Source organism: Runella zeae DSM 19591 (genome assembly GCF_000423565.1).
GTDB lineage: Bacteria > Bacteroidota > Bacteroidia > Cytophagales > Spirosomataceae > Runella > Runella zeae.
The window spans coordinates 57,672-173,014 of record NZ_KE384038.1 but is presented as its reverse complement, the minus strand read 5'-3'; the positions used below and the strand labels follow the sequence as shown (position 1 = coordinate 173,014).

The following is a 115,343-nucleotide window of genomic DNA, read 5'->3' as shown; positions in this document are numbered from 1 at the left end:
CCATTGATTACTTCTTTACCGCAAATGTCGGCATCGTGCCAATCTAGCACATACAAACCCCCATCAGGGCCTACTTCCATGCTAAAACCCACCCATTGGGCATTGTTGGCCATGAGCAGTTCATCGCCGTGTTTGGCCACAAATCCAGAGCCTTTTTTCTGAAGAATATCCGATAAAACGGCGTGTTCGTGGATATTGGCCATGAAGATTCGTCCTTTATGTTCTTCTGGAAAAGCATCTGACTGATATACTCTAGCCCCACCATGCGCCGAACGGTGACTGTGGTCGGCGATAGTACGAATGTCACTATAAATGTAAGGATTGAAATGTTGCCCACCTTGCCGGTGATAAATCCCCCCCAAAATGACATGCCACATATGAGGAATCACACATGCACTGATAAACAACTGACCTTTGGCATCATAATCGATTCCCCAAGGATTACTAAAACCATGAGCTACGACTTCAAACTTGTCTTTGATAGGATGATACCGCCATACGCCACCATTGATATCAACTCCTTCTCCTTGCAAAATATCTTCAGGAAAGGGGTCTTTATGACGGTAAATACGGCCTTTTCCTTGAGGCTTTTTCACTTTGGAGGGAGTCGCAAATCCCTGACATCCATACAACCAGCCGTCTGGTCCCCAATGTAAACTATTGAGGGTTTCGTGGCGGTCACGAATCCCCCAGCCTGTAAGTCGGACTTCGATATTATCCATATCTGCCACATCATCATGGTTGCGGTCAGGTACAAATAGTAAATTAGGCGGAGCTCCCAAAAACAAACCGTCAAATCCTACGGCCATTGCGGCAGGAAAGGCAATACCTTCCAGAAATACTTTTTTTGTATCTGCTACTCCATCGTGATTGGTATCTTCTAAAATCAAAATGCGGCTATTGCCCGCGTTTGAGAAACCACTCCCGCGTGACTCATAATCGCGGTTTTCGGCAATCCAAAGCCGCCCCTTGTCGTCCCAACAAAAAGCCATTGGCTGCGTAATCATCGGTTCGGAAGCCCAGGTATTTACTTTAAAACCTTCTTTCAAAGTCATGTTTGCGACGGCTTCTTCGGGCGTCAAAAATTTAGCATCGCGCCCTTCTTGCTGGGCAATTCCCCACAACGAATACATCATTTCTTGGCCGCTATAGTCGCTCCAAGTTTTGTTCATGGTCACATCATTGAGCTCACCAGTGTAAATCACCAATTGATGCTTGATGACCTCTACCTTTCCTTTTTTGATTTGCCAGTCGCCCAAACGAGCGCGAGCAGGGCCAATACCTAGCTGACCATCGACTCGCCAGTGCTGCGGAAATCCTTTGTTTTCAGGATGGTCGAGTACAGCGATATGCGCCCAATCTGTACGGCCTTCGATTTGCATTCCCACATCTACCCAACCCGCCCGCTGTCCTTCGGCTTTTGCATCTTTTTGGCGAGCGGCATTGACCACTTCTCCTTTGATGCCCTGTTTCCAAGGCATCCTTACAAAAAGCCCTCCATAATCATATTTTCCAATGGTGACATCGGTTTGGGCTTCTCCTGCCCATTCTAAATCTAACAAATATCGGCCATCTTGCTCGCGCACAACCCACGTTTGGGTTTCGGTCAAAACGGCATTGCCTTTTTCGTCCAACAAATCATAGACCGTTTCCCACTTTACTTCTGGCCCTTTGGCTTTGATGATTTTGGCTGATACCCTCCGCCAATAGTCTCCTTCTGGATGGTGGAAATAATCACGCCCGTTCACTCTTGTAAATCCCCAATAAATTCCCGTTTGATGTTTGTGATGCCCCGGACTATACTCAGTCAATACCCCCTTGCCATCGGGCGCAGCAATAGGATGCAGGTAAGGTCTAAAATCGGATTTGGCATTTTGTACCAAAATCGGCTGTTTTTCATTCAGTCGGTATACCGAAATAGTCCCTTCTTTCTCGTTCTGAACAAGTTGTAAGGATGTCTGTTTCGGCGGATTTGTGATAGGCCTAAACGCAAACCAACCTAAAGTGGAAGCGACCACAAAAAGAAATAAACGAAATGAATACATGGTCAGGAGTTTTATAGAAGCGTATAACCGAAGTGGGGAAAAACGAATTTCTCTCCACTTATTGTAAAAGGCTAAACTATATTATAATTCCTGTTTTTATTTTAAAAATTATTAGTTCTATATCTTGTGTAAGGATAGATATTCGGCTACTAAAGCCCAACAGTGAGCTTCACATTCCCACCGCATTTGCACTAAGGGTGAGATGGATAATCGATACAGCAACGGGTTTTCGTAGGCCGTCAATAGCCCCGCAATGAAAAAATAAAACCCCTTAAAATCTTCATTAGAAGTAGGGATTCGACTAAGTGGAGCAGGTTGTATGCCTAATCTCATAAGCGAAATTTTCAAGACGATTTCGTCCATGATAGGGAGATTACCTAACAACAAATCTTGAGTATCTTCAATCAACTTAGTACGAATAGGCTCCAGCTCCTCAATTTCAAAAGCCCCCATAAGACGGGCAATATGATAAATAATCGGAACTGAGCGGGGGTATTGATGCGCACATCGAAATGACTCTACTAAATAGCGGTCCGTTTCTACGACTGAACGAATATAAGCCAAACTATCTTTATCATGTTGATTGAGAGGCAATTGATACTCATAAATACAGTACAACATATTGGCCAAAACACAAGCATCAAATTCGATGTACATGTTTTTGCCAAACCAAGTCGAATACGCTTTCAAAGAGCGATATTCAGGATAGGTATTTTTGATTTGTTGTTTTGAAAGATTGGCGTGTAAACTCAATTTCTGTTTAAGCCATCGAAGCTCCTCTTCAGTAGGCGAGGAGGTAAGATAAATCAACGCCGTATCGTCTATATCATCAGGGATACGAAAATGCTCAAATCTTCGAAATAAATAACCATTCGGAAAATGTTTCGAAGGTTTAGTTTTCCAGAAATTATAGGTTTTTAAACCATCTTTATTTTGAAACTGAGGATAATTTTGAATGCCTTTACGCACTATCTCCTCTACTAATTTTTGGGATTTAGGCGATAGACTCGGTTTGAGTTTTTGTAAAGTAAATATAATCACCGCCGTAAAAAACACCGTTGTGTCGGGGCGATGATAGCCAATAAGCCGGTTGGTTCGCAATGCAGGAAACAATCCCTCATCAAAATATTTCTCTCCTTTCGACTGCAAAGCGGCTATTTTCTCAATAATATTTTCTAACAACATTGTATTTTTTTATCAAATCACGAATATCGTAAAATCATCGTTCATCCCAATAACCAGCGACACACCAACCTGAAAATCAATAAATTAAAAGTTTGGCACGAATATTGATAGGGGTATACAATATCAACCTTAATCCCATAAGTTGTTATGAAAAAAGTATATAGCCTTATCATCGGATTGCTTGCCACGGGCATGAGTTTTGCCCAGCAAAGTTTCATTTTGTCGCATATCGACCACCGTGGGTTCGTAAACTTATCGGGAGGGGTGAGTATGCCAGTCAAGTCGCTCATGAAGGGCGACCCTACCGCACCCTCGGATGTGGTGGCCTTGCGGGGTACTTCTATGCAAGTATCAGCCGGCTATCGACTTACCAGAAGAATAGGCATCCAAGGTTCTTTTACCAACTGCCTCAACAATGCCGGTACTCAAAAGTTGGTTGAAAACATTGAAAAAAGTCATGCGGGTGGCAATTGGTCCACTTCAGGAGGCACTTGGAACTGCTCTCACCTTATGGCGGGTCCCTTTATGACCTTTTCGGCGGGTCTCTTCATGTTTGATGCACGCATCATGGGCGGGTATTCATGGATTCAACGCCCTACTACTGAGCTTAAAGGGAATTTCTACGATGTACCTTTATCAGTGAAAACTCAACAGATGCGCAGAGGCTCGACTACTTTAGGTGGCGGGGCTAGCATTAGATACAAAATCAGTCGGAATTTCGCCCTTGCCATCAACGCAGATTATGTAAGCACGCGAGCTAGTTTTGATAATCTCACCAGTACTCTTACTGTAGGCAAAGAAAAGGTAGATGAAAATATCCGCGAAGTTCATCCAATCGGATTGGTTAGCTTAAATGGCGGCTTGAGCTTACTATTCTAATCAGTTCATATTTTATTTATGAAGAAAGGCTACGAAAATATCGTAGCCTTTCTTCATAAATAGGCTTCTGTAGAACTATAAGGTACAATTTCTTAGGTTATATTTTTGATAAAAAAGTAGATTTAGGTTCAAGCCATTTTAGCCAATTAGTCCCTGATAATCAACCCATAACCCTCCACACATATTATTCTCTCTTTGATTTTATAGTCCAAAAACAACAAATACAGGTATCATAAATACAATTTGTTTTAGGATTATTAATAATTCTTTTTTTTAACATTCGTAACTTTGTAAGTGTTGATGTGACACTAACTTATGAGACAAGAGTAATGAGTAACCGTTATGCGTCTTTAGCGCTAGAACTAACGACTGCCCTAGATGATGAGCGGCCAGTATTTGTAGCAGGCAATTTTTGTGAATGGTTTCCAGACATACCACGGTACCAAATGCAAAAAATCGAACCCGGAAAATACCACTTCCAATTTCCTCCTGACTTCCAATTTGACCAATCACTCGAATACAAATACACGCGAGGAGGTTGGGATCAAGTAGAGTTGGATACTTTTGGCGAAGCCCCCCAAAACCGTAAGATTATCACAAAAGGAATCATACAAAAGGATTTTGTGCCTTATTGGCGTAAAAACGGTGCCGTATACGATACTTCTTTTGTGCCTATTATTGAAACGGTAGCAGAGCGTTTTGAGATTCCTCAGCTCAACCGCAACAGGCGGGTTCGTATTTTGCTTCCTTACGATTATTATACTTCAAAAAAATCGTACCCTGTGCTTTATTTACAAGATGGTCAAAATTTGTTTGGAGAAGGCTCGGCCTATGGCAACTGGGAAATTGACAAAAAAATGGCTATACTCTCAGCACAAAGCAAAGGTGATATCATCATAGTAGCTATAGACCACGCTGAGGGAGATCGTTTGCATGAATTTGCCCCTTATACCCATCCTAAGTTTGGTAAGGGTGCAGGTAAAAAATATGCTAATTTTATCGTTAGAACCCTTAAGCCTTATATCGACCGACACTACCGCACTCTCCCCGAGCGTCAGCATACAGGTATAGGAGGCAGCTCTATGGGAGGACTGATTAGTATTTATGCTGGATTGATGTACCCCGAAATTTTGGGGAGATTGATGATTTTCTCGCCCTCTCTATGGGTGTCCGAAAAAATATATTTTGACTCCATTGAGTTTTTTAATCCACTAGATACCAAAATTTATGTGTATGCAGGTGGCAAAGAAGGTCAATACATGATTCCGAGCGTAGAACGCCTCAAAGAAGCCGTTTTTAAACAAGGATGGTCGCCCGAACGTCTACGTTTTCAACTTTCTACCGACCCCAAAGGAGAGCACACGGAGGCTAGATGGAGCAAAGAATTCCCCAAAGCCCTCGACTGGCTCTTTTATGAAAAAGCTTAACTAAAGCATTTTGGCATTCAATTTGTGGTAAGGCAAAAAGCAGAAGATTCTTATTCAGCTTCTTCGCGCTTTCCCCTTATCACAAATGAATACCCATCTCAATGCATATGTTAAGACTTTTACGCTGTTATCCGCTCCATGAGCCCTATTTTTTATTCTATTGTAAACTCATCGGTATCTTTTATTTTTTAGGGATTTATGGCGGGCTACTTCACGCCCAAACCCCCGTCTTAATCAAAGACATTAATACCCAACCCGACCCTTCTTCTCCTTCTAACACCCTCAGTAGTGACCCTAGATTTTTGGTTAGCCACAAAGGCGCTGTTTATTTTTTGGCCAAACAAAATGATAACACATTAGGATTGTGGAAATCCAATGGCAAAGCCACAGGCACTCTAAAAATCAAAGATTTGCCAGGCACTGCTCATGGACTTACCAGTGTAGGAAATTTTCTGTATTTCACAGCTGACGATCTCAACACTGGTCACGAAATTTGGATATCTGACGGAACCCCCAGCGGAACCCTCCTCCTGAAAGATATAGCAAGCGGTTTTGTCGGCAGTATGCCTGAAAGTTATACAGAAGTCAACGGGACCCTGTATTTTGTAGCCACCAACGATACCCACGGTAGCGAACTTTGGAAGTCTGATGGCACCGCTGCCGGCACTGTAATGGTAAAGGATATCTTGAGCGGAAGTACAGGAAGCAACCCTCAATCTCTTTTTAACTTCAATGGTACGCTCTATTTTGTTGCCAACGACGGCACCAACGGCTATGAGCTCTGGAAATCAGACGGTACAGCGGGTGGAACAGTCATGCTAAAAGACATCCAAACAGGCTCAGGAAGTAGCATACCACAATATTTTACTAATATCAACGGCACGCTATATTTCAAAGCCGATAATGGTGCCAATGGATATGAACTTTGGAAGTCAGACGGTACAGCGGGTGGAACAGTCATGGTAAAAGATATTGCCAGCGGCGCAGCCCATAGTATGCCTCAATTTCTAACCAATGTTAACGGAACGCTCTACTTTGCGGCCAACGATGGACAAACAGGCCTCGAACTTTGGAAATCGAATGGCACAGCCAATGGTACCGTATTAGTGGCTGATATCCAATCTGGTACAAAAGGAAGTGAACCCCGCTACCTGAAAGCCATAGGAAGCACCGTTTATTTTTCGGCTACCAATGGTATAACGGGGCAAGAACTATGGAAATCGGACGGAACAAGCGCAGGCACGATTATGGTCAAAAACATTCGTCCCGGCGATGAGAGTTCGTCTAGCTTACCTTTACTCCTCAGTGAAATCAAAGGAGCTTTATATTTTACTGCTACTGATGGCACTACCAATCACGAATGGTGGAGGTCGGGCGGCACCGAAAATTTGACCACACCTTTGCCTGAAATTAGAATGGGCAATGCCAGTAGTGCCATTGGAAATGTCGTGTCTATTGCTGATACACTTTATTTTACAGCCGATAATGGTACCCAAGGTACTGAGCTTTGGAAACTTGCTGCTTGTTTGCCTCTTAATATGATTGCTTCAGATACAACTCTTTGTAGCCCCGGAGCAATTTCTTTACCCGGATTTGTAAGCAATTACAATAGTTTCAACAATCATGTCTGGCGACAGGGGAGTTGGGATGGGCCTATTGTATCTAACCCTACGAGTGTCACTCTCACTTCTTCCAAAACCGATTTCTTCCTTGTGGCACAGCTAGGGTCTACTTGTGCAAGTAGTGCTCGCATTACAATTCGTACTATTGCTTATCCAGATTATGTGGGTAGCGTAGTAGTAATGCTCGAAGGGCCCTATCGAAAAGGTTTTGGGGTAATGAGTAACCAACTAAATCAACAAGGTCTCTTACCGGGGCAATCCCCCGTAAGCCCCTTTGGACAACCTACGTCCGCCAAACAACCCTACTCAGGTGCTCCGTGGTTTTATAATGGCAACGAAAGCGTAGACTCCTATGGCACAAATGTCACTGATTGGGTACTGGTGTCTCTTCGCACTAACCGCGATGACCCCAAAACTACCGTTTTTAGAGCAGCAGCAACTATCGAAACCAATGGCTCGGTAAGCAATATCAAGGGATGTCCTAGCAAACTCGAAAACTTTACAAATTACTATGTAGCTGTTGAGCATCGTAATCACGTGGGTATCGTATCAGCTACCCCTACCCTGTTTATCAACAACCACTTCTTTTATGATTTTACAATTACTCAATCGTACATCCCAGCGGGTACTCCCGGAATAGGTCAAAAATATTTGGATAACCGATATATGATGTACGTAGGAGATATTCAAAAAAATCAGGTAGGAGATGTCAATGCGGGCGATATAGTGCTATGGCAACAGCAAAATGGACAATTTTCGCGCTATTCTACGGCAGATATGAATCTCGATGGTGCAGTCAACGCCCTGGACAATATCATGTGGTTGACCAACAATGGCCTTTTTACAGGTGCTAAATTTTAATACTCAAATAGACAATAATTTATTGAAAAACATACTAGACAATGCTCAAGCCCAATTATTATCTATTATTATTTGCAAAGTTATTACTGTGGAGTAGCTGTTTTGCACAGGGTATACCCTCTCAAGTTATGTACGAACCCGACGAAGGGGGCTATCCTCATGGGTATAATCCCGCCAAAAAACTAGGTATTTTTGATTTGTCCAACAAAGCCTCTAACGAACCCTTCCGGCACCTTATCAAAGTATTTCCAGCCCAAGAAGTAGTGTGGGAAAATGTTTCTGATTTTCGAGACTTTGGATTCATGGCAGCCTGTGTTGCTTCTTCTGAAGGTAAACCTAAATTTAACCGCTACGTAGACATCAACGAAGCAAGTTTTCGAGAAGCTTTTACGATCGACGGAGAATCTTTTGGTCTAAATCCCATGTACGCTCCCGATCCTAGTCGCGATTTTTCGGCGCAGGGTAAAACCTATACTATCATCAACGGCCCTTTTAATTCTGTGACTATTGATAACGTAGATGAGGCTGCCAAAACAAATCCCTTCATTCTCACTGAACGCGAAATAGATCGAAGAGCCAGAGCCATTGCAGATTCGAGAATCGGATTTATCAGATGGGATATTGAATCTATTTTTTTCGGAGATTGGAATGGAATCGCTCGCGGAAGACAAGTGTGGGAAGGGGGAAAATATCGTCATAATATCAACGGTGGTAGCAATCCCGAATTTAAAGATATGGATGATGGTCAGTTTTTCAATTATGTACAAGAACGTTGGAGCTACATTTATACCGAATTATACTACAAAACCCGGCTTTATAGCAAATCTAAAATATGGGCTTATGGACTAGGGCCCATTGGACAGATTGACCCAGGCAATAAACCACAGTTTGATGATAACGGCAATATTTCATCTTGGTGGAATGTCCCTAATGGAGGTATCATTTGGAGGGTTCGCAATCGTTTCAATAATCGAGTTTTAGAAGAAGAACTAGACTATATGGAGCCTACCGATTTTATACCTTACTACTATGTATGGGCGATTGTGCAAAAAAATGAGCAATACAATTACTGGTACAGTACAGATATTATTAGATTGAAGGAATCTCCCAAAACCAATGTAACAGCGGGTGTTCCGACACGCTACTATGTAACAGATTTGGGAACGGCTTCCAATGGCAACCGTCGGGCACGTGTATCTTTGCACGCCCAAGATGGCTCTTTACGAGTAGCACACAAAGAGCTTAAAGTGAGTTTTCAGCATTGGCGTGGTCATACGGAGGCTATTATTCCGGCTGGCTCTCACTCGGTAGAGCTTACCACTACTGCCCCCGAACAAGTATGGGCCGATGAAGAACAATATTTAATGCTAGTATGGAATACGCTATATTGTAGCCGTTATATAGAACCTACCAAATTAGGCTTTGCAAACTGGGAGCCTACTCCTCGCACTTTCCTATTTGGGAGCTACCCTCTATCTACTTCTGATCTTTTTGAGCAGCGTATTTATGATGCGATGATTGCTTTTTCGAATCTTCAGAATTTCGGTGTTGTACACTGGGATGCCAATACCGAAGGAAAAGTGCCACCTATGGTACGGGAAGGGATTATTTTGGCACAAAAGAAAATTGCACCTTACAAAAACCATTTTGAAGACCATAAGCTGATTTTTACAGATATAAGCTTAGATGGCGGACAAACGTGGGTAGAAGGTGGATACCCAAACGCACCTTTCCAACAGCGCTACAATGGATGGTGGATGCACAATTTATTTCAAAACAACCAACCCGCCCCTGTTATTTCGGCATCCTATAACGACAAATTGAAGACTTTTTTGATTGCGCACCTTTCGCTTAAACTTCCGTCAGGTAATCTTAATTATAAAGTACGAGTCAAAAATCCTGTTACGAATACTTCGTATACTTTTGATATTTCGTCTACTCGGGATTTAACCTATTCTGTGTTTAAAATTTAAGAGGCATTACTTTAGGCAGTACGTTCAATATAGCACCTACTGCCTAAAGCATTTATTTTACCAAGGTAGCATCGATTGCCTTCCAATCAATCTGTTTAACAACCTCCCTTGCAATTTCAACAGGAGCCGTGATAGTCACTACTATGTTTTCCACTAGTTTTCCGCCTTTTCTAAACTGTGGTTGATAGCGTATGTCTTGTCCTACTTTGACGGGCTTTGTTCTCCATCCCCCCAACAATACCACTGTCTCTTGACGCCCTAGAGCACCTTCCAAATCTGGCTTAAGACGAACTTCAAACGCAAGGGGACTGCCACTCACTGAAATCGTCTGAGAGTTTTCGACAATACGCGCACTTTCGGTATCCTGCAAACGGTAATTTCCTAAATTGATTTCCACGCTTACAGAATACGTATCTAATGCACGTTGAATCAGGGCATTGGGGTTTTCTCGATACATCGTATCGCGATGTACATACAACGACGGCTGAGTAGTGGTTTGAGGCTTTAGGGTATCTAGCTCGGCTTTACGCGCTGCCGCCACTTCTGCTTTTTCCATGATAAGATCATAGCGGTCGGTACACAAATGTACAAACCCTCCCCATTCAGAGGTTACCTCCAAAGCTCCCATAGAATGTTTTTCATCAAATACTTTCCAATTTCCACTAGGCGTTTTGGAAGTAAACTGGCGTTGTAATTCTTTAACAACACGTTCGTAGGCTTCGTTTTCGGCAGCCGTCGCTGGACGACATTGAGCTTTGATTCCTACCACAGTAAAGACCAAAAGTAGGGCAGTCAAGATGGATTTCATAGCGTTTGCTTGGTATTAACTTAATATGATTTATAATCAAATCTCGCAGGCTTATTGAATCTCAATAAACTATGTAAAGTTAATGCAAAAAAATCGTGCTAACCTCTTTTGATGTAGAACATTTTCCCCATAATAGGACTTAATGCTCTCTCCCCTACAATTCAACTTTATACCCGCGCTAGCTTAATAGGATAAGTTTGTTTGGCATTCCATTGGCAGATGTAGATATTTTCGTCGTTGTCGACACACACATCGTGGCAATGCATAAAAGTCCCCCCTACCGTAGCCGCATCCTGAACCATGAGCTGAAGTTTACCGTCACGATATTCGGGTTTTGTTCCGCCTGGATTTGAGATTACTTTATCGTTTTTATCTAAAATAGTGACAAAGCCCGAGTTATTGGTCTGATTGAGATAACGCAAACGCGACCAGCATACTCCCGCAAACAAATGATCGCCGTGAATCACAGGGCGACATACAAAAGCGCCAGGTAGAAATATGGTAGATAAGTATTTGCCATCCAATGTAAACCGCTTGAAAGCATTATGAACACGCGACGTAATGACAAGCGTAGGGTTTGATTTGTTGCGATAATCTACGGTGATACCGTGGGCAGTTGCAAATTGATCATCACCATCACCAGGGCCACCAAATTTGCGGATAAATTCTCCTTTAGAACTGTATTGCAAAATCCATTGTGAGCCATAGCCATCAGCTACATAAATATCGCCGTTGGGTCCGATTGCCGTCTCAGTAGGCAAAAACTTATCTTCGGGTTTGTAAGCACCTACTTTAGAGGGATGTTCGATGGTAAAAATTACTTTACCGTTGATATCCGTCTTGGTTACTTTGTTGGAGTTGGGGTCACAAATAAACAAAAACTCTTCGCCGTTGGCATTCCAAAGCGTAAGTCCATGCCCACCGGGGTATTCATGCCCCCAGCTATCAAGCAATTTACCCGAACGGTCATAGACCAAAATATTGTTTTTAGTTTCGTCCGTTACCATGATAAGTCGCCCTTTGCTGTCCATTACCATTTCATGGCAGTTTTTTACTGGAAATTTACTAGCATCTAATTTCCCCCAGTTGGCCTGAATTTTATAGCGATGAGACCCATGTCCTACAATAGCCCCGTCCCCATCATTGGTCTGAGCATTGACAGAAGTAATAATTGAAGGTGCCAACAAAGTAGCTGCGGTAGTTTTCATAAAGTCGCGACGCGAAGTAGAAGGATTCATGATTTTATTAAGAATATATTTTTTAATAATGCTAAACAAATGATCTTTAGATATTGAATATTTACCTAAGCAAGAAACCTAATTTTTATACTTCTTATAATATCTTGTAGTTGCTAAATCTTTCTTCATCAATCGTGTAAGGGCTCGTGAGCTTCATTTTGTTTTGGTCAACTCACACAATCAGCAAACCATTTTGAAAAAACTGGGGTTAGTATTTGGGAGGGCTTTTCCCTAACTTTGTAAGTTTAGCAACCAGCCACATGAACGTAGTTAACCAATCGCAACATTCTTCTCAAATAGACTTCGAAGCCATCAGTCCGAAGCAATACATCATCATCAAAGGTGCCCGTGTCAACAATCTAAAAAACATTGACCTAGTGATTCCTCGCAACAAGCTGGTGGTAGTTACGGGGGTGTCGGGAAGCGGAAAATCATCCCTTGCTTTTGACACGCTCTTTGCTGAGGGGCAGCGTATGTATGTTGAAAGTCTCAGTAGTTATGCGCGTCAGTTTTTGGGAAGAATGGAAAAACCCGAAGTTGACTACATCAAGGGCGTATCTCCTGCGGTAGCAATCGAACAAAAAGTAAATACCCGAAATCCACGCTCTACTGTTGGTACTACCACCGAAATTTATGACTATCTAAAATTGCTCTTTGCCCGAGCAGGCATTACGTATTCTCCCATTTCAGGGCTGGCTGTTCGTAAAGATACCGTCACTGATGTGGTGAATTTTATCCTTAGTCATGATGAAGGCACGCGTATCATGGTGCTTGCACCTCTCCTCATCAAAAATGACCGTACCCTTTCGCAAGAATTAAACATACTACTTTCAAAAGGATACACAAGAGTAGTAATTAAGGAAGAGATACGGCTCATCGAAGAGTTACTGGAAGAAGAAATCAGCACTGGCTCCGCCGATTTATGTATTCTTATTGACAGGACTGTCGTAAAAAAAGAGGATGAGGACACTCAATTTAGGCTTTCGGATTCGGTTCAAACCGCATTTTTTGAAGGCGAAGGAATATGTTTGGTAGAAGTGATTGGTAGTGAACGTCGTGAATTTTCGGATCAATTTGAGCTCGACGGTATCAAATTTGAAGAGCCAAGTGTCAATCTTTTTAGTTTCAACAATCCATACGGAGCTTGTAAGCGCTGCGAAGGTTTTGGGAAGGTACTAGGATTGGACCCTGATTTGGTGATTCCCGACAAAAACCTTTCTATTTTTGAGGGAGCCATCGCTCCTTGGCGTACCGAAAAAATGAGTGAGTGGCTTGCCCCACTTTTAAGGCATGGTATCCGATTCGACTTCCCGATTCATCGTGCTTATAAAGATTTGACCGACGCCCAAAAAACCGTTTTATGGACTGGTAATGAATATTTTGAAGGTTTAAATCATTTCTTTGAACATCTCGAATCACAAACTCATAAAGTACAATACCGCGTCATGCTTTCTCGCTACCGTGGTCGTACTACCTGTCCTGAGTGCCGAGGCTCACGGCTGCGTAAAGACGCAAGCTACGTCAAAGTAGGAGGGGCTTCTATTACAGACTTGGTGTTGATGCCGATTTCGGAAGTGCTGAGTTTTTTCAAAAATCTCCAACTTTCAGAATACCAATACAGTGTATCCAAAAGGATATTGGTCGAAATAGAAAATCGTCTTGAATATATGGAACGGGTAGGTTTAGGCTACCTCACCCTCAACCGCCTTACCAATACACTCTCAGGTGGCGAATTTCAGCGTATCAAACTTGCAACTTCTTTAGGAAGTGCTTTGGTAGGCTCTATGTATATTTTGGATGAGCCTAGTATTGGGCTTCACCCCCGCGATACCCGTAAACTTGTGGGAGTACTTGAATCGTTGAGAGATATGGGCAATACGGTCATAGTGGTCGAGCATGAAGAAGAAGTAATGCGAGCCGCTGACCAAATTATCGACATTGGCCCTGATGCGGGCAACCTCGGAGGAGAGGTAGTATGGCAAGGAAACTGGGCCAATATCAACAATCTCCAAGAAGATACGCTATCTCACACCGTACGATTTTTGAGAGCTCAAGACCAGATTCCTGTGCCCACCTTCCGCCGTAAGGCTACACATTGGCTCGAATTGACAGGAGCTCGCGAAAACAATTTAAAGGATATAGATGTAAAATTTCCTTTAGGAACACTGACCGTCGTTACAGGCGTATCTGGTTCTGGAAAATCAACACTTATTCGTAAGATTTTGTATCCAGCCTTAGCTCGTCAAAAAGGAGAATATAACGAAGAAGCTGGAAAATATACCAATCTAACCGGTAGCCTAGACCGCATCGACAACCTTGAGATGGTCGATCAAAATCCTATCGGGAAGTCGTCGCGCTCCAATCCCGTCACTTATATCAAAGCCTATGATTATATCAGGCAAATGATGAGCGAAGTACCACTTGCCAAAGCAAGGGGTTATAAGCCTTCTCATTTTTCGTTTAATGTAGAAGGGGGCCGCTGCGAAACCTGTCAAGGAGAAGGCCAAGTAAAGATAGAGATGCAGTTTATGGCCGACATTTATCTTAAATGTGAGGCTTGCGGAGGCAAACGCTTCAAACAAGAAGTGCTAGATGTACGGTACCAGAAAACGGATGGGAAGTCGGTAGATATTGCCGAAATACTTGATATGACTATCAGCGAAGCTATTGAGTTTTTTCAGGATACAGAGCCCAAGCTAGCCGACCGCCTTATGCCCTTGCAAGAAGTAGGACTGGGGTATATCAAACTTGGACAGTCTTCAAATACTCTTTCGGGAGGAGAAGCCCAAAGGGTAAAGCTTGCTTTCTTTTTGAGTAAATCAAATCCTAATCAAGGAAGGTCATTATTTATCTTTGACGAACCCACCACTGGCCTGCATTTTCATGACATTCAAAAGCTATTAAAAGCTTTCAACGCCCTTGTCAATCAAGGGGATACGGTGATGGTGATTGAACACAACGTGGAAGTGATAAAATCGGCCGATTGGATTATTGATTTAGGGCCAGAAGGGGGCGACAAAGGAGGATACATTACTTTTACAGGTACTCCCGAAGAAATGACCCTCCTTTCTGATAATTATACAGCGTCGTTTTTGAAGGAAAAAATGAAGACTATTTCACAAAAATAGCGAGCGTTGTTCCTTCATAGACACCTAAATTTGCGTCTCTTACTTGCTCCATGATGGGGCGGAGAGCGCAAGTTGCTTCGTCGATACAATCATCACACTTTACATAAAAGTGAAGGGATACACAGGGCGTGGGAGCGATAGGTCCATCAATCACCCTAATCACTTGTGCAAAGTTAACTCGTGAAGGCTCTACTCGTAAAAGGTATCCACCACCTTTGCCTTTTTGGCTTGACAATATCCCATGATTCCGTAATTCTAGTAAAATTGCTTCCAAAAATTTCTTGGGAATATTTTCCCTTTCTGCAATATGAGAAATCAAAACAGGTCCTTTTCCGTGTTCTTCGGTCAAAACCTTTAAGGCTTTAAGGGCGTATTTGGCTTTTTTAGAAATCATTTTTTCTTTAAATTAAGTTAGGAAAGTTATTCATGTAAGTTGAGGGATACTATAGGTTTGGTCAAAAGCAAATTTACTCGATTAATTTTATATATTTTAACCAATAAAGACATTTTTTATGTAGAATTACTGTCAAAATACTCAATAAAGAAAGCCATTGTACCTTAATTGTAACAATATACGTTCTCTTTACTTTCCTTTTCCAATGTCTTTACTTGACACTCACTCCCTTGTACTTTCCCTCAAGCCTTACGGTATGGATTAGCTCAGCCTGTCCTTAAAACTTTCATAGCCATAAGTTCTTACCAATTTAAATGAGTTGTCGGCTTGCCATATCCCAATCGAAGGCAGATTGACACCATTAAAAGTGGTCGTTTTGACCATAGTGTAGTGAATCATATCTTCAAAAACCAATTTACTTCCAATCTCCAACGGCTCATCGAAAGAATAATCTCCCATGAAGTCACCTGCTAAGCAAGTCATTCCACCTAAGCGATAGGTAGGCTTGCCCGCTTGAGGCTCATGATAAGCCCCCACAATGCGAGGCTTATAGGGCATTTCGAGGGTATCAGGCATATGCGCAGCAAAAGAAGTATCTAAAATAGCCACTTGTATGCCTTGGCTATCAACAATATCCAACACACTAGAAGTCAGATAGCCTGTCCGCCATGCAATCGCCGAACCAGGCTCCAAAATCACTTCAAGTCCATACTTTTGTTTGATTTTTTTGATGAGCATTATCAACTTCGGAATATCATATCCTTCTCTAGTCATCAAATGCCCTCCTCCCATGTTGAGCCATTTGGCTTGGTAAAGCAAATCTCCAAAACGACTCTCTAAAGCATCTAGGGTACGTTCCAATACATCTGAGCCATTTTCACATAAAGTATGAAAATGAATACCTTCTATTCCGTCGGGAAGCGTTGCGCCAAAATGATCCCGTGTCACACCCAAGCGCGACCCTGGCACGCAAGGGTTATACATATCTGTTTCTACTTCCGAATACTGCGGATTTACTCTAATCCCACAAGACACCTGTTTCTGAGGATGTGTTTGGTTATGATGTTTAACATACCCTTTAAAGCGCTCCCATTGGGCTAAAGAATTGAATGTAACGTGGCTACTGCGTTGCAATACCTCCTCAAACTCCGCTTCTTGATAGGCAGGTATGTAGGTATGAGATTGGTATCCTAGATAATCGTTGATAAGTTTAATCTCATTGAGCGAACTAGCGGTGGCTCCCGGCAAATACTCTTTAACAATCGGAAACACACTAAACATCGAAAATCCCTTCAATGCCAAAATAATATGACATCCGGCTTCATCCATCACTTTCCGAATCAGCGTAAGGTTTTGACGAAGTAGTTTCTCCTCTAGCACAAAACAAGGAGACGGAATCTGAGAAAAATCTATAGACATAGCATAAATGGATTAAGGCCGCAAAGTTAGAAAAATCATATTGGAAACATTTATTAAATTCATGTTGTATTATAATAGGAAACCTACTACTATACAATTCTGTTTAGCCATCCATGAATGAGGCAGGAGAATTTTCACCTACTTTTATTCTGTAGAAACAGCTCTACGTGATACTATTATTAAGATTTGGACAAAACTAACAGTCAACAAACCATGAAAATTGGATTAGTACTTTCGGGCGGCGGAGCCCGTGGCATCATGCATTTAGGGGTCATCAAAGCATTACAGGAAAAAGGCATACGTCCTGATTATATTGCAGGTACGAGTGCAGGCGCAATTGCGGGCGCGTTGATTGCTCACGGATACACTCCCGACGACGTATTGGGGATTCTACTAAAAACTAATTTTCTAAAATATATCCGTCCTTCCTTCAATGGGCCAGGGCTTTTGCGAATGCACAAAGCCGAAGAACTCTACAGAGAATTGTTGCCTCACAATAGTTTTGAAAAACTTCAAATCCCGCTATTTGTGGCAGCCACTGATATTGAGGCGGGTGAGATTGTGTATTTTGATTCAGGCGAACTTATCTATCCTCTGATGGCCTCTAGCTGTTTACCGGGCATTTTTGAGCCTATTCGTTACAAAACACAGCTATTTGTAGATGGGGCTGTCTTAAATAACTTACCCATAGAGCCTCTCCTTGATAAAAAAGTAGATATCATCATAGGAGCCAATTGCAACCCCTCTTCACAAGACAAGCCGCTCACTTCAACTCGCAATGTGGTAGAACGTAGCCTAATGCTAGCTGCTAGAAACAAAACCCAAGAGCGTCTCCGGCAATGCCACTTAGTCATTGAGCCCAAAGAGGTAGGAAGATTCGATATTTTTGATGTCAGAAAGGCCAGAGAGATATTCACTATTGGATATAGAGAAGTATTAAAATCGCCTGAGCAGCTCATGTACCTAGAAAAACTCCTCCTTTCTTAGAAAGCTCGTTCTAAAATTATTGCTAAAAGAGACAAACTCCCTTTTTCTTTAGACCAATCAAGGGTCTTCTACTCCAAAAAAGTAAAATAAAAATACTCTTTAAGTCTGAATTTATTGTACTTTTTAAAGAAATTTACAAATATTAATATTCCAGTATTTTTATGATTTTACAGTGATTTAATAGCCCAAAAAAAATACAATACCCAAGAAATTTGCTTAAAAAAGCCGTTTTTAACCATATTTTCTTCGGCATCTTACTTATTTACAGTCTATTTTTTTTGAAAAAATAGACTTTTATCAAATTTACTGGTTATTGGAAATATGATATAGTTTATTTTACTTTACGAGAACAAACATTTTCTTAACCTAACTAAATCTTTTTATGAATCCAAATTATACACTTTATCTTCTTTACTCTTCTTAGTTATTCCTACTACATCGGAATAATAACATTTTACTTAGATTTTTTTTGATTATTACATCGATCTTCCTCTTTGCTGAAGGAATTCGATGAAGGTATTCTATTGCTTTTATTTCCAAACAACTAGCGTTGTTTGTTCGGTGTGCGCTTACGCGGTTTTTAATAATAACTTAATCTAAACAAACTAAATCACCTTTATGAGGAAATCTCTATTTCTGAGCTTTCTTTTAGCCTGCGTTTCATGGATTTCTTTACAAGCCCAAGAGCGTCAGGTTACTGGAAAGATCACCTCGGCAGAGGACGGAACGCCGCTGCCAGGCGTGTCGGTAGTTGTAAAAGGTACAACCAAAGGTACCAATACAGACGCTGACGGTAAGTACTCAATTATGGCTACCAATAGCTCTACTCTTGTCTTCAGCTTTGTAGGTACGCTTACCCAAGAAATCGGGGTAGGAAATCGCTCGGCGATTGATGTAAAATTAGCTTCAGACACCAAACAACTCACCGAGGTAGTCGTAACAGCTATCGGGATTCAACGTGAGAAAAAAGGCTTGGGCTATGCCGTCACCAACGTCGGAGGCGAATCACTCCAACAACGCTCTGAGCCTGACCCACTTAGAGCTCTCTCTGCCAAAGTTCCTGGGGTAACAATCGTGGGAGGTGGTGGCGCCCCTGGTCAAGCCACTAAAATCAACATTCGTGGTTTCAACTCGTTGACTGGTAGCACTCAGCCTCTTTTTGTAGTAGATGGTATTCCTTTTGATAACTCTGTAAGTGCTGGTGGAGCAGGTAGTTTTGCAAATAATACTGGCGCGTCAAACCGTGCTTATGACATCGATCCCAACAACATTGAGTCTATGACCGTGTTGAAAGGTGCAGCAGCAGCAGCCTTGTACGGCTCGCGGGCGGTCAATGGGGTCATTTTGATTACTACCAAAGCCGGTAGTAAAAAGGCTCGTAAAGGCCTAGAAGTAAGCTATAACATGTCTTACAATACTGAAAAAATCTCCTCTTTACCCGAATATCAAAATGCTTATACCCAAGGTTCTAATCAGAACTATAGTGGTACTTTTATTGGAAACTGGGGACCTCCAATGCCTGACTACGTTGACAAAATCAACCAACAGTATTATGATGGGCAGCCTCGTTATACCAAAACTTACAGCACCTATCGCTTTGGCCCTGATGCTGGCAAACCCTACCCAGATGGTTTTGCTGAACATCAGCTCAACCTCAACCAAAACTTGTGTGCGATGTATCCTGAGCTATGTGACCAATATGGCAACGGTATTGCCCAACCTGTAATGGCGCATGATATAGTAGGTGGATTTTTCCAAACGGGTCAGTTATGGGAGAATGGTATTAATATCAGCTCGACTGGCGACAAGACTTCCCTCAATGCTACTATTTCTCGTATGACCAATGACGGTATTGTACCTAGCCAAAAATCAAGCCGTACCAACTTGAGCTTCGGTGGAAACGCCACTCTTGCCAACGGTCTCACTGTCTCTGGAAACGTTAACTACGTAAATACTACAACTGCTAACCCTCCCCTTGGAGCTGGGTATTATACTGATTATGGCGGATTCAGCAACGAAGGTTCTATCTTCGGACGTTTGTATTATTTGCCACGTAACTACAATTTGAATGGGTATCCTTTTGAAGATCCCCGGAACGGTGCCAACTTATTTTACCGTTCGGGTCTTGACAACCCACTTTGGAGTATCAAATACAACAAAGGGACGAGTGAAGTAAACCGCGCTTTCGGTAATTTAGCGTTATCCTATGATGTTACGCCTTGGTTCAATATTTTGCTCAAAGGGGGTATCAATACTTATAGTGACCGCCGTATCCGTAGTACTGCCAAAGGAGGTACTGCTCAGCCACTTGGTTTTATTCGTAACCAAGATGTAGGCTTTATGGAGCAAGACTACAACCTTATCATGAGCTTCAACCGTGAGTTTGGTGAAAATATTTCTTTCCGTGCTTTAGCAGGTGGTAACCTTAATCAACGCTTTAACCGTAGTCAAACGATTTCGGCAGTTGATATTATTTCTCGTGGCCTCGACAAAGCAAGTGCAACGGCTTCTCAAATCGTAACTGAAGACTTTACGTCTCTACGTCGTCTGTATGGTGTATATGCCGATGTGTTGATAGGTTACAAAAACATGGTGTTCTTAGGGTTGACTGGCCGTAACGACTGGTCTTCTACCCTGCCTGCCGACAATCGTAGCTATTTCTACCCTGCGGCTACTTTGTCTTTCAATTTTACGGATGCTTTCCAAATGCCTTCGTTTGTTGATAATGGTAAACTACGCATAGGATATGGCAAAGTAGGTAGCGACACCGATCCTTACCGCCTCCAAACGGTATATCCACTTGGCGTAGCGTATCGTAACTTTGCAGGACAGACGTTCTACCGTGCTAGTTTGAGCGACCGTGCCAACAATGCCACTCTTCGTCCAGAGTTTAAAAGTGAGCTAGAGGTCGGATTGGAATTAAGTTTCTTGAAAAACCGTATCTCTGCCGACATTACTTGGTTCAACTCCGACGCCAAAGACCAAATTATTGCTCAACGTGTAGCCGCTTCTTCTGGTTTTACAGAGCAAATCGTAAACGCAGGCTGGATTAACAACAAAGGGTGGGAAATCTCCTTAAATTTAGTTCCTGTACGTCTTGCTAATGGTTTTGAGTGGTCGAGCAGCTTTGCCTTTACTCGTATTCGTTCTCTCGTAAAAGATGCTGGTCCTCAAGGCTCTATCTTCCTAGGTGGAACTGGTACCTCTGCCTTAGGTACTATTCACAAAACAGGCTTTCCTTATGGTCAGATTTTCGGAACGCAAAATGCGCGTGACAAAGACGGCAACTTGCTAATCAACGAACTAGACGGCTTGCCTTATGCTTTGCCTACGTCACAAATCATCGGAGATCCTAACCCTAATTTTACATTAGGTTGGACCAATACATTCTCATGGAAAGGTATCAACTTGGGTGTTTTACTTGATTACCGCGATGGAGGTCAGATGTGGTCATCTACTGCTGCTTCTTTATTGTTGCGTGGGATGCTCAAATTCCAAGAAGATCGTGAGGCTCTGCGCGTAGTACCTGGCGTATATGGTGACAATACCAAGTTTACTACTGATCCTGCCACTGGCCAAACTTATGGTACACCTGTATTGGGAGATGACGGCAAGCCGTTGGTCAACACTACGGGTATTACGGCTTTTGACTGGCACTTCTCTCGCGGATTTGGAGCGTATGGTCAAGATGAAGTAAACGTCTATGACATTACCACTATTCGTGTTCGCGAGATTTCATTGGGATATACTATTCCTAAAAAATGGTTGACCAAGACTCCATTTGGAAGCGCCCGCGTATCTGCATCAGGTCGTAACCTCTGGTTCCGTTCACCCAACTTGCTCAAAGGTTTAGGGTTTGACCCTGAAGTACTTGGCTCATTCCCTGATTCAAATATCCAAGGGTTTGACTTAGGTGCTCAACCTTCAACACGTCGTTTTGGGGTAAACTTGAATCTCACGTTTTAATCTAACCAATGAGAATGCACATGAAAAGAATTTTAAAATATATCCAACGTACCGCCTTGGCCTTAGGGGTAATGATGGTAGTAGGTAGCTGTAACATGTTTGATCTTAACATCAATACAGACCCTAACAACCCCTCCAAAGCTGACTTTGCCTTGTTGTTGACTTCTTCACAGCTTAGTACTCTAGGATTTTTCAACAACTTTAACAACGACGCCCACGGTTTTATGGGTGTTATGTCAAGTTCTGATTCTTATAATTTGAGCAACAACTCCTACAATGGAGGCTGGAATGATTTTTATTCCAATGGAGCCAAAGACCTAGAAGAAATCATCAAAGCTGCCGAAGCTAATACCTCTGCTCAATATTATCTTGGAATAGCTCAAGTAATGAAGGCTTATCACTTCGGTCTGTTTGTCGATTTGTTTGGGGATGCTCCTTACTCAGAAGCATTTGCTGGAAACTACGAAGCTGCTAACATTAACCCTAAATTTGATGCTGGAAAGGATATTTATGAAGACCTCATCAAACTCTGTGACGCAGCAATTGCCAACTTCGCCAAAACAGGCCAAGCTACTGTAAGTGGTGACTTGTACTATGGTGGAAATATTGCTTCTTGGACTCGTCTAGCTAATACTGTCAAATTGAGATTGTTGATTAATACTCGTTTGGTACGCAACAATGCCGCCGCAATCAACGCTATCTTGACAAGTGGTAATTACATCCAAACTGCCGCACAAGATTTCCAATTCCGCTACAACCGCCTAGCCAACCCAGAAGGTCGTCACCCTTGGTTCCAAGGTGGATACGTGTCCAATCCAAGTTCATTCACTTACTTCTTACACCAGTATATGTACGAAATGTTGTTGGATGATGACCCACGTTTTCCATTTTACTTCAAGCGTCAGACTACTGCTATCTTGAATCCAAATGACCAAGGACAAGCCAATACCATTCCATGTTCACAAGCTTCAGGATGTACGTATGCTTATTTTGTGTTGAACCAAGATATCATCAAAGCGCTTTATACCGACAAAGGCAAGCCTTTCACAAACAATGACCGTTTGTTTTTGGCGGGTATCTTTGGCCGCGACCGTGGCGACATCTCGGGGGTTCCGCAAGATGTAAACTTCCGTACGTCTCCTGGTGCTTATCCTGCGGCTGGTGCTTATGATGCTTTGACATACAATGCCGCTGGTACACTTACCGCTGCTACTACTGGTAACACCGCTGCTTCACGGGCAGGGGATGGTATCACACCTCTTATCACAAGCTGGATGACCAAATACTACCAGATTGAAGCTATTTTGTCAGGGATCTCTACTGGCGATGCACGTAAGCTTTTTGAATCTGCCATGCGTGAGCAAATAGCTAAAGTAGTATCAGTAGGCTCCGCAGCAGACGCAGCGGCAATTGCGCCCACTACTGCTGCCATTGACAAATATGTCAACCTCTACTTGAAACGCTATGATGATGCGCCAAACGACGCCCAAAAGCTAAACATCGCTTTGAAACAAGCATGGTTTAGCAACTTCGGGAATGGTCATGAGATGTATACAGCATTCCGTCGCACAGGCTATCCTAACGATATCCAAAAGCCTATCGCTCGTTTCCGTCAGTTCCCATTGCGTTTGCCTCAACCTCAGCAAGAAACCGACCTCAACAAAAGCGCACCTAAAAGCCCAGTGGCGTTTGATACACCAGAAGCTGCTGTTTTCTGGGATGTGTTGAAGTTTAAGTTCCAATAATTTAAAACCTGAGAGAAATATGAAAACGACGAAGATACTAGCTTCTTTTTTATCAACAGCTCTCGTGGTAATGTTTGCCTGCGAGAAGCCCGAATTAGATCCCAACCTCACTCCAGAAGGAAATGCTAACGCTTTTGGAACGTTTATTGTAAATGGACAACCTCAGAAAACGCCATTTGCGGCAAGTGCTACCCTCAATAGAGGAGCCGATGCTTTGTCACGTACTATGACGGCGTGGGCTACAGCACCAGTAGATGCCCAAATCCGCTGGAATTCTATTGACAAAACAGTAAATATCACTAAAATTGATATTTATGTCACTTTTACCGAAGCATATTTAGCAGCCGACGGTTCGACAACTACCGCCAACCACGGCCTCAAATTGTTGACTACGCTCAATGGGCCTGCCCTTCGTACTGATGTGAAGTTTAGTATTCCTTATACTCAAATCTACGATTTGTATAAGGCCGCTACTTTCAAATATGACGGAAAAACGGATACCCAAGTTTTTGGTGCTGCTTCTAAACGTACAGCTACTGCTCCTTTCTTGGCAGGACGTACAGCTACCAACGGAAAAGCATTGGCGGGAGACTTGTTTACATTTACTTGGAGATTGACCAGCGACAAAGGTCTTGTGTATCGTAGCTGGAGCCCTTCGGTATGTACCGAAGTACAAGGTGCCAACTGCTCTATGGCCTTACGTGTCAACTAAATCGTATTCTATCTTTAACAAAACAGGGTGGGCGAAAGCTCGCCCTGTTTTGTTAAAGATAGAATCTGTAGTTTTGTTTTATTAAATCTCCTTTGGGCATGAAATTCTTCATTGTATTTTGGTTGACATTTGGCATAGCGTTTTTGGGGTTTACCCAACAAAAAATCACCTATACCGAACATATACAGCCTATTATAGCCAAAAACTGCGTGATGTGCCATCGTCCGGGGGGTATTGGCCCTTTTAGTTTACTTTCCTACGAAGACGTAGCCAAACGCTCTGAGTTTGTAGCCAAAGTGACTCAAATCAAATACATGCCTCCTTTTCCTGCCGATAAAGCTTTTCAACATTACGCTAATCAACGGGGATTGGATTCTATCCAGATTGGCCTTATCCAACAATGGGTAAATAAGGGAAGTGTGGAAGGGAAAAAGAAAAAAAACGCTTCTCCTTCATTACCAAACACCCCTCTTTCTCTCTCTTCCCGAACGCCAGACTTAACCCTAAAAATGGCCAATGCTTTTACGATTCCTAATACAGGCATCGAAGAGTTTAGGTATTTTCACATTCCGACTCATCTCACTAAAGACGTTATGGTAGAGGCGATTGAGTTTGTACCGGGCAATCGCAAAGTAGTTCATCATAGTAGAGTGATGATAGATACAAGCGGGCGTATGAGCGGCTTAGAAGGAATGGAAGCTTCTGACCCTCGGCTGGTAGAATTTCAGAAAATACCGATGGCTGACCAATTTTTATATGGATGGGTGCCTGGCAATGACCGCATACAGTTTCCGACGGGAGTTGCCAAAAAGATACCAGCTCGCGCCAACTTAGTGCTCAATATTCACTATTCTCCTTCTTCAAAAATACAAACCGACCAATCGACGGTCAATCTTTATTTTGCCAAAGCGCCCGTCAAACGCGAGATTCAGTCTATGATTTTTTATGAAGAAGACATTACCAATCCTCCTTTTTATATTCAGGCCAATGCCCAACCCAAATTTTACATGAGCAAAGGCCCGATTCAAGAAGATATTTCGGCGATTTCGGTACTGCCTCATATGCATTGGCTGGGCAAGTCATTTAAGGCATTTGCCATTACCCCTGATGGAGATTTGGTGCCTTTGATAAAAATTGATAATTGGGATTTTAATTGGCAAATGACCTATCAGTTTTCTACTTTACTTCCTATTCCGAAAGGGTCGGTCATCATCGCCGAAGCCGAATATGATAATACGGAAGCCAATCCTCTCAATCCCTTCAAACCTACCCGCGATATATCGTACGGATGGAGCTCTACATCAGAGATGATGGAGATGGTACTTTACTATGTCAAATACCAGCCCGGCGACGAAACTCTCAAGCAATAAGTCTCCTACTGATATAAAATAGCTCTTTCGACCTTAGGAGGAAGTGGCCCTACCGTGCTTATTTTGAGTGCCGCAATATTGGCTCCTGCTTGGGCACATTCGGCGGGCGATTTGCCATCAAGCCAAGCCGTCAAGAATCCCGCCCAATATGAATCTCCTGCCCCCGTAGCATCTCTGACTTCGATAGGGCGGCCGGCGATTTCGACGTATTCTTTTCCAAAATTAGAAGAAACAATGCTTCCTTTTCCTCCCAAAGTCAGGCAGACCAACTGGGCACCCATTCCATGAAAAGCACTGATAATCTCGGAATTGGAACGTGGTTCACCAAAAATACGCTCCGCATCATCTTCACTCAATTTGACAAAAGCCCCATTTTTACAATAATCGGCAATCACTTTTTGCGCTTGGGAGCGGTCGGGCCATATTTGAGGAGCATAGTTTGCATCTAAGCTCACAATACATCCGGCGGCTTGGGCCCTTTGTGCTGCCTCCACTATGGTATCTTGCGCAGGTGCCTGACTCAACGCAAAACAAGTCGTATGAAAGAAAGAAGCATTTGTCAGCAACTCATCAGTAATGTGAACAGGATGAATCATACGGTCGGCAGTACGATAGGCAATAAAATCGGGCGTTCCTTTCGTACGCGATACCAGCACTATACTCGTAGGAGCCACGCCATCGGTGGCAATATAGGCAGTATCCACGCCTGTTTCGGCCACTTTTTGGGTTAAGTAAGCACCCAAATTATCGTTGCCTACACAGGCTACCAGAGCTGTAGAATTGCCTAGGCGAGCCATATTAGCAGCCAAGTTTGCGGGGCTTCCACCCTGAAATCTCCTGAAAGTTTCGGTATCCGACAGATTTTGCGTAAATTCTGTTCCAATCAAGTCAGCGAGCAGTTCTCCCACCGCGACGAGGGCGTATTTTTTAGGTATCATAGGTTATAGGAAAGATTTCCGCAATTTATATTTAAACTTGACACGTTTGCAAAACCCTCATGGAAGATATTGAGTCTTGCTCAAAGTCAATTGTTTTTTGCGGCCTTATTAGCTATAAGCCTTGTGTTTCTCCAAGGCAGTATAAGAATGCTACCTTGAAAGAATAGCTTCGGAGAAGCTTAATCTTTGTAGCATGAGTTTTCCCTTACACCAAAGGACTTCGGAGAAGTCTAAGCTTGTATAAGTGCCCTAAAACCCACCTATCACCAAGTGCTTAATTTGAGCCATCCCTCCTTGCGTAGTAAACCTGATGCCGCCCTCATGCTTGGTCGGAAATACCCACTCTGTAAGGACTTGTTCGCCATCTTGTACAAAGACTTCAAGGATGGATTTATCGACTAATATTCTCAATTTAAGCTTACCATCTTTTAAGGGTACTTTGATGCGCTCAATACTCGAAAATCGGGGATGAAAATCGACTTGCCCAGACCGCGTACGATCCAATGATAGCTCTTGAGTAGCCACATCATAACGCAGCGTGGTAGCTTCGCTTCCACTTTCTAATACATTCAAAGCCAAGATTTTTGCTTGCACAACTTGAAGCTCTACCGTCAAGTCAAACACTTCGCCTTTAAATGGTAAAATGTAAGAATCGGTTATGGTTTTATTTTGGATGCTAAAAACCTCTTTTTGATTATTTTTTAGTTGTTTTACGGGCTGTTGAATCAGCCGAAATCCCTCAGATGTTTTTTTGAGAGACATCTCACGCGCCACCGAAAATGCCCCACGCCAGACATCACCTGTCGGAATATCGCCTGCATATTCCCAATCATTCACCCACCCAATCATCATGGGCTTGTGCGACTTAGGCAGGTTATAAAATGGAATCGCCGCATAAAAATCCTTGCCTTCATCTACATACAGAATGTCTTTTTGTTTTTGGGGAGTAAACGTTTTCCCATCAAAATCTCCTACAAAATACTGCATCGCTAAATAGTTTTTTTGTCGATGCCCGCTCGAAATCATCAAAACCCATTTTGATTCTTTGCTACCTTCTACTGGTACTTTGGTAAGCGATGGACACTCCCATATTTTGGTCATATCTCCTTGTTTGCCAAACTCACTCAGCAATGCCCATTTTTTCAAATCTTTAGATTCATAAAACTGTGCGGTATGCTCAAGCGGCTTCACAACGGTCATAATCCACGCTTTTTTGTCGGGATACCAAATCACATTGGGGTCTCTAAAATCTTTCATTCCCAAGTCTAGCACGGGATTTTTGTCATAAAACTTCCAAGTTCGGCCTTTGTCGGCGCTGTAAGCAAGGCTTTGGTGCTGGGCTTTGCCTTCGATATGCGACGTAAAAATCGCCACCATTCCTTTCTTAAAACCTTTCTCAAAAAAACCAGAGGTATTGAGACTATCAACGACGGCACAACCCGAAAAAATCATGGTTTTGGTACCATCAGGATTATCAAATTCGGGCAACGCGAGCGGTAATGTTTGCCAATTTTTGAGGTCATGGCTCACGGCATGTCCCCAACTCATATGTCCCCATTTATTGCCAAAAGGATTGTATTGATAAAACAAATGGTATTCGCCATCAAGATACACCAAGCCGTTTGGGTCATTTACCCAGTTTTTGGGTGGCGTATAGTGATAAACGGGACGATATACTTCGTGAGGCTGTGATTGAGCAATTCCAAGTATTGACTTAAGAACAAATGCGCCTATGATTAACGTTTTTTTCATAATGTATTGGCTTCAATATATGATAAAGATAAGAATGGCCGCTATCGATTTTAACTGCGACCATTCATTTTAGCTGGTTATGAATTTGACTTAATAACCTGGATTTTGTTTATATAACCCATTGGTAAACGTAATTTCGGCCTGAGGAATAGGCAAGTACTCATCACGACCTGCCGTAAACTTAGCTGTAGCCAAAAAGGTACGACTGATTTTTTCTTTGGCAATATAGGCATTGAGGGTTTGCTCGGCAATTCCCCAGCGCACTAAGTCAAAGAAACGCGACCCTTCAGTAGCAAACTCCAAACGCCGCTCCCACTGAAGCGCTTTGAATGCAAATTCTTGCGTCCAACCCGTAGCCGGATAAGGCTTTACATTGTACTTGGAAGCAAAAGTGCCGTCGAGTTTTTTGAGACGCCCTGTACTCGCGGCAGCCCTTTCTCGAATTTGATTGATAAGCGGAAGAGCATTGGCAGGCTGCCCAAGCTGAATATAAGCTTCCGCTTGCATCAACAAAACATCATCATAACGAAGTATATCGTAGTTTTTGGCGGTTCCCATAAAAGGCCCAAGCTTGAAATACGACCCACTCGTAGCCAATTGCTGAAAGCGCATCGTATGGAAATTCCCGTAGACTCCGGGGTCGCGTACCCAGCTATTACTAAACAATCTTGTGTTGTCGTATTTATAAACATGCCCATCAATCCCGACGGTATGGTCAAGGCGTGCATCTACGGTTTGGGTAGTCAGATCAGCAGGTTTGTCATTAAATGTATCAAAATTGGGCAAGCCATTTTCATTGGTAGTATGGGCATTGACGAGATTTTGACTCCCTGCATGAAACCCACAACATCCATATTGAGGGGCACCGTGAGGGTAATTGAGGCCATCTTCGTAGCTCATTCGCCCAGCAGTAGTACCGTCATTGATAGTAAACTGAATGGCAAAAATCGATTCGGGGCCATTTTCGGTTTCGGGCAGAAAGTTATCCGCAATATCTTTGCTCAAACTATACTTGCCCGATGCAATCACGGCTTGGGTAAGGGTTATTACTTCTTGCAATCTTCCTTTGTTGATATTGATTACTTTGTGCTGATTGTCTTGCTCATAAGCTTGGTATAGCCTTACTTTTGCCAAATACGCCTGCGCTGCCCATTTATTAGCTCTTCCGATTTCGGTTTGGCTCGTGGGCAGATTGTCAATGGCAAACTGAAAATCGGCGGCAATTTTATTCCACGATTCCTCATTGGAGAGATTGTTTGAGGTTTTCAAAATATCTGCTTCTGTGGCAGTTTCATCAAAAATGGGAATATTTTTGTAAAGCAATTTCATAGTAAAATAGCTATGTGCTCTCAAAAATCTTAACTCGGCCAAGCGTATTTTTTTATTAGGAAAAGTAGTTTCATTGAGCGTATTGACCGCGCGCAAAGCTACATTACAACGAGAAATAGACTTAAAGAGATTTTGCCAAGTACGTGTCACAAAAGAGCCCATGGTAGGAGTTACCAAATTATAATGCTCAAGGGCATCTACTTCCCCTACGTCTCCAGTACCCCCTCCGCCTTTGTAGCTATCGTCGGAGCGTACACTCCCATACGCCCACATGCTGTAGATAGGGCCTATCATATCGCCATTGCCGATAGCAGCATAAGCCGCCGTCACCAGACCGTCAATTGCCGTAGGAGAGGTAAGATCCGAAGACGATAGCACACCCGTTGGAGTATAGTCGAGGGCATTTTCGCACGAACTAAAAGCCAAAACCCCCGAAATAAATATAGTAGATAATATGTTCTTTTTCATGTTTAGAAAATTTTGATGCATTAAAACGACGCATTTACACCGAAGGTAAAAGTTTTGGGGATCGGTACTGGCCCAAGATCAATACGCTCAGGGTCAGGGCTTAAGTAACTTTTACTTTTGAACCAAAATAGATTTTCGGCCATCCCAAATACCCGAAGGCGGCTAAATACCCCTTTAGGGTTGATGTTGTAGCCAAGTTGGATGTTGCGCATTTTGAAATAAGAAGTGTTGACAATAAAATAATCTGATGTGCGCCCTTCGTTGTTGTTGTCTTTAAGGGTCAAAGCCGGAACTCTGGTATCGGTGTTTTGGAGAGTCCAGGCATCAAATACTCCCGGCCCTACATTCTCCCGTCCTTTCATAAGATTATTAAACAAAGTATAAACATCAAACCCTTCTCTACCAGCCACTCCTGAGCCAAATATTGATAAATCGAACTTTTTGTAGCTCATATCTACTCTGACACCGTACTCAAGAGCAGGTAGCGTAGTTCCTATCCATGTACGGTCTAGGTCATCAATTCTGTTATCATTGTTAATATCTACGTAGCGAATTCTACCGGGCGCTGCCCCCACCTGCGCTGGAGCTGCATCTACTTCTGATTGCGATTGGAAGAGGCCATTGGTTTTGTAGCCAAAAATATCAAACTGCGAATGTCCAATAATGGTATTCACGAGGTTTCCGGGATAGGCAGGGCGTACGTTTTCGGGAAGTTCCGTGATTTTGTCCCTAAAATGAGTAAAATTGGTTACAATGTTGTATTTCAAATCTCCAAATCCAGCTCCCCGATAGCCCAACACAAACTCCCATCCCTTGTTAGACTTTGAAGCGCCATTTACCGCTTTGGATTGCCCCTCGCCCAAAGCCGAAGCTACAGGAGGCGTAATCAAAATACCAGTAGTACGACGAGTAAAATAATCAAAAGAACCAAAGATTTTGTTGTTCAGAATCGCAAAGTCTGTACCTACGTTGATTTCGTCGGTAGTTTCCCATTTTAGAGCTGAATTGGCGGCTTGCGTCTGCACAAATCCCGAAGGTAAAGTGCCAGAATTAGCCCCCGACAAAGAGTAGGCCGTGCCGATATTCATGTATTGTTCCCAAAAACCTCCTACAAGCTGCGCTTGAGTAGTACCATAACGCGTATCAAACAAGCCAAAACGAGCCAAATCACCAATTTGCTGATTGCCCACACGCCCTACGCCGATTCTGGCTTTCAACTCCGAAAACAACGTATTGTTTTTCATAAATTCTTCTTGGTCGATTCTCCACCCAAAAGAGGCGGCTGGAAAGATTCCATAGCGATTGTCGGCTCCAAACCGTGAAGAGCCATCGCGACGAACCGTGACCGCCGCTAAATATTTGTCATTGAAGGTATAATCAACACGGGCAAACTGCGATAGCAATCGATGCCCTGTAGAGCCGCCTGTAACGGTGGTGTTGCCAGTCCCAGCATTGAGCGTAAAATAGGCTTCCGTTTGTAAAGCAAATCCTTCTTTTTTGGTCGTTTGAAAATCCAAATTAGTTTTGATGTACTCGGTACCTACCAAAAATTTGAAATGATTTTTGCTATCCAAATCTAAGCTATAGCGGAGCGTATTGGACCAAGTAGTGCTCAAGTAGTGATTCTGGTCAAAAAACAAGCTGTTGGTGGTACGATTGAAAGCGCCTTCCGAAAAAGTGGGTGTAATGATTTTGTTCAAAAAGCGGGCATCGTCGACTCCCAAGTTGGATTTAAAGAATAGATTTTTGAGCAGCTCGACTTCCACAAATATATTTCCAAAAGAACTCAACCGACTGGCATTGTTCCATTTAGCGATGTCTTGCATATGCAGCGGATTGTTGCGATCAGAATAACCCGCCCCCGAAGCCCCCGCATACGTCACGCCGTCTTTTTGATATACCGGAATCGTAGGTGCTAACGTCACAGCCAATGAAGTAGTAGTAGCTCCTCCCAAATCAGTAGCTGTCAAGGTCTCATTAGAGTCCGCAATTCGTAGATTAATGCCAAATTTTACTTTGTCATTAAATGCCCTCGTCATCGCACTGATACTACCACTCAAACGGTCGTAATTGGTAAAACGGAGCATTCCGGTATTTTTGAGATGACCGATATTAATTTCTAAGGAAGAGGTTTTGTTGCCATAAGATGCCGTGAGGTCATTGCGAGTCACAATACCCGTTTTGTACATCACATTCTGCCAATCGGTATCTCCCACAGGGGTATTGGGGTCGCCTCCCACAAAAGGCTTTATCGTCACTTTGTTTAAGATAGGATTCGCAAAGTTTTTATTCCAATCAAAATCATATATTTCACCATAGCCCGCCGCCGGGTCTTGTCCATCGTTGACAGAAGCTTGCCACAAAGCCCTCCCTCTATCTACGGCATTTAGCATTTTAAAACGCATGGCTTTTTCGGACTGAGCCGAAATACTGCTATTAAACTGAAATTCTATTTTTCCGTTGGTATTGCCTCCGTTTTTGGTAGTTACAATAATGACCCCGTTTGAAGCACGCGCGCCATAAATCGACTCTGCCGACGCATCTTTTAATACCTGAATGGATTCGATATTGGCCGGATTCATATTTTGAAAAACCTCTGGACGCACCGTCGGAATTCCGTCAATCACATACAGAGGGTCATTGTTGCCTAAGGTATTAGCGCCCCGAATCAAAATACGGTTATTGGAGCCATTGGGCGAGCCATCTCTTTCGATATACAGCCCTGGCACACGCCCTTGCAATGCCTGCATAGGATTGCCGGAGCTATTGTTTTTGATAGGCTTTAGTTCCACTACAGCCACCGACCCCGTCAAATCTTCTTTTCTTTGAGTGGTATACCCTACCACTACTACTTCGCCCAAAGCCCCACCAGGCGCAAGACTAACTGTGACATTGTTGGTAGAAGTAATGACTACTTCCTTGGTAGTATAACCAATAAATGACACTTTCAAGGTGGTAGCATTGTCGGGAACCGAAAGCGAAAACTTCCCGTCTCCGTTGGCGGTGGTTCCGATAGTAGTACCCGCAATCAGGATACTTGCTCCTACGAGGGGTTCGTTGTTGTCGTCGCCCGTCACCGTACCCGTGACGACCCTCTGCGCTACGACAACTTGCAACGACAGCAGCCAAACTGCTAGGCCCAGAAGATAATACTTCATAAGGTAGAGATTTTTAGTGTTCATATAAGATGGGGGGTTAAAAAAGATTGAATTTCGGAAACTGTCACAAAGGGAGTTGCGCCGCGATAAGTAGCTACCAACGACCCCATAGCGCAAGCGAATTGAAGACTCTCCGTAGGTTTTTTTCCTTGCAAGAGACAAGTGAGTAGAGCTGCCAAAAAAGAGTCACCACTTCCAATAGTGTCTTTTACCTCTACCTGAAATCCTGCGCTTTGATAAAATTGCCCTTTTGTCCAGAGCATGGCACCATTTTCACCTTTGGTGATGCAGATGGTTTGTATATCAAAAAGCTCGGCCAGGCGTACCACGGCCAGCTCCTCGTCGCCTCCGAGTCCATACCAACTAGCTATAACATCCAGTTCTTGGAGGTTCATTTTGACCATGTTGGCTTCTATCAACAACGCTTTAATGAGTTCGGAATCATAATAAGGAGCGCGCAGATTGACATCAAATACTTTGAAAGAGGCTTTTTTTAGCAAGCGAAAGAGAGTTTCGGCGCTTGTCGCACTACGAGCAGCCAAACTTCCGTATACCAGCACATCCGAGTGAGCCACCGCTGCTTCGAGGGCTTCATTGGATTGGATATAATCCCACGCTACTGGATGGACGATTTTGTAGGTGACCTCGTTTTTGTCGCTTACATTGGCCTTTACGACGCCCGTGAGGTGGGTTTCGCCTTGTTGAATCAAGTGAGTCGATAAGCCTTTTTGTGTCACAAAATCAAGTAATTCCTCTCCCAAATCATCACGCCCAATGCGGCTAACCATCGTAGGATTGTGACCTAAATTTTTGAGGTGAACGGCTACATTCATGGGAGCACCACCAGGCTGTTTGCCGGTAGGCAATACATCCCAAAGCATTTCTCCAAAACAAACAATATTGGTTTCCATATCAGCAAGTCTGTTTTATAACTTATTGTAAATCAGAGATAATTATCAAGAAAAGTATAAATACACGTGCGACGCAATGCTTAATGAGCAAAAACGGTGGGCTGGATTTTTTCGAGTGTAGAACCCTTGGTTTCGGGCATGATTTTCCACACAAAAACCAACTGAAGAAGCATCATACCAGCGAAGAATAAAAATGTATGACCTCCCCCCAAATAACTAGCGATAGAAGGAAAGCTAAAAGCCACGATTGCGGCCATAATCCAGTGCGTAAAACTTCCCAAGGCTTGCCCATTGGCTCGTACTTCGTTGGGAAAAATCTCCGAAATAAACACCCAAATCACCGCTCCCTGAGAGAAGGCAAAAAAAGCAATGTAAACAAACAACAACACGGGCACGGTGATACCAAAATCCTCGACATAAAAGGCCCGCGCTACCAAGCCCAACGTTATAATCAACCCCACAGAGCCAATCAACATCAACTTCCGGCGCCCAAAACGGTCGATTACGTTGAGTGCTAAGAGCGTAAAAATCAAGTTTGTAAGCCCAATCCCAGCCGATGACAACAATGCCGAATCTTTGCCCAAGCCTGTCATTTCAAAAATACGTGGCGCATAATAAATGATAGCATTGATACCCGATAGTTGATTGAAAAGCGCAAACAGTACTGCCAACACAACGGGGGTTTTGTATTTTCCCGAAAACAAATTGGGTGTACGGCCTACCGTATCATTTTGAGCCTCCGAAATACGCACCAAAGTTTGCTCGGCAGTGGCGGGGTCAATGATTTGAAGAATAGACAAAGCCTCCTGAGTATTGCCCTTTTTCAGTACCAACCAACGAGGACTTTCGGGGATATTGAGAACCGTAATCACAAACAGCAAGGCCGGCAGTGCCTGTACCCCCAACATCCAACGCCACGCCTCTTGAGGTATATCTTTTAGAAAATAATTGGATACATAGGCAATCAAAATTCCAAATACCACATTGAACTGGAAAAGAGCCACCATCTTGCCTCTCGAATGCGCAGGCGAGATTTCGGTAATATACATAGGAGCCGCGACCGAAGAGGCACCTACCCCCAAGCCTCCCAAAAATCGAAACACCAAAAACAAACTCCACTCATGCGCCAAAGCCGTACCCAAAGCAGAAAGCAGATAAGAAACTGCAATCCAAAACAAGGTCTTTTTACGGCCAAGACGGTCGGCGGGAATTCCCCCAAAGAAGGAGCCTATGACGGTTCCTATCAGCGCAATAGATACCGTAAGACCATGCTGAAAAGGAGTAAGCGACCAAAGTTGCTGGAGGGTTTGTTCTACTCCCGAAATGACGGCGGTATCAAACCCGAACAGAAACCCACCTAAAGCGGCCGTGATAGACCAAAAAAAGATACTGTTTTGACGACTCATTCGATAAAATATTTAGCGTTTGATTTCTATATCGCAACGGTCAAGCCTGCGATTGAATGAGTCAAAAGTAGAAGGGTATTAGGAGATTGAATTTTGGTTTTCTTTCAAATATTTACAAATTCAAAAAAATACATAAAATACTGATTCACAACCATTTAAAACAAAACCTAGAAAGAAATATTTAGAAAATGTTACATCCATTTTCAGAAATCGTACATGCTTCTAGCCCAATGATGAGCATGCGCAATAGCAGCTAATGTTTCCATTTCATTTAAGTCAAAGCCCGTTTCCTTTTCGGTATTCAGAGGGGGTTTGATTTTGTTTTTGGCGGAAGAGAGTAGTGAAATAGGCAGGCGAGTTGAAGCCAGTTTCGTAAGCAATTTCTGCGATACTTTTATTGGTTTCGCGCAGCAGCGTTTTGGCTTTATTGATTCTTATTTCGGTGATATAGTCATTGACATTCATTTGTAATAATGCCTGTACTTTTCGGTAAAGTTGTACCCGCGACATCCCCATTTCGGTGCTCAATTTTTCAACGCCAAAGGCCGCATCCGCAATGTGCGATTCAATGCGCGCCGTCAGCTCGTTTAGGAAGCGTTTTTCGGATTTATTATCGCTCATGAAAACATGTTCTGACCCAAACCTACGTTGAATCTTAGCCCGATTGTTGAGCATTGTTTTGATGGTTTCGCTAAGATGAACCGTATTGAAAGGCTTGGTCAGGTACACATCTGCTCCGGCTTTTGAACCTTCTATTTGGGCATCTATTTGGCTTTTGGCCGTCAACAACAATACGGGAATATGCGAAGTTCGGAAATCTTCTTTGACACGATGAGTGAGTTCAAAACCGTCCATTCCGGGCAGCATTACATCGCATATAATCAAGTCAGGAATCGTCCCTAAAATCCCTTCCCAGCCTTCTTCTGCATTGGTATAGGCCGAAATCGACGCCATTTTATTGAGTTTATTTACTATATAATAGCTCAAGTCTGTGTTGTCTTCAATGAGCAAAATAGTGGTGTTTTCATTAGCCACCTCTCCCGCCGACTGCATCATCGGAGGATTATCTGTTTCATCAAAGAAAATAGGAGTGATACGTTCGGTCGGTTCAAGAGACGTTTTTTCATCAACCATCAAGTGTGCATCTCCCTTGGGCAAGGTAATAGTGAAAGTTGTACCTCCATTTTTGGACGAGGCCACTTCTATATCACCGTGGTGTAAGTGTACAAACTCCCGCGATAGTGCTAGCCCTAAGCCGGTACCCAAGCTGTATTTTTTTTGCCCACTAAAATACAAATCGAATGCCCTTTCCTTCTCTGTTTCCGACATTCCTTCTCCGTTGTCTTTGACTATAATCTGCACCTTGTCGGGCGATTCTTGCAATGCCACGTGGATATATCCTCCTCTAGGCGTGTATTTGAAAGCATTCGAAAGCAAATTGAACAGCACCTTATCGAGTTTTTCGGGCTCAAACCACAAAGCCACGCGGGCACTGGAAGTGATAAATTGCAAGTCAATTTTAGATTTCTGAGCTTTTTGTTGAAAATCAGCTACGATTTCTCGTAAAAACAATACAATGTCTTGCTCAGAAGCCTGAAGGAGTTGTTTGCCCGCGTCGGTTTTGCGAAGATCGAGCATTTGGTCCACTAGCCTTAGCAGCCGATGAGCATTTTTTTGGATATACAACAAACCCGTTTTGAGGTCTTTTTGCGAAATCGCTTTCTGATTGAGGAGGTCTTCGACGGGCGTCAGAATCAAACTCAGGGGAGTCCGAAACTCATGAGAAATGTAAGAATAAAAGCGCAGTTTTTCTTCCGTAGCCTGCCGTGCTTTGTTAGATACTTCCTCTATTTTATTTTTTTGTTCGTTGATTTGTTGGTTTTGCAACTCTAGTTTTTTGTTGGACAATTGTTTTGCCCTTACCAAATACAACGCCCAAATCCCCAATAAAACCGCCAATATCAAACACGTAATAATCACATACAAAGCGTTTTTTTGGGTGGCGTAAGTGTCATTCAATTGCCCGATTTTTTGGTTCAATTTTTCAATATCTTGCTGTTGATGCAATAACTTATCGCTTTGGGCTTTGATGGCCTTAATGTTGCTGTGGTCAATCCGAATGGAACTGAGGATATACTCTCGTTTGGTGGCTTTCCCCGCCAAAATCTGAGCTGCTACTTCAATCGCCTCTTCGCCGCCCGTAGGATACAAAAAAGTGGCCGTTAGTTTTCCTTCCATCAATCCTTGAAGACCACTTTTGGGGCCTGGGAGGCCGTCTATTCCGACAAATAGAGGGAGAGGACGGATACCTGCTTCGGTGCAGACACGCTGTACACTCAGCGCCATGACATCATTATGAGCAAAAACCAAATCAGCCTGCCGTAGCAAATCAAGCTGAGCCTGAGCGGCTTTTCGAGCGGTATCTTGCTCCCACTCGCCGTCAAGTTCACCAATTAACGCAACGCTCTTGCTTTTTGCAATCTCTTCTACCAACCCTTTATGACGCTCTTGGGCAGGCGAAGAACTTCGAAGCCCCCAGACTTCTACCACTTTACCTTTGTTTTTAAGCAGATTGGGAATCGCTTCACCGACCATTCGTCCAATCTCCAAGTTGTCGGCTCCAATGAATGAATTATAAGAATCTGACGTGATTTTGCGGTCGAGCAAAATCACGGGAATACCACTTTGAAAAACGGCATCAATAGCTTCCGTCAAAACGGGAGAAGTCTCATTGGGAGAAATAATAAGTAAATCGATACCTTGAGCCACCAATTCCCTAATTTGGGTCAATTGGGTGGTAGTGCTATTGGCGGCATCTTTATACAGCAATTTAAAATGGGGATAAAGCGCAAGTTCCCTATTCATGTCGTTGAGCATTGCCCGCCGCCACTCATCGCCGCCCGTGCATTGCGAAAACCCAATGGTGTACATCTTCCTTTCGCTGGGAGACTGACATCCCCCACCCACCCATATCAAGATAATAAATAGTAATCGTAGTCGCATTGGAGTTTCTCTTCGGGTCGAAAGTACACAAAAGATACTTTTGTCGAAGGGATTTCATACCAAAAAAAGTCAAGTAAAATAAAAAAAAGTCCAACCCCTGTGGAGGTTAGGACCTTCTTTATACGAGGCGCTTAAACTTACCGCCCATCTTGAACTCTAGACAAAAGCTAAATTTTTGTTTAATTGACTCAGTACTCTATAAGGAAAAATGCAAAGATTTTTTCTAATACAACAAGGGTTCTGTATATTGAACTTTTTCCCGAATAGCTTTCTTCTCTAAAAGCACACTGGGGTCATATCCATTCAGTTCTTTCTTCATTTGTTCATTTGCAATTACTTCACTTTCTGTGATTAATGAGTCATGTACATATGCAAGAAATATATAAGCATTTCTATCAAACTTTATTTTAAACTTATTTTCTACGCCTGTATTTACAGTTGCTTCAACCAACACACTATCTTTTACAAACTCGTCGACTATAAAAATATCATAATTTGGAGTAATAGTAGAATAAACAAAATTAGTATCAACAACTTTCCGTCCTTCAACCCATACATTCATAGTAACTATAGTATCTACTCTACTTCCATTTTCAATATAAAAAGTAATCTTATTTTTTTTAGTTTGGCAGGCCACCAAAATCAACATTAGAAATACACTGAATGAATGCTTCATAAGTTCAATATTTTATCTAATTTCCTGACAAGCTACTTGCCGATATTTTTAAATACTCAAAACCGTATTATTGTTAACCATAACCCAATCCTAACCTACAACAAATATCCCACATAACTATAGTTTTTGAGTTTGGGAGTTAATAACAGTGAATCTACCCTAATGATATGAACAAATCGGCTCTTTTTATTTTGTATGCTCTTCTGTTGGGTATGTCTTTCAGGGGAGTAGCACAAGTTAGTTCTCTTACCTTACGGCAACTAGTCACCCTCAAAAACCCCTCCCCTAATGCCACTTATCTCATCACGGATGCTGGCAAGCAAGGCGAGTGGAGATACGACCCTACCGATACCCAATCAAGCCCCAATATCGGCACTATACTCCAAAGTTCGAGCCGCGAAGTCAAAGGCCGCTACAAACGCCTCTATAATCCTTCCAAAGGAGTAATGATAGAATGGTTTATGAACAACACTGATAGGAGTGTCAATGAGGCGCTTTTGTATGCACTTATGGCTTGCGATAAGATTAACTTTGGGACCAAAACTTATTTTCTCCAACCGCTCATTATTACCCCCAAAAACCTCTTTAATCCCAAACGGCTAACGCTTGATTTTGAAAATACAACTTTACAAACCCAAAACGGCGTAAATCAAATCAAAATCCTTCAACTTGAAGATATTCCCGAACTTACATTGAGCGGCTCGCTACTGCTCAACGGCAATACCCAAAACCTCAAAATCGCCAACGCCAAAAATGAAGCGGGGCAAGCATTCTTACAAATCATTTCTCCTGCTCATCAGCCTAAATCAAGATTGACCATTGGCTCTTTGACTTTCAAAAATATGCCCATGTGCGGCATCAATATCGATACCCGCGACCAAGTCAAAGACATTGGCTACAACCGTATCCAAGTGAAGGCTTTTCGCGAAATCAATGGCTTCAATTGTCTCAATATTCAAGAAGAAAACTTCGCCGTGTGGGGCGTAAATGTGCGCGGTGCACATCGAGCCGTAATCATCGATTCTCTCTACGCTCAGCAAGACCAAGAACTTTGGGGAGACGCACCTATCGAAAAGCCTTTCTATACTTTTACTTTCGAAAACCAAGTGGACCCCGAGGTGCACAAACGAAAAGATAGCTTGTACATCAAAAATATCTACGCCCGCTTCCCTTGTTCTTTGGTATTTTATACCCAAGCGGTCAACCACGTACGAGTAGACAACTACGTAATAGACGGTGCCTTACGCAAACCTGACATGGCAGACACCAAAGCCTATTCTACCATGATGAACAAAAACCTCTCGTGGGTAGCTTCCAAACATACATGGACTTCATTCAAGTCCCCTAAAAGCAGTTTTTATGTGAAAAAATTGTTGATTCAAAACACCAATCCCGTATTTATGAGCGAAGCTGCTCTCAACGACATGACGGGCTTGTGGCTCAATAAAGGCATTACGGGGGCTGTTTTTGATGAGATAGAAACCGATGTCCGTCTCAAATTTTATGGTGACGGCTATTACTTCGGTTTTCCTAATGTACCCGATGGTAGACATCGCGTGGGCAAGTTTGTGTGTCGCATCCCGGCAAAGAAAAACTATGTCCAACCTCTCAATGCCGACCTTGCCATCAAACATCTTCATATTGCGAAAGGCGCGGGCGTCAAATTTGCCATGGGCAACTGCAAAATTGAAAACATCACCCAAGAAAAAGGAACAGTTGTAGAATTTGAGAATCGAGAAAATGTCTTTAAAAACGAAAATACCCTTTACAACGGCTTCATCGTAGAAGCTTGCGAAGCGACGGATATTTTATGGAAATTCAACTGGAGCATCCAACAACCCCAAATCAGTCAAAATGAATCTATTAACGCTGGCGAAAGGTATGAGTTTAAGAACTTCTCTGGCAACAATCGCCTCCAAACCCACACTACTGTAGTGGCTCCTGACGGTCAATCTACTTATATGACGGCTTATCGCTATGACAACGACCCCAATCTTCGTAATACCGTAGAGGCATTTGTCCCTTTTGTGGAATTCAATTGGAGAAATGTAAAAATGAAACTAGTCGAAAGTTCGTCCAACGACCTCACACGGCGGTATTTGCCGGTAGCAAGCAAACAAAGCTTACTCATGAATCAAAGAAAAGAAGCACGAACCAAGGGTTGGAAAAAAACACTGAACCCCAGCTCTTTTGTCAATTGTAACATTATTCCCTAGCTATTTTCAGAAGTTTGTCGGTACCAATACCGAATCACTACTTTTTGTAACTCACGCTTAATGATAAGCTCAGCCAAAGAGCGAAGATGAGCATTGAGTTGATTAGGAATCATTTTTCTGATTTGTTTCTCGGTCAAATCAACGCGATTGAGCAGGTTTTTCAAAGTACCGCCTTTGTCCAAATGCAGTTCGATCACTTGAACCAAATGCTCACAAAGCCCTTCAAACGAATAAGCAACTTCTGCATCCAACGGTAAGGGTATTTGTGCGGTCTGAAAATCTTTTATTAATTGAAGGATTAAGTCACGGAGCAAATTGGGGGTATTGAGACACCCCTGTACCACTTCCGACGACGCACCCATCAAATCATCCGCTGCTTTTTGCATAATTTTTGTTTTAAACTCAAAAAACCTGATTAACGAAATACCTTATTACTTCATCTCTTGAGGGGATGAAACACAAAATAAAACTTTTCTTGCCAACCTTCCGTTATTTTAGAGCCACATTAATCATTTCTTGAAATATGCATTATTCCTCAACGACCCAAAAAATAGCTTACTTTTTCCTATTTTTTCTCTCGTTTACTTTATCATGGGCGCAGCCAAAGGTAAATATTGCGCAGCTAAAAGCTAAGTTTCCAGACGAAGAGATGGCATATGTCAATCGTTCGGAAAAAGTATCTATCGAAATCGTGGATAAAGCCTTGCAAATTGAGGTTTTACACCAAGAAGACCGGGTATTTTTGGATGAACGAGCGAGCGTTTGGGCCGACGAGCGCATTTATTTCTCGGATGCTTTTCAAGAAATCAAAGACTTAGAAGCTATTTCTTATATCCCCGAAAAGGCGGGTTTTAAGCGTACCCCCGTCACCAACTTCAAAACCGAACGACCTAGCCCCGGCGGGGGGATTTTTTTTGACGATATGCAAGTCAAAAAATTCACCTTCCCCGGTGCCAAACAAGGAGGAATAGGGAGTGTGTCTTATCGCGAACGCATCAAAAATCCTTATATGCTTACGGGGTTTATTTTTGGGAATTACGTACCGGTACTCAACAGCGAATTTTCGGTCACATTTCCGTCGTCAGTCAAAGTTTCTTACAAAACTTACGGCGATATGAAAGGAATTTTATTTAAACAAAGCTCCCAAAACGGCCAAACAACTTACACTTGGAAAGCCCAAAACGTCAAACCTTCGCCTCTCGAAACCGAATCTCCTTCGCTGAGGCATTATGTACCTCAGGTGTTTTTGTTTATTGAGAGCTATACCATCGACGGTCAGACGACCGAAGTACTGGGCAACGTACAAAAGCTCTTTAATTATTACAAAAGTTTGGTCAAAGACCTCAACAAAACGCCCAGCCCTCAATTACAAGCGTTGGCTGACTCGCTTACTCGCGGCAAAAGCGAACTAGACAAAATCAAATCGGTGTATTATTGGGTGCAAGACCATGTCAAATACATCGCTTTTGAAGAAGGTTTGGGGGGATTTGTACCCCGTCAAGCTGCCGATGTTTGTCAAAAACGCTACGGTGACTGCAAAGACATGGCAAGCTTGACTTCTACGCTCCTCAATCTGTCGGGCGTGCCGTCTTATTTGGTATGGATTGGCACGCGCGACATCCCCTACCGCTATGCCGAAAACCCTTCCATGAGCGTTGACAATCACATGATTGCGGCAGTGAAGTACAAAGGAGAATGGCAGTTTTTGGATGCCACCGACGACCGCATCGACTTTGGTCTCCCTACTTCTCATATTCAAGGCAAGGAGGCACTCATTATGACGTCGGAAGACAAATACGAAATCGTCCCCGTGCCGATTGCTACGCCGCTACAAAACTTCAAACGAGACTCTATTATTTTATCTATTGACGGTAAAACCCTGAAAGGAAAAGGAATGCTTTCTTTTGAAGGACTTTGGAAAACAGCCGTCAAATCGGCGGTGCAGTATCGGTCAGAAAATCAAAAAGATGAGTATTACAAATCGCTTTTGAGCAGAGGTTCAAACAAATCAGCTTTGGAGCAAAGAACCGTGTTGGGACTCAACCAACGCAATGTTCCGGTGGTATTTGATTATACTTTTCGGGTACCTGATTATGTTCAGGAAGCCGCAGGAGAGCTATTCATCAATCCTCACCTTACTCGCCCGTGGGCTGACAAACGCCAAGAAAACAATCGTAAAAATGATTGGAAACATGAGTTTACGCACGCCGAAGAAACCATAACGACACTCCCTATTCCTCAAGGGTATGAGGTGTCTTATTTGCCCACCAACGTTAGTTTTTCAAATCCTGATTTTGGTTTTAAGCTTAGTTATGAACAGAAAAACGGGCAAATCATTGTGCGTAGTAATCTTAATTTGAATACGTTGTTGGTCAAAAAAACCAGTTTTCCCGAATGGAATAAAATGGTAGCTGCCCTCAATGAAGCTTATAGTGAAGTAATTTCGTTGAAGAAGAAGTAAAAAAAAAAGAGGCTTTTGAGCCTCTTTTTTTTTTACTTCTTCTTGGGACTACCCAACAGACGATTGGCCAAATCGGGCCTTTTGAGTTTGTTGAGGCGGTTTCTTATCATGTCTTTGTACTCGGGTTTATACCAAAAGAAAAAGCGATTTTGGTTTTGTTTTTCTTCCCGCGTTTTGGCCGTATAAACAGGCTTCAAAGTATAAGGATGTACGCCCGAATAATATATCACCTCTGCCACTGTCATAGGAGTAGGTGTAAAATCTTGCACTTGCTCCAGGCGAAAACCCAAATCTTTGGTTTCGGCGGCGAGATTGGCCATGTCGGCTTCCTCACATCCCGGATGCGAAGAGATAAAATAAGGAATCAGCGGTTGATTGAGATTGTGCTTGTCCTGTATTTTATCGTATTTCTGTTTAAACAACTTAAAATACTTAAAGGAAGGCTTACGCATCACGCGGAGGGTATCATCAGAAGTATGTTCAGGTGCTACTTTTAGCCGCCCCGATACATGCCGCGTAATGAGCTGCTCCATGTATTCGTCATGATTGCCGTCTTTGTTGTTTTTGTTGAAATCATCTACTAACAAATCATACCGAACTCCTGAACCCACAAATGCTTTCTTGACCTTGGGATGCGCATCTACTTTGCGATAAAGCTCAGTGAGTGGCTTATGAGAAGTATCCAAATTGGAACAAATGACGGGATGAATACAACTTGGGCTCGAACAACGCGCACAAATTGACTCATCTTTGCCTTTCATGCGGTACATATTGGCCGAAGGCCCTCCCAAATCCGAAATGTAGCCTTTAAATTCAGGGTGCTTTGTCACTTCTTCCACCTCTTTCATGATTGACTTTTCGCTACGAGAGGCAATAAACTTACCCTGGTGCGCCGAAATAGTACAAAAACTACATCCACCAAAACACCCACGGTGCATATTGATAGAGAATTTAATCATTTCATAAGCCGGAATTGTACCCCGATTTTTGTATTTGGGGTGGGGCAAACGCGTATATGGCAAATCAAAAGAAGCATCCATTTCCTTCTCGTCCATGATTTTGAACGGCGGATTGATAACCAATAGCTGCTCCCCAATCTGCTGCGTAATACGATTGGCTTGCCATTTATTGGATTCAACTTCTACAATCTTAAAGTTTGCGGCATATTTGATTTTATCGGCCAAGCATACTTCATGACTCGATAGCTCCACGGTTTCCCAGTCATTATAGCGGGGCAGTTCGGCAGAAGAAGGCTGCAAATAGGCTACCTGATTGATGTCTTGCAAATCAGCGAAAGTCTGCCCTTCTTTCAATCGTCTCAATATTTCGCGCAAAGGCTGCTCACCCATTCCATATACCAAAAGGTCGGCTTTTGAGTCCACCAAAATCGACGGCATCAGCTGATCTTTCCAATAATCGTAGTGAGTCACTCGGCGCAAAGAAGCCTCAATGCCACCAATCAATACCGGCACCTCAGGATACAGTTGTTTGAGAATATTGGTATAAACCGTCGTGGCATAATCGGGCCTAAAACCAGCTTCTCCTCCGGGGGTATAAGAGTCGTTGGAACGTAAACGTTTGTTGGCTGTATAGTGGTTTACCATCGAATCCATGCAGCCGGCCGTCACGCCAAAGAAATATTTAGGTGTACCAAACTTTTTAAAGTCCCTTAAATCGTCTTTCCAGTTGGGCTGAGCCACAATCGCCACCTTGAAGCCTTCACTCTCTATGATACGCCCAATGACCGCCGTTCCGAAAGCTGGGTGGTCTACGTAGGCATCGCCCGATATAAGCACCACATCTACGTCATTCCAGCCTCGTTTTTCTACCTCTTTTTTTGTTAAAGGCAACCAATCTGTTATGGGTCTTTCCACCATCATTTTTTCTTAAATTTTCTTGCAAAGTCGAATGGGTACGCGGTAGTTTAACCAAAGATAACCCTAAATAGTTTGAAACAAAACAGTTCACAACCAACAATATCGTCATACTGCTTGCTGTGAACTGCTCCTGTTAAGTCTTATCCGACAGGTTTATCGGGCTACTTCAATATTTACCACTTTTCCTTTGATAGTATTGCCAGTCATGGCTTCTACTACCTTACGGGCATCGCGCTCTGGTACATCCACAAACGAGTAAGCATCAAAGATGTCGATAGAACCAATCACACGTCCTGGGATACCCGCTTCGCCAGCAATAGCCCCTACGATGTCGCGAGGTTGTACGCGGTCTTTGCGACCTACGCTCACAAACAACCGAACCATACCGGGGTCATTGCGTCTTGCGCGGTCATTGCCACCACGGCTATCGCGGTCGCCACGGCCTCCTCGGTCGTTACTACCACGGCCAGCATCTCTGTCTCTGCCAAAACGCCCACCTCTATCTTCACTTCTAGCGCCTCTATCTTTACCAAACTTACGCTCTTCTTCCCAAGCCAAATCAGTATCAGCAAATTCGCTTTTCTGAACACCCATATTGATTTTGACCAAGGCTGCCACAATCACTTCTGTGCTCAAGCCAGTTGTGTGATGCAACATGGTAAGCATGTCGTTGTAGATTTCCAAATCTCCTTCGGAAGCTGCTTGCTCTACTTGCTCAATAAAACGAGCTTTCCGAACGCCTACGATATCTTCAAAACTTGGAATCACTCCTTTTTCAATACGCACTTTGGTATAGCTCTCAATTTGACGGAGACGATATTTTTCATCTTTCGCTACCAAAGTCAACGCCTTACCTGTACGACCGGCACGACCTGTACGGCCAATACGGTGTACATAATACTCTTCGTCGAGTGGTAAGTCAAAATTGATTACGGCGTCTACCCCTGATACATCAATACCACGAGCTGCTACATCGGTAGCGACAAGGATATTGGTAGTATTGGCTCTAAATTTTGCCATCACGTTGTTACGTTGTGCTTGACGTAAATCACCGTGTAGCCCTTCTGCTTGATAGCCTCTTACCATCAATTCTTCCGTAATCTCATCCACTTTACGTTTAGTATTACAGAAAATAATGACTTGTTTGAGGTCATAAGCGTCGATTAGGCGGCAAGTTACTTCGCTTTTAGCGCGTTGTTTTACTTCAAAACATACCTGTTCGATATTTTCATTCGTAACTTCTTTGCGCGTTACTTTTACCAATACAGGGTCATTTTGAAACTTCTGCGTAATAGCCATGATAGGCTTTGACATCGTTGCCGAAAACAACACCGTTTGGCGTTCTTCTGGAATATCTTCCAAGATACTCTCAATATCTTCACGGAAGCCCATGTCGAGCATTTCGTCAGCTTCGTCAAGTACTACGTAGCTTACTTTGTCGAGTTTTAGGGCACGACGTTCCATCAAGTCCATGGTACGTCCAGGAGTACCTACTACGATTTGAACGCCTCCTCTCAACGACCGAATCTGACGCTCAATAGAGTCACCGCCGTAAACTGTTTCGATTTTAAGGCCTTTTTTAAATTGGGACAAGCGGCGTAGTTCGTCTGTTACTTGAACAGCCAACTCACGGGTAGGACATAAAACAAGTACTTGCGTGTGTTTATCATCTACTTCTACCAACTCCAAGGCTGGCAAACCAAACGCTGCTGTTTTTCCGGTTCCGGTTTGAGCTTGGCCTATGACATCAAGACCTTGCAACAAATGAGGAATCGCTTGCGCTTGGATAGGAGAGGGTTTTTCAAAACCCATTTCGGTCACTGCTTTCAGCGCTTCGTCTGACAAGCCAAGTGATTGAAAATTCAAATTTTCTTCTTGCATTTTTTAAATTAGTAATGAGCATTTAGTTGTGAGCAAAGAGTACACCACAACTGGGAAGAAAGTGCCTTTCTTTTTTCCCAATACTGAAGACTTACTCAATACTCGCGTAAAAAGCACTGCAGCCCGAAGAGTCTCTGTAAACATTTACAGAAGGCCTGCGTGTATTTCTGAGGACGACGAAGAGAGGAGAGTTTGCAGGGAGCCACTACTAGAAAACAGCTACGACGTATACAAAAACAGTGCTGTAACTATTGACTGCAAACTGCCTACTTTTAAAAGTACCCTGACACAAAAAATCGCAGAGACGAACGAGCTTGTTCGTGCAGTAAAAACTTATGCAAAAGTAAGACAAATTCTTGAAATAAGAATGAAGAGAATATTAAATTTTGTATTTTTCTTAGCAAAATAATATTTGCAAAAGGTATTAGGCTATTTCGGTGACGGCACCAGCCTCACATTTGAGAACGCGAGCGGGGTATTTCTTAAGAAAGTCATAATTGTGAGTAGCCATCAAGATAGCGGTGCCTGCGGTATTGATAGCCTGAAAAACTTGCATGATTTGCTCTCCTACTTCGGGGTCTAGATTTCCGGTAGGCTCATCGGCCAGCAAAATCTGCGGTTCGTTGAGCATAGCCCGTGCAATCACCACGCGTTGCTGCTCACCACCTGAGAGCTGATGAGGCATTTTTTTTTGAAGCGTACCTAAGCCTACTTGCATTAGTACTTCGGAGATACGATTTTTGATAGACGCTTTGTCGGTCCAGCCGGTAGCACGGAGTACAAACTCAAGATTTTCCTCTACATTGCGGTCAAAAAACAATTGAAAATCTTGAAATACAATTCCTATTTTACGTCTTAAAAAAGGAACATCCGACCGCTTTAGTTTCTGTAATTCATAGCCTACCACTTTGCCTCTGCCCGATTCGAGCCACAAATCACCGTAAAGGGTTTTGAGAAGAGAGCTTTTGCCGCTACCTGTCCGCCCAATCAAAAACACAAAATCGCCTTTGTTGATTTCAAAATTGACATCCGACAAAACAAGCTTGTTACCGTTTTGGTAAATATCAGTGTTTTCTAATTGGATAATAGGGTCCGATGAAAAAGCAGTCATAGTTCTGATAGGCAATAAAGAAGGCGAGCAATGCGCCTACACTAAGGTACATTGCTCGCTTTATAAACTAAATTATTGATTTCCTTTTTTGTAGTCGGCCAAGAATTTTTCTAAGCCAAGATCCGTAAGAGGATGTTTGAGGAGCGACGTAATCACGCTGAGGGGACACGTAACCACATCAGCACCTAGCTCAGCGCACTTGAGAAGGTGAATCGGGTGGCGTACCGACGCGGCCAATACTTCGGTCGTAAAACCGTAGTTTTGGTAAATATTCACAATCTGCTCAATCAAATCCATTCCGTCCATTGACACATCATCCAAACGACCAATAAAAGGAGAGACATAAGTAGCTCCTGCTTTGGCCGCAAGTAAAGCTTGCCCCGCCGAAAATACCAAGGTGCAGTTGGTTTTGATGCCACGATCCGACAAATGCTTGATGGCTTTGACACCATCCTTAATCATAGGGACTTTGACTACGATTTTATCATCGATTTCAATCAACTCCTCGGCCTCTTTGATCATTCCGTCAAATTCGGTCGAAATCACCTCCGCACTTACATCTCCATCTACGATATCGCAGATAGCTTTGTAATGAGCCATGATTTTGGCTTTGCCCGTGATTCCCTCTTTGGCCATAAGCGAAGGATTGGTCGTAACTCCGTCGAGTACGCCCAATTCGTAGGCTTCCTGAATTTCTTTTAAGTTGGCAGTATCAATGAAAAATTTCATTCTGGTGAGTTTTGTTTGGTTTTGTACTTGCAAAAGTAGTTAAACCGTTTATTTCTAAAAAGATATTTTTGTGTACAAAAAGATAAACAATGCTTTGGGTTTCGTCAAGACCTCCTATTTATCATTTCTTTAGGGCAATTACCTGTGCTTTATCGTTGTTTTTGGCGAGTATTAGTTGAGGCTGTCCAGACGGCTGTCTGAGAGTAGCGATATGCCTCACTTGCCCTTTTACCAAGGTACTTAAAGCCCTTACCTCAAACTCCCCCTTGCCTTGATTGAGGAGTACGGTTCCATAGTCTGCATCATAACGCCCCATTTGGATGTTGTTGTCATAAAAATTGCCCGCAATGAGCACATCAGGTAGTTTATCGCCGTTGACATCGATGATTTGCCCCGCCCGAAAAGTAGTCCATTGTGCTTTGATAGGCAGCGGTTTTAGCGTGAAGTTACCTTTACCATCATTGAGCAAAATACAATTGGCAAACTCCGTCGCTGTTAGGATTTTCATTTTCTCTAATTTATCTCTCCCAAAAAGCGCTTCTACACTTGCTTGCGCAAAATCTTTGGCATGAATGTATTGTTTTTTGATAAACGGAAACTGCTTATCGGTTTCCATTTTATTGGCAAAAAGGGTCTCCTGTCCGTTGAGAAAATAAGTCAAAATTTGATCTACCCTGTCATTTTTATCAATATCTCCTACGTAAAGCTTTACGGGCTGCTCAGGAGTAGCTTTGAGACGACTATTCAAGCCCAGATTTCCGACCAAAATATCCAAATCTCCGTCGGCGTCGAAATCGCTCGTGAGGGTAAAATTCCACCAACCTTTGGCTTCAGTAAGCATTTTTTTGGTAAATGTACCCTTGTTATTTTCCATTATACATACGCCTTGCCACTCTATAGAAAGTACCAAATCCGTATCTTTATCACCTTCAATATCAACCAATTCTACGTTTTTCACCATCCCAATATTTTTCAAGTCGGGGGCTATTTTTTCAGTTATATCCACAAATTTTCCCGTGCCGTCGTTTTGAAGTAAATAAGAACGAGGATTGTCTCCGTAAGCCTTCGGGATAGAGCGCCCCCCGATAAACAAATCCATTTTGCCATCACCCGTAAAATCAAACGCTCTTACGGTAGAGGCAGTCACAAACAAGTCCGTAAAAGCGTCCTTTTTTCGGGCAAAATTCCCTTTACCGTCATTGAGATATACGCGCGGTTGGAGGTATTCGGAGTTACCAAAAAATTCGTTGCCACCACTTGCGACTATCAAGTCGAGATGCGAGTCGGCGTTGACATCCGCAAACACCGCATCTACGTCTTCATAAGCACTATCCTTGGCGATTTCGGGTTGTTTTAAATACACAAATTTACCCTTGGCGTTTTGGAGATATACCTTGCTGACCCCGTCGCGGGCATTTCCCAAAAACACATCTTCAAGGCCGTCACGATTGATATCGCCGAGCGCCAAAGCAGGGCCTTCCGAAGAGGCCAAATGCGGAATAAGAGCTTCCCGGTCAAATTCATTGAAGTTGTTTTCTTGATGTACAAAATCCAACCCCGACGCCTCTGTCACATCTTCTACTGCTACGCTCCGAATCATCTTTGCCACAAAAGCCGCATAATCAAATACCGGCAGCGTAGCTTGATAAGTGATCGTAATGGAGCTAGGCAAATTTTTAGGGTCTATTTTTTGAAAACGTTTGTCAGGCCAAATTACATACATAGAATCTACTTCCGCTTTATTGCCAAGGCCAATCGTCAAAGGTACTTCCATACTTGCCTGAAACCCTCTTACCGGAAACTTCTCGTAAGACAGCACTTCTTTACCCTTAAATATCAAACACTTAGCTCCGATGGCATTCCGATTGTGGGAAGAGCCTTTCAGATGCAGCGTCAAAGATTGATGAGTGGGAGCATATTCATTAGCTAGGTTTTCATAGATAAAGGCTTTGTCGTTGATGTTGTTGGTAATGACTTCTAGGTCACCGTCATTATCCAAATCTGCATAAACAGCACCGTTTGAAAAGGAAGGTTTATCATTCATAATACGGTTTTGCCAGTCCTGAAATTGCAGAGTTGGAGTATTGAGATAAAACTTATTAGGTAATTTGATTTCGGGCAAAATCTCCACCACCGAAGGGTCATCTTCCGTAAATTCCCCTTTGTTCATTTTGGCCTGAATGCTTTCGTTTGATACAAATTGTATGTAATCAATGTCATTCATGCGCTTAGGAATACCGTTTGAGATAAATAAATCCTTGCGGCCGTCGTTGTCAAAATCCATAAAAAGAGGTGCCCACGACCAGTCGGTGGCATATACTCCAGTATACATCCCAATTTCTGAAAAAGCGCCTTGGGGATTTTTTTGAGCTGACAAGGGTCCTAAATTGAGCTGTAGATTGTTTCTGGCAAACTGATGATTGTAGCCTTGGCGTATTTTATATTTAAAAATATTGTAAGAGTCTTCTCCTTCCGACCGTTTCAGGATTTCTTTATCGTAGGGCAACATATCCAAAGAAATGATTTCGGGCAGGATGTCGTTGTTGATATCTCCAATATCAATTCCCATCGAAAATTGGCTTGTGTGCATTATTTGGTTTTCCAAATCTTCTTTAAACTGCCCATTTTGCTGATTGATATAGAGATAGTCATTTTCGTGAAAATCATTGCCAATGTACATATCTGGATAGCCGTCAAAATTGACATCGCCTACGCCAACACCCAGTCCATATCCTAGCACATCACTCACGATACGTGCCTCCAAAGTCACCTCTTTGAAAACAGGCTTAACCATCTGACCTTCAGAAGAATACTGACTGTCATTTCTAAAAAACTTATCGCCCGCCGTAGGGTGCATCTTGCCCTGAAATACCGAGCGGAATCCAAAAGTGCCATTTTGATGAACGGAATGATTGAGTTGAAAAAAGTCTAAATCTCCGTCTAAATCATAATCAAAAAAGGCAGCTTGCGTACCAAATCCTACCAAATCTAGTCCATATTCTTTGGCTTTTTCTTCATAAATAGGCACGCCTTCTTTGGTGATTTCCTTACAAATAAAGAGCAAATTACGGCCATTAAATCCCTGAAAACCGCCCACTTGATTGATATACAAATCTAGTTTTCCGTCTTGATTGATATCCACTACCGAAACCCCATTGGCCCAGCCTTTGGCAAGATTGATATTGGTTTGGGGAGTTACATCCTCAAACTTAAGTTTTCCACGATTGATATAAAGACGGTTTTGGGCGAGATTGCCCGTAAAACAAACATCGATCAAGCCGTCGTTGTTGAAGTCACCAGCGCCTACGCCACTACCATTATAAAAATACATATAATTGAAAATATTGAGTTCATTGGTCGCTTTCAAATCATTTGAAAACGCAATGCCCGTTTGACTCGCCTCCAGTAATCGAAAGGCAGGAACTGCTTTCTCGGCTTTTTGACAAGAAACCAATACCGCAAAAAGTAAAAAAAGATAAATAGACTTCATTAAAAACAATATTTATAAAACTTTCGAAACTCCAACTTGGCAAGTTTGGCGATTCTAATTTGTTTGATTTTAAAACTCAAAATTATAAGCTAGGCTTACAATTGGTGCGGCAAATATTTGGAGTTTTTGGGCCACACTCGTACCATTTTCGGTCTTAAAAAAGACCGAATAGACATTTTTACGAGCATACAAGTTGTAGGCCGTAAATGCCCAGTGTCCCTTAAAACGTCTATCTTTCATCCGTGGATTGTAAATATTCCACGCAAAATCTAGCCGATGATAATCCGGAACGCGTCGGTTGTTGCGAGCTTCGTAAAAGGGGAAGTAATTGTTAAGGTAATTTACAAAACCCACAGGCTCCGTATAAGGTCGGCCTTTGCTGTACATAAAAGTAAAACTGAAGGAATTGTGGTCGTCCACAAAAATATCAATGGAAGTATTGAACGTATGAGGCCGGTCGTAATTGGCAGCATACCAGTTGCCATTGTTGACACGCTCAATAGGCGCGATGCCGTCATACGTACGATTGAAGGTACGCGAATACGTATAATTGGCCCAGCCCGTTAGTTTGCCTTTCTTTTTGGTCAGCATCAGTTCTACTCCATACGCTTTACTTACGCCTTGTACGATTTGGGTTTCGGGATACTTTTGAAGTAAAAAATCAGCGCCTGGTTTATAATCGACCATGTTTTGGGTGTATCTATAATACCCCTCCAACGAAACTTCGTAAATGTCTTTGTTGAAAGATTGGTAATACCCCGCCGACGCCAAATTGCTTATTTGTGGCTTGATGTTCCGGTCGCTGGTTTTCCAGCGAGACGTTGGAATAGGCGTGGTAGTATTGGAAATAATCTGTACATATTGCCGCATCAAATTATACCCAAATTTTAAGGAAATTTTGTCGGTGATGGTGTATCTTATGCCTAGCCGTGGCTCTAGTCCACCATAGGTTTTGAGAGGTTTGCCCTTGGCTACCGCCACTGTATCAACGACCGAAAAGTCGTCGCGTGGCTCTCCTGCTTCATAATTCCGATAATCGTTGGGTCCCAAAGCCATAAACAGCGAATAACGCAATCCCAACGAAAAAGCCCACTTTTTGGAATAGCTAAATTCTTCGTCTGCATACCAAGCCCATTCATTGGCGTATTCGGTAGGGGTGGTCACGTACTTTACGCTTTCGCTCTGATTGGGCTGAAGGGTACCGGGAGCGATGGTATAATTTGTAAAAACAATTCCTGACTCTATTTTGTGATTTTCAGATTGCCAATTCAAATTAGATTTTAGTTGTTTTTGCACAATAGACGATTCCAAACGAACGGGATTGTCGGTATCTTTTTCGAGGGTAGAGATAGTGGGCGCATAGTGCGCATACACGGCTGTGGTCTGCATGTCAAGTTTGGGCGAAATCACGTGTAGCCACCGCGCCATCGCGTTGGTGGCTTGGTGTTCATAAAAGGTACTCACCCCAATCACATTGGGCAAACTGGGCAACAAATCTGTTTTGAACAAATCGTAACTTTTGTAGGCCATTGCTGTTACGGTATTGCGCTGATTTACTTTCCAAAACGCTTTCATCACTCCTTCTCCAAATTTGGCTTTGATGCCCTTGAGGCGTTCGGACGCAATAGGAAGCAAAAAATCATTGAATGCACCTCTTCCAGCCGCATATACACCTAGTTTTCCTTTGACAATGGGCGCATCCAACATCAAGCGATTGGATACCACACTGATACCTCCTTTGCCCTTCCATGTTTCGAGGTTGGGGTTTTTCAAAGCTATATCCATCACCGAAGCAGCTCTACCTCCGTAGCGTCCGGGTACATTTCCTTTGTATAAATCCAGCCCTGCTACAGCATCGGGAGGAAATACCGAAAACAACCCAAACATATGCGTAGGGTTAAAAATAGGCGTATCGTCGAGCAAGATGAGGTTTTGGTCGGTAGTTCCCCCTCTGATATTGACGCCATTGGAAGCTTCGCCTACGCTTGTTACACCCGGAAGCATCTGAATGCCTCTCAACAAATCGACTTCCCCAAATGCCGCTGGCAATTTTTGGAAAGTTTTCATATTGAGCTGATTTACTCCCAAGATTGGCTGTCGTACGGTTTGGTCAAATCCTTTGGTGGTAATCACTACTTGCTCCAGCTGATGTTCTACTTTAGAAAGAACAACCTCTATTTTCAAATTTCCTTTTAAAGAGGGGATGTATTTTGAGAATGGTACATATCCCAAATATCGAATCGCCAGAACATGGTTGCCACTACCCGCATTGATCGCAAACTTTCCTTCGGCGTCGCTGCGGGTGGCGTATAGTTTTTTGTTTCTATCCATCACAATCGTGGCACCTTCTAGGGGCGCATTGGTCAGCGAGTCACGCACAATCCCACTAATAAGGTAGCTCTGAGCTATGATTTCTAAACTTCCTAGAAGCATTATCATCAAAAGTAAAAATCTTGTTTTCATCGCCAACCAAAAGGGGGGATAGAAGTTCGGGTAAGGCTATTTTTACAAATACCCAACGGAATGTCAGGGCGTTCGTTGGAGGCATCTTCCAAGAGAGGGAGGCGATTGTTGAAAAATGCAAACAAACCATTGAGTGAGCCTCCTGTAGTATTGCGACGGTTCATCATCAGTCGTTTTTCGGACACCGACGATGCCGAAAAATATCCCAAAACCAATTCTTCTTCATTCTTACTATTTTTAATATTTCCTCTGATAGGGGCAGGAGGAGTATCGGCCAAAGTACCCGTATTAATAGATTGGTCTTGTAAAAGTTTAAGATACCGAAAAGCATTGGGCGACAATGACATCTGCTGCACACTCACCAAAGTAGGATTGGATTGTCGAAGAGGAATCTGAGCTACTAGACGATTTTTTTGAGGTTGACCGTCGGTATATACATCCGCCAAAATGTTGATATCAGGGCTATAAAAAATATCCCAACAACGGTTACCACAATAATAATCAAATAGATCGTTTGATTGGAGGGTAAGGTCTCGGTAGCAGCCTCCTGTTTCGCCCGTTTCATCTTCATAAATATAGTACCGCCCCTGACGACAGGTCTCGCACACGCGTTGAATTTCCCAATTTACCCATCTCCACCGATAAAAATTTTTGGAGTTAGGAATGTCGTCAAAGTCGATATAAATATCGTTGGTTGCGATTCGTTCGCTACTCGTCAGCGACCTTTTGATACCTACCTGATTAAACTCCTCCCGCATCTCTTTGATGTCCGCAACTGGGCTCATCGATTCTATGGAAGATTCGTACGTAATCCCGTCCGTAGTCTTAAACCAAAGCTGATATGTATTTCCTACTTTTGCCTTGAAAGAAGAAGGCAGATAATAATAGCCTGCTAGGGTTTCTTGCATCGCTATCTCGTCTTTATTGTTCACAATCAGCTTTACTTGGGCTTGAGTAACGGGCACCGCTTTTTGGCGGTCAAGATTGATAGAAGAAGTAAAATCTGAGCTTTTAAACTGAGTATCTTCGGGGGTTCTGAATATACTTATATACTGGGGTTCGTTCAAATCGGTAAGCGTGCCTTCTACCAACAAGTATCCTTTGGAAGTGGTGATATTGACCTGAAAGTTATCTACACATCCCCAAGCAATAGCGCCTAGCAATCCACTCCATATCAAAAGCTTTATCAGAGATTTCATAGGCAGTTTTTATTCTATCACTAATTTTTTACTCGTTGCTTGCCCTAAGTTGTTTTTCAATCTTAGCACTACTGTGCCTTTCAGCGTGGGTACATCAAAAGGATATACCACTTGAGTGTCTTTCTGAAGTTGCCCTAGTCGAAGTCTATTCACTACTATTCCAGCGGTATTGACTAGCTCAAGCTCATATTCAGCAGACGTATTTACTACAAAATCTAAAGTTACTTTTTGGCCTTGTCTCATCGGGTTGGGGTATACCTTCCATTCTTTGGTAGGTTCCAGGGCGGTCAAAACCGACAAGCCATCTCTAATGACCGTGATTTGAGCGGGAGAATCGCACTGCCATGCAAAACGAACCAACAATTGCGCTGAAGTCGCATCGTAAAAAGCTTGATTGTCTTTGTTAAATAAGTTTTCTTGAAAAACAACCTGAATCGTTTGACCATTGAGTATTACGGTTTTCGGAAAAGAGGTGATATTTTCAAATTCAAAGATTATCGCTCTGGCAGCCAAGCTTTTATCAAATTTTTGACGGCGCCTGATTTGCACTTGTACGGTATCGGTCACGGTTTTTCCAATAAAGTCAATAAGCTCTATTTGGTTATTTTTCAACGAATTAGGATTTTTCCCGTCATCATGAAACATCGTAAATGAAGAGTTTCTTACCGATACATCCTGAAAAAATTTGACCGTAAGGCTATCCGAAATATAAGAGTCAGTAGAAGACTTAGCCGAAGATGCCAAAGGAATAAAGCTTCCCGCCTTGGCATAAACAGGGATATTTTCGTTGGTCACTTTTTCAAAAACATTAGCGTCGCCATTGTGCAGTTGATTGGTCCAAAAATTAAACCATTTCCCTTTGGGCAATACTACTTTTCGCACCAGCATCCCGTGCAGCAAAATAGGTGCAACGAGCAGATTTTCTCCAAAAAAATACTGATCTGTGATATTTTTGTTGGTGTTTGTCAATTCAAAATAATCCATCGACAGGCATAGTGGCCGCCCTGTGGTACTGTTTTGATAAGCCAAACTATAGGTATAAGGCAACAACTCATAGCGGAGCTTGACATGACGTTTGACAATATCATAAAAAGGTTGAGAAAGATTATATGGCTCCGTACTTGACCTCTGTCCGTGCGCTCGCATGATAGGCGAAAATGTCCCAAACTGAAACCAACGCATATCCATTTCCTCATCTTTTTCTCTTTTGTCGGGACCAGTCGCAAAACCGCCGATGTCGGAATGCATATATGCCAAACCCGAAAATCCCGCATGAATCATCATCGGAATTTGCAACTTAAATCCCGCCCAATATCTCATCACATCTCCACTCCACGGCAAAGCTCCATATCGCTGCGACCCCGCCCAACCAGACCTAATCAAATTGAACAATCTTTGCTCAGGAAAATCACGGCGATAATTTTCATACAGGTTTTGTGCCCATGTAAGCGCATATAGATTATGCACCTGAGGCGCACTTCCGTTGACATGTACAAAATTGGAAGGATGCTCTTCAGGTTCGATTTTATCACACCACCAACCCGAAACACCTTGGCTAGTCAGTCGCTTATACTGTGCCCAGAGCCATTGTTGGGTTTGAGGCTTAAACACATCCAACAACCCCACCGTGCCGTTCCACATATCTACAGTTGTGGTCTGATTGTTGGTATTTTTTGTGAGATAACTCAGCGAATCCGCCAATCGAAAGTTTTTGGATTTGGTGGTGATATAAGGGTCACTTATCAATATCGTCTTTACGCCTTTGGCCGCCCAATCTTTCATCATTTGGGTAGGATTGGGAAAAGCCGAATTATTCCAGTCGAAATTACCCATAGTAGTGCCATCTCCATACCAATATAAGTCCAAAATCAGGGCATCAAGCGGAAAACCTTGGCTTTGTAATTTATTCACTACTTCTTTGGCTTCGGCCTCCGTCTTGTAGCCAAACTTTGATTGTAAATACCCTAAAGCCCAGCGTGGCACCAAAGGCTGCCTTCCAGTGAGCAAGGTATAATGCTCCAGAATTTCATCGTTAGAATTCCCATTGATAAAATAGTACGCCCATTTGCCTTGACTTTGGGCTTCCACATGGATTTGCGTAGAATCCAAGGCTCCAATGTACATTCGCATACTTCCGGGCAAATTGCTATCCAGAAGCAATCCATATTGGTGAGAAGATACAATAAATGGCACATTGAAACTTTGGGATAACTGAGTCGTATAGCCATAAATATCTTCAAAATAACTGGGGCGATACGTATTTTTGAACTCCAGCACTTTGCGGTTTAAATCAACCTCCGAAATACGCCCTCCCGAACCATGAAATACATCGGCAGGGTTGATTTTGAAATCTAAGTACACCGAATCCTGAGCGGCTCTAAAGTTATACTGTTGAATTTTGGTGCGCCCGTTAGACTTTAGAGATACTGCAAGAGGCTTTTTCGTAATTTCAATGCTACAATCTGTGGAGCTTATTTCTAAAGCTGTAGCACTTTCGACAATAAAATAAGTAAAACTTTGGGGTTTTAAAATTACTGAAGCCGAAGTATCTACCGAGTTTTCGTTGGTAGAAAGCCACTGGACCTTGAAAATTGAACTCGAAAATCCCTGAATCAAGATGTCGCCTTTGGTTCCGCTAATGCGCAAATCAGTGGCATTCTTCCGAAAACTCACAAAATCCCCTGCATTTTGAGAAAATAGACTATGCGTCAACAACCCAAGCAGAATCATCATCCCTATGCCCCTGTAGTGCTCCCTCATAGATTTTTTGGTTTCTCTGCTACCCTAAACACCTTCGGTACTGTATTGTTAATCAAGCATATGACACTCTTTTGCCCTTGGATGGTAATCGGCAATATCTGCTTTGTTTGACCATCCATTCTCAAACCACTGTCTTTGTCTGAAACAGTCTCAAACACTCCTTTTCCTTTGTTGATCAGTATTTTTCCTTTGCTGCCATCCAATCTCGAAAACTGTGGGATAAAATTGTGGTTATTGCCCCCGATGATGATGTCTTTGAGGCCGTCACCATTCAAATCAGTGCAGTAAGAAGCATTGATACACGAAAATTGCGCTTCCACCGGAAGTTCAATGATTGAAAAATGCCCTTTTCCATCATTGATTGCTACCGAAGATTTTTGGTAGTTGACTTCTTTGACAAGGCTTTTGGCTAAAACGTCTTCTTTAAAAAAGTCCTTAAGCGTGCGCGTAGCATACTCCGCGTGTTTGAGGCTTTCTTTTTTGAGAATGGGAAATTGCTCCATCATTTCACGTTTCAAAAACACCGGTGAATCTTTGCCATCCACTGTTTTGGTCATGATTTTGTCTATCAGTCCATTGTTGTCAAAATCGCTAACCCAGAGCTTGATAGGTTTATCAGCACTAGCTTGGAGCATGAAATTATCGCCCATATTGCCCAAGACTAAATCCATATCGTTGTCATTATCAATATCCACCGCCTCTACCCTTCCCCAAAATCCACCCATAGCTTCAAGTCCAGTGGTCAGCTTTTGGAATTGTCCATTTTTATAAGTCAAAATCAAGGGAGCCATCCAATCTCCTACCACTACAAGTTCTTTTTTATTATCCCCATCGAGGTCTTGCCAAACGGCATCTCTTACCATTCCTATTTCTTGAATTTCTTTGGGTAAAACGCTCTTAAAAGTACCGTCTCCGTTGTTTTGGAAAAGATAGCTTGGAGGGTTGAGGCCGTATTGCTTGGCTACGCTACGACTGCCCACAAAAATATCGATATCACCATCGCCGTCGTAGTCATGTGGGGCTACCACCGAGGTATTCATGCCATTGTAAGGCAAGGCTTTTTCTGTGTAAGTAAAATTCCCCTTGCCGTCGTTGAGGTAAAGCCGGTCTTGTAGTCCCCTATCATTGGCCGGAAATTCGTTGCCCCCCGTACCCACATACAAATCCAAATCGCCATCTTGGTCGGCATCAAAAAAGACGGCTTCGGTATCTTCTAAATAGATAAAGTCTTCAAATACTTTTTGCGGAGATTTGACAAATGAAGTGGCTGTTTGGAGATAAAGTTGCCCTGCTTGCTGACTAGCTCCGCAAATATAAATATCGTCTTTCCCGTCGCCGTTTACGTCTCCCACCGCCGCTTTGGGTCCCTCGGTAGAAAGTTTGACAGGAATATTTTTTTCTTCATAAAAATCCTCGTAGTCATTTTCTTTATGAGCCTCAAAAGGCCATTTTGTTTCTGCCAAAATGGTGGGCTTTATTTGATCAAAAGACAAAGTCCTCGTTGATGCGTCTTTGATGGAGAAGTTATGGGTTTTATCCACACCCAGTGCAGTCGCTACTGTGGCCTTTCCATTAGGCCATTTTATCCATACTGAATCAATTTTTGTAATCGCCCCTAATCCTACCGTAATAGGGTATTCGGTACTAGACTGAAATCCCCTTGAGGGCATGATATAACGGCTCAACACTTGCTTGTTGGCAAATATTTTAACTTCGGCTCCAATACTGCGGGGATTTTTTTGATCTCCCTTCAAAATGAATTTAGCAAAATGGCGATTGGGGATTTTTTCTGTATTGTTGCGATACACAAAGGCCTTTTGATTTACATTGTTAACAATCAAATCAAGGTCACCGTCATTGTCTAAGTCGGCATAAGCAGCCCCGTTGGAAAAGGAAGGAGTATCAAACCCAAACTTTTGGCCGACTTCTTCAAATTTTAAGCCGCCTTTATTATGAAAAAAACTATTGGCAATAGGCCGCGAAGGCATATTGGACAAAATAGCCTCAAAGCTTTTCTTTTCGCCCGATAGCACCATTTTTTGCGCCACTTCATTCGCAAAAAAGTCGATAAAATCTTGGTCAATCACATCATGATAAATGCCATTACATACATAAATATCGGTTTGGGCGTCGTTGTCAGCATCAAACATCAATGCTCCCCAACTCCAATCACTCGCCTCCACTCCACTCAAACAGGCAATTTCGCTATAAGTACCGTCTTGGTTGTTGAGCTGAAGCGCATTTTGCATAAACTGATTAGAGAAGCCTTTCTTCTGCTTCAGCTTAAACACATAATGATTTTCAAAGGAGGTGGTACTTTTGAGTCGCACCTCATCCCGAGGAAGCATATCAGTCGTGAAGATTTCTGAATATCCGTCATTATTAATATCAGCCATATCAGCCCCCATTGAGGCCAGACTTGTGTGACCAAGTCGTTGTTCGCTTTCTTCGCTAAAAGTGCCGTTACGTTGGTTGATGTAGAGATAATCTTTCTCAAAAAAATCGTTTGAAATATAAATATCAGGATAACCGTCATTGTTGACATCACCCACCGTGACACCCAATCCAAACCCAATCAAGCTTCCATAAATTCCGGCCTCCTCACTTACATCCACAAACTTATCATTGTCGTTTCTCAATAATTTATCCCCTCCCCCTTTAAGAAAATCTTTGACAGGCCAATCTTTTGCCCGAAGCGTGCGATTGTTGTCATAATTGAGGGTATTGACTGGAATAAAACTATTGTTGAGAATGTAGCAATCCAAATCACCGTCCAAATCATAATCAAAAAAAGCGGCGTGAGTGGTGTAGCCGTCTTCGTCTAGGCCGTATTCCGCCGCTTTGTTGGTAAAGGTCAGATTCCCATTATTGATAAACAGGGCATTTCCTTGCTTTTTAAATCTTTTGTCAATGCCCGCATTACACACATAAATATCCAGAAGGCCATCGTGATTGATATCGACCATTACCACACCCGTGTTCCAATGCCCCGAGTTTTCAATTCCTGCTTTGGTGGAAATATCTTCAAACTGAAAATTGCCTTTATTCAAGTAGAGTTTATTGGTTCCCATGTTGGAGGTCATGAATACATCAGGCAAGCCATCATTGTTGATATCACCTACACCTACTCCTCCTCCATTATAAAAGTTGCGATAATTGAAGATGTTAAAATCGGCGGTATTGACGACTTTATTTTCAAAGTCAATTCCCGAATTTTCGACCTTCTCAAAAACAGGCGTTTCTTTTTTTAAAGAACAAGCTTGTAAGCCTATTACCAAACAAAAAAAGTAAACAGCTTTATTTTTAAAACCTTGATTCACGAAGATTATCAATTTAGAATGGTTGATTTTTAGTTTTCTTTTTCGGTAAAATACACCTGTTGTTTAGACACCCCTTGTAAGATAATCTTAGGTTTTCGAGCTACGACAATGCACTTGACTTGGCTCCACTTTTCGGGGGTATATTGCATGTTGTATTTACCTACTTTTCCGTCGATATACATCACCAATTTTTCATCTGAAAGGGTTTCTACCCTGATTTCGCCTTCGGCCATCAGGTAGCCTTCTCCTTTCATTTTTTGTTTATCTATTAATCGTCCAATCATCACACTTGCCGCCACCTGATTATCTCTAAAGACTTGTTTTTTGAGGGGCTTGTTTTCATACCATTTATCTCCTCCAAAAGCTACTACTACATTGCTCTCAAACTGATCAAACATGTTGACTCTAAACAAATTATCAAATAGATGTATCTCTCCTTTAAAGATACTTGTTTGGGGATAAAAAGCAGCCCCGTCAATCAAAACTTCTATTTTGGTTTGGCCGTCTTTGAGGGTTTGGTATATCTCATCGGCTCGGTGCGAAGAATGACAAGAAAGAAGCGCAGTACCAAAAAAAACAGAAAGAAACACACTGCGCATAAAGTTTTTCATCATAGGTCTAATACTGTGGAACAAGGTGTAAATTTATAAAACAAAAATGCTCGAAGGTTCGAGCATTTTTGTTTTGAATATTACTTAAAAATGCAGATTAATACCCAGGGTTTTGTTTCAAATTTGGATTTGAAACAAGGGCAATAGAAGGAATCGGGAACAATACAGTATAAGCTTCTTTGTTGTCAGCGCCTGCACCAGTAGTAAATTTACCAAAGCGAATTTCGACGGTACGTTTACCACCTTCCCAATAAAGCTCGCGACCGATTTCGTCAAACAGTCCATCAGTAGTCAAAGATGCGATAGTTTTAGCTTTACGAGCTGTTCTCAAAGCATTGACAGTTGCGAGCGCCGCCGCAGTATTACCACCTCTAAGCTCTGCTTCTGCTTTCATCATAATTGCCTCAGCATAGCGCATCAAGATATACTTGCTAGCATTGGCAGGGTGGTATTTGATAACCCGGATACCTTTGTCGGTAGCAGCACCAGCCAAGGGCACATCGCGTGTAAACGACAATACTTTTTGGGTACGAGTATCAATAAGGTCTTTGCCTTTGTCATCGATTTGCTTTCCAATCAAGAACCCAAGGCCAATTCCCGAAAATTCGGTACCGTCTCCTTTTGCAGGTTTACCGATCCGTGGATCATCTTTTTCGAATTTATCGTAGAAGTCAGCTAAGGTAGTAAAACCATTCCAACCTGAAGGGTTTTGGTTATAGTGAAGGGTCATAAACCAGCGGTTTTGTGCTGTTCCTTCCAACGACACCAAGATAGTTTCGCCATTAGCAGTAGCCGAAAATGCATTAAAATAGTCGGTATCAAATTTATACCCGTCAGCAGTAATGGCATTTACGTAGGCGATTACTTTATCCATATCAGCTTTTTCAAAAGTGTAAGGGCCTTCTGCTTTAGCTGATTTATAAACGGCTTTGTTCAAATACAATTTGGCCAACAAGAAATTAGCGGAAGCTTTATTAGCCACTCCATTGTTGGGAGATGGTCCCACTTTAGGCAAGTTAGGAAGAGCTTCTTCCAAATCTTTTACAATAAAATCAAAAGCCTCAGAGCGAGTCATAACGCGTGGCAGCTCATCTACCCCTTGACTAAACTCTCTAAGTGGAACTTGTCCATACAAGTCCATAACATGGTACATATTAAATGCACGTAAGAATTGAGCTTGCGCTTTTTGGGAAGGGGTAGCATTTCCAGCCAAAATCTCGGTAGTTTTAAAAACGCGAGAGTTTAGGTTATTCCAAGTATCACGTACTTGTTGGTGAGTAGCATCCCATGTATGTTGGTCTAGCGTACGCCATACGCCATTGTCACCCCAGTCAACACCCCGAGTAGGAGGAATCATTTCGGCAGAAGTGTGCATTCCCAAGGCATACATGTTGGCTTGGTCGGTATAAGCTCCCAAATCTTTATAAGCAGATTCCAACAATGCAGTAGCATCTCCTGCTACGGGTTTTCCGTCGGTATTAGCACGGACAATCGAATCTTTTTCGGTATTTACTAAGTCGGTACAAGAAGTTATGGTAGCTAGGCTAAATCCTGCTATCAAAATTCCTACTATATATTGATTAGATTTCATAATTCCAATGTGTGTTTAAGTGTTTCTTAGAAAGAAATATTAGCACCAATCGTCCAAGTTCTTGCTCTTGGATACGCCGTATAGTCAATACCAAAAGAAGGAATACCATTGATAGATTTGTTGGTACTTACTTCAGGGTCTTGACCAGTGTACTTAGTGAAGGTCATTAGGTTTTGACCCGTCAAGAATACGCGAAGATTCGAAATCGTTTTGCTTTGAAGGGGGAAACGATAGCTCAAGTTCAAGTTTTGCAAACGGACAAAATCTCCTTTTTGTAAGAAACGAGTCGAAACATCAGGGGCATTGAGGGGACCTTCTTTGCTTGATACTACATCTTTGGTTACGTTACGACCATTGGCAAAAGAACCTTTGGTAAAGAAGGCATTTTCGGTATTAGAGTAAAGATAATTACCAAATACACCATTGAAGAACAAACTCAAATCAAAGTTCTTATAACGGAAATTGTTTGTCAAACCACCTGTAGCAGTAGGAAGTGGGCTTTTTCCGTTCAAGAATTGCTGGAAATCACCATTAGGGTAAAGAGAGTTACCATTTTCGTCATACCCCCCAAACTCACGCAAGAAATAAGCAAACAAAGGCTGACCAGCCGCGATACGTTGCGCAAAAGCACCTGTAAGACCTTGTCCGTTGATTTCACCCGTGTCAAATACCCCACTAAGGTTTTTAACTAAGTTTTTGTTGAAACCTGCATTTAACAACACTTCCCAACCAAAATCTTTTTGGTCAACCACGGCTCCAGTCAAAGAAATTTCTACCCCACGGTTCTCGATATCGGTATCCAAGTTTTTCCAAGTAAATGGAGTAGGTGCGGGCTGTGCCGAAACTACGTAAAACAACAAATCTCTTGTGTTTTTCTGATAAAAGTCTATAGTACCAGAGATACGGTTTTTCAAGATAGCAAAATCCAAACCGATATTGATAGAAGAAGTGGTTTCCCATTTCAAGTTAGGGTTGTTGAAAGCTACCGCATTCAAACCACCACCTTCGATATTATCAGCACCTTGGTTGATTCCCCAGCCACTATAGCGGTCACGACGGTCATACAAATTGTGAGGGATTGATTGGTTACCAGTCAAACCATAACCTACACGAACTGCCAAGTCATCAAAAAGTGCTTTTGGCGCAAAGCTTTCGTTCATGATTTTCCATTTAGCCGCAAAAGACGGGAAATATCCATATTTGTTGTTGCCCCCAAATTTGGTCGAGCCATCAGCGCGCAATGTAGCGGTCAACAAATACTTATCTTTAATACCTACGTTTACACGGCCAAAATAAGATTGGAGTTCATCAGTTTCTGAGCTTGAGTTATTGATCACATTGCTACCAAACTTACCAGCATTTGCAGAAGCGAGGTTATTGAGCATCAAATTCAAGTCTGAAGTACGGAAATTAGCCGCTGAGATATTTTTAGTTGAACGGCTAAAACTTTGATAAGAATACCCTAACAATGCATTTATGGAAATACCTTTCAGTTCTTTATCGTATGTAAAATAGTTTTCCCACAATTTGTTGTCAGTTTCAATATCTCCCACATATGCTCTACCAATACCGCCGTTACCTTCAATTACCAAGTCTCTCGAATAAGCCGCTTTGCGTGAAGAGAAAGACTTGTCAAAACCAACCACCGTTTTAAATTTCAAGTCTTTATAAATTTGTAATTCAGCGTTGATATTACCTAAAGCACGAAGTGAATTGGTATTATCTTGCGATAAAACGATGAATGCCAACGGGTTGGGCTCAGTTACACCTGGCTGAGTAAATGTACCATCGCTATTGTAGATAGCACGCGTTGGGTTGGCTTTCAAAATATTGCCCAGCAAATCTCCTGTAAAACCGATATTTTCTGATACAGGCACGTTAGCATCTTGGTTATTAGCAATATTGATATTGCTTGAAATGGTTAATCGATCTTGAATAAATTTCTTAGAACCATTAAATCCAATGCTATAACGCTTAATGTCCGACTCTTTGATGATACCTTGTTGGTTTAAGAAGCCAAGCGTAAAGCGGTAATTTCCACTAGCGTCTCCTCCTCCATAAGCCAAGTTGTGCTGATTGGTATAACCCGTTCTGAACAATTCGTTTTGCCAATCGGTATTACCACCTTGATCTTGGCCACCTGCTGCACGGAATTCGGAAGCTGAAAGCAAATCGTATCTCTTAGTGATATTGCTCATTCCCAGCGAATAACCATACTCCAATGTTCCTTTGCCTTTACCTTTTTTAGTCGTAATCAAAACTACTCCGTTAGCACCACGTGAACCATAAATAGCAGTAGCTGAGGCATCTTTAAGGATATCGATACTCGCAATTTCGTCAGGGTTTAAGAAGTTTAATGGGTTTTTAGCAGGCTGACGACCTACCCCTGAAGCACTTGCATCTGACGAGGTATTGTCACCTGCCAAAGGTACTCCGTCAATTACAAACAAGGGGTTGTTGCCACCAAATACCGAAGATGTACCACGGATACGTACGTTGATACCACCACCCGGCTCACCACTCGACTGGGTGATTTGAACACCCGCTACACGTCCTTGCATCAATTGCTCTGGCGATACTACTACTCCTTTTTGGAAATCTTTAGTACCAATTGCATTTACGGCACCCGTTGCATCTTTTTTCTTTACGGTACCATACCCTACTACCACTACTTCTTGAAGCGCTTTGGTATCATCGCTCATCGTTACATTGACGACGGTTTTGTCGCCAATCTGAATCTCCTCGGTATTCATACCTACAAAGGAAAAAACCAAAGTAGAATTGGGTGCTGCGCTGATTTTGTATTCACCAGTGACCTCAGTTTGTGTTCCTTTGTTTGTCCCTTTTACTTGTACAGTCACGCCCGGAAGGCCTGTGCCATCCGCACCTTTAACGGTACCCGTAATCATTTTTTCTTGAGCTTGAACACCGAAGTGCAATCCCACAACCATCAAAGCAGCATAGAGGATAGCTGCTATTTGCCGTCCCATTTTTTTAGGACGACTTAGCTGGTAAGCGTTGTTCATCATAGGTAATTTTAAGTGATTAATAAAATAATTACAAATAGACTTCCTCCTTTAATCAAATATTTTAAAAATAGGATTATTCTGACTAAAGAATTACTTCTAGCAGGCAAAGCTACAAAAATATATAAAGACAGTGCAAATAATTTTCAAAGAGTTTATTCAGAAATAGTGCCCATTAATCTTAAAATCGTCAGATTATATGTTTATAATAAGCTGAAGCCTTTTGTAGTATTTACGGTTTAATCATTTTAAGAGTATCTTTGTTTCAAACCTCAAAAGGAGCTTCTATTTCGACTTATTGAGCTGTTTTTTGAAGATTAAGAATACCAACGGGGTCTATAAACGTTGCCGTTAAAAGGCATTAAGATTCTGATAATTAAACAAATTGTTGTCCCATGTTGTGTCATCGAATGCTACACTCCGCCCCTCATAAATTTTATTTGATTATTGCTTTTGTAATGTCGCTCCTTAGTTGTAAACATTCATCTGAAGAAACACTCTTTGAATCCTTACCCTCATCCCAAACAGGAGTGACTTTTGTAAATCAGTTACTAGATAGAAAGGAATTAAATATTTTTAATTACCGAAATTTCTATAATGGTGGGGGAGTAGCTATTGGTGACGTCAACAACGACGGATGGGCAGATATATACGTTACATCCAATTTCGAACAAAATCACCTCTACCTTAACAAAGGCAAAAATGAATCTCAACGCTGGCAATTTGAAGACGTTTCGTCTTTGGCAGGGGTAGGTGGAACCAAAGCATGGTCAACAGGCGCTACTTTTGCCGATGTCAATGGCGATGGGCTTATGGATATTTATGTCTGCAACGCCGGAAATGTCAAAGACGATAATCGGGGCAACGAACTGTTTATCAATCAAGGACTAGACGCTAATGGAATTCCTAAATTCATAGACAAAGCCACTGAATACGGCTTAGCAGACGGCGGATTTTCGACCCACGCCGCTTTTTTTGACTACGATAAAGATGGAGATCTTGACTTATATCTGCTCAATAATAGCTTCATTCCTGTAGACAAACTACAATATCAAAATTTCCGACAAGACCGCGACCCTATGGGTGGACATAAGCTCTTTAGAAACGAAACCATCCAAGTAAAAAATAATAACGGCAAAGTTGACTCAATGACCAAACCAAGCTCCAGCAAGGCTTTGCCCCTCTTTACTGATGTATCGGCAGAAGCCGGGATTTATGGAAGTTTGATAGCATTTGGTTTAGGGATTACCGTCGGCGATGTCAACGAAGACAATTGGCCTGATATTTATGTTTCCAATGATTTCTATGAACGTGATTATCTCTATATCAACCAACGAAATGGCACTTTCAAAGAAATGTTGGAAGAAAGTATGAATCACATCAGTCTGTCGTCGATGGGAGCTGATATTGCAGATATTAACAATGATGGGCTGCTTGATATTTTCGTCACTGATATGCTTCCAAGTGATGATAAGCGCCTCAAAACAACGTCTGTTTTTGAAGGCTATGAACTCACCCAATTCAAAGAAAAACAAGGCTACTGGCATCAATACATGCGCAATATGCTTCATCTTAACCAAGGAACCTCTTCACCGCTTTCTCCTTCTATCTCTGTACCGTCTTTTACAGAAGTGGGGCAATTGGCGGGTGTACACGCCACAGACTGGAGCTGGGGAGCCCTTATTTTTGACATGGACAACGACGGCCTCAAGGATTTGTTTATTGCCAACGGCATCGTAAAAAACTTAACTGATCAAGATTACGTGGCCTTTTTGTCAGATAAAAGAAATATCCAAGCGATGATTGAGCAAAAGATGCAGTTTGACTATCATAAGTTTGTTGATATGATTTCTACGACACCCATTCCCAATTTTGCTTTCCGCAACCAAGGCAACCTCCAATTTGAAAACAAAACAAATCTGTGGGGTTTTGGGGAGCCGAGTTTTTCTAATGGAGCCGCTTATGGAGATTTAGACAATGACGGAGATCTGGATTTGGTAATCAATAACAACAATAGCGAACTAAGTATTTTTAAAAACAATACCATCGAAAAACTCAAGCCCCATTTTTTGAGGGTTAAGCTCAAAGGAAGTCCCAAAAATCTTAATGGTATTGGAGCTAAAATATATGTTTTCCAAAAAGAAAAAACACAATATCTCCAGCAGATGCCCAGTCGTGGGTTTCAATCCTCTAGTGACCTTACGATGGTGTTTGGGTTAGGAAATCAGCCACAGATTGACTCTTTGAAAGTAATATGGCCTGATGACCGTACTCAAACTCTAAAAAATATCAAATCTGACACTGACCTAACGCTTCATTATGGTGACGCCCAAAGTATTTGGAAACCTACTTATCCTAAATCTATTTCAACGCCTTTCCGAGACATAACGACAGCTTCGGGGCTTGACTTTGTGCATCAAGAAAACAACTTTGTAGACTATAATCGCGATGGATTGCTCAAACAGATGTATTCTACCCAAGGGCCTGCGTTGGCAGTAGGGGATGTCAACGGCGATGGTCTCGATGATACTTACATCGGTGGCGGTGCCGGACAGCCAAGAGGCTTGTTTATCCAAACCGCACAAGGTAAGTTTGTCAAGGGTTCGGTCAATACATTTTCAGTGCCCTCTCCAGCTGACGAAACTGCCGCTTTATTTTTTGACGCCGACGGAGACAAAGACCTCGATTTGTACGTAGTTACGGGCGGAAATGAATTCTCTACTGGTCAGGAATCTTTAGCGGATTTACTATATCTCAATGACGGTAAAGGCAACTTTACTCTTGCACAAGGGGCTTTACCGCCTGTTTTTGAAAATGGCTCATGTGTCGCAGCTGCTGATTTTGACCACGATGGCGACCTAGATTTGTTTGTCGGAACCCGAATGATTTCTGGCCAATATGGACTCACCCCTCGTAGCTATCTACTACGAAACGAGGGCAAGAATTTGCGTGGTGAACCTTTTTTCAAAGACGTGACCTCAAACTTTCTACCAAATAGTCAACTCGGGATGGTGACGGATGCTCATTTTGAAGATTTGGACAAGGATAATTTTCCCGAACTAATCCTTGTAGGAGATTGGATGCCTATTAGTATTTTAAAAAATCAGAAAGGTTCTTTTCCAGAACCCCTCCGCCAAGCACTCCCAATGTCGGAAGGATGGTGGAATAGGCTCTATGCCACCGATATAGACCAAGACGGAGACACTGATTTTATTGTGGGAAATCTAGGCAAAAACTCAAAACTACACGCCTCAGAAAACCAACCCGCTGAGCTGTATGTCAATGACTTTGATCGTAATGGAAGTATTGAGCAAATCATTACCTGCTATAATCCCGACGGCAAAACGTACCCCATGGTGCTAAAGTCTGATTTGCAAAAAGTTTTGCCAGATATCAAGAAAAGATTTGTCCGTTTTCAAGATTATGGCGGCAAAACCATTGATGAAGTTTTCACGAACGAACAGATGCAAGGTGTTCAGAAAAAAACAGTTTATCAGACCAATAGTGTCCTACTTATCAACAACGGCAAAGGAAATTTTTCAATACAAATATTACCAATGCCCGCACAGTTTTCGCCCATTTTCGGAATTACTACTTTAGATTATGACCAAGACCAGCAGCTTGATATTTTACTGACTGGAAACTTTTTTGACGTTCTTCCCGAACTAGGCCGCTACGACGGCAATGAAGGCTTAATACTTCGCAGTAAGAAAAAAAACAAAGATAGTCCACTCACATTTGAAGTTATTGGACCAACTCAGTCAGGATTTAGGGTCAAGGGTCAAGTACGCCAGATGAGTAAGCTAAAAAGTAGCAACGGAAAACTGCGCCTTATTCTAGCCAAAAACAAGGACCAGGTTCAAGTATTTGAGAATCGTTAATGATAGCCTTCTAATTTAAAGAGGAGTTTTGTGGTTTTTTGGGCAAGGATGCATTTGAAGTGAAAATCAAAACATGCACCAAAACACCGACAATAACCAGTAGGGAAAGCTCAAATGTATTTTCGGTCGCAGAACCTACCACGATTTTTTTCGAGGTCTGATTCAGTTTTTCGCCTTCTAAGAGTTGAATATTTGATAGTTCATTCAGTTGATTGGAAGTTGCCAAAAAGGATTTGTTCAAGATAGACCTCACGTCTTTGATATGCGTCTCATAATCAACTTGATACAAATACTTATTCTCCAAAAGGCGGTTTTCTTTGAGTGTTTTTTTAAATTTTGAAAACACAAGGGCTTCTTCTTGAGTCAGCTTGGTTTGGCCAAAATCCTGAATCAATTTCTCAATCGCATTATCATGAAACTTCAACATACTCTTATACTGAACAATATTAGCATTAGAAGCGCATTCATTGATAAGAATTTTCTTTTGATAAAGATGAGCCGAAAATTTATAAATGTAACTCTCGGCCAGTAAACGGTCTTCATACACTGATGAAAAAGTTTCCCCCAAGGTGGTAATATTGTGCTTATCAATCATATTTTTGATAAACAAAGAAATAAAAACAACACTCAATAAGAGGGCTATTTTAAATTTTTGTTGGAGGTTGTATGCCCATTTCATTTCTTGAAAAATTAAGTTTTAACGATATAAAAACTAAAGCTATGTTAGCCTACAGTCTCATTACTGAGGCTTTTTTGGAATACTATTGAGATTTGTTTGGATTTTTTTAATCAAATATACATATAAATTTTTGCACTGCTACCCTTCCTCTTAAATAACATCCATTAAAGTTTGTGCTCAATGGAAGATTCAAATACCGAAAACGTTTTATAAAGATTCGCCGTATATTTGTAAAAACCATTTTTATAGAAGTGAGTATGAAACAGTGGATACAAGCAGTAATACTGATTGGTTTGGTGGGATTGGTGAGCTGCGAAAAGCAATTCCTTTCAACAGAAAAAAAACACAGTGCCGAAAAAATAGACGCTACAGTAGGCCAATGTGAATCCGAAACTCCCCTCAGTCTGAGCGAAGAAACTAATCTAGAACGCGGATTCTTCAACCCTAAAGATAGTCTTTATTATTCAACATTGGTGTACGGGGTATTTTATAGAGGCGGAATTACCAACCCTTGCGAATTAGTAAAACGCCCATATGAGTACAAAAACGTCATTTCTCGTAAGTTTCGAGTCATTTGGGAAGGACCAAAAGGTACTACCGTTGATCGCAACGCCCCCCGAGCGGCTATTCGATTTACTGATATCAACTACCGCGACGATGTAGACCGTGACCTTCCTTTTGCTGATACGTTACAACCTTTTCCTTACGAAATTACGGTCAAAGAAGATTCTAGCTACGTAAACATTATCAGCAGCCGACAATATAAAGTAGCACTCCGTAAAGGTTACTCATTACAGCTCGACCAAGTCAAATGCTCAGAAGTAAGCTTGTCTAGTACGCAAGCTTTCGACAACACCCGAATCGTCTTAGAAAATGCTTCCTCGGGAAGTTGGTCTTCACGTTATTTCTTTAAAGCATCTGATTTTGCGCCCGATATACAATATATTGTAGTCCGCGAAAAAGAATGTAGTACTTGCAACGTACCTGTACCTACGCTAACTGCCGCCAAAACTACCATTAACAAAGGAGAGGAGGCGTTGCTGTACTTCGAAGGATGTCCCGTAGTCAATGGCTCACAAGGACCTTTAGAATGGTTTGCTCAGTCTCCTGGAGGCGATAAGATATTGCTACAACGTTTTAGTTACTCTGCCCGAAACGAACGTCGATTTTATCCCGAAACTACTACTACATATTTTGTGAGGTGTCAAGGCGATTGGCAGTGTAAACCACAGAAAGAAGCAAGTATTACGATTGAAGTAAAATAAAATTCCCCCTTCAATTCAATAAAGGCGCTTACCTAGGAGGTAGGCGCCTTTACTTTTTTCAATACATTTATCTCTGATAAGTCCTTCTTTAGAGAGGTTATTACTAAATTTAGGGATGTACATTTGTTTCTGAATATTAATTTAAAAGAGTTTGTTAATTTTTTTCTTTTCAAGTACCTATATTTTAAAATATTTTTTGAATATCAACTTTTTTATGTCATTTTTACAAGTAGAATATGTCTATTTGCACTATTTCGCTCTTATCGAACCTTTCTTAACTTCATGAAACCACTTAACCGTCGTCAATTTCTTCAAACGTCATCATTGGCAAGCATGGGATTTCTGGTCAAATCACCAGTATTTGCTAGCGACTTTCCACAAGTGCGAATTCCCTCCTCTCAACGTAAATTCAGTAGTGCAGCCATTGAAGCTACTATAGAGCGTATGAAGAGTAGCATAAAGGATACGGAATTGGCGTGGTTGTTTGAAAACTGTTTTCCCAATACCCTCGATACAACCGTCCATTTCAAAACTAAGGAAGGCCGCCCCGATACTTTTGTGATTACGGGAGATATCCACGCGATGTGGCTTCGCGATAGCACCGCGCAAGTATGGCCGTATTTACCTCTTATTACTAAAGATGAAAAGCTAAAGCAGTTGATTGCGGGGGTCGTCAATCGCCAAACTGAATGTATATTGATTGACCCTTATGCCAATGCTTTCAACGATGGCCCAGGACACAGCGAATGGCTCAAAGACCATACCGATATGAAGCCTGAGCTACACGAACGTAAATGGGAGCTCGATTCGCTTTGCTACACGGTTCGATTGGCGTACCACTACTGGAAAACAGCCCAAGACAGCAGCGTTTTTGACGATAAATGGCTGAAAGCTGCACAGCTTATCATCGAAACCTGCCGCGAACAACAGCGTTTTAAAAACCGTGGAAAATATCGTTTTGGCCGCACTACATCTTGGTCTACCGACACTGTACCCGGCAATGGCTACGGCAACAACACCAAGCCCAATGGACTGATTCATAGTATTTTTAGACCTTCAGATGACGCTACCCAATACCCTTTTTTGATTCCCTCTAATTTGTTTGCCGTGGTGTCGTTTCGTCAAATAGCCGAAATCGCAGACAAGGTTTACAAAAACACCACCTTTGCCCACGAATGCCGGGTTTTCGCTAATGAGGTGGAGCAAGCCATTAAGAAGCATGCCATCATCAATCACGCACAGTTTGGCCCTATCTACGCCATGGAAGTGGATGGATTCGGGAATTGCCTTTTTCAAGATGATGCCAATGTCCCCAATTTATTGAGCTTGCCTTACCTTGGAGCGGTCAATCTTAACGATAAAATCTATCAGAATACCCGAAGATTCATTTTGAGCGACTCTAATCCTTATTTTTTCAAAGGAAAAGCCGCTGAAGGCATTGGCAGTCCACATACGCTTGTGAATCAGATTTGGCCAATGAGTATCATCATGCGAGCGATGACCTCTACCAACGATACTGAGATTTTGGCGCAACTGCGTTTTCTCAAAACTACCCACGCTGGCACAGGCTTCATGCACGAGTCTTTCGACAAAGACAATGCAAGTCAGTTTACCCGTAAGTGGTTTGCGTGGGCAAATACTTTGTTTGGCGAACTTTTACTAAAAATCGAACGCGAACGGCCTCATCTCCTCAAACAATCGTTGTAAGAAACCACTTCAAACGCTACGCTATTGCGTCAGATTTGACAGGGTCTTTAGTTTAATTCATCCAATGAAATCACAAGAAATCACTTTTCGAAAAGCTACTACCGACGATGTCGAAACACTCGCACATCTCCGTACTGCCTTTCTTAAAGAAATACAGCCTTTAGAAACCCGCCAAATCGATGACGAAACGCTCTACGCTTCTCTAAAAAATTATTTCCTAGAAAGCCTCGGCAACGACACATTTGCGGCATGGCTAGCCGAAAGCAAGGGGCAGGTCATCGCCACGAGCGGGCTTTGTTTTTTTCAGATTGTACCAGGGTACACTCTTCAAACTGGCAAAATTGCCTATATCCTTAATATATATACACTCCCCGAATGGCGCGGAAAAGGAATAGGCAAACAAATCTTTGAATACATCCTTGAAGAGGCAAAACAACGCGGCTACCAACGAATCTCGCTACATGCAACTTCTGATGGCCAACCTATTTATGAGAAATTTGGGTTTCGACTTACCACCGACGAAATGGAACTGAGATTATAAAAGATTTTCTTAGAAGCCACTAATGACACCTAATTAGCATCACAATCAACCTAAATAATGAGAAAGTACGCCTACACTTTAGCTATCCTTTTTTTGAGCTATTCTCTTTTTGCTCAACAGCATTCTGAGCAAAACCACGATAAGTATGTCGTCCCGTCTGACCCACAAGTAAAGACCAAGTTGAATCAATGGCAAAATGTAAAATTTGGGTTGTTGATGCACTGGGGCGTTTATAGTCAATGGGGGATTGTAGAAAGCTGGAGTCTCTGCCCTGAAGACGAAGGCTGGTGCGAGCGCCGTGGCCCTTACAAAGACAATTGGTACGAATACAAAAAAGCCTACGAAAATCTCAAAAATACCTTTAATCCAACCCAATTTACGCCCGAAAAATGGGCAAGTGCCGCCAAAAATGCGGGTATGAAATATGTGGTTTTCACTACGAAACACCACGACGGTTTCTGTATGTTTGATTCAAAATATACCGATTACAAAATCACCAAATCTCCCTTTGGAAGCAATGCCCGCAGCAATGTCGCCAAAGAAGTATTTGGCGCTTTTCGCAAAGAAGGCTTTATGATTGGGGCCTATTTCTCCAAACCCGACTGGAATACCAACGATTATTGGTGGTCTTATTTTCCCCCAAAAGACCGCAATCCTTCGTATCATCCTAAAAAATATCCTCAAAAATGGGAAAGTTTCAAAAACTTCACCTACAACCAAATTGAGGAACTCATGAGCGACTATGGCAAAATGGATATCTTGTGGCTAGACGGCGGTTGGGTGCGCCCTTTTAGCTCGATAGATACGACTATTTCTTGGCAAAAATCAATTCCTTTTGACCAAGACATCGACATGGCACGCATTGCTAAAATGGCCCGTGGACATCAGCCGGGGCTTTTGGTAGTAGACAGAACCGTGAGTGGAGAGTTTGAAAATTACGTAACGCCCGAACACCAAATCCCAGACCATTATATGCCTATTCCGTGGGAAACCTGCATGACGATGGGCGACTCGTGGAGTTATATTCCAAAAGAAAACTACAAATCAGCTCGAAAACTAATCCATATCTTGGCCGATATTGTATCGAAAAACGGGAATTTGTTGCTCAATATCGCTCCAAGTCCCGAAGGAGATTTTCACCCAGAAGCCTATCAGCGTCTGGACGAAATCGGGAAATGGATGCAAATCAACAACGAAGCGATTTATGAAACCCGGGGCGACAATCAGGTAGGCAGACAAGGCAAAATGGTATTTACTCACAAAGGTGATCATACTACCTACGCTCTTTATTGTGCCGACGAAAACGAGACGATTCCTTCTAATCTTGAAATCGCTAATTTGAACTTGAGTAAGACTGCCAAAATTTCGTTGTTAGGCCAAAAAGAAACCCTCAAATGGTCTATCAAAAATGGCAAAGTGGCGGTAGAAATTCCCGAAAAATTGGCAAAAAAGATACCTAATAGCTACGCATGGGTCTTTAAAATCACGAAATAAAAAGCCTCAACAATACTAACAACTTTCTAAACCATTTTCTAAAATGCAATCGAGAAGAAACTTCATTCGCTGGTCAGCTTTAAGTTTGCCATTGCTTTCAATCGGTAAAGCTTTTTCTAAAAAGACCGTAGCCGTCACCAAACCCATCGTGGTCTCGACTTGGGACAGTGGCTTGCCTGTGAATGCCGTAGCATGGAAAGTCTTAAAACAACCCAATGGATATGCTCTTGATGCCGTAGAAGCCGGAGCAAGGTCGATTGAAGATACTATCAATTGCTGCGTAGGTCTTGGTGGAAATCCCGACCGCGATGGCAAAGTCACTTTAGATGCTAGTATCATGGACGATAAGTTCAATTGCGGTTCAGTGATGGCCTTGGAGTTCATCAAACATCCTATTTCGGTGGCTCGCAAGGTAATGGAAAATACTCCTCACGTACAATTAGTAGGCGAAGGGGCTCTTCAGTTTGCGTTGGCAAGTGGTTTCCAAAAAGAATCAGGAAAGCTTTCTCCTGATGCGGAAAAAACCTATAAAAATTGGCTTAAAAAATCAGAATATAAGCCTGTTATCAATATTGAGCAACAGCAGTCAAAAGGTCAAAAAACCAAAGGAGGGCCTTTTGCTCCCAACTTTTTTGACGACGGTACTCCCAATCACGATACCATGGGAACCATTGCGATGGACGCAGCGGGCAATCTCTCCGGGGCCTGTACTACAAGTGGCATGGGATTCAAAATGCGAGGCCGTGTAGGTGATTCTCCTATCATCGGTGCGGGACTCTATGTAGACAATGAAGTAGGTGCCGCCACTGGCTCAGGACAAGGCGAAGAAGTACTTCGAGTGGCGGGGGCATTTTTGATTGTAGAAATGATGCGCATGGGCAAAAGCCCCGAAGAGGCTTGTAAAATCGCCGTTGAGCGCATCATCAAAATCAACCCTACCAAAGCCAAAGATTTTCAGGTAGGGTTTATTGCCATCAACAAACAAGGTGAATATGGAGCCTACTCTATCCACCACGGTTTCAACTATTCGGTCACTTCATCTGATGACGGTGGCAAAGTATTTATGGCAAAAAGCCATTTCCCCAAAGGGTAATTTTCAACGCTAGTGCTGCCTAACAATTGGTGATAAATCATGCCAAAATCTTGGAGCTGCACTAGCGTTTTTTTTTCTTTCAATATCTCATGAAAAAATCGCTTTTTTTCCTTTTTTTACTCTCACAGCTTGCCACTGCCCAATACCACCCCAACTGGCAAAGCCTCGACAAACGGCCTACTCCTGCTTGGTTTGAAGATGCTAAATTTGGGATATTTATTCACTGGGGAGTATATTCAGTTCCGGCTTGGGCTACCAAATCCAATGCCGACGGTTTTGGGAGTGGCTATGCCGAGTGGTATTGGCAACGGCTTTTTGCCCCTAATCTCAAGATTCACCCTGAGTTTGTTGAATTTCATAAAAAAAACTACGGCAATCGAAGTTACCAAGACTTTGTTCAAGATTTCAAAGCAGAGTTGTTTAGCCCTGAAGATTGGGCTAAGATATTCGAGCAAGCAGGAGCTAAGTACGTGGTTCTTACCTCTAAACATCACGAGGGGTTTACCATGTGGCCTAGTCCCGAATCATGGAACTGGAACGCCGTCGATGTGGGGCCTCACCGAGATTTAGCGGGCGATTTGTCGAAGGCCGTCAAAGCTCGCAATTTACGGATGGGCTATTATTATTCTCTTTATGAATGGTTCAATCCTGTCTATAAATCCAACGTAAACCAATACGTCAATGAGCGGATGATTCCACAGATGAAAGACTTGGTGAGTCGTTATCAGCCTGATATTTTGTGGACCGACGGCGAATGGGATCATCCCGCCAAAATCTGGCGTAGCGAAGAATTTTTGGCATGGCTTTTCAACGACTCTCCCGTCAAAAATAGTATCGTGGTCAACGACCGTTGGGGCAGCGATACCAAAAGTCAACACGGTAGCTTTATGACCTCAGAGTATGGCCACGGTGGTACCGACAACAAAGAAGTACAAGGATTTGTACGGCCGTGGGAAGAATGTAGAGGCATGGGAGAATCTTTTGGCTACAATCGCAACGAAAACCTAGATAGCTACCAAACAGGCGAACAGCTAGTACATCAGCTCATTGATATTGTAGCTCGTGGCGGAAATTTATTGCTCAACATTGGTCCTACCGCCGATGGGCGTATTCCGGTGATTATGCAGCAGCGATTGCATGAAATAGGAAGCTGGCTCAAAGTAAATGGAGAAGCTATCTACGGAACACGTAAATGGGACAAAGCTCCCAAATATACCAAAGATTCGCAGGTGTTTTTTACCCAAAAAGCCAATACATTATATGCCATCAACCGCCACTGGAAAGATGAAATCGTGATCGAAAATGTGTCAAAACCTTCCAAAGTAAGCCTACTAGGATTCAAAGGTGACGTTAAGTTTTCGTACAAAGGCAATGTATTACGAATTACGGCCCCCGCCGTCACTCCCAATACCATCCCCTGCCAATACGCTTGGACCTATGAAATCAAATAATTGATAAGCGATTTTACTTTTTATTCCTGACCCTTTCTCACAATGAAAAACCTAATTACGGCAGTACTGTGCTTTTGGGCTTCTCTTAGCTTGGCTCAAAGCAACTTCACTTGGTGGAAACCCTCAGATAGCAAAGTGCCCGTCATTGATGGGCAAGCATGGTCTGATGAGATGCGTGATACCATCCAACGTTTTCCGCCTCGCGCCGAAGCCCTCGTTCGAAAAGCCGTTTGGAACCTTTCTCGTAACAGTGCAGGTCTTTCGATTCGGTTTGTGAGCAATGCCTCCCAAATCGTGGTGAGATACAAAGTCACAGGCCCCTATAACATGCCTCATATGCCTTCTACGGGTGTAAGTGGGGTAGATTTGTATGGCCTCGATAGCGACGGCAACTGGCATTGGGCAGCCGGAAAATATAGTTTTAAAGATACTGTTCAGTATAGTTTTTCGCAACTTCTCCCCAACGACAATTACCACAAACTAGGCCGCGAGTATCGTTTGTTTTTGCCTTTGTACAATAGTGTCAGAAATTTGGAAATTGGAGTACCCGAAGGAAGTATTTTCGATGTACTGCCTCAACGTCCCGAAAAACCAATCGTCATCTATGGCACTTCTATTGCGCAGGGGGCTTGTGCCACGCGCCCTGGCATGGCTTGGACCAATATCTTGTCGCGCAAACTTGACCGTACTGTTATCAATTTGGGCTTCTCGGGCAATGGTCGTCTGGAAAAAGAAGCAATCGACCTTATCAACGAAATAGACGCCAAGGTTTTTGTATTGGATTGTTTACCCAATCTCATCAGTCCTATTGTGGACAAAAAAGAATTACAAAAAAGAATCACCGAGTCGGTAAAAAGCATTCGTTCCAAGCATCCCTCTACGCCTATTTTGCTTACCGAACACGACGGATATACCGAAGGATATTTAATCCCTCATCGGCAACCTCTTTTTGAAGATGCTAACCAATACCTCCGTGAAACCTTCGCCCAACTCACGACAGAGGGCATTTCTAATCTTTATCTACTCCCCATTTCCGAAATCAACATCGACCATGAAGGCATGGTAGATGGCACTCACCCCAACGATATAGGCATGATGAACTATGCCAATGCTTACGAAAAAAAGCTAAGGGAGATTTTGAAAGCCCCCGTTGGGACGCTCAAAACCCAAATCCCTATTCGTCAGAATCGCGAACCGGGTAGCTATAATTGGGAACAACGCCACCACGAAATCCTCAGTCTCAACCAAACTGAACCTACCAAAGTCGTATTTCTTGGCAATTCAATCACCCACAACTGGGGTGGCAAGCCTCTCAACAATCGTATCAAAGGAGCGGACTCATGGCAAAAATACCTCGAACCTCTCCACGTACGAAATTTTGGTTTTGGCTGGGATAGAATCGAAAATGTGCTGTGGCGCGTAGAGCACGATGAACTTGACGGTATCTCCCCTGAAAAGATTGTTATCAACATCGGAACCAATAACTTACACCTCAACACCAACCAAGAAATACTCGAAGGGCTTCGTTTGCTGGTAGAGACTGTTCAAAAAAAACAGCCTTCGGCCAAAATTGTCTTATTGGGAATTTATCCACGCCGCGAGCAAGAAACAAGAGTAAATACGCTCAATAAAGGAATTGAGGTCCTTTCCAAATCCTTGAAAATTGGTTTTGCTGACATTGGAAAAACCCTTCTGCTGTCTTCGGGTAAAATCGATGAAAAACTCTTCTCCGATGGCCTGCATCCCAATGCCAATGGATACGAAGCTTTAGGAAAAAATCTTGCCACCATTTTGAAAAAATAATACATAACTAACCCCTCATTTTAAGATGAACACCAAATCCATTTTCGCTGTTTTGCTGACTTTGCTATGCTTAGAAGTAGTTGCCCAAACCAAACCCAAAGACTTCAAAGTCGTAGGGTATTATGTACCAAGTATCCCACCCGAAAAAATCCCCGTTGATGTGTTGACCCATATCAATTTTTCGTTTGCGATTCCGGCCAAAACAGGAGATACGCTCATGCCACTTGGCAATCCAGAGGCATTACACAAGCTCGTTAAATACATGCACCAACACAAAAAAGAAGTGTTTATTTCTATTGGCGGCTGGGGCATTGGCGACGGTGGCGGCGACGACACTCGCTTTCATAAAATGGCCGAACGCGCCGAAGGACGTCATACTTTTGTAAAAAATGTCATGGAATTTGTCAAAAACTACCAAGTCGATGGCGTAGATCTCGACTGGGAATACCCCGATGAAGATACCCCTTCGGCCGACCACTACGTAGCTCTTGTCAATGAACTAGGCGATGCCCTGCACGCCCAAGGCAAAAAACTAACAGCCGCTGTGATTTCTTATGGTAAAAAAGGCTACGGCATGAAAAAAGAAGCCCTCGACAAGATGGACTGGATCAACCTCATGGCCTACGACGATGATTATGGCCCTAACTACGTCCGTGCGCACTCGCCTTATTCTTTGGCAATCAAAAGCTTAGATTATTGGACAAAAGAGCGTGGTGTACCTGCTCACAAAATCCTCTTAGGCTTGCCCTTTTATTCAAAAAAAGGCATGGGCAACTACGGCCCCGACTACAAATCTCTCCTCAAAGACGGCGCAAGTCCTTATGATGACTATTGGATGGGGGCATTTTATAATGGAATTCATACTATCGAACTCAAAACCAAACTCGCCAAAGAGCGTGGATGTGGGGGGGTTATGATTTGGGAAATCGCTTGTGATACCAACGATGATTTTTCGCTTCTTCAAGCCATCAAAAGAGGCCAAAAAGCCAAATAGTGCTGGAGACCAAAAATCAGATTTCTTAGTCGTTTATCCTGCCATAAAAAATTGATTACCAATGAAATACTGTATCAAGATACTTTTTTTGAGCCTCTTAGTACTTGAAGGTTTGGCCCAAACCAAGGATGTTTTCCAAATTACTTATTTACGTAAAAACAACGGTAAAACTCCACCCAACCAAGACCCTATCATCGTATTGGCGTCGGCAACGGGTACGAGTGTGTTTTCCGAAAAAATTCTCAAAGGAGAAGCAAAGACACCTTATGAGGTAAGTTTTACCGACCGTAGCGACAACAGCCTTTATCAAATCGCTTTTTTGGGAAATGACAAAATCTTGATGACCCAAAACACCAAGACTTTGGGAGAACAAAAAATCGAATTTCTGCCAGACACCCAAACTATTTTGGGCTATTTGTGCAAAAAAGCCACCACCGTGGTCAATTCCAACCGCATTGACCTTTGGTACACCGATGAACTCAAAGTAAAAGGTGCCCCATCGGCTTTAGGCCAAACCATAGGCTTGGTTTTGAAAATGGTACGAAATGGCAACAGTGAAACAGAAGCCGTAAAAATCGAAAAAAACACAAATTGGGCGGCCAAAAATCAACTGCCCAAGCCCGCGCCGCCGCTCGTAGATGAACTCACTTACAAAGACGAGCTTTGGAAAAGTAGGTTTATCCAAATTCCTGTTTTCCAAAACCAAACAATCAACTTTTCGGATTCAGCACATGCGCCAAGCGAAGTTTTTCGTTTTGCCCACGGCACAGTTATTGCCAAAAAAGTAAAATTTCCCAAAGTAGGGCTTGCTTCCAATGTGTTTTTGGAACTTTCGCAATACTCCAATGGTGACGCTTACGACCGCACAGGGTCAGTATTTTTGATTCCTACTCAAAGCAAAATTTCTTTTTTGGATGCGCTTCAAAAGTCAATCAAGGAGGTTCCTGTATATGAAAATGGCAATGGCAAGCAATACCAAGGAGTTATCCAAACCGCTGGTTATCTGCCTGTTTTGGAGTTGATGCGATTCTTTACCCCCTTTGGTGTAAGGCAATACAACTATTTACAACTCAAAAACAAAACTTGGGCCGACTCCACTTATTATCGTCAAGATGTGAGCGATTTGCTGCCCGCTTACAATGGCCAAGAAGTATGGATAGCCGCTTTTATTGGCAATTACGACAAAGGAGGTCATAAAGTAAGTATGCGTTTTTCGGTGCATCCCAATGAGCGCCCCTCTACCCAAAAAGAAGACTGGGTGATGCCTCTTTTCAATACCACCAATGTCATGGAAATGGCCGGCCAAGAGTACGGGACTATGTTTAACAACGACAAAGGTTTGCAAGTAAGTTTTGAAGTACCCCAAGGTATCAAAAATCTCAAACTTCGCTACACTACCACGGGTCACGGCGGCTGGGGCAATGGCGACGAATTTGTGCCCAAACCCAATACCATTTTGGTGGATGGGAAGCAAATATTCACGATTACGCCTTGGCGCGCCGACTGCGGCAGCTACCGCTTGGTCAATCCTGCCTCTGGCAATTTTGGCAATGGTCTCTCTTCTTCAGATTTGAGTCGTTCCAATTGGTGCCCCGGTACAGTCACCAATCCTATTTGGGTCGAGCTTGGCAACCTACCCGCTGGAAAACATACCTTACAAGTAAAGATTCCACAGGGCCTTCCAGAAGGCGGTAGTTTTAGCGCTTGGAATGTATCAGGCACTTTGATTGGCGAATGGTAAAAAAACCTTGCCGACGTTTTGAACGTCGGCAAGGTTCACTAATTTTGACTTTGCGCTTTTACCTATGACTTTCCAATCCAAACTTTTACTGGTTACTCCTCCTTTTACGCAGCTCAACACTCCCTACCCTGCAACCGCCTATATCAAGGGATTTCTCAATACCTTGGGAGTACCTTCTCAGCAAGCGGATTTGGGAATTGAAGTTATTTTAGCGCTTTTCTCGACCAATGGTCTTCGTCAGCTTTTTACTACCCTCGACCAAGCCGAATACGACATCGAACTCTCCGAAAACGCCTACCGTATTTATAGCCTTCGCCAAGACTACATCGATACCATTGAGCCTGTCATTCTTTTTTTACAAAACAAAAACCCTACCCTCGCCCATAGTATTTGCGACCGTACTTATTTGCCCGAAGCCTCTCGTTTTCAGGAGGTAGAAGATTTGGAATGGGCTTTTGGTACGATGGGAACCCAAGACAAAGCACGGCATTTGGCCACGCTCTATCTGGAAGATTTGGGGGATTTTATCCAAGAAGCCCTCGATCCCCACTTTGGCTTTAGTCGCTATGCCGAACGCCTTGGTCGTACTGCTACGCATTTTGATGAACTCCACCGCTCTCTCGAAGCACCTGATACATTTATTACGCAATTACTTTGTCAAATTCTGCATCAAAAGATTGAAGCCTTTCAGCCCACAGTTGTGTGTTTGACAGTTCCTTTTCCGGGAAATCTTTTTGGAGCTTTGAAATGTGGACAATACCTCAAGCGTCATTACCCCGCTATCCAAATCGTAATGGGAGGCGGATTTTGCAATACTGAGCTACGCTCTCTTTCCGAACCGCGACTGTTTGACTATCTCGACTTTGTATGCCTCGACGACGGTGAAGCACCGCTCCGTTCGCTGTTGGCTTTTCTGGAACAAAAACGCCCTATCGAATCTTTAAAAAGAGTATATTCTCGGGTAGAGGGAAAAGTGATATATCATAATGGAGCCGCCGAAAAAGACATCGCCCAGCGCGAAACTGGCACCCCTGACTACAGTGATTTGCTTCTGATGGATTATCTGTCAGTAATCGAAATCGTCAATCCCATGCATCGCTTGTGGAGTGATGGGCGTTGGAACAAGCTTACACTGGCACACGGTTGCTATTGGGGAAAATGCTCTTTTTGCGATATATCGCTTGATTATATCAAAAACTATGAGCCGCTTACAGCCGCTCTTTTATGCGATCGAATTGAGGAAATCATCCGTCAAACCAAACAAAATGGCTTTCATTTTGTGGATGAAGCTGCGCCACCAGCGTTACTAAGGGATTTGGCGATTGAAATCATTCGTAGAAAACTCACGGTGGTGTGGTGGACCAATATCCGTTTTGAAAAAAACTTCACGCACGATTTATCCTTGTTGCTCAAAGCCTCGGGCTGTATTGCCATGTCAGGCGGACTAGAAGTAGCCTCCGACCGACTCCTAGCTCTTATGAAAAAAGGCGTAACTGTAGGACAAGTAGCCCGCGTAGCCGACGGTTTTACGCAAGCAGGCATTATGGTTCATGCTTATTTGATGTACGGATTTCCGACCCAAACCGCCCAAGAAACCATCGATTCGCTCGAAATGGTGCGGCAGCTTTTTGAAAATGGTGTGTTGCAGTCGGGTTTTTGGCATCGCTTTGCTATGACGTCCCATAGTCCCGTAGGGCTGACTCCCGAAGCTTTTGACGTCCAACGCATTGGCCCAGATTTTGGGGGCTTTGCCGACAATGACCTCTATCACGACGACCCCAAAGGAGCCAATCACGACCTCTACAGCGAAGGCCTCAGAAAATCATTGTTCAACTACATGCACGGAGTAGGCTTTGAAGTACCTTTATCCAAATGGTTTGAAGCCAAAGTTCCGGTCACTAGTATTCCGCCTAATTATATCCAAAAACAAATCCAAGAAAATGAGGAGCCTATTAGAAAAAATGCGTTTGTGATTTGGTTGGGCAAAGTCCCCACTATCGAATACTTTGAAGCTAAAGTTGGCAAAAAGAAAGTAACAATGGCTGCTCTTTATTTTTATCAAAAAAAGCAAAACCTAACGATTGAAATGCCCGCTTCTTTGGCTGATTTTTGGATGGAGATTTTCCCTTTCATTACTATTAGTGAGTTTAAGAAGCCATTTTCTTATGCCCAACTCCAAAGCGATTTTGAGAACGCTCATTTAGGTGACTTCCTAGCCTTTACCCATAGCGAAGTGTGGAAACAATTGCGCCAAAACGGGTTATTGATTTTATAGAATTATGCTAACTTAAGCCCTACCACCAAGCCCCACATCAGCAAGAAACTTATCAGCAAAGAAATGTTAACCAACACTCCCGCAATGCGTGAATCATAATTGAGTTCGTCCGCAAAAGGAAGGATTGTCATCCCGATCGGGAGTACCACGCATACAATGAGCACATTCCGAACCAAGGATGGCTCAGGCCAAAACACATACAGCAATATCACTCCCACAATACCACAAGCATACCGAATCGCCAATACCTTTGCTACCGCCAATACTTGGCTTTTTTCTAATTCAAAACTCATATAAATCCCCATCAAAAGTAGCACGAGAGGTTTGTTGGCCTTGGCCAATACATCCAAGAAATCATACGCTACTACGGGCAACTCAATCTCCAAGGCATTGATAGTAAGACCAATAAACATCGCTTGTAAGGGTGGAAGTTGAATCACTTTGCCCAATACTTTTTTGTAATTAACCTTGCCTTCTTCTCGCACGGCAAAATAGCTCCCCACCGAATATACCAACCCAAACGTAATGATAGTATTGCCGATGTCAAACATCGCGACATATACCAGTCCTTCGCGCCCCCAAATTCCCTCAATGATTGGGAAAGCAAAAAGGCCCACATTAAGCCCTCCACAAGCCATCGTCAGTACGCCACGGGTTTGGTTGGAGTAATTGGAAAACAAAAACCAAGCAATCAAAGTCATGATACACCCCAAGGATATGCACAACAAGGGTATCAAGAAAAGCGTGGGTTTGAAATCTATCCTGAGCATACTGACAATCATCAGCGCAGGAAAAGTAGTATGCATCAAAAACTTAGAAATAGATTTGCCGTCTTTTTCTGATACAAAATCAAATTTTTTGATTAGAAAACCCATAGTGGCAATACCTAGGGTAATCAAAAACACGCTATTGGTTTGATTCATTAGAAGTAACTGAAAACGTGGGTGTATACTGAGAGATACAAAAGTAATAAAGTGGATTTGATGCTATCGAAAAAACTTTGAAAAGTCTAATTTTTTTATTTTCTAATCCTTCTCTCAAAAAAGCCTTACAAAGAGAAACAAAGCGCCAAAATCTTGATTCTTTACAATCTATTTTTCTTTAAGTACAATTTTGCAAACGTTGCCGATAACGATTGCATAAAAATATCATTTAACTTCTTTGGCTAGTTTATAAAATAAAGGTAAACTTAAACTAACATTGCTTATCTTCTTACCAAGCGTTTTACAAGCGCATTAACTAAAAAATACAATTTTGAAAACCTCGAACCATCTATCGTTTGAAAAAATTTTGGTAGCCGACGAAGACATTCCTTGGGAAATTATCGATGATAAAATCCAACGCAAAATCATGTCTTACACCCAAGAGTTGATGCTCGTCAAAGTGGCCTTTAAAAAAGGAGGTATCGGTGCTACTCACAAACACCCTCATCTTCAAATCAGCTACGTGGCAAAGGGCGCTTTTGAGGTAAGTATCGGTGCTGAAAGTAAAGTTTTGAAAGAAGGCGACGTGTATTTTGTCCCTTCCGACGTATTACATGGAGCGGTATGCTTAGAAGAAGGCGTTTTGATAGACGTTTTCAATCCACTAAGAGAAGATTTTTTGTAATAGCACCCAACGGTACAGGAGGGCTATCTTGATACAATCATTTAATATTAGCTGCAAAAGTAACATCCAATTATGAAGCGCGTTCCTCTCTATTTTTTATTCCTTTTAGGCATTAGTCCTCTGGTTTTTGCCCAAAAGAAACCTTATTCTATCCGAATGGCGGAGTCTTTCATGACTTGGCATCAAGACTCCATCAGGGTCAAAGAAAACAAACCTGCTGGCTGGGATTATGAACAAGGACTGGTACTGAAAGCCCTCGAAAAAGTATGGGTACGTACCGGCGATAGTAAGTATTTTGAATACATCAGAAAAGACATCGACCGCTATGTCCAAAAAGACGGGAGCATTCGCTCTTATAAATATGACGACTTTAACCTCGACAATATCCCTACGGGGCGGGCTTTGCTGATGCTTTATCAACAAACCCAGCCCGACAAGGAAAAATACCGAAAAGCCGCCGACCTTCTCTGGAAACAATTAGAAAATCAACCCAAAACCAATGAAGGGGGATATTGGCACAAAAAACGCTACCCTTATCAGATGTGGCTTGATGGGCTTTTTATGGCAGAGCCTTTTTCAGCAGAGTATAGCCTTGTTTTCAATCATCCTGAGCACTTCAACGATATAGCCAAGCAATTTACGCTTATCGAAAAGTACGCCGTTGACGAAAAAACGGGACTCATATATCACGCTTATGATGAAAGCAAATCCCAAAAATGGGCTGATCCCAAGACAGGCCGCTCACCTCATTTTTGGAGTAGAGCCATTGGCTGGTATGCTATGGCTTTGGTAGATGTACTTGATTATTTTCCTCAAGACCATCCCCAACGTGCCAATCTTATCAAATACCTCCAACGCCTCGCTCCTGCTTTGGTAAAATACCAAGACCCCAAATCGGGCGTGTGGTACCAAATGACCACCCAAGGCACGCGTGCAGGCAATTATTTTGAGGCCTCTGCTTCTTGTATGTTTGTGTATGCCTTGGCAAAAGGAGTACGTATGGGCTATCTCCCCAAAAATTATCTAACTGCCGCCCAAAAAGGATATGCGGGTATTTTGAAAGAATTTGTGGAAGAAGAAGCCAATGGCACCCTCAGCCTCAACAAAACAGTGAGCGTAGGCGGGCTTGGTGGCACTCCTTACCGCGACGGGACTTACGAATATTACTTGAGCGAACCCATCCGCAAAAACGACCTTAAAGGCGTAGGGCCGTTTATTTTTGCAAGTGTAGAAATAGAAACCGCCGCCGAAAATACCATCGGACAAGGCAAAGTAGTAGCAACGGATTACTATTTTAACCGTGAGTTTAGAAAAGATTTTAACGGAAAAGAAGAACAATTCCACTATACTTGGGAAGACCGTCAACACCCCGGTTTTTGGTTTTGGGGAACTATCTTCCGTGATTTTGGGGCCAAAACTACGGCTATCAAAGCCGCTCCCACTGCACAAAATCTCAAGAATGTTGACGTTTATATCATCGTTGACCCCGATACTAAGAAAGAAACCCCAAATCCCAATTTTATTCAAAACACCGACATTAAAGTCATTGCAGATTGGGTAAAAGCAGGTGGAACACTCGTACTGATGGCCAATGATACCGCCAACTGCGAACACAAAAACTTCAATTTGCTAGCCGAAGAATTTGGCATACAGTTTTTGCCGAAAAATGTAAACATGGTGCAAGGTACGCAATGGCAACAAGGAAGAATTGACATTGCGCCCAACAACCCCGTCTTCAAAAATACCAAAGCGGTTTATATTAAAGAATTGGCTCCGTTGGAGTTGAAAACTCCTGCCCAACCTATCTTGACTCACCAAGGCGATGTGATTGTGGGCGTTGCGAAAGTGGGCAAAGGGCGCGTATTTGCCGTAGGCGACCCTTGGCTCTATAATGAGTACACCGATGGCCGTCGCATTCCATTGATTTATGAAAACTTCTCAGCGGCCAAAGATTTAGCAAGATGGCTAATCTCTACCCAGAAATAAAATGCAATTATGAAAAATCTATCTATTAATGAATTAGCCAATCTACGCCACAATCCTTCTGTTTCGGTTCCTGAAGATAGCCTTCTACAACTTCCTGAAAAAGTGTTACAATTTGGCACTGGCGTACTATTACGAGGATTGCCTGATTACCTCATCGATAAAGCCAATCGACAGGGTGTTTTCAATGGCCGTATTGTGGTTGTGAAATCAACTGATTCGGGAGATTCGAGTGCTTTTGACCAACAAGACGGCCTTTATACACTTTGTGTACGTGGGGTAGAGTTAGGGCAAAACATCGAACAAAATATCATTTGTTCAGCTATCAGTCGGGTTTTGTCGGCCAAATCACAATGGCAAAGCATTTTGGATTGTGCCCAAAATCCCGACCTTCAGATTGTGATTTCCAATACCACCGAAGTCGGCATTCAGTTGGTACAAGACGATATTTCTCAGTCACCTCCTAGCTCCTTTCCCGGCAAATTACTTGCTTTTTTATATGCTCGCTTCAAAGCATTTGGCGGAAGTCAAGACTCTGGATTGGTGATTGTACCCACTGAACTTATCTCCGACAACGCCACTAAGCTCGAAGCCATCGTCATCGAACTGGCTCACCGAAATGGCCTTGATTCTAGCTTTTTGGATTGGCTCGAAAATGCTAATCATTTTTGTAATTCATTAGTAGACAGAATAGTACCCGGCAAACCAGATGCATCTACATACGATGGCATTGTGAAAGAGCTAGGGTATCACGACAAACTCCTCACAATGAGCGAAGTGTTTCGCCTGTGGGCTATTGAAGGCAATGAGGACGTCAAAAAAATATTGTCGTTTGCGCAAGCCGATGAAGGCATTTTTGTAGAACCTGACATTAACTTGTTTCGAGAACTCAAATTGCGTCTTCTCAACGGTACGCATACTTTGAGTTGTGGCTTGGCTTATTTAGCAGGTTTTGACAATGTAATCAGTGCCATGCAAGACGATAATATGTCGGCCTTTATTGGTAATCTGATGAATTCAGAGCTTGGGCTAGCCATCCCTTATCCGATGGATTCAAAACGCCCCCAACGTTTTGGGATGCAAGTACTTGATCGTTTTCGCAATCCTCACCTCAATCACCAATGGCTCAGTATTACGCTCAATTATACTTCAAAAATGAAGATGCGTAATGTGGCGACTCTTCTCAATTATTACAAAATTTTTGAGTGTGTTCCTGCTTACTTTTCTTTGGGTTTTGCGGCCTATTTACAATTTATGAAGCCTGTAGTGAGAGAAGGCTTTGTATATTTTGGAGAAAGAGACGGAGTGCTATATCCTATCCAAGACGAAAAAGCCGAATATTTTTATCATAAATGGCAAGAGTCGCGCCCTTCACAGCTTGTAGAATCTGTTTTACAAGACAAAAATCTCTGGGACGCCGACCTTACTTTACTCGCGGGTTTTGCTCAGAGTGTGACAGAAAATTTAGAAAATATGCTGACACATGGGGTAAAACCTACACTTGATGCCTTTTTCTTAAGAAATAGCATCGCAATTCCTGAAATTAATGCTACAATCTAAAACTATTTCAATAATACCATGCTGGTGACCAAGACGTTTTTGGATGAAGATTTTTTGTTGCAAACCGAAGCTGCACGTACACTTTACCATGAGTTTGCCAAACAAATGCCCATCATCGATTATCATAACCACTTACCCCCTGACCAAATTGTGGCCGATAAGACCTTTGAAAACTTAACGCAGATTTGGCTTTATGGCGACCACTATAAATGGCGAGCTATGCGTACCAATGGTATCAATGAGCGGTATTGTACGGGAGATGCTGGTGATTATGAAAAGTTTGAAAAATGGGCCGAAACAGTACCCTATACTTTGCGCAATCCTCTCTATCATTGGACTCACTTAGAATTGCAACGTTATTTTGATGTACATGATATACTCAGCCCTCGAACTGCCCGTAAGATATATGACGAATGTTCGGAGAAATTACGCACGCCTGATTTTTCGGTGCGCAATCTGCTGAGAAAAATGAACGTAGAGGTAGTATGTACTACCGACGACCCGCTCGACTCGCTGGAGTATCATCAGCAATTGAAAGCCGAAGGTTCTTTTGAAATCCAAATGCGCCCCGCTTTCCGTCCCGATAAGTTTATTCTTATCACAAATCCCAATTTTGCTACTTATATTCAAAAGCTTGCCGCTCTTGTAGGTTTTGAAATCCAACGTTTTGATGACCTTACAAAAGCGCTACGTGCACGTGCTGATTTTTTTGCGAGCCTTGGTTGTCTTCTTTCTGACCACGGTTTAGAGCATATTTATGCCGCCGATTTCACGATTGAAGCCGCCGATAGCGCATTTCAAAAAGTGCTAGCTGGGCAGTCACTCAGTACTACAGAGGCACTCGTGTATCAATCCGCCATTTTACACTTTTTGGGTACCATGTACCACGAACTTGGCTGGACCCAACAATTCCACCTCGGTGCCTTGCGCAACAACAATGCCCGCGCTTTACGCCTCCTTGGGCCTGATACGGGCTGGGATTCAATGGGTGATTGGTCGCAAGCACAAGCTTTGTCTAAGTTTTTGGGTAAATTAGACGAATATGACCAACTCTCTAAAACAATCATCTATAACCTCAATCCTGCCGACAATGAAGTAATTGCAACCATGATTGGTAACTTCAACGACGGCTCTGTAGCAGGCAAAATTCAATTTGGATCAGGATGGTGGTTTTTGGATCAAAAAGACGGTATGGAAAAGCAAATGAACGCCTTGTCAAACATGGGGCTACTAAGCCGTTTTGTAGGAATGCTTACTGATTCTCGTTCTTTCTTGTCTTTTCCTCGCCATGAGTATTTCAGAAGAATTTTATGCAATATGCTTGGCAATGACATTGAAAATGGCGAGCTACCTAACGATACCGAATGGATTGGTCAAATCGTACAGAACATTTGCTATAACAACGCCAAGCAGTATTTTGGCTTTTAAAAAAATTCCCTAGTTTTTATATAATGCAGATAGCCAACAAAAAAAGCTATCTGCATTTTCAAATAATATGTCTACTTCACAAGAAAACCATAGTGCTACTTTGATTTGCTGTTTTGGAGAGCTTCTACTAAGATTTTCGCCCCAACTCAACGGTGAATGGATAAAAACAAGCCAAATGCCTGTTTTTGTAGGTGGAGCCGAACTCAACGTTGCCAATGCCCTTGCCAACTGGCACATCCCCGTGAGGTACAGTACTATTTTGCCCGAAAATCAGTTATCTACTGAAATCGAAACTTTTCTCGAAACCAAAGGAATTGACACCACTGGTATACGTCATTTTGGGAATCGCATTGGTGGCTATTATCTTCCTCAGGGCGCTGACCTCAAAAATGCGGGTGTTATCTACGACCGTGCGTTTTCTTCCTTTTCAGAATTAGGAGTAGGCAAGGTCAATTGGGATGAAGTGCTAGAAGGATGCTCATGGTTTCACTTTAGTGCTATTAGTCCTGCCCTTAATCAAGATGTGGCCGATGCTTGCCAAGAAGCACTAGAAGCAGCCTCACGCAAGGGAATCACCATTTCTGTTGATCTTAATTATCGGGCAAAGCTGTGGAAATACGGTAAAAATCCCGTAGAAATAATGCCTGCTTTAGCCCAATATTGTGATGTAATCATGGGAAATATCTGGGCAGCCAACACACTTCTTGGGATTCCCCTTGACAAAACTGTAGAACAAGCACACTCTCGCGAAAGGTACCTGGCACACAGCATTGACACGGCCCAAGCTATCCAAGCAGCTTACCCCAAATGCAAAGTAGTGGCCCATACTTTTCGGTTCGATGCTTTTGAAGCAGGAATTCAATATTACACTACTCTCTATAAAGGCGGACAACAGTACGTTTCGCCCGAATTCAAAACCGTCAAAGTAGTAGATAAAGTAGGTAGTGGCGACTGTTTTATGGGAGGGCTTATCTATGGATTAAGCCAAAATCATGCCCCCCAAGACATCATTGATTTTGCAGCGGCGGCCGCATTTGGCAAACTTCAAGAATACGGAGATGCCACGCAGCAAACCATCAAAGATATTAACGAAACGCTCCAAGGCATTCTCAATTAGTTTAATCCATCCTGAAATTATATGGCACTAGCCCCTCATATTGTCTATCAAACATTGGCTGCGGCACCTATTGTCCCCGTGTTTTACAATGCCGACCCAAACCTCACTTGTCAAATCATCAAAGCTTGCTATGAAGGGGGGATTAGGGCATTTGAATTTACCAATCGTGGCCAAAATGCCAAAGAAGTTTTTAAAGTATTGCGGGAATTTATCAGTACAAATTACCCCGATATGGCTTTAGGTATTGGGACTATTTTCAATGCAGCCCAAGCCGAAGAGTTTATCGCCCTCGGAACAGACTTTATCGTTCAGCCCGTAACATCAGCCGACGTAGCCGAAGTCTGTAATGCACACCAACTTGCATGGATGCCAGGCGCTATGACCGTCACAGAAATATACAACGCTACGCTTTTAGGAGCTGAAATAGTAAAAGTATTTCCGGGCAACGTCGTAGGGTCAGGTTACATCAAAGCCCTTAAAGGCCCAATGCCTCAGGTAAAAGTAATGGTGACAGGTGGCGTAGAACCTACTCCTCAAAGCCTCAAAGAATGGTTTAGTGCAGGAGTCACTGCTGTCGGGATAGGTTCGCAATTATTTCCTAAAGCGGTGGTGGAAACAGGTCAATTTGAAGAAATCACCCACACAATAAGTTCTTTAATTAGTTATTACCAAACCCTTGCTACTACCTAGCTGTAGCCAAACACCTTATCTTACATGGAAAAAATAGGGAACTATCGCTGGACTATTTGCGGTCTAGTTTTTTTTGCAACTACCATTAACTACCTCGATCGGCAGGTAATCAGTCTTCTGAAATCTACCTTATCAGAAGAGCTCAATTGGAATGATGCCGACTATGCCAACATCGAAATCGCTTTTAAACTTTTTTATGCTTTCGGGATGCTGGGAGCTGGTCGATTGGTGGATAAACTAGGTACTAAAATTGGCTATGCCGTAGCAACTACTTTATGGAGTGTGGCAGCGGTAGCGCACGCATTAGTTAGTTCAGTGTTTGGTTTTGCGGTAGTTCGCTCAGCTTTAGGAATCACCGAAGCTGGAAACTTTCCGGCTGCTATCAAAACAGTAGCAGAATGGTTTCCCAAAAAAGAAAGAGCTTTTGCTACCGGTATTTTCAATTCGGGTACCAACTTCGGGGCTATTGTAGCTCCTCTTTCGGTTCCATTTATCGCGGCTGAGATGGGTTGGCAATGGGCTTTTATTATTACTGGAATGTTGGGTTTTATATGGCTAGTGCTATGGCTTATGTTTTATGAAACTCCCGCCAAAAGCCCCAAACTTTCAAAAGCAGAATACGACTACATTCACTCTGATGCCGCCGAAGTAGAAGCCGACAAAAACGACGTAAACAAGCCTCAAGTATCGTGGTTCAAATTGTTGAGTTTCAAACAAACTTGGGCTTTTGCCTTGGGCAAGCTCCTCACCGACCCTATTTGGTGGTTTTACCTCTTTTGGTTGCCCGATTTCTTGCAGAGCCAATATAAGCTATCGGGTACCGAAATCGCCATACCCGTAGCGCTTGTTTATACATTATCTACTTTTGGTAGTGTAGCGGGTGGGTATCTTCCCATGTATCTCATCAAAATCGGCTGGCCGGTGTTTAGAGCCCGCAAAACTTCCATGCTTATTTATGCACTATGTGTTTCCCCTATTGTTTTTGCCCAAATCCTCGGGGGAGTCAATATGTGGCTTGCCGTATGCGTAATTGGGTTTGCAGCAGCGGCTCACCAAGCTTGGAGTGCTAATATTTTCACTACCGTTTCTGATATGTTTCCCAAGTACACCACTGCGTCTGTAACAGGTATCGGAGGGATGTTTGGAGCATTAGGTGGGATTTTATTGTCGGCTTTAGTACAAAAAAACATGTTTGTATATTATCGCTCTATCAATCAAATCGAAACGGCTTATTACATCATGTTTTTTGTGTGCGGCGCGGCTTATGTATTGGCATGGTTTATCATGCATCTGTTAGTACCTAAGATGAAACAAGTTGACCTATAATCTCAATAAATGATGAAAAAGGTATTGATTTTTTTGTTTGCAATTCAACTTTCGGCTTTTAGTGCGTTTGCGCAGTCAAAAGAAGAAGCTGCCGTAGCTGCCGCCGTCGAAACCCTCCGTAAAGCCCTTGTTGACGCCGACAAAGCTACCTTGGAAAACATCGCCGCTGATGCCCTTGACTATGGCCACTCAAACGGTAAAGTAGAAGACAAAGCTGAGTTTGTAAGAGCAATCGTAAGCGGTGAATCTGACTTTGTGACGATTGATATTACAGATCAAAAAATCCAACTATCAGGTAATGCCGCCGTAGTACGTCACAAATTGAGCGGTACTACCAACAATAAAGGACAGGCACCTGGCACAGTCAAACTTGGGGTTTTGCAAGTATGGCAAAAACAAAAAGGCGGCTGGAAACTCCTCGCTCGCCAAGCGGTCAAGATTTAGCAAAACTGGTATCTTACTCCAAGAAAGCCCGTTGAGCCATGCCCAACGGGCTTTCTTACTATAAAATCTATTTACGGTATTATATCCCACTTTTTGCGCCCTTCAACCTGCCTAAATTTTAAAATATAATCACTATCCGAAATAAAAACAAGGTACTAAGTAAGTATTTATCCAACCGTAAAACCTATTTTTGTCCTGAAAATCAATCTTTCTTTCAACCCACTTGAATCCTATGAAGACCGTAGATTCGTACAATTTTGCAGGCAAACGTGCCCTTGTGCGCGTTGACTTCAATGTTCCTCTTAATGAAAAATTCGAAATCACTGACGACACACGCATCCAAGCTACCCTCCCAACTATCCGCAAAATCTTAGCTGATGGTGGTTCTTGTATCTTAATGTCGCACCTCGGACGTCCCAAAGACGGGCCTACCGAAAAATATTCCCTTAAGCACTTAGTCAATCCTCTTTCGGTTATTTTAGGGATTCCTGTCAAATTTGCCGACGACTGCATCGGCGAATCTGCCGCCGAACAAGCCGCAGCTCTTCAATCTGGTGAAGTATTGTTGTTAGAAAATCTTCGTTTTTATAAACAAGAAGAAAAAGGTGACGTCGCTTTTGCCGAAAAACTCTCAAAACTTGGCGATGTGTGGGTCAATGACGCCTTCGGAACCGCTCACCGTGCTCATGCTTCTACTGCCGTGATTGGGCAGTTTTTTGAAGATCGTATCTGTGGCTATGTAATGCAAGCCGAAATCGACAATGCTCAACGTGTACTTGAGCATGCCGAGCGTCCTTTTACGGCCATCATGGGTGGAGCTAAAATCTCTGACAAAATTCTTATCATCGAACGTCTCCTCGACAAAGTAGACAACCTCATTATTGGCGGTGGTATGACCTATACTTTTACGAAGGCACAAGGTGGCAAGATCGGCAAATCGCTCTTAGAAGCTGACAAACAAGATTTAGCTCTTGAAATTTTGGAAAAAGCAAAAGCGAAAGGAGTTAATATCATTATGCCAGTTGATAACGTTTGCGCTGATGCTTTCTCCAACGATGCCAATCGTCAAATCGTGGCTACAGGCGAAATTCCCGACGGATGGGAAGGCTTAGATATCGGCCCCGAAAGCGTCAAATTATTTGAAGAAGTCGTTCGCAATTCCAAAACTATTTTGTGGAATGGCCCTATGGGAGTATTTGAATTCCCTAACTTTGCCATAGGTACCAATGCGATCGCAGAAGCAGTGGTAGCAGCGACTGAACAAAATGGTGCCTTTTCGCTCATTGGTGGTGGCGACTCTGCCTCAGCTATCAACAATGCCGGTTTTGGCGACCGCGTAAGCTATGTTTCGACGGGTGGAGGAGCCTTGCTTGAATATATGGAAGGTAAAGTACTTCCAGGTGTAGCGGCACTCGACTAAAATTTAGATAACAAAAAAAAGGGCGCCTAAGCGCCCTTTTTTAATACGACTTCTTTCTCCTCATTTTTACTCACTGTCGTATTTTTCGATAACTCTCAAGATATCCTCTTCTTTTGAGAGTTTAAGTTTTTCGTCTTTGATAAAAGTGTCAAGTTCTTTTTGTTTATCACCTAGCGCTTCCAACAACGTTTTTTTATCTTTTTTCAAACGAGTTATTACGCCATTTTTTACCAAATACAAGGCATCTTCTTTCACAAAACGCTTGATAGTCGTGGCTGAATTGTAGGGTTTTTCGGTCTGAATACGTGCCGATAAACGCTTAAGTAACTTTACATTACCATCATAAAGCACATGATAAAACTGCCGTTCGGTTTGGTTTTCTATGGGTGGGAAACCATTTCTAAAAACACCATTCCCTGTCGAAAACTCCGTGATTTCTTTGCCAAACCGATACTTCTTTTGATTCTCTTCGTATTCGAGTTCATCTTTGTAAGTATCATAACGCATCTTGGCCAATTCGTAAGTTTTCCCGTTTTGCTTTGATTTCACGGTTCCTCTTGACCATTCTTCATTCAAATAAGGCGAACCCTCAATTTCGACGTACGAAGTTTCGAATATCGGACGGCCATTAATATCTTGTAAAAACATACTTTGGGCATGAATCGTCAAGCTTCCAAAAATCAATCCTGCACAGAGTAATGACTTTTTCATGATGCGTTGTACTTTTGTTGGCATAATCAAAGGTTTTATGGTAATCGTTTTATTGTCAAATTAAGCAAGAAAACTTTAGAACCTCTAACTTCCAAAACATCCAAACATTGCGACTCAAAGACCATCTCTATCACGTTATTCAAAGTATGCCCAAGTTTTTGCCAGAAATATGGCTAGCGGGGGCTTTTCTCCTCATTCTTTTGGGTGAGATTATATTTAGAAGGCGCGTTCCTTCTATTAATTTTCTTCTCAGAGTTTTGACGTTTGGATTTGGCTTGGTAGCACTTGTTTTGGTATTTCAACAATGGAACGCCACAAATGGCTATTTATTTCATCATTTACTGTATCTCGACAACAAAGCAGTTTTTTTTAAACTTGTTATCATTACGGCCTTACTTCTTGTGTTGATTCACATTCATATTTCTAAAGTCTCCCTTGCTGCCGAATTTTACAGTATTGTATTGGCTATCACGCTCGGCCTTTGCTTAATGACGATGTCGGTCAATGGCCTCAGTGTTTATTTATCTTTAGAATTGGTTTCAATTGGTTCGTATCTAATTGCTGCTTTTGGCTCAGAAAAAAAATCAGCCGAAGGTGCCCTAAAATACTTACTATTTGGGGCGATTAGTTCGGCACTTATGCTTTATGGCTTGTCGTTTTTGTATGGCATGACTGGCACTCTCGATTTTACAAGTCAGCATTTTAGTCGCCAATTATTTCAAAATCCCTCCGCAGTATTAGGCATCGTCAGTTTTCTGACCCTTGCGGGTGTGTTGTTTAAACTATCGTTGGTTCCTTTTCATGTTTGGGCACCTGATATGTACGAAGCAGCACCTACGCCTATCGTAGCATTTCTTTCTACGGCTCCCAAAGCCGCTGCTCTACTGGTTTTAATGCGTCTAATGAGTGCATTGCCCAGCGACCTACAAAAACTGACCGCTTTGTTGTCTTTGATTAGCATTTTGGTAGGCAATCTTTCGGCACTTTGGCAAAACAACCTTAAACGCCTCCTTGCTTACTCGGGTATTGCCCAAGCAGGTTTTATGCTTGTAGGGATTGTCGCTTTTAACCAAAGTGGATTTGAAAGTGCTAGTTTCTATGTTGCGATTTATGTATTGATGAATATCGCCTCCTTTGTACTGATTGATTTAATGGCAAGTAAGGAGACAGATTTGGCTTCGTTGGCAGGTAAAGGTAGCAGCGAACCTTTGCTTGGGGTATGTTTTACTATCGTTATGATAGCTTTGGTAGGCTTACCTCCCACCGCCGGATTCACTGCCAAATTATTTGTATTTTCGGCTTTGTGGGAATCATTACAAGCTACTGGCGATACCTTGCTCATTGTGTTGCTAATTGTGGGCTTACTCAATGCCATCATTTCACTTTTTTATTATTTCAAAATTCCTTTTTACCTCTACTTCCGAACAGCTACTGACAAACCCCATACTCCCACTACTGTCTACCAAAAAGCGTTTGTATTTTTCCTTACACTTCTTATAGTAGTTTTATTCCTCAAAGCAGACTGGCTTATGGCCTGGGTGAGGACAATTGGGTAATTTTTGTAGGGGCAGGCCTTGCGTCTGCCCTTGCTTGCGTCTTACCTTTTTTTGGGGGCGGGCAGACGCAAGGCCTGCCCCTACGAGGTTTGGAAATTGATTAACGCGCGTCGAAGACGCTAATCCATTGTAGCCCCCCGATTAAAGTGTAAACTCCTGTAAAACCGTACTCTAGCAAGACCCACTTCAAAATTGAGCTTGTTTTTTTATAAATAAAATTCAATTTAAACTAAGTAAATTACCAGTATAAATACCCAAGACTCAACAAACAGTATGCTTCACGAATAATTTTGCGACTAAGAGAACAACGGATGATTCATCCCCTTATATTTGCCAAGTTTTTTTTAAAACTTACTGACAAGCCACGTTTTACAGGAAAAATTTGATGTTTTTTTAATTTAATATATGCTTTTTACTAAAGCTTTTTAGTAGACAATTTTTTTCATGGAACAAGGTCACGGTCAGTTAGATAAAGTCACAGGGGCTGGGCTGTTGGTAGCCCTTGGAATTGTGTATGGAGATATTGGGACTTCTCCCCTTTATGTGATGCAGGCTATCATTGGTAAGTCTCGCATCAACGAAGAAGTAGTACTGGGGGCACTCTCGTGCGTTTTCTGGACTCTTACGCTTCAAACTACCATCAAGTATGTCATCCTCATATTACGTGCCGACAATCGCGGTGAAGGTGGTACACTGGCCTTATTTGCCCTAGTACGCCGTCATGCCAAATGGCTTACAATACCTACTATGATAGGCGGAGCGGCATTGTTAGCAGATGGAATTATTTGTCCACCCATTTCGGTATCCTCAGCCATTGAAGGCCTTGAGATATTGTACCCTAAGATTCAGACAGTTCCGATTGTTTTAGTCATTTTGAGTGTTTTATTTATAATTCAAGTATTTGGTACTAAAGTAGTGGGAGGGGCTTTCGGACCTATCATGTTGGTGTGGTTTTCAACCTTAGGTGTTCTTGGTCTTTCAAACGTAGCTGACAATCTACTTGTATTCAAAGCTTTAAATCCTTATTATGCCTATCAATTGCTAGCAGAACACCCAGGGGGATTTGCTTTGTTAGGGGCGGTATTTTTGTGCACCACGGGAGCCGAGGCTCTGTATTCTGATCTTGGGCATTGCGGCCGAGGCAACATTCGAATGAGCTGGATTTTTGTAAAGTCTTGTTTATTGCTCAATTATTTTGGGCAAGCAGCGTGGCTTATGCAGCATGATGGCCAATTTCTCAATGGCCGTAAGCCTTTTTATGAATTGATGCCCGATTGGTTTTTGTTGCCTGGTATTGCTATCGCTACTATGGCTGCTATTATTGCCAGTCAGGCTTTGATTACGGGGGCATTTACATTGGTAAGTGAAGCGATTCGTTTGAATTTTTGGCCTAAAATCAAACTCAAATATCCTTCCGACCAAAAAGGGCAACTCTACGTGCCAAGTATCAATGTATTGCTCTTCATTGGATGCGTGGCCGTAGTGCTTTATTTTAAGCGCTCTACCAACATGGAAGCAGCTTATGGGCTGGCCATTACCCTTACTATGCTAGTAGATACCCTTTTGATGGCGTATTTCTTATACACTCACCGCAGCAATATGTGGTTGGTAATTGTATTTTTGGTTGTGTATTTTGCGGTAGAAGGCGCGTTTATGTTGGCCAATCTGGAGAAGTTTACTCATGGAGGCTGGGTTTCTGTGCTGATTTGTGTGATTTTGGCAGGGGTCATGTTTATATGGTTAAAAGCAGGTCAAATCAAAGCCCAACTGACCGAATATACCAAACTTTCCACCTACATTGACGCCCTCAAAGAACTGAGCCGAGATGCAAGTATTCCCAAATACGCCACTCACTTAGTGTTTATGTCCAATGCTTCCCGCACTAGCGAAGTAGAGTCAAAAATCATCTATTCTATTTTTGAGAAAAGACCCAAAAGGGCCGATATTTATTGGTTTGTGCACGTTGATACCACCGACGAGCCTTATACTATGCAATATAAAGTGGATGTCATCGAACCAGATGATGTCATTAAAGTGACTTTCAAATTAGGATTCCGAATTGAGCAACGTATCAATCTATACCTCAAGAGAGTGATTGAAGATATGGTAAAAAACAAAGAGGTAGATATTACGAGCCGCTATGAATCCCTCAATAAACACAACGTAATCGGTGATTTCCGCTTTGTGGTGTTAGAAAAATTTCTTTCGTTTGAAAACGAATTACCTATTTTTGAACAGCTTATCATGAAAGCCTATTTCTTCATTAAAGGATTTACAACCAGTGAAGATAAGTGGTTTGGATTAGATAGTAGTGCCGTAAAAATCGAAAAAGTACCTCTCATTATCCGAGCCGTGGACCGCGTCAAGTTACAACGTATCTACGGGTAAATTTTAAATTCATGGAAAATAATGCCCATCACGCCCCTACCAACAAAGTGTCGGCGGCAGGTTTATTGATTGCCTTAGGAATCATCTATGGAGATATTGGCACCTCTCCGCTCTATGTGATGAAAGCCGTCACCGGTACTACGAAGCCTATCATCGAAAACGAAATCTTAGGAGCTTTGTCGTTGGTATTTTGGACACTTACCTTACAAACTACCCTCAAGTACGTCATTCTTATTTTACGAGCCGACAACCGCGGCGAAGGTGGGATTTTTGCATTGTATGCTTTGGTGCGCCGCCATGCCAAGTGGATTACTATTCCTGCTATGATTGGAGGTGCGGCTTTATTGGCCGATGGTATCATTACCCCCCCTATCTCAGTTTCGTCGGCAGTAGAAGGTTTGCAGATTATTTATCCTGACCTCAAGACCATTCCCATTGTCATTGCTATTTTATCAGGGCTTTTTCTCATACAAGCCTTCGGAACAAGCGCCGTTGGGCGAGCTTTCGGGCCTATTATGCTTTTATGGTTTTTGATGTTGGCAATTTTGGGCCTAAGCCACATCGACGATGCTCCCCAAATCCTCAAGTGTTTCAATCCCTATTATGGTTATTGGCTATTGTTCGAATATCCCGAAGGATTTTGGATTTTAGGGGCGGTATTTTTGTGTACTACGGGAGCCGAAGCCCTTTATTCTGACCTTGGCCACTGTGGTAGAGGCAATATTCGCGTAAGTTGGATATTTGTCAAATCTGCCCTTTTTCTCAATTATTTGGGTCAAGGTGCTTATCTACTCACCTTAGTAGGGCAGCCCCTAGGGAGCCGCAATCCTTTCTATGATTTGATGCCTGATTGGTTTTTATTGCCAGGAATCGCCATTGCAACTCTTGCGGCTATTATTGCTAGTCAAGCCCTGATTACAGGCTCGTTTACGTTGGTGAGTGAAGCGATTCGTCTCAACTTTTGGCCCAAAGTACGGCTTCGCTATCCTAGCTTACAAAAAGGACAGCTGTATGTACCGAGCGTCAATTGGCTGCTGTGGCTAGGTTGTATTGGGGTCGTTCTTTACTTCAAAGAATCTTCCCATATGGAAGCAGCCTATGGCTTGGCTATTACGCTTACCATGCTCATGACTACCCTACTGATGTCGTATTATTTGTATGCCAAGCGCTACTATCCTTGGGGAATTGTGTTGTTTATAGTGGTTTATTTGGCCATAGAATTGTCATTTTTAGTAGCCAATCTTATTAAATTTACCCATGGCGGGTGGGTATCGTTGATTATTGGCGGAGCCATTGTGACACTCATGATTATTTGGTACAATGCTTCTCATATCAAACAACAATTGACCGAATATGTCAAATTAGATAAATATTTGGAGCCTCTCAAAGAACTCAGTCGCGACAATTCTATCCCTAAGTATACTACTCATTTGGTGTTTATGTCTAATGCCTCAAGAGTTAGCGAAATCGAATCCAAGGTGATTTACTCCATCTTCCAAAAACGCCCCAAACGCGCTGATGTATATTGGTTTGTGCACGTTGATACCACCGACGACCCGTATGCTATGGAATATAAAGTAAATGTACTCGAACCAGATGATGTCATCAAAGTCAACTTTTATTTAGGCTTCCGTGTCGAACAAAAAATCAATCTTTATCTCCGTAAAGTGATTGAAGAAATGGTCAAAAACAAAGAGGTAGATATTACAAGCCGCTACGAATCGCTCGGTAAACAAAACGTGGTAGGCGATTTCCGATTTGTAGTACTCGAAAAGTTTTTATCTTACGAAAACGAATTACCTTTGTTCGAGCAAATCATCATGCAGTCTTATTTCTTTATCAAGCAGTTTACAACAAGCGAAGATAAATGGTTTGGGTTGGATGCTAGTGCTGTTAAAATTGAGAAAGTACCCCTCTTGATTCAGCCCGCCGAAAATGTTGTTCTTAAAAGAAGATATAATTAATATTCCATGAAAATTCTTATTACCGGTGGAGCCGGCTTTGTAGGCTCCTCATTAGCTATTGCTCTCAAAACCAATTATCCCACCTACGAGATTTTTTGTTTAGACAATCTCAAACGTAAAGGTTCAGAGCTAAATGTCAGCAGGCTTATGCAGCTCGGAATCAATTTTGTGCATGGTGATATCCGTAACAAAGAAGACTTTGATTCTCTCCCTAAAGTTGATAAAATCATTGAGGCATCGGCTGAGCCTTCCGTTTTGGCAGGATTAGACGGCACACCTGACTATCTCATTAATACCAATCTTTTTGGAACGGTCAATTGCCTCAACTATGCTCTCAAACACCGCGCTGATTTTATCTTTTTATCTACCAGCCGCGTGTATCCAATCAAAACCATCGAAACGCTCAATTTCGTAGAAACAGATACCCGCTTTGCCCTTACTGATGAGCAGCCTGTAACAGGTGTATCGTCCAAAGGCATCTCAGAAGCCTTTCCACTCGACGGCGCTCGCTCGCTCTACGGAACTACCAAACTCGCCTCAGAGCTGTTGATTCAAGAGTACAATGAGTTTTATGGCTTACGTACAGTAGTCAATCGCTGCGGAGTGATTACAGGCCCGTGGCAAATGGGCAAAGTAGATCAAGGCGTGATGGTACTCTGGATAGCTAAACACTACTGGGAGCAGCAATTGGGGTATTTTGGATACGGTGGCACTGGCAAACAAACCCGCGATATGCTTCATATTGCTGACCTATACCGCCTTATCGATTGGCAACTTCATAACCTAGACCAAGTAAACGGGGAGATTTTGAATGCAGGTGGAGGGGTGGAAAGCAGCACTTCTCTTCAAGAATTAACAAAAATCTGCCAAGAAGTAACTGGAAAAACGATTCCTATTAAGCAAGTCCCAGAAACTCGGACTGCTGATATTCGCCTTTACATTACCGACAATAGCAAAGTGACTCGCCTTACGGGTTGGTCGCCGCAGATTGGTGTTCGGCAAATTGTGGAGGATATTACGCTTTGGCTCGACCAAAACAATGCTGCTCTAGCACCTATATTGAAATAAATGTTATGAATTAAAGGGATATATCACCATTATGTTTTTATCATCCCCTTGATACCAACTCTTAAATCATCATTCCAATGCACATTCAAGTTCGGCACGCTACCAATCCTACGGATTTCAAAAGTTATGATACCCACCGTATCAGGGAAGAATTTTTGATGGAAAAGCTTTTCGTTCCTGACCAGTTTCACTTTGTATATTCACATTATGATCGCATGATCGTGGGAGGTATCAAACCCGTGGGCCAATTGCACAAACTCCCCGTTTATGAAGAACTGAAATCAGACTATTTCTTAGAACGACGCGAGCTAGGTATACTCAACGTAGGGGGGGACGGCTTTGTAATGGTAGGCGAAGAACTGTACACTCTCCAAAAGCGAGATTGTTTGTACATTGGAAAAGGCAACAAAACTGTTTCTTTCAAAAGCTTAGATGCAGAGTTTCCGGCAAAATTCATCCTTATCTCGACACCTGCCCATCGAAACGTGCCTACGGCCCTATTGAAAGCCGCTGATGCTATGCCTGTTGATATGGGAACACCCGAAAATGCCAACACCCGCACCATATATAAGTACATTCATGCCGACGGGCTCGAAAGCTGTCAGTTGGTAATGGGAATGACTGCCATGAAATATAGCAGCGTCTGGAACACCATGCCTCCCCACGTACACGATCGCCGTTCTGAAATTTATGTGTATTTTGACATGGATGAAGACCAGCGTATCTTCCATTTTATGGGAGCGCCAGAAGAGACACGTCATATCGTAGTTGCCAACGAACAAGCTATCATTTCGCCTCCTTGGTCGATTCACTCAGGTGCCGGAACTACCAGTTATTCGTTTTTGTGGGCCATGGCAGGAGAGAACTATAGTTTTACGGATATGGACTTCCTGACTATGAATGAATTAAAGTAATTTTTCAAAAAAACTGACTCTAATACTTGATTTTCTAAAAAAAAAGACACAGTTTAGATTTACAATCGTTGAAGGTGATCTTCACATTTTGAGATAGCGGTCTGATTTTGACAGGCCGCTATTTTTCCCTTTTTGATGTCACAAATACGGTTGCAAATCAATGTTTAACTAAAACTGTGCGTAATTATGAGACTGCAAATGCACGCAATCCACTTCGACGCAGATCCGAAACTGCTCGCTTTTATTCAGAAAAAACTTGAGAAACTTGAGACATTTTATGACCGAATAACCAGTGGGGAAGTATTTCTCCGATTAGATAAAAGTGAAAGTAGTAAAATCAAGAATAAAATTTTAGAAGTCAAAATCAAAGTTCCTAATGCGGAGTTGTTTGTAAAAGAAAACGCTACTTCATTTGAAGAAGCCACCGACTCGGCAGTAGAAGCATTGAAAATCCAACTCAAAAAATACAAAGCGAAACGCCAAGGCGTAGAAAATCAAACAATAAGGGGCGTCACCAATAATGGCGAGGTAGAAGAAGAGATTGAAATTGACGAAATCTAGAATAAACTACCACTAAAAAAGGCGAATACCTACAAGGTATTCGCCTTTTTTATGAAAAATATATCTAATCTTCCTTAAATTTGAGATAGATTCCCTCTCATCACCAAACACCTAGCTTCGTATGAAAAAATCGTTACTTTTCTTATCTCTTTTTTTACTACAATCTCTTTATCTATCAGCCCAAATTCAAAAAGCTCCAAATCGCGCAGAAGGCGATGGGCCGCACAATCGACTCATCATTAGAGGGGTCACTATCATCAATAGTACTGGCTCCCCCCCAATCGGGCCAATGGATATTTTAGTCGAAAAAAACCGCATCGTACAGATTCGCCAAGCGGGCTATCCGGGTGTGCCAGCTGATCCTAAAAATGGCATTAAAGCCAATGCCGGCGATAAAGAACTCAATTGCCAAGGCATGTACCTTATGCCCGGATTTGTAGATATGCACGGTCACATTGGCGGAGTACAGCAAGGAGCCAATGCCGAATATGTTTTTAAACTTTGGATGGCACACGGAGTGACTACCGTACGTGATCCAGCTTGCGGAAATGGCCTAGATTGGGTACTTGACCAAAAAGAAAAAAGTGCTAAAAACCTTATCACAGCGCCACGCATCAAAGCTTACACGGTATTTGGACAAGGAGCCAAAGATTTTATTAGCACTCCCGAACAAGCCCGCGAATGGGTACGACAAAACGCCCAAAAAGGTGCCGACGGAATCAAATTTTTTGGTGCAGAACCCAATGTATTTAAAGCAGCCCTCGAAGAAAACAAAAAACTGGGTCTAGGCTCAGCCGCTCACCACGCCCAAACAGAAGTAGGACGGATGAATGCCCTCGCTACTGCTCAAGCAGGACTGACGAGTATGGAACACTGGTATGGACTTCCTGAAGCACTTTTTGACGACAAAACCCTCCAAAATTACCCCACCGACTATAATTACAACAATGAGCAAAATCGCTTTGAGGAAGCTGGCAAATTGTGGAAACAAGCCGCCAAGCCTTATTCGGACAAGTGGAATCAGGTAATGAACGACATGATAAAACTTGATTTTACGATTGACCCCACTTTCAATATTTATGAAGCCAACCGCGAACTAATGCTAGCTCGCCGCGCCGAATGGCACGACGAATATACCCTGCCTTCGCTTTGGCGGTTTTATGGCCCAAGTCGTATTTCTCATGGCTCTTACTGGCACAATTGGGGCACGGAGCAAGAAGTAGCTTGGAAAGAAAACTATCGCCTTTGGATGAGTTTTATCAACGAATACAAAAATAGAGGAGGACGGGTGACGGCAGGTTCGGATTCAGGTTTTATTTATCAATTATACGGCTTTGCCTATATTCGTGAGCTAGAGCTTCTTCGCGAAGCGGGTTTTCATCCAATGGAAGTCATTCGCGCCGCTACGCTCAAAGGCGCCGAAGCCCTGGGAATGGACAAAGAAATTGGGTCAGTAGAAGTGGGTAAATTAGCTGATTTTGTGATTACCGAAGAAAACCCCCTTGCAAACCTTAAAGTTTTGTATGGTACAGGGGCTATTCGTCTCAACGACAAAAATGAAGTAGTAAGAGTAGGCGGGGTAAAATACACCGTTAAGGATGGTATCGTTTATGACGCCAAAAAGCTTTTGGCCGATGTACGTAAAATCGTAGCAGAAGCTAAAAAACAAGAAAACTTTGAAATCACCCAGCCAGGAATGCCTACTAAGACTGGAAAAGTATCTGGAAGCAATTAGAACGCCCAGAAGTTAGGAAGAATTCTTAACTTTGTAGCAACAACCAAGCACTCCGTTGTTAGCATAAAGCTCAGCAATGGAGTGCTTTCTTACAGAAACCGATTAACTCAAACCAATGCTAACCGAACGCGTCAAAGCCATATACCAAGAAATTGAGCAATTTGCTGTCACCAACAAAGAGCAATTAGAACAATACCGCCAACGATTTGTGGGTCGTAAAGGTGTAGTAGAAGCCCTTTTTGAAGGCCTCAAAGACATTCCAAAAGAAGATAGACGCGCGGTAGGGCAAGAATTAAACACCCTCAAAAATTTTGCTAATGACCGCTTTTTAGCTTTTCAAGCAGACTTTGAAGCCAACGACAATGGTAGCAGCGGTCCCGCTGTAGACCTTACGTTACCGATTGCGCCCAATCAACTCGGGAGCATTCATCCTCTCACTTTAGCGCGTGCCAAAATCATCGAAATTTTTGAGCGAATGGGCTTTAGCGTAGCCGACGGGCCAGAGATTGAATCCGATTGGTATAATTTCACGGCGCTTAATTTTCCCGAAAATCACCCTGCTCGCGAAATGCAGGACACCTTTTTTGTGGCCAAAAACGCCGAAGACCCCACTCAAGATATGCTCCTGCGTACTCACACATCCAATGTTCAAATACGGATGATGGAGCGCCAGAAGCCCCCTATCAGGGCCATAATGCCCGGTAGAGTATATCGCAATGAAGCTATCTCAGCTAGGGCTCACTGCTTTTTTCATCAAGTAGAAGGCCTTTATATTGACAAAAACGTAAGTTTCAAAGACCTGAAAGACACGCTTTATCATTTTTCTAAAGAGATGTTTGATAAAGACGTCAAAATCCGTCTTCGTCCTTCGTTCTTTCCTTTTACGGAGCCTAGTGCCGAAATTGATATTTGGTTGGGTACTGATACCGAAGAAACCTATCGCCTTTCCAAAGGTACCGGCTGGGTCGAAATCGCCGGTAGCGGCATGGTAGACCCCAATGTACTGGCCAACTGCGGCATTGACCCCGAAGAGTATACTGGCTTTGCCTTCGGAATGGGTATTGAGCGCATCGCTCAGTTGCGATATGGCGTACGTGATTTACGTCTTTATTCCGAAAATGATGTACGTTTCTTACGACAATTTGAGGGTGTTTAATAGCAACAATTAATGAGTACAGAAAACCTCAGTCACGAAGCTCATGCCAACTGGTACGAGAAAGTGTATGCTGGCACCGAGGCCCAGCAAAAAGCAATCTCTGATTGGAAAGCCCAGAAAATCAATCCGACGATTGGGTCATGGATGCACCAAAGACTCAATGAACTTGCTACTCCCCTGCTAGAACCCCACAAAAGCTGGCTTACGGTAGGAGATGGATATGGATTTGATGCTAATTTTTTTTACGAAAAAGGCCTCAATGTGACGGCTACGGATATTTCTGATACTTTTTTGCCTCTTTCCAAAGCGCACGGAATCATCGAAAATTATTCGGTAGAAAATGCCGAAAAATTAAGTTTTGAAGACAATTCTTTCGATTACGTATTTTGTAAAGAGGCATACCATCATTTTCCTCGACCTTATTTGGCTGTTTATGAGATGATTCGGGTAGCCCGCGAAGCCGTAGTGATTGTAGAGCCTCACGACCCTATCTCAAAAATGCCCCTTCTACTTGCTCTGCGCAATATATTCGACCGTTTTGATACTACCCTTTTGCAACGATACTGGAAAAACCGCTACTCGTTTGAAGAAGTTGGCAATTATGTATTTAAACTTTCAGAACGCGAAATGGACAAACTTGCCAATGGTATTGGCCTCCCAGGAGTTGCTTTTAAAGGGATAAACAACAATTACTTTTCTCCCAAAACCGTAGCCGAACCCGCTACGGATGCTTCAGTGGCCTTCCAGAAAATTAAGCGTAAACTCGCTTTTCATAATTTTTTATCTCGACTGAGCCTCATGCCTACTCACGTACTTTGTGCCGTGATATTCAAAAAACTCCCTTCGCCCGCTACCCGCCAGAAAATGGAAGAGGCAGGTTTTCAAGTACATGTCTTCCCTCCGAATCCTTATTTGAAGAAATAGCGTTAAAAACAATTCAATTTGTAGCGTTTAAAATCCTCCTCCTATCCATTGTTCATCATCAAAATCTCCTTCAATGTGTCCCGATTTAGAGACAAACAATGGACGAGCTTTGACAGGGTGTTCTGGTTTGACAGTCATGAAATTGCGGTATTGTTCATCTGAAATTACTTCCAATGTCAATGCTCTTTTCAAAACTACAAAAAAAGGAACCCTGAAAAAGTCTGCAATATCCATGGCCAAGGAGGGGGATATTTTGGTGATGCCCCGATGAAAAAAACTCTGAACTTCGCTCTCAGGAAGCAAGGCATCGAATATCAATTTTTCGGCTCTTTGGTATAATACATCTACCTTGGGATAAGCCATGTATAACCCCAAAGAAGCCACCAGAAGTGAAGTGTAATAGTATCTCTCATGCTCATCGGCACGAGCATTGATAAATACCCATCCTTTGTCTTGATAGAGCGCAGAAAAGCCCACAAATTCCGTTTCGAGCCGGTGCAATTGAGCCACTTTCACCGTTTCGGGATAAGATAACCTACGTCCTAACTGACGAATAATATCTTGCCCCGACGACACATCGGCTACTTCTCCCGCCGGTTCGAGTAGCCACTCTTCATTTAACAAAGCTTGGAAAAGCTCCTCTCCCTGGCGTTGAGCCGCGATTTGGCCTAGATGCAATAAAGTTCGGTTTTGTAATCGAAAATCAATTGCAAACTGATTGATAGGTTGTTTTTTCTTGCCCATTTTACCCTAAAAGCTTGAGTATAAGACAAAAGTAAATAAAAACTTCTAGTAAATATGCAGATATAAGTAAGATTTAAGGCAGCTCCCAAAACATGATTTGTGACAAAAATCTTCTACAAGCTTCCAATATGGCGAATAGCTTTGCAGGAACTACTATCTTTGCACTATTTCATTTTCTAATAGACCAATCATGACAGAACAACACAAAACCGTTCCTCTTCACAATTTACATCAAACTTTAGGGGCAAAGATGGTACCCTTTGCTGGATTTATGATGCCCGTACGCTATTCGTCTGATTTAGAAGAACATCACTGTGTTCGGAATGGAGTGGGGGTTTTTGATGTTTCGCACATGGGAGAATTTATTTTAAAAGGTCCCAAAGCACTTGACCTCATTCAGCGGGTATCGGCCAATGATGCCTCGGTGTTGGTAGACGGCAAAATTCAGTATAGCTATTTGCCCAACAATGAAGGAGGAGCCGTAGATGACTTATTGGTATATCGTATCGACGCTGAAGAGTATTTTTTGGTCGTCAACGCCTCGAATATAGAGAAAGATTGGAACTGGATTGAAAAACACAATACCGAAGGGGTACTGATGATTAATGCTTCTGACGACCTTTGCCTTTTTGCGGTACAAGGGCCTAAAGCCGCCGAAGCTTTGCAAAAGCTAACGCCTATCAACCTCTCGGAAATGGAATACTACACTTTCCAAAAAGGGAATTTCGCAGGATTGTCAGATATTATCATTTCTGCTACAGGCTACACTGGTGCGGGAGGTTTTGAGTTGTACATCCCCAAGCATCAAGCCCTTCATGTATGGCATCACATCTTCGAAGCAGGCAAACCTTTTGACATAAAACCTATCGGTCTTGGGGCGCGAGATACGCTACGTTTAGAAATGGGCTACTGCTTGTATGGCAACGACATAGATGATGTCACCTCTCCACTCGAAGCCGGTCTAGGGTGGGTTACGAAATTTACCAAAAACTTCACTAACTCTGAGGCTCTTCTCCAACAAAAACAAGCCGGTCTTCAACGCAAACTAGTAGGTTTTGAAATGATTGATAGGGGAATTCCTCGGAGCCACTATGAACTCTGTGATGCCGAAGGCAACACCATAGGCTATGTGACTTCTGGCACTCAGTCTCCTACCTTATCTAAGGGTATTGGCTTAGGATACGTACCTATTGGCTATAGCAAAGCAGGAAGTGAGATTTTCGTAAAGGTGCGCGACAAGCTGTTGAAGGCTCAAGTAGTAAAACTTCCTTTTGTGAAACCCACGGTTTAATCCCAAAATGAAATGATTTCACAAGCTAGTTCCTTCTAAAGGTTTTGTTTGTTTTTAAAAAGAAAATATGAAATCTATTGACGTTTGTCTTACCCCTGATTTATTACATCTTCACAAGATTGATAATAGTATTGTAGTTGTCACCGATATTTTTCGCGCCACGTCTTGCATGGTCACAGGCTTAGCTTATGGTGTAGGGAGCATTACGCCAGTAGCTACCGTCGAAGAATGCTACGCCCTCCAACAAAAAGGGTACATCGCCGCCGCCGAACGAAACGCCATGAAGGTAGAAGGATTTGACCTCGACAATTCCCCTTTTAGCTATATGGACGACCAACTGATCGGGGCTAATATCGCTATGACGACTACCAATGGTACACTTTCTATCACCAAAGCTAAATCCTCCGCGGTAAAAGTACTCATAGGTGCCTTTCTTAATCTAGGGGCAGTGGCCAATTATCTACAAGCACAGCCTTACGATATACTCGTGCTTTGTGCAGGCTGGAAAGGCCGTGTCAATTTAGAAGATACTTTGTTTGCGGGTGCTTTGGTCGAAGCCCTCAAAGAAGATTATATCATCGCCGAAGACAGTGCTTTGATGGCTATGAGAGCGTATCAACAAGCTCAAAATGATTTGATTGGCTATGTATCCAACTCCTCGCATGTGCGTCGATTACAACGGCTAGGCATTCAGAAAGACATCGCATATTGTCTTCAAAAAGATTTGTATGATGTAGTGCCCGTATTAAGAGGAAGTACTTTAGTCAATTTGTAACAACCGTACTTTTTAAACATAAGTCATCCTGAATTTAGATGATTCAAAAAACCTTCTGATGCTATTTGAGTAGATACAAACTCTCAAATGCAAACAGAAGGTTTTTTGCTTATCTATTCAATTGAGCTTATGTTTGACTTCTCCGAAGTCATTTGTTTTTTGTGGGACTTGTTAGCTACAAACATTGAGCCTCTCCGAGGCAAAATCCTGGCATGAAAGAATAGCTTCGCAGAAGCCTAACCTTTGTAGCATGAGATTTTCAGCCTCACACCAACGACTTCGGAGAAGTCAAACCTAAACCTTGTTAGCTACAAACTTTGAGCCTCCATCTAGCAACTTTTGTATGCTAGCTGGGAGATAACTCATGTTTGTTTACATTCGTTCTGGCACTCCAATACCCATGAGGTCAAGCGATTTTTTGATGGTATCTCCTACCGCTTTTGAGAGCAAAATTCTAAAATATTTTAGGGATTCATCAGGCTCATTCAGTACCGATACTTCAGCCCATAAGTGATTGTATAGTTTGGCCAATTCATAGACATACTGTGAAATCAAGGCTGGCGAATAATCACGCGCCGCATCGGCTACTTTGCTCGGAAAATCGGCCAAATGGAAAATAATCTCTTGTTCTATTTTTGCCAACGAAACCACCGAAGCAGCTTTTACAAGCTCAATATTTTGCTGGTCTGCTTTGCGCATCACCGACCGAATCCGCACATAGGTATATTGAATAAAAGGCCCAGTATGCCCCTGAAAATCAACCGATTCTTCTGGATTAAAGAGCATTCGCTTCTTTGGATCCACTTTCAATAAGAAATATTTTAAAGCTCCTAAAGCAAGCGTGTGATAAAGCTGTTGGGCTTCTTCGCTATTAAAATCTTCAATTTTGCCAAGCTCGCGGGTACGGGTTTCGGCGGTAGA

General features: G+C 42.6%; 75 protein-coding genes (2 of these 75 cut by a window edge). 43 read left to right on the top strand and 32 right to left on the bottom strand.

The window, feature by feature from the left end; translation table 11 throughout:
• Both G563_RS0123510 and G563_RS0123505 read right to left on the bottom strand, forming a co-directional pair.
• Positions 1-2,045: the 5' portion of a PVC-type heme-binding CxxCH protein gene (locus G563_RS0123510; RefSeq protein ID WP_028667487.1), read on the bottom strand. Its footprint begins 1,783 nt before the window's first position; only the first 2,045 of its 3,828 coding nucleotides appear in the window; the start codon lies at positions 2,043-2,045; its stop codon lies off the left edge, out of view.
• A 117-nt stretch (positions 2,046-2,162) separates the two neighbouring features.
• Entirely contained in the window at positions 2,163-3,230 is a 1,068-nt protein-coding gene (locus G563_RS0123505; RefSeq protein WP_028667486.1) for a hypothetical protein, read from the bottom strand.
• 147 nt (positions 3,231-3,377) lie between these two features.
• On the opposite strand from G563_RS0123505, the gene G563_RS0123500 reads away from it, so the two are divergent.
• From G563_RS0123500 to G563_RS0123485, 4 genes are all read left to right on the top strand, one after another.
• Positions 3,378-4,109, top strand: a complete 732-nt coding sequence (locus G563_RS0123500) for an outer membrane beta-barrel protein (protein WP_028667485.1) — start codon at positions 3,378-3,380, stop codon at positions 4,107-4,109.
• A gap of 329 nt (positions 4,110-4,438) precedes the next feature.
• A complete protein-coding gene (locus tag G563_RS0123495) occupies positions 4,439-5,536 on the top strand; it encodes an alpha/beta hydrolase (protein ID WP_028667484.1) in 1,098 nt (365 codons plus the stop codon).
• A 107-nt stretch (positions 5,537-5,643) separates the two neighbouring features.
• The gene (locus G563_RS37215; protein WP_051211154.1) at positions 5,644-8,019 is read left to right on the top strand and encodes an ELWxxDGT repeat protein; all 2,376 of its coding nucleotides are present in this window, start codon (positions 5,644-5,646) and stop codon (positions 8,017-8,019) included.
• A 128-nt stretch (positions 8,020-8,147) separates the two neighbouring features.
• Positions 8,148-9,992: a hypothetical protein gene (locus G563_RS0123485; protein WP_028667483.1), complete on the top strand. Its 1,845-nt coding sequence runs from the start codon at positions 8,148-8,150 to the stop codon at positions 9,990-9,992.
• 52 nt (positions 9,993-10,044) lie between these two features.
• Here the strand turns inward: G563_RS0123485 and G563_RS0123480 are convergent, their stop codons facing one another.
• Positions 10,045-10,800, bottom strand: coding sequence for a hypothetical protein (locus G563_RS0123480; protein ID WP_028667482.1), 756 nt, complete (start codon positions 10,798-10,800; stop codon positions 10,045-10,047).
• Between the two features lie 167 nt (positions 10,801-10,967).
• Positions 10,968-12,038, bottom strand: a complete 1,071-nt coding sequence (locus tag G563_RS0123475) for a 6-bladed beta-propeller (RefSeq protein WP_028667481.1) — start codon at positions 12,036-12,038, stop codon at positions 10,968-10,970.
• Between the two features lie 260 nt (positions 12,039-12,298).
• On the opposite strand from G563_RS0123475, the gene uvrA reads away from it, so the two are divergent.
• Positions 12,299-15,166 (top strand): excinuclease ABC subunit UvrA, encoded by a 2,868-nt coding sequence (uvrA, locus tag G563_RS0123470; protein ID WP_028667480.1) that lies wholly within the window; start codon positions 12,299-12,301, stop codon positions 15,164-15,166.
• On the opposite strand, the gene G563_RS0123465 is transcribed toward uvrA, so the two are convergent.
• Positions 15,150-15,560 (bottom strand): RrF2 family transcriptional regulator, encoded by a 411-nt coding sequence (locus tag G563_RS0123465; protein ID WP_028667479.1) that lies wholly within the window; start codon positions 15,558-15,560, stop codon positions 15,150-15,152. The genes uvrA and G563_RS0123465 overlap by 17 nt on opposite strands.
• A gap of 261 nt (positions 15,561-15,821) precedes the next feature.
• Positions 15,822-16,979: a carboxynorspermidine decarboxylase gene (gene nspC, locus G563_RS0123460; protein WP_028667478.1), complete on the bottom strand. Its 1,158-nt coding sequence runs from the start codon at positions 16,977-16,979 to the stop codon at positions 15,822-15,824.
• 213 nt (positions 16,980-17,192) lie between these two features.
• Between nspC and G563_RS0123455 the strand changes: the two genes are divergently transcribed.
• The 5 genes from G563_RS0123455 to G563_RS0123435 all read left to right on the top strand — a co-directional run bounded on the left by G563_RS0123455 (position 17,193) and on the right by G563_RS0123435 (position 25,759).
• Positions 17,193-17,966, top strand: coding sequence for a patatin-like phospholipase family protein (locus G563_RS0123455; protein WP_028667477.1), 774 nt, complete (start codon positions 17,193-17,195; stop codon positions 17,964-17,966).
• A 618-nt stretch (positions 17,967-18,584) separates the two neighbouring features.
• Positions 18,585-21,932, top strand: a complete 3,348-nt coding sequence (locus tag G563_RS0123450) for a SusC/RagA family TonB-linked outer membrane protein (RefSeq protein WP_028667476.1) — start codon at positions 18,585-18,587, stop codon at positions 21,930-21,932.
• A 20-nt stretch (positions 21,933-21,952) separates the two neighbouring features.
• Positions 21,953-23,677, top strand: coding sequence for a SusD/RagB family nutrient-binding outer membrane lipoprotein (locus G563_RS0123445; protein ID WP_028667475.1), 1,725 nt, complete (start codon positions 21,953-21,955; stop codon positions 23,675-23,677).
• Between the two features lie 19 nt (positions 23,678-23,696).
• Positions 23,697-24,389: a hypothetical protein gene (locus G563_RS0123440; protein WP_157585565.1), complete on the top strand. Its 693-nt coding sequence runs from the start codon at positions 23,697-23,699 to the stop codon at positions 24,387-24,389.
• 98 nt (positions 24,390-24,487) lie between these two features.
• Positions 24,488-25,759 carry a monooxygenase gene (locus tag G563_RS0123435; protein ID WP_063828433.1) on the top strand — a complete coding sequence of 424 codons (1,272 nt, stop codon included), beginning with the start codon at positions 24,488-24,490 and terminating at the stop codon, positions 25,757-25,759.
• Positions 25,760-25,764: 5 nt separating this feature from the next.
• Here the strand turns inward: G563_RS0123435 and G563_RS0123430 are convergent, their stop codons facing one another.
• The 8 genes from G563_RS0123430 to G563_RS0123395 all read right to left on the bottom strand — a co-directional run bounded on the left by G563_RS0123430 (position 25,765) and on the right by G563_RS0123395 (position 39,400).
• The gene (locus tag G563_RS0123430) at positions 25,765-26,697 is read right to left on the bottom strand and encodes a carbohydrate kinase family protein (RefSeq protein ID WP_028667472.1); all 933 of its coding nucleotides are present in this window, start codon (positions 26,695-26,697) and stop codon (positions 25,765-25,767) included.
• Between the two features lie 249 nt (positions 26,698-26,946).
• Entirely contained in the window at positions 26,947-28,449 is a 1,503-nt protein-coding gene (locus G563_RS0123425; protein WP_028667471.1) for a glycoside hydrolase family 32 protein, read from the bottom strand.
• A gap of 90 nt (positions 28,450-28,539) precedes the next feature.
• A complete protein-coding gene (locus tag G563_RS0123420) occupies positions 28,540-30,246 on the bottom strand; it encodes a RagB/SusD family nutrient uptake outer membrane protein (protein ID WP_028667470.1) in 1,707 nt (568 codons plus the stop codon).
• Positions 30,247-30,266: 20 nt separating this feature from the next.
• Positions 30,267-33,428: a SusC/RagA family TonB-linked outer membrane protein gene (locus tag G563_RS0123415; protein WP_084650957.1), complete on the bottom strand. Its 3,162-nt coding sequence runs from the start codon at positions 33,426-33,428 to the stop codon at positions 30,267-30,269.
• Entirely contained in the window at positions 33,425-34,315 is an 891-nt protein-coding gene (locus G563_RS0123410) for a carbohydrate kinase family protein (protein ID WP_028667468.1), read from the bottom strand. Before G563_RS0123410 ends, G563_RS0123415 begins: the two co-directional genes overlap by 4 nt.
• An 80-nt stretch (positions 34,316-34,395) precedes the next feature.
• Positions 34,396-35,721, bottom strand: a complete 1,326-nt coding sequence (locus G563_RS0123405; protein WP_028667467.1) for a sugar porter family MFS transporter — start codon at positions 35,719-35,721, stop codon at positions 34,396-34,398.
• A 276-nt stretch (positions 35,722-35,997) separates the two neighbouring features.
• Entirely contained in the window at positions 35,998-38,724 is a 2,727-nt protein-coding gene (locus G563_RS0123400; protein ID WP_028667466.1) for a substrate-binding domain-containing protein, read from the bottom strand.
• A gap of 223 nt (positions 38,725-38,947) precedes the next feature.
• Entirely contained in the window at positions 38,948-39,400 is a 453-nt protein-coding gene (locus G563_RS0123395; RefSeq protein WP_037327958.1) for a hypothetical protein, read from the bottom strand.
• A 167-nt stretch (positions 39,401-39,567) separates the two neighbouring features.
• Here G563_RS0123395 and G563_RS0123390 point away from each other — a divergent pair, with 167 nt between their 5' ends.
• Entirely contained in the window at positions 39,568-41,616 is a 2,049-nt protein-coding gene (locus G563_RS0123390) for a hypothetical protein (protein WP_028667464.1), read from the top strand.
• Here G563_RS0123390 and G563_RS0123385 read toward each other — a convergent pair.
• Complete coding sequence (locus tag G563_RS0123385) at positions 41,613-42,002, bottom strand: hypothetical protein (RefSeq protein WP_028667463.1); 390 nt, start codon at positions 42,000-42,002, stop codon at positions 41,613-41,615. The genes G563_RS0123390 and G563_RS0123385 overlap by 4 nt on opposite strands.
• Positions 42,003-42,139: 137 nt before the next feature.
• Here G563_RS0123385 and G563_RS0123380 point away from each other — a divergent pair, with 137 nt between their 5' ends.
• Positions 42,140-44,077 (top strand): DUF3857 domain-containing protein, encoded by a 1,938-nt coding sequence (locus G563_RS0123380; RefSeq protein WP_028667462.1) that lies wholly within the window; start codon positions 42,140-42,142, stop codon positions 44,075-44,077.
• 32 nt (positions 44,078-44,109) lie between these two features.
• Here the strand turns inward: G563_RS0123380 and G563_RS35640 are convergent, their stop codons facing one another.
• The 12 genes from G563_RS35640 to G563_RS0123315 all read right to left on the bottom strand — a co-directional run bounded on the left by G563_RS35640 (position 44,110) and on the right by G563_RS0123315 (position 68,138).
• Complete coding sequence (locus G563_RS35640; RefSeq protein ID WP_037328032.1) at positions 44,110-45,954, bottom strand: YgiQ family radical SAM protein; 1,845 nt, start codon at positions 45,952-45,954, stop codon at positions 44,110-44,112.
• Between the two features lie 153 nt (positions 45,955-46,107).
• On the bottom strand, positions 46,108-47,835 hold the full coding sequence (locus G563_RS0123370) for a DEAD/DEAH box helicase (protein WP_028667461.1): 1,728 nt from the start codon (positions 47,833-47,835) through the stop codon (positions 46,108-46,110).
• Positions 47,836-48,259: 424 nt separating this feature from the next.
• Positions 48,260-48,946: a cell division ATP-binding protein FtsE gene (locus G563_RS0123360; RefSeq protein WP_028667459.1), complete on the bottom strand. Its 687-nt coding sequence runs from the start codon at positions 48,944-48,946 to the stop codon at positions 48,260-48,262.
• 72 nt (positions 48,947-49,018) lie between these two features.
• A complete protein-coding gene (gene fsa, locus G563_RS0123355; protein ID WP_028667458.1) occupies positions 49,019-49,675 on the bottom strand; it encodes a fructose-6-phosphate aldolase in 657 nt (218 codons plus the stop codon).
• A gap of 121 nt (positions 49,676-49,796) precedes the next feature.
• The gene (locus G563_RS0123350; protein WP_028667457.1) at positions 49,797-53,165 is read right to left on the bottom strand and encodes a VCBS repeat-containing protein; all 3,369 of its coding nucleotides are present in this window, start codon (positions 53,163-53,165) and stop codon (positions 49,797-49,799) included.
• 69 nt (positions 53,166-53,234) lie between these two features.
• Positions 53,235-55,628: a TonB-dependent receptor gene (locus G563_RS0123345; RefSeq protein WP_028667456.1), complete on the bottom strand. Its 2,394-nt coding sequence runs from the start codon at positions 55,626-55,628 to the stop codon at positions 53,235-53,237.
• On the bottom strand, positions 55,625-56,827 hold the full coding sequence (locus tag G563_RS37210) for a DUF4249 domain-containing protein (RefSeq protein WP_028667455.1): 1,203 nt from the start codon (positions 56,825-56,827) through the stop codon (positions 55,625-55,627). Before G563_RS37210 ends, G563_RS0123345 begins: the two co-directional genes overlap by 4 nt.
• Positions 56,828-56,836: 9 nt before the next feature.
• Positions 56,837-59,587 carry a TIM-barrel domain-containing protein gene (locus tag G563_RS0123335; RefSeq protein ID WP_028667454.1) on the bottom strand — a complete coding sequence of 917 codons (2,751 nt, stop codon included), beginning with the start codon at positions 59,585-59,587 and terminating at the stop codon, positions 56,837-56,839.
• Positions 59,584-62,907 (bottom strand): VCBS repeat-containing protein, encoded by a 3,324-nt coding sequence (locus G563_RS0123330; protein ID WP_028667453.1) that lies wholly within the window; start codon positions 62,905-62,907, stop codon positions 59,584-59,586. The genes G563_RS0123335 and G563_RS0123330 overlap by 4 nt, the downstream gene beginning before the upstream one ends.
• A 29-nt stretch (positions 62,908-62,936) precedes the next feature.
• On the bottom strand, positions 62,937-63,521 hold the full coding sequence (locus G563_RS0123325) for a hypothetical protein (RefSeq protein WP_028667452.1): 585 nt from the start codon (positions 63,519-63,521) through the stop codon (positions 62,937-62,939).
• Positions 63,522-63,615: 94 nt separating this feature from the next.
• Positions 63,616-65,109, bottom strand: coding sequence for a RagB/SusD family nutrient uptake outer membrane protein (locus G563_RS0123320; protein WP_028667451.1), 1,494 nt, complete (start codon positions 65,107-65,109; stop codon positions 63,616-63,618).
• A gap of 26 nt (positions 65,110-65,135) precedes the next feature.
• The gene (locus G563_RS0123315; protein ID WP_028667450.1) at positions 65,136-68,138 is read right to left on the bottom strand and encodes a SusC/RagA family TonB-linked outer membrane protein; all 3,003 of its coding nucleotides are present in this window, start codon (positions 68,136-68,138) and stop codon (positions 65,136-65,138) included.
• Positions 68,139-68,530: 392 nt separating this feature from the next.
• Between G563_RS0123315 and G563_RS0123305 the strand changes: the two genes are divergently transcribed.
• The gene (locus G563_RS0123305) at positions 68,531-72,016 is read left to right on the top strand and encodes a VCBS repeat-containing protein (RefSeq protein ID WP_229598555.1); all 3,486 of its coding nucleotides are present in this window, start codon (positions 68,531-68,533) and stop codon (positions 72,014-72,016) included.
• A 10-nt stretch (positions 72,017-72,026) separates the two neighbouring features.
• Here G563_RS0123305 and G563_RS0123300 read toward each other — a convergent pair whose 3' ends face one another.
• On the bottom strand, positions 72,027-72,695 hold the full coding sequence (locus G563_RS0123300; protein WP_028667447.1) for an MCP four helix bundle domain-containing protein: 669 nt from the start codon (positions 72,693-72,695) through the stop codon (positions 72,027-72,029).
• A gap of 257 nt (positions 72,696-72,952) precedes the next feature.
• Here G563_RS0123300 and G563_RS0123290 point away from each other — a divergent pair, with 257 nt between their 5' ends.
• From G563_RS0123290 to G563_RS0123245, 10 genes are all read left to right on the top strand, one after another.
• Positions 72,953-73,960: a hypothetical protein gene (locus G563_RS0123290; RefSeq protein WP_028667446.1), complete on the top strand. Its 1,008-nt coding sequence runs from the start codon at positions 72,953-72,955 to the stop codon at positions 73,958-73,960.
• A 282-nt stretch (positions 73,961-74,242) separates the two neighbouring features.
• A complete protein-coding gene (locus tag G563_RS0123285; RefSeq protein WP_028667445.1) occupies positions 74,243-75,667 on the top strand; it encodes a glycoside hydrolase family 125 protein in 1,425 nt (474 codons plus the stop codon).
• A gap of 64 nt (positions 75,668-75,731) precedes the next feature.
• The gene (locus tag G563_RS0123280) at positions 75,732-76,208 is read left to right on the top strand and encodes a GNAT family N-acetyltransferase (protein WP_037327953.1); all 477 of its coding nucleotides are present in this window, start codon (positions 75,732-75,734) and stop codon (positions 76,206-76,208) included.
• A gap of 57 nt (positions 76,209-76,265) precedes the next feature.
• Positions 76,266-77,702 (top strand): alpha-L-fucosidase, encoded by a 1,437-nt coding sequence (locus G563_RS0123275; RefSeq protein ID WP_037327952.1) that lies wholly within the window; start codon positions 76,266-76,268, stop codon positions 77,700-77,702.
• Between the two features lie 43 nt (positions 77,703-77,745).
• Complete coding sequence (locus tag G563_RS0123270; RefSeq protein ID WP_028667442.1) at positions 77,746-78,795, top strand: isoaspartyl peptidase/L-asparaginase family protein; 1,050 nt, start codon at positions 77,746-77,748, stop codon at positions 78,793-78,795.
• An 89-nt stretch (positions 78,796-78,884) separates the two neighbouring features.
• Positions 78,885-80,246, top strand: coding sequence for an alpha-L-fucosidase (locus tag G563_RS0123265; RefSeq protein WP_028667441.1), 1,362 nt, complete (start codon positions 78,885-78,887; stop codon positions 80,244-80,246).
• 42 nt (positions 80,247-80,288) lie between these two features.
• Positions 80,289-82,049 (top strand): SGNH/GDSL hydrolase family protein, encoded by a 1,761-nt coding sequence (locus G563_RS0123260; RefSeq protein WP_028667440.1) that lies wholly within the window; start codon positions 80,289-80,291, stop codon positions 82,047-82,049.
• A 25-nt stretch (positions 82,050-82,074) separates the two neighbouring features.
• The gene (locus G563_RS0123255; RefSeq protein WP_028667439.1) at positions 82,075-83,043 is read left to right on the top strand and encodes a glycoside hydrolase family 18 protein; all 969 of its coding nucleotides are present in this window, start codon (positions 82,075-82,077) and stop codon (positions 83,041-83,043) included.
• 61 nt (positions 83,044-83,104) lie between these two features.
• Positions 83,105-84,784 (top strand): PNGase F N-terminal domain-containing protein, encoded by a 1,680-nt coding sequence (locus tag G563_RS0123250; protein ID WP_028667438.1) that lies wholly within the window; start codon positions 83,105-83,107, stop codon positions 84,782-84,784.
• 64 nt (positions 84,785-84,848) lie between these two features.
• The gene (locus G563_RS0123245; RefSeq protein ID WP_028667437.1) at positions 84,849-87,059 is read left to right on the top strand and encodes a B12-binding domain-containing radical SAM protein; all 2,211 of its coding nucleotides are present in this window, start codon (positions 84,849-84,851) and stop codon (positions 87,057-87,059) included.
• Positions 87,060-87,061: 2 nt separating this feature from the next.
• Here the strand turns inward: G563_RS0123245 and G563_RS0123240 are convergent, their stop codons facing one another.
• Entirely contained in the window at positions 87,062-87,982 is a 921-nt protein-coding gene (locus G563_RS0123240) for an AEC family transporter (RefSeq protein WP_028667436.1), read from the bottom strand.
• Between the two features lie 331 nt (positions 87,983-88,313).
• Between G563_RS0123240 and G563_RS0123235 the strand changes: the two genes are divergently transcribed.
• The 9 genes from G563_RS0123235 to G563_RS0123195 all read left to right on the top strand — a co-directional run bounded on the left by G563_RS0123235 (position 88,314) and on the right by G563_RS0123195 (position 98,635).
• Entirely contained in the window at positions 88,314-88,667 is a 354-nt protein-coding gene (locus G563_RS0123235; protein WP_051211153.1) for a cupin domain-containing protein, read from the top strand.
• A 72-nt stretch (positions 88,668-88,739) separates the two neighbouring features.
• The gene (locus tag G563_RS0123230) at positions 88,740-90,653 is read left to right on the top strand and encodes a glycoside hydrolase family 88/105 protein (RefSeq protein WP_028667434.1); all 1,914 of its coding nucleotides are present in this window, start codon (positions 88,740-88,742) and stop codon (positions 90,651-90,653) included.
• Between the two features lie 9 nt (positions 90,654-90,662).
• Entirely contained in the window at positions 90,663-92,210 is a 1,548-nt protein-coding gene (locus tag G563_RS0123225; protein WP_028667433.1) for a tagaturonate reductase, read from the top strand.
• Positions 92,211-92,228: 18 nt separating this feature from the next.
• The gene (gene uxaC / locus G563_RS0123220; protein ID WP_037327950.1) at positions 92,229-93,638 is read left to right on the top strand and encodes a glucuronate isomerase; all 1,410 of its coding nucleotides are present in this window, start codon (positions 92,229-92,231) and stop codon (positions 93,636-93,638) included.
• Positions 93,639-93,705: 67 nt separating this feature from the next.
• Positions 93,706-94,755: a sugar kinase gene (locus G563_RS0123215; protein ID WP_028667431.1), complete on the top strand. Its 1,050-nt coding sequence runs from the start codon at positions 93,706-93,708 to the stop codon at positions 94,753-94,755.
• Positions 94,756-94,776: 21 nt separating this feature from the next.
• Complete coding sequence (locus G563_RS0123210; RefSeq protein ID WP_028667430.1) at positions 94,777-95,445, top strand: bifunctional 4-hydroxy-2-oxoglutarate aldolase/2-dehydro-3-deoxy-phosphogluconate aldolase; 669 nt, start codon at positions 94,777-94,779, stop codon at positions 95,443-95,445.
• A 24-nt stretch (positions 95,446-95,469) separates the two neighbouring features.
• The gene (locus G563_RS0123205; protein ID WP_028667429.1) at positions 95,470-96,771 is read left to right on the top strand and encodes an MFS transporter; all 1,302 of its coding nucleotides are present in this window, start codon (positions 95,470-95,472) and stop codon (positions 96,769-96,771) included.
• A gap of 9 nt (positions 96,772-96,780) precedes the next feature.
• The gene (locus G563_RS0123200; protein ID WP_211235308.1) at positions 96,781-97,215 is read left to right on the top strand and encodes a nuclear transport factor 2 family protein; all 435 of its coding nucleotides are present in this window, start codon (positions 96,781-96,783) and stop codon (positions 97,213-97,215) included.
• Between the two features lie 232 nt (positions 97,216-97,447).
• Positions 97,448-98,635 carry a phosphoglycerate kinase gene (locus G563_RS0123195; protein ID WP_028667427.1) on the top strand — a complete coding sequence of 396 codons (1,188 nt, stop codon included), beginning with the start codon at positions 97,448-97,450 and terminating at the stop codon, positions 98,633-98,635.
• A gap of 66 nt (positions 98,636-98,701) precedes the next feature.
• On the opposite strand, the gene G563_RS0123190 is transcribed toward G563_RS0123195, so the two are convergent.
• Positions 98,702-99,370, bottom strand: a complete 669-nt coding sequence (locus G563_RS0123190; RefSeq protein ID WP_211235307.1) for a hypothetical protein — start codon at positions 99,368-99,370, stop codon at positions 98,702-98,704.
• A gap of 83 nt (positions 99,371-99,453) precedes the next feature.
• On the opposite strand from G563_RS0123190, the gene G563_RS0123185 reads away from it, so the two are divergent.
• The 9 genes from G563_RS0123185 (at position 99,454) to G563_RS0123145 (ending at position 111,612) form a co-directional block, all read left to right on the top strand.
• Entirely contained in the window at positions 99,454-100,902 is a 1,449-nt protein-coding gene (locus G563_RS0123185; RefSeq protein WP_028667425.1) for an NADH-quinone oxidoreductase subunit N, read from the top strand.
• A 444-nt stretch (positions 100,903-101,346) separates the two neighbouring features.
• Positions 101,347-103,290 carry a KUP/HAK/KT family potassium transporter gene (locus tag G563_RS0123180; RefSeq protein ID WP_028667424.1) on the top strand — a complete coding sequence of 648 codons (1,944 nt, stop codon included), beginning with the start codon at positions 101,347-101,349 and terminating at the stop codon, positions 103,288-103,290.
• A gap of 11 nt (positions 103,291-103,301) precedes the next feature.
• Positions 103,302-105,254, top strand: coding sequence for a KUP/HAK/KT family potassium transporter (locus G563_RS0123175; protein ID WP_028667423.1), 1,953 nt, complete (start codon positions 103,302-103,304; stop codon positions 105,252-105,254).
• 6 nt (positions 105,255-105,260) lie between these two features.
• Positions 105,261-106,322 carry an NAD-dependent epimerase/dehydratase family protein gene (locus tag G563_RS0123170; protein ID WP_028667422.1) on the top strand — a complete coding sequence of 354 codons (1,062 nt, stop codon included), beginning with the start codon at positions 105,261-105,263 and terminating at the stop codon, positions 106,320-106,322.
• A 77-nt stretch (positions 106,323-106,399) separates the two neighbouring features.
• On the top strand, positions 106,400-107,236 hold the full coding sequence (gene kduI / locus G563_RS0123165) for a 5-dehydro-4-deoxy-D-glucuronate isomerase (RefSeq protein WP_084650955.1): 837 nt from the start codon (positions 106,400-106,402) through the stop codon (positions 107,234-107,236).
• Positions 107,237-107,422: 186 nt separating this feature from the next.
• A complete protein-coding gene (hpf, locus tag G563_RS0123160; RefSeq protein WP_028667420.1) occupies positions 107,423-107,797 on the top strand; it encodes a ribosome hibernation-promoting factor, HPF/YfiA family in 375 nt (124 codons plus the stop codon).
• Positions 107,798-107,918: 121 nt separating this feature from the next.
• The gene (locus G563_RS0123155) at positions 107,919-109,532 is read left to right on the top strand and encodes an amidohydrolase family protein (RefSeq protein WP_028667419.1); all 1,614 of its coding nucleotides are present in this window, start codon (positions 107,919-107,921) and stop codon (positions 109,530-109,532) included.
• Positions 109,533-109,647: 115 nt separating this feature from the next.
• Positions 109,648-110,688 carry a phenylalanine--tRNA ligase subunit alpha gene (gene pheS, locus G563_RS0123150; protein WP_028667418.1) on the top strand — a complete coding sequence of 347 codons (1,041 nt, stop codon included), beginning with the start codon at positions 109,648-109,650 and terminating at the stop codon, positions 110,686-110,688.
• Positions 110,689-110,700: 12 nt separating this feature from the next.
• Positions 110,701-111,612 carry a class I SAM-dependent methyltransferase gene (locus G563_RS0123145; protein ID WP_028667417.1) on the top strand — a complete coding sequence of 304 codons (912 nt, stop codon included), beginning with the start codon at positions 110,701-110,703 and terminating at the stop codon, positions 111,610-111,612.
• Between the two features lie 27 nt (positions 111,613-111,639).
• Here the strand turns inward: G563_RS0123145 and G563_RS0123140 are convergent, their stop codons facing one another.
• Positions 111,640-112,356: a hypothetical protein gene (locus G563_RS0123140; protein WP_028667416.1), complete on the bottom strand. Its 717-nt coding sequence runs from the start codon at positions 112,354-112,356 to the stop codon at positions 111,640-111,642.
• A gap of 190 nt (positions 112,357-112,546) precedes the next feature.
• Here G563_RS0123140 and gcvT point away from each other — a divergent pair, with 190 nt between their 5' ends.
• Together gcvT and G563_RS0123130 are read left to right on the top strand one after the other, a co-directional pair.
• Entirely contained in the window at positions 112,547-113,647 is a 1,101-nt protein-coding gene (gene gcvT / locus G563_RS0123135; RefSeq protein ID WP_028667415.1) for a glycine cleavage system aminomethyltransferase GcvT, read from the top strand.
• 67 nt (positions 113,648-113,714) lie between these two features.
• Positions 113,715-114,422 (top strand): 2-phosphosulfolactate phosphatase, encoded by a 708-nt coding sequence (locus G563_RS0123130; RefSeq protein ID WP_028667414.1) that lies wholly within the window; start codon positions 113,715-113,717, stop codon positions 114,420-114,422.
• 372 nt (positions 114,423-114,794) lie between these two features.
• Here G563_RS0123130 and argS read toward each other — a convergent pair whose 3' ends face one another.
• A protein-coding gene (argS, locus tag G563_RS0123120) for an arginine--tRNA ligase (protein WP_028667413.1) crosses the window boundary here: on the bottom strand, positions 114,795-115,343 show its final stretch. The gene runs 1,230 nt beyond the window's last position; only the last 549 of its 1,779 coding nucleotides appear in the window; its start codon lies beyond the right edge, outside the window; its stop codon occupies positions 114,795-114,797.

What these genes read in the sequence shown, in the direction of transcription:
- G563_RS0123505 (WP_028667486.1), bottom strand. Translation starts at nt 3,230, where the DNA reads ATGTTGTTAGAAAATATTATTGAGAAAATAGCCGCTTTGCAGTCGAAA.
- G563_RS0123500 (WP_028667485.1), top strand. Translation starts at nt 3,378, where the DNA reads ATGAAAAAAGTATATAGCCTTATCATCGGATTGCTTGCCACGGGCATG.
- G563_RS0123495 (WP_028667484.1), top strand. Translation starts at nt 4,439, where the DNA reads ATGAGTAACCGTTATGCGTCTTTAGCGCTAGAACTAACGACTGCCCTA.
- G563_RS37215 (WP_051211154.1), top strand. Translation starts at nt 5,644, where the DNA reads ATGTTAAGACTTTTACGCTGTTATCCGCTCCATGAGCCCTATTTTTTA.
- G563_RS0123485 (WP_028667483.1), top strand. Translation starts at nt 8,148, where the DNA reads ATGTACGAACCCGACGAAGGGGGCTATCCTCATGGGTATAATCCCGCC.
- G563_RS0123480 (WP_028667482.1), bottom strand. Translation starts at nt 10,800, where the DNA reads ATGAAATCCATCTTGACTGCCCTACTTTTGGTCTTTACTGTGGTAGGA.
- G563_RS0123475 (WP_028667481.1), bottom strand. Translation starts at nt 12,038, where the DNA reads ATGAATCCTTCTACTTCGCGTCGCGACTTTATGAAAACTACCGCAGCT.
- uvrA (WP_028667480.1), top strand. Translation starts at nt 12,299, where the DNA reads ATGAACGTAGTTAACCAATCGCAACATTCTTCTCAAATAGACTTCGAA.
- G563_RS0123465 (WP_028667479.1), bottom strand. Translation starts at nt 15,560, where the DNA reads ATGATTTCTAAAAAAGCCAAATACGCCCTTAAAGCCTTAAAGGTTTTG.
- nspC (WP_028667478.1), bottom strand. Translation starts at nt 16,979, where the DNA reads ATGTCTATAGATTTTTCTCAGATTCCGTCTCCTTGTTTTGTGCTAGAG.
- G563_RS0123455 (WP_028667477.1), top strand. Translation starts at nt 17,193, where the DNA reads ATGAAAATTGGATTAGTACTTTCGGGCGGCGGAGCCCGTGGCATCATG.
- G563_RS0123450 (WP_028667476.1), top strand. Translation starts at nt 18,585, where the DNA reads ATGAGGAAATCTCTATTTCTGAGCTTTCTTTTAGCCTGCGTTTCATGG.
- G563_RS0123445 (WP_028667475.1), top strand. Translation starts at nt 21,953, where the DNA reads ATGAAAAGAATTTTAAAATATATCCAACGTACCGCCTTGGCCTTAGGG.
- G563_RS0123440 (WP_157585565.1), top strand. Translation starts at nt 23,697, where the DNA reads ATGAAAACGACGAAGATACTAGCTTCTTTTTTATCAACAGCTCTCGTG.
- G563_RS0123435 (WP_063828433.1), top strand. Translation starts at nt 24,488, where the DNA reads ATGAAATTCTTCATTGTATTTTGGTTGACATTTGGCATAGCGTTTTTG.
- G563_RS0123430 (WP_028667472.1), bottom strand. Translation starts at nt 26,697, where the DNA reads ATGATACCTAAAAAATACGCCCTCGTCGCGGTGGGAGAACTGCTCGCT.
- G563_RS0123425 (WP_028667471.1), bottom strand. Translation starts at nt 28,449, where the DNA reads ATGAAAAAAACGTTAATCATAGGCGCATTTGTTCTTAAGTCAATACTT.
- G563_RS0123420 (WP_028667470.1), bottom strand. Translation starts at nt 30,246, where the DNA reads ATGAAAAAGAACATATTATCTACTATATTTATTTCGGGGGTTTTGGCT.
- G563_RS0123415 (WP_084650957.1), bottom strand. Translation starts at nt 33,428, where the DNA reads ATGAACACTAAAAATCTCTACCTTATGAAGTATTATCTTCTGGGCCTA.
- G563_RS0123410 (WP_028667468.1), bottom strand. Translation starts at nt 34,315, where the DNA reads ATGGAAACCAATATTGTTTGTTTTGGAGAAATGCTTTGGGATGTATTG.
- G563_RS0123405 (WP_028667467.1), bottom strand. Translation starts at nt 35,721, where the DNA reads ATGAGTCGTCAAAACAGTATCTTTTTTTGGTCTATCACGGCCGCTTTA.
- G563_RS0123400 (WP_028667466.1), bottom strand. Translation starts at nt 38,724, where the DNA reads ATGCGACTACGATTACTATTTATTATCTTGATATGGGTGGGTGGGGGA.
- G563_RS0123395 (WP_037327958.1), bottom strand. Translation starts at nt 39,400, where the DNA reads ATGAAGCATTCATTCAGTGTATTTCTAATGTTGATTTTGGTGGCCTGC.
- G563_RS0123390 (WP_028667464.1), top strand. Translation starts at nt 39,568, where the DNA reads ATGAACAAATCGGCTCTTTTTATTTTGTATGCTCTTCTGTTGGGTATG.
- G563_RS0123385 (WP_028667463.1), bottom strand. Translation starts at nt 42,002, where the DNA reads ATGCAAAAAGCAGCGGATGATTTGATGGGTGCGTCGTCGGAAGTGGTA.
- G563_RS0123380 (WP_028667462.1), top strand. Translation starts at nt 42,140, where the DNA reads ATGCATTATTCCTCAACGACCCAAAAAATAGCTTACTTTTTCCTATTT.
- G563_RS35640 (WP_037328032.1), bottom strand. Translation starts at nt 45,954, where the DNA reads ATGGTGGAAAGACCCATAACAGATTGGTTGCCTTTAACAAAAAAAGAG.
- G563_RS0123370 (WP_028667461.1), bottom strand. Translation starts at nt 47,835, where the DNA reads ATGCAAGAAGAAAATTTGAATTTTCAATCACTTGGCTTGTCAGACGAA.
- G563_RS0123360 (WP_028667459.1), bottom strand. Translation starts at nt 48,946, where the DNA reads ATGACTGCTTTTTCATCGGACCCTATTATCCAATTAGAAAACACTGAT.
- fsa (WP_028667458.1), bottom strand. Translation starts at nt 49,675, where the DNA reads ATGAAATTTTTCATTGATACTGCCAACTTAAAAGAAATTCAGGAAGCC.
- G563_RS0123350 (WP_028667457.1), bottom strand. Translation starts at nt 53,165, where the DNA reads ATGAAGTCTATTTATCTTTTTTTACTTTTTGCGGTATTGGTTTCTTGT.
- G563_RS0123345 (WP_028667456.1), bottom strand. Translation starts at nt 55,628, where the DNA reads ATGAAAACAAGATTTTTACTTTTGATGATAATGCTTCTAGGAAGTTTA.
- G563_RS37210 (WP_028667455.1), bottom strand. Translation starts at nt 56,827, where the DNA reads ATGAAATCTCTGATAAAGCTTTTGATATGGAGTGGATTGCTAGGCGCT.
- G563_RS0123335 (WP_028667454.1), bottom strand. Translation starts at nt 59,587, where the DNA reads ATGAGGGAGCACTACAGGGGCATAGGGATGATGATTCTGCTTGGGTTG.
- G563_RS0123325 (WP_028667452.1), bottom strand. Translation starts at nt 63,521, where the DNA reads ATGATGAAAAACTTTATGCGCAGTGTGTTTCTTTCTGTTTTTTTTGGT.
- G563_RS0123320 (WP_028667451.1), bottom strand. Translation starts at nt 65,109, where the DNA reads ATGAAATCTAATCAATATATAGTAGGAATTTTGATAGCAGGATTTAGC.
- G563_RS0123315 (WP_028667450.1), bottom strand. Translation starts at nt 68,138, where the DNA reads ATGATGAACAACGCTTACCAGCTAAGTCGTCCTAAAAAAATGGGACGG.
- G563_RS0123305 (WP_229598555.1), top strand. Translation starts at nt 68,531, where the DNA reads ATGTTGTGTCATCGAATGCTACACTCCGCCCCTCATAAATTTTATTTG.
- G563_RS0123300 (WP_028667447.1), bottom strand. Translation starts at nt 72,695, where the DNA reads ATGAAATGGGCATACAACCTCCAACAAAAATTTAAAATAGCCCTCTTA.
- G563_RS0123290 (WP_028667446.1), top strand. Translation starts at nt 72,953, where the DNA reads ATGAAACAGTGGATACAAGCAGTAATACTGATTGGTTTGGTGGGATTG.
- G563_RS0123285 (WP_028667445.1), top strand. Translation starts at nt 74,243, where the DNA reads ATGAAACCACTTAACCGTCGTCAATTTCTTCAAACGTCATCATTGGCA.
- G563_RS0123280 (WP_037327953.1), top strand. Translation starts at nt 75,732, where the DNA reads ATGAAATCACAAGAAATCACTTTTCGAAAAGCTACTACCGACGATGTC.
- G563_RS0123275 (WP_037327952.1), top strand. Translation starts at nt 76,266, where the DNA reads ATGAGAAAGTACGCCTACACTTTAGCTATCCTTTTTTTGAGCTATTCT.
- G563_RS0123270 (WP_028667442.1), top strand. Translation starts at nt 77,746, where the DNA reads ATGCAATCGAGAAGAAACTTCATTCGCTGGTCAGCTTTAAGTTTGCCA.
- G563_RS0123265 (WP_028667441.1), top strand. Translation starts at nt 78,885, where the DNA reads ATGAAAAAATCGCTTTTTTTCCTTTTTTTACTCTCACAGCTTGCCACT.
- G563_RS0123260 (WP_028667440.1), top strand. Translation starts at nt 80,289, where the DNA reads ATGAAAAACCTAATTACGGCAGTACTGTGCTTTTGGGCTTCTCTTAGC.
- G563_RS0123255 (WP_028667439.1), top strand. Translation starts at nt 82,075, where the DNA reads ATGAACACCAAATCCATTTTCGCTGTTTTGCTGACTTTGCTATGCTTA.
- G563_RS0123250 (WP_028667438.1), top strand. Translation starts at nt 83,105, where the DNA reads ATGAAATACTGTATCAAGATACTTTTTTTGAGCCTCTTAGTACTTGAA.
- G563_RS0123245 (WP_028667437.1), top strand. Translation starts at nt 84,849, where the DNA reads ATGACTTTCCAATCCAAACTTTTACTGGTTACTCCTCCTTTTACGCAG.
- G563_RS0123240 (WP_028667436.1), bottom strand. Translation starts at nt 87,982, where the DNA reads ATGAATCAAACCAATAGCGTGTTTTTGATTACCCTAGGTATTGCCACT.
- G563_RS0123230 (WP_028667434.1), top strand. Translation starts at nt 88,740, where the DNA reads ATGAAGCGCGTTCCTCTCTATTTTTTATTCCTTTTAGGCATTAGTCCT.
- G563_RS0123225 (WP_028667433.1), top strand. Translation starts at nt 90,663, where the DNA reads ATGAAAAATCTATCTATTAATGAATTAGCCAATCTACGCCACAATCCT.
- uxaC (WP_037327950.1), top strand. Translation starts at nt 92,229, where the DNA reads ATGCTGGTGACCAAGACGTTTTTGGATGAAGATTTTTTGTTGCAAACC.
- G563_RS0123215 (WP_028667431.1), top strand. Translation starts at nt 93,706, where the DNA reads ATGTCTACTTCACAAGAAAACCATAGTGCTACTTTGATTTGCTGTTTT.
- G563_RS0123210 (WP_028667430.1), top strand. Translation starts at nt 94,777, where the DNA reads ATGGCACTAGCCCCTCATATTGTCTATCAAACATTGGCTGCGGCACCT.
- G563_RS0123205 (WP_028667429.1), top strand. Translation starts at nt 95,470, where the DNA reads ATGGAAAAAATAGGGAACTATCGCTGGACTATTTGCGGTCTAGTTTTT.
- G563_RS0123200 (WP_211235308.1), top strand. Translation starts at nt 96,781, where the DNA reads ATGATGAAAAAGGTATTGATTTTTTTGTTTGCAATTCAACTTTCGGCT.
- G563_RS0123195 (WP_028667427.1), top strand. Translation starts at nt 97,448, where the DNA reads ATGAAGACCGTAGATTCGTACAATTTTGCAGGCAAACGTGCCCTTGTG.
- G563_RS0123190 (WP_211235307.1), bottom strand. Translation starts at nt 99,370, where the DNA reads ATGCCAACAAAAGTACAACGCATCATGAAAAAGTCATTACTCTGTGCA.
- G563_RS0123180 (WP_028667424.1), top strand. Translation starts at nt 101,347, where the DNA reads ATGGAACAAGGTCACGGTCAGTTAGATAAAGTCACAGGGGCTGGGCTG.
- G563_RS0123175 (WP_028667423.1), top strand. Translation starts at nt 103,302, where the DNA reads ATGGAAAATAATGCCCATCACGCCCCTACCAACAAAGTGTCGGCGGCA.
- G563_RS0123170 (WP_028667422.1), top strand. Translation starts at nt 105,261, where the DNA reads ATGAAAATTCTTATTACCGGTGGAGCCGGCTTTGTAGGCTCCTCATTA.
- kduI (WP_084650955.1), top strand. Translation starts at nt 106,400, where the DNA reads ATGCACATTCAAGTTCGGCACGCTACCAATCCTACGGATTTCAAAAGT.
- hpf (WP_028667420.1), top strand. Translation starts at nt 107,423, where the DNA reads ATGAGACTGCAAATGCACGCAATCCACTTCGACGCAGATCCGAAACTG.
- G563_RS0123155 (WP_028667419.1), top strand. Translation starts at nt 107,919, where the DNA reads ATGAAAAAATCGTTACTTTTCTTATCTCTTTTTTTACTACAATCTCTT.
- pheS (WP_028667418.1), top strand. Translation starts at nt 109,648, where the DNA reads ATGCTAACCGAACGCGTCAAAGCCATATACCAAGAAATTGAGCAATTT.
- G563_RS0123145 (WP_028667417.1), top strand. Translation starts at nt 110,701, where the DNA reads ATGAGTACAGAAAACCTCAGTCACGAAGCTCATGCCAACTGGTACGAG.
- G563_RS0123140 (WP_028667416.1), bottom strand. Translation starts at nt 112,356, where the DNA reads ATGGGCAAGAAAAAACAACCTATCAATCAGTTTGCAATTGATTTTCGA.
- gcvT (WP_028667415.1), top strand. Translation starts at nt 112,547, where the DNA reads ATGACAGAACAACACAAAACCGTTCCTCTTCACAATTTACATCAAACT.
- G563_RS0123130 (WP_028667414.1), top strand. Translation starts at nt 113,715, where the DNA reads ATGAAATCTATTGACGTTTGTCTTACCCCTGATTTATTACATCTTCAC.